At 54.4% G+C, this 114,034-nt stretch carries 110 protein-coding genes, 1 tRNA gene and 4 pseudogenes (2 of these 115 running past the window's edge); 58 read left to right on the top strand and 57 right to left on the bottom strand.

From position 1 onward, the window contains the following. A protein-coding gene (locus tag SK53_RS18020) for an IS6-like element IS26 family transposase (RefSeq protein ID WP_001067855.1) crosses the window boundary here: on the top strand, positions 1 to 430 show its 3' portion. It extends 275 nt beyond the left edge of the window; the window shows 430 of its 705 coding nt (coding positions 276-705); its start codon lies off the left edge, out of view; its stop codon occupies positions 428 to 430. A gap of 45 nt (positions 431 to 475) precedes the next feature. On the opposite strand, the pseudogene SK53_RS18015 reads toward SK53_RS18020, so the two are convergent. From SK53_RS18015 to tet(D), 3 genes and pseudogenes are all read right to left on the bottom strand, one after another. Further along, a pseudogene (locus SK53_RS18015) lies at positions 476 to 898 on the bottom strand (alpha/beta hydrolase-fold protein); the annotation flags it as partial. Positions 899 to 919: 21 nt separating this feature from the next. After that, positions 920 to 2,029, bottom strand: a complete 1,110-nt coding sequence (locus SK53_RS18010; protein WP_000842134.1) for an S-(hydroxymethyl)glutathione dehydrogenase/class III alcohol dehydrogenase — start codon at positions 2,027 to 2,029, stop codon at positions 920 to 922. 94 nt (positions 2,030 to 2,123) lie between these two features. Then, a complete protein-coding gene (gene tet(D) / locus SK53_RS18005) occupies positions 2,124 to 3,308 on the bottom strand; it encodes a tetracycline efflux MFS transporter Tet(D) (RefSeq protein WP_001039466.1) in 1,185 nt (394 codons plus the stop codon). A 95-nt stretch (positions 3,309 to 3,403) separates the two neighbouring features. Here tet(D) and tetR(D) point away from each other — a divergent pair, with 95 nt between their 5' ends. Then, entirely contained in the window at positions 3,404 to 4,060 is a 657-nt protein-coding gene (gene tetR(D), locus SK53_RS18000) for a tetracycline resistance transcriptional repressor TetR(D) (protein WP_000113282.1), read from the top strand. 11 nt (positions 4,061 to 4,071) lie between these two features. Further along, positions 4,072 to 4,776, top strand: a complete 705-nt coding sequence (locus SK53_RS17995) for an IS6-like element IS26 family transposase (RefSeq protein ID WP_001067855.1) — start codon at positions 4,072 to 4,074, stop codon at positions 4,774 to 4,776. Positions 4,777 to 4,818: 42 nt separating this feature from the next. On the opposite strand, the pseudogene SK53_RS24085 reads toward SK53_RS17995, so the two are convergent. The 3 genes and pseudogenes from SK53_RS24085 to trxA form a co-directional block, all read right to left on the bottom strand. Next, positions 4,819 to 4,920, bottom strand: a pseudogene (locus SK53_RS24085) (hypothetical protein); the annotation flags it as partial. A gap of 242 nt (positions 4,921 to 5,162) precedes the next feature. Beyond that, on the bottom strand, positions 5,163 to 6,422 hold the full coding sequence (rho, locus tag SK53_RS17990) for a transcription termination factor Rho (RefSeq protein ID WP_001054528.1): 1,260 nt from the start codon (positions 6,420 to 6,422) through the stop codon (positions 5,163 to 5,165). A gap of 341 nt (positions 6,423 to 6,763) precedes the next feature. Further along, positions 6,764 to 7,093 (bottom strand): thioredoxin TrxA, encoded by a 330-nt coding sequence (gene trxA, locus SK53_RS17985; RefSeq protein ID WP_006812392.1) that lies wholly within the window; start codon positions 7,091 to 7,093, stop codon positions 6,764 to 6,766. A 144-nt stretch (positions 7,094 to 7,237) separates the two neighbouring features. Here trxA and rhlB point away from each other — a divergent pair, with 144 nt between their 5' ends. Both rhlB and gppA read left to right on the top strand, forming a co-directional pair. Beyond that, the gene (rhlB, locus tag SK53_RS17980) at positions 7,238 to 8,506 is read left to right on the top strand and encodes an ATP-dependent RNA helicase RhlB (protein WP_003860827.1); all 1,269 of its coding nucleotides are present in this window, start codon (positions 7,238 to 7,240) and stop codon (positions 8,504 to 8,506) included. A gap of 6 nt (positions 8,507 to 8,512) precedes the next feature. Next, positions 8,513 to 9,997: a guanosine-5'-triphosphate,3'-diphosphate diphosphatase gene (gppA, locus tag SK53_RS17975; protein WP_032661064.1), complete on the top strand. Its 1,485-nt coding sequence runs from the start codon at positions 8,513 to 8,515 to the stop codon at positions 9,995 to 9,997. Between the two features lie 50 nt (positions 9,998 to 10,047). On the opposite strand, the gene rep is transcribed toward gppA, so the two are convergent. After that, positions 10,048 to 12,072, bottom strand: a complete 2,025-nt coding sequence (rep, locus tag SK53_RS17970; RefSeq protein ID WP_048209855.1) for a DNA helicase Rep — start codon at positions 12,070 to 12,072, stop codon at positions 10,048 to 10,050. 85 nt (positions 12,073 to 12,157) lie between these two features. Between rep and ppiC the strand changes: the two genes are divergently transcribed. Beyond that, entirely contained in the window at positions 12,158 to 12,439 is a 282-nt protein-coding gene (ppiC, locus tag SK53_RS17965) for a peptidylprolyl isomerase PpiC (RefSeq protein WP_006812396.1), read from the top strand. 54 nt (positions 12,440 to 12,493) lie between these two features. Here ppiC and cysE read toward each other — a convergent pair whose 3' ends face one another. The 5 genes from cysE to SK53_RS17940 form a co-directional block, all read right to left on the bottom strand. After that, positions 12,494 to 13,315, bottom strand: coding sequence for a serine O-acetyltransferase (gene cysE / locus SK53_RS17960; protein ID WP_022646641.1), 822 nt, complete (start codon positions 13,313 to 13,315; stop codon positions 12,494 to 12,496). Between the two features lie 75 nt (positions 13,316 to 13,390). Further along, positions 13,391 to 14,410: an NAD(P)H-dependent glycerol-3-phosphate dehydrogenase gene (gene gpsA / locus SK53_RS17955; protein WP_048209854.1), complete on the bottom strand. Its 1,020-nt coding sequence runs from the start codon at positions 14,408 to 14,410 to the stop codon at positions 13,391 to 13,393. After that, entirely contained in the window at positions 14,410 to 14,877 is a 468-nt protein-coding gene (secB, locus tag SK53_RS17950) for a protein-export chaperone SecB (protein WP_003860835.1), read from the bottom strand. Before secB ends, gpsA begins: the two co-directional genes overlap by 1 nt. A 31-nt stretch (positions 14,878 to 14,908) precedes the next feature. Further along, positions 14,909 to 15,160 (bottom strand): glutaredoxin 3, encoded by a 252-nt coding sequence (gene grxC / locus SK53_RS17945; RefSeq protein WP_003860837.1) that lies wholly within the window; start codon positions 15,158 to 15,160, stop codon positions 14,909 to 14,911. 11 nt (positions 15,161 to 15,171) lie between these two features. Then, a complete protein-coding gene (locus SK53_RS17940; RefSeq protein ID WP_003860840.1) occupies positions 15,172 to 15,603 on the bottom strand; it encodes a rhodanese-like domain-containing protein in 432 nt (143 codons plus the stop codon). Positions 15,604 to 15,851: 248 nt separating this feature from the next. Between SK53_RS17940 and gpmM the strand changes: the two genes are divergently transcribed. The 3 genes from gpmM to SK53_RS17925 are packed head-to-tail and all read left to right on the top strand — an operon-like array spanning position 15,852 to position 19,625. Beyond that, positions 15,852 to 17,396: a 2,3-bisphosphoglycerate-independent phosphoglycerate mutase gene (gene gpmM / locus SK53_RS17935; protein WP_023315176.1), complete on the top strand. Its 1,545-nt coding sequence runs from the start codon at positions 15,852 to 15,854 to the stop codon at positions 17,394 to 17,396. A 33-nt stretch (positions 17,397 to 17,429) separates the two neighbouring features. Next, positions 17,430 to 18,689, top strand: coding sequence for a murein hydrolase activator EnvC (gene envC / locus SK53_RS17930; RefSeq protein ID WP_255349778.1), 1,260 nt, complete (start codon positions 17,430 to 17,432; stop codon positions 18,687 to 18,689). A gap of 3 nt (positions 18,690 to 18,692) precedes the next feature. Next, complete coding sequence (locus SK53_RS17925; protein WP_032622054.1) at positions 18,693 to 19,625, top strand: divergent polysaccharide deacetylase family protein; 933 nt, start codon at positions 18,693 to 18,695, stop codon at positions 19,623 to 19,625. A gap of 11 nt (positions 19,626 to 19,636) precedes the next feature. On the opposite strand, the gene SK53_RS17920 is transcribed toward SK53_RS17925, so the two are convergent. Then, the gene (locus tag SK53_RS17920) at positions 19,637 to 20,437 is read right to left on the bottom strand and encodes a glycosyltransferase family 2 protein (protein ID WP_023323978.1); all 801 of its coding nucleotides are present in this window, start codon (positions 20,435 to 20,437) and stop codon (positions 19,637 to 19,639) included. Positions 20,438 to 20,642: 205 nt separating this feature from the next. Between SK53_RS17920 and SK53_RS17915 the strand changes: the two genes are divergently transcribed. Together SK53_RS17915 and SK53_RS17910 are read left to right on the top strand one after the other, a co-directional pair. Beyond that, on the top strand, positions 20,643 to 21,848 hold the full coding sequence (locus SK53_RS17915) for a glycosyltransferase (RefSeq protein ID WP_023323977.1): 1,206 nt from the start codon (positions 20,643 to 20,645) through the stop codon (positions 21,846 to 21,848). Between the two features lie 15 nt (positions 21,849 to 21,863). Next, positions 21,864 to 22,778: a hypothetical protein gene (locus SK53_RS17910; RefSeq protein ID WP_023323976.1), complete on the top strand. Its 915-nt coding sequence runs from the start codon at positions 21,864 to 21,866 to the stop codon at positions 22,776 to 22,778. Positions 22,779 to 22,805: 27 nt separating this feature from the next. On the opposite strand, the gene tdh is transcribed toward SK53_RS17910, so the two are convergent. Together tdh and kbl are read right to left on the bottom strand one after the other, a co-directional pair. Then, positions 22,806 to 23,834 carry an L-threonine 3-dehydrogenase gene (gene tdh / locus SK53_RS17905; protein WP_017383610.1) on the bottom strand — a complete coding sequence of 343 codons (1,029 nt, stop codon included), beginning with the start codon at positions 23,832 to 23,834 and terminating at the stop codon, positions 22,806 to 22,808. A gap of 9 nt (positions 23,835 to 23,843) precedes the next feature. Continuing rightward, positions 23,844 to 25,040, bottom strand: coding sequence for a glycine C-acetyltransferase (gene kbl / locus SK53_RS17900; protein WP_023315172.1), 1,197 nt, complete (start codon positions 25,038 to 25,040; stop codon positions 23,844 to 23,846). A gap of 213 nt (positions 25,041 to 25,253) precedes the next feature. Between kbl and rfaD the strand changes: the two genes are divergently transcribed. The 6 genes from rfaD to SK53_RS17870 are packed head-to-tail and all read left to right on the top strand — an operon-like array spanning position 25,254 to position 31,439. After that, positions 25,254 to 26,186, top strand: a complete 933-nt coding sequence (rfaD, locus tag SK53_RS17895) for an ADP-glyceromanno-heptose 6-epimerase (RefSeq protein ID WP_003860858.1) — start codon at positions 25,254 to 25,256, stop codon at positions 26,184 to 26,186. Between the two features lie 2 nt (positions 26,187 to 26,188). Further along, entirely contained in the window at positions 26,189 to 27,235 is a 1,047-nt protein-coding gene (rfaF, locus tag SK53_RS17890; RefSeq protein ID WP_003860863.1) for an ADP-heptose--LPS heptosyltransferase RfaF, read from the top strand. A gap of 3 nt (positions 27,236 to 27,238) precedes the next feature. Further along, a complete protein-coding gene (gene rfaC, locus SK53_RS17885) occupies positions 27,239 to 28,222 on the top strand; it encodes a lipopolysaccharide heptosyltransferase RfaC (protein WP_022646632.1) in 984 nt (327 codons plus the stop codon). A gap of 3 nt (positions 28,223 to 28,225) precedes the next feature. Continuing rightward, entirely contained in the window at positions 28,226 to 29,335 is a 1,110-nt protein-coding gene (locus SK53_RS17880; protein ID WP_045894623.1) for a glycosyltransferase family 9 protein, read from the top strand. Between the two features lie 5 nt (positions 29,336 to 29,340). Continuing rightward, positions 29,341 to 30,240 (top strand): glycosyltransferase family 2 protein, encoded by a 900-nt coding sequence (locus tag SK53_RS17875; RefSeq protein WP_048209852.1) that lies wholly within the window; start codon positions 29,341 to 29,343, stop codon positions 30,238 to 30,240. Further along, positions 30,228 to 31,439, top strand: coding sequence for an O-antigen ligase family protein (locus SK53_RS17870; protein ID WP_023315170.1), 1,212 nt, complete (start codon positions 30,228 to 30,230; stop codon positions 31,437 to 31,439). Before SK53_RS17875 ends, SK53_RS17870 begins: the two co-directional genes overlap by 13 nt. A 26-nt stretch (positions 31,440 to 31,465) precedes the next feature. Here SK53_RS17870 and SK53_RS17865 read toward each other — a convergent pair whose 3' ends face one another. Next, positions 31,466 to 32,419, bottom strand: a complete 954-nt coding sequence (locus SK53_RS17865) for a polysaccharide deacetylase family protein (RefSeq protein ID WP_045894624.1) — start codon at positions 32,417 to 32,419, stop codon at positions 31,466 to 31,468. A 150-nt stretch (positions 32,420 to 32,569) separates the two neighbouring features. Here SK53_RS17865 and rfaQ point away from each other — a divergent pair, with 150 nt between their 5' ends. The 7 genes and pseudogenes from rfaQ to coaD all read left to right on the top strand — a co-directional run bounded on the left by rfaQ (position 32,570) and on the right by coaD (position 39,463). Then, complete coding sequence (gene rfaQ, locus SK53_RS17860; protein WP_003860870.1) at positions 32,570 to 33,640, top strand: putative lipopolysaccharide heptosyltransferase III; 1,071 nt, start codon at positions 32,570 to 32,572, stop codon at positions 33,638 to 33,640. Next, positions 33,637 to 34,764, top strand: coding sequence for a glycosyltransferase family 4 protein (locus tag SK53_RS17855; RefSeq protein WP_045350351.1), 1,128 nt, complete (start codon positions 33,637 to 33,639; stop codon positions 34,762 to 34,764). Before rfaQ ends, SK53_RS17855 begins: the two co-directional genes overlap by 4 nt. Positions 34,765 to 34,766: 2 nt before the next feature. After that, positions 34,767 to 35,868 (top strand): annotated as a pseudogene (locus SK53_RS17850) (glycosyltransferase). Positions 35,869 to 35,879: 11 nt separating this feature from the next. Next, entirely contained in the window at positions 35,880 to 36,869 is a 990-nt protein-coding gene (locus SK53_RS17845) for a glycosyltransferase (RefSeq protein ID WP_045332963.1), read from the top strand. 66 nt (positions 36,870 to 36,935) lie between these two features. Then, on the top strand, positions 36,936 to 38,210 hold the full coding sequence (gene waaA / locus SK53_RS17840; protein ID WP_003860874.1) for a lipid IV(A) 3-deoxy-D-manno-octulosonic acid transferase: 1,275 nt from the start codon (positions 36,936 to 36,938) through the stop codon (positions 38,208 to 38,210). Further along, positions 38,210 to 38,980, top strand: a complete 771-nt coding sequence (locus tag SK53_RS17835) for a glycosyltransferase family 2 protein (RefSeq protein ID WP_003860875.1) — start codon at positions 38,210 to 38,212, stop codon at positions 38,978 to 38,980. The genes waaA and SK53_RS17835 overlap by 1 nt, the downstream gene beginning before the upstream one ends. Positions 38,981 to 38,983: 3 nt before the next feature. Continuing rightward, complete coding sequence (gene coaD, locus SK53_RS17830; protein ID WP_015570040.1) at positions 38,984 to 39,463, top strand: pantetheine-phosphate adenylyltransferase; 480 nt, start codon at positions 38,984 to 38,986, stop codon at positions 39,461 to 39,463. A gap of 2 nt (positions 39,464 to 39,465) precedes the next feature. On the opposite strand, the gene mutM is transcribed toward coaD, so the two are convergent. The 4 genes from mutM to radC form a co-directional block, all read right to left on the bottom strand. Further along, entirely contained in the window at positions 39,466 to 40,275 is an 810-nt protein-coding gene (mutM, locus tag SK53_RS17825) for a bifunctional DNA-formamidopyrimidine glycosylase/DNA-(apurinic or apyrimidinic site) lyase (RefSeq protein ID WP_003860879.1), read from the bottom strand. A gap of 72 nt (positions 40,276 to 40,347) precedes the next feature. Beyond that, entirely contained in the window at positions 40,348 to 40,515 is a 168-nt protein-coding gene (gene rpmG, locus SK53_RS17820; RefSeq protein WP_003024094.1) for a 50S ribosomal protein L33, read from the bottom strand. A gap of 22 nt (positions 40,516 to 40,537) precedes the next feature. Next, a complete protein-coding gene (gene rpmB, locus SK53_RS17815; protein ID WP_002436699.1) occupies positions 40,538 to 40,774 on the bottom strand; it encodes a 50S ribosomal protein L28 in 237 nt (78 codons plus the stop codon). A gap of 217 nt (positions 40,775 to 40,991) precedes the next feature. Then, positions 40,992 to 41,657, bottom strand: a complete 666-nt coding sequence (gene radC / locus SK53_RS17810) for a RadC family protein (protein WP_006812419.1) — start codon at positions 41,655 to 41,657, stop codon at positions 40,992 to 40,994. 173 nt (positions 41,658 to 41,830) lie between these two features. Between radC and coaBC the strand changes: the two genes are divergently transcribed. From coaBC to slmA, 3 genes are all read left to right on the top strand, one after another. After that, positions 41,831 to 43,042 (top strand): bifunctional phosphopantothenoylcysteine decarboxylase/phosphopantothenate--cysteine ligase CoaBC, encoded by a 1,212-nt coding sequence (gene coaBC, locus SK53_RS17805; protein ID WP_168714451.1) that lies wholly within the window; start codon positions 41,831 to 41,833, stop codon positions 43,040 to 43,042. Then, positions 43,020 to 43,478, top strand: a complete 459-nt coding sequence (dut, locus tag SK53_RS17800) for a dUTP diphosphatase (RefSeq protein ID WP_015570042.1) — start codon at positions 43,020 to 43,022, stop codon at positions 43,476 to 43,478. The genes coaBC and dut overlap by 23 nt, the downstream gene beginning before the upstream one ends. Before the next feature lie 121 nt (positions 43,479 to 43,599). Beyond that, positions 43,600 to 44,196, top strand: coding sequence for a nucleoid occlusion factor SlmA (slmA, locus tag SK53_RS17795; RefSeq protein ID WP_003860901.1), 597 nt, complete (start codon positions 43,600 to 43,602; stop codon positions 44,194 to 44,196). A gap of 82 nt (positions 44,197 to 44,278) precedes the next feature. On the opposite strand, the gene pyrE is transcribed toward slmA, so the two are convergent. Both pyrE and rph read right to left on the bottom strand, forming a co-directional pair. Then, complete coding sequence (pyrE, locus tag SK53_RS17790) at positions 44,279 to 44,920, bottom strand: orotate phosphoribosyltransferase (protein WP_048209851.1); 642 nt, start codon at positions 44,918 to 44,920, stop codon at positions 44,279 to 44,281. Positions 44,921 to 44,986: 66 nt separating this feature from the next. Continuing rightward, positions 44,987 to 45,703, bottom strand: coding sequence for a ribonuclease PH (gene rph, locus SK53_RS17785; RefSeq protein WP_015570044.1), 717 nt, complete (start codon positions 45,701 to 45,703; stop codon positions 44,987 to 44,989). Positions 45,704 to 45,828: 125 nt separating this feature from the next. Here rph and SK53_RS17780 point away from each other — a divergent pair, with 125 nt between their 5' ends. Both SK53_RS17780 and SK53_RS17775 read left to right on the top strand, forming a co-directional pair. Further along, a complete protein-coding gene (locus tag SK53_RS17780) occupies positions 45,829 to 46,692 on the top strand; it encodes a YicC/YloC family endoribonuclease (protein ID WP_003860907.1) in 864 nt (287 codons plus the stop codon). Between the two features lie 208 nt (positions 46,693 to 46,900). Beyond that, on the top strand, positions 46,901 to 47,518 hold the full coding sequence (locus SK53_RS17775; RefSeq protein WP_015570045.1) for a trimeric intracellular cation channel family protein: 618 nt from the start codon (positions 46,901 to 46,903) through the stop codon (positions 47,516 to 47,518). Between the two features lie 26 nt (positions 47,519 to 47,544). On the opposite strand, the gene etk is transcribed toward SK53_RS17775, so the two are convergent. The 8 genes and pseudogenes from etk to ligB all read right to left on the bottom strand — a co-directional run bounded on the left by etk (position 47,545) and on the right by ligB (position 57,615). After that, positions 47,545 to 49,722, bottom strand: coding sequence for a tyrosine-protein kinase (etk, locus tag SK53_RS17770; RefSeq protein ID WP_045332964.1), 2,178 nt, complete (start codon positions 49,720 to 49,722; stop codon positions 47,545 to 47,547). 22 nt (positions 49,723 to 49,744) lie between these two features. Then, entirely contained in the window at positions 49,745 to 50,188 is a 444-nt protein-coding gene (locus tag SK53_RS17765; RefSeq protein WP_003860912.1) for an arsenate reductase/protein-tyrosine-phosphatase family protein, read from the bottom strand. Next, positions 50,176 to 51,309 (bottom strand): polysaccharide export protein, encoded by a 1,134-nt coding sequence (locus tag SK53_RS17760; RefSeq protein ID WP_003860914.1) that lies wholly within the window; start codon positions 51,307 to 51,309, stop codon positions 50,176 to 50,178. Before SK53_RS17760 ends, SK53_RS17765 begins: the two co-directional genes overlap by 13 nt. A 43-nt stretch (positions 51,310 to 51,352) precedes the next feature. After that, entirely contained in the window at positions 51,353 to 53,446 is a 2,094-nt protein-coding gene (locus SK53_RS17755) for a YjbH domain-containing protein (protein WP_072163320.1), read from the bottom strand. Continuing rightward, positions 53,446 to 54,183 carry a capsule biosynthesis GfcC family protein gene (locus SK53_RS17750; protein ID WP_023323967.1) on the bottom strand — a complete coding sequence of 246 codons (738 nt, stop codon included), beginning with the start codon at positions 54,181 to 54,183 and terminating at the stop codon, positions 53,446 to 53,448. Before SK53_RS17750 ends, SK53_RS17755 begins: the two co-directional genes overlap by 1 nt. Beyond that, positions 54,180 to 54,824, bottom strand: coding sequence for a YjbF family lipoprotein (locus SK53_RS17745; protein WP_022650141.1), 645 nt, complete (start codon positions 54,822 to 54,824; stop codon positions 54,180 to 54,182). Before SK53_RS17745 ends, SK53_RS17750 begins: the two co-directional genes overlap by 4 nt. 115 nt (positions 54,825 to 54,939) lie before the next feature. Continuing rightward, positions 54,940 to 55,236, bottom strand: coding sequence for a hypothetical protein (locus tag SK53_RS17740; RefSeq protein ID WP_022650140.1), 297 nt, complete (start codon positions 55,234 to 55,236; stop codon positions 54,940 to 54,942). A 708-nt stretch (positions 55,237 to 55,944) separates the two neighbouring features. Beyond that, positions 55,945 to 57,615 (bottom strand): annotated as a pseudogene (ligB, locus tag SK53_RS17735) (NAD-dependent DNA ligase LigB). A gap of 250 nt (positions 57,616 to 57,865) precedes the next feature. Here ligB and gmk point away from each other — a divergent pair. From gmk to recG, 5 genes are read left to right on the top strand one after another with little or no spacing between them, the layout of a single operon-like run. Continuing rightward, on the top strand, positions 57,866 to 58,489 hold the full coding sequence (gmk, locus tag SK53_RS17730) for a guanylate kinase (RefSeq protein ID WP_006177710.1): 624 nt from the start codon (positions 57,866 to 57,868) through the stop codon (positions 58,487 to 58,489). Between the two features lie 54 nt (positions 58,490 to 58,543). Further along, on the top strand, positions 58,544 to 58,819 hold the full coding sequence (gene rpoZ, locus SK53_RS17725; RefSeq protein WP_000135058.1) for a DNA-directed RNA polymerase subunit omega: 276 nt from the start codon (positions 58,544 to 58,546) through the stop codon (positions 58,817 to 58,819). A gap of 19 nt (positions 58,820 to 58,838) precedes the next feature. Then, complete coding sequence (gene spoT / locus SK53_RS17720) at positions 58,839 to 60,953, top strand: bifunctional GTP diphosphokinase/guanosine-3',5'-bis pyrophosphate 3'-pyrophosphohydrolase (RefSeq protein ID WP_003860921.1); 2,115 nt, start codon at positions 58,839 to 58,841, stop codon at positions 60,951 to 60,953. 4 nt (positions 60,954 to 60,957) lie between these two features. Continuing rightward, complete coding sequence (trmH, locus tag SK53_RS17715; RefSeq protein WP_048209850.1) at positions 60,958 to 61,647, top strand: tRNA (guanosine(18)-2'-O)-methyltransferase TrmH; 690 nt, start codon at positions 60,958 to 60,960, stop codon at positions 61,645 to 61,647. Between the two features lie 3 nt (positions 61,648 to 61,650). Then, the gene (gene recG / locus SK53_RS17710; RefSeq protein ID WP_015570052.1) at positions 61,651 to 63,732 is read left to right on the top strand and encodes an ATP-dependent DNA helicase RecG; all 2,082 of its coding nucleotides are present in this window, start codon (positions 61,651 to 61,653) and stop codon (positions 63,730 to 63,732) included. A gap of 3 nt (positions 63,733 to 63,735) precedes the next feature. Here recG and gltS read toward each other — a convergent pair whose 3' ends face one another. Continuing rightward, positions 63,736 to 64,938 carry a sodium/glutamate symporter gene (gene gltS / locus SK53_RS17705; protein ID WP_006812438.1) on the bottom strand — a complete coding sequence of 401 codons (1,203 nt, stop codon included), beginning with the start codon at positions 64,936 to 64,938 and terminating at the stop codon, positions 63,736 to 63,738. 225 nt (positions 64,939 to 65,163) lie between these two features. Between gltS and xanP the strand changes: the two genes are divergently transcribed. Together xanP and SK53_RS17695 are read left to right on the top strand one after the other, a co-directional pair. Beyond that, positions 65,164 to 66,555, top strand: coding sequence for a xanthine/proton symporter XanP (xanP, locus tag SK53_RS17700; protein WP_003860925.1), 1,392 nt, complete (start codon positions 65,164 to 65,166; stop codon positions 66,553 to 66,555). A gap of 118 nt (positions 66,556 to 66,673) precedes the next feature. Further along, on the top strand, positions 66,674 to 68,368 hold the full coding sequence (locus SK53_RS17695) for an AsmA family protein (RefSeq protein WP_045332970.1): 1,695 nt from the start codon (positions 66,674 to 66,676) through the stop codon (positions 68,366 to 68,368). A gap of 84 nt (positions 68,369 to 68,452) precedes the next feature. On the opposite strand, the gene yicI is transcribed toward SK53_RS17695, so the two are convergent. Then, positions 68,453 to 70,771, bottom strand: coding sequence for an alpha-xylosidase (gene yicI / locus SK53_RS17690; RefSeq protein ID WP_048209849.1), 2,319 nt, complete (start codon positions 70,769 to 70,771; stop codon positions 68,453 to 68,455). A gap of 12 nt (positions 70,772 to 70,783) precedes the next feature. Further along, on the bottom strand, positions 70,784 to 72,175 hold the full coding sequence (locus SK53_RS17685) for a glycoside-pentoside-hexuronide family transporter (protein ID WP_048209848.1): 1,392 nt from the start codon (positions 72,173 to 72,175) through the stop codon (positions 70,784 to 70,786). Between the two features lie 287 nt (positions 72,176 to 72,462). Here SK53_RS17685 and SK53_RS17680 point away from each other — a divergent pair. Then, positions 72,463 to 72,557 (top strand) — tRNA-Sec (locus tag SK53_RS17680). Between the two features lie 15 nt (positions 72,558 to 72,572). Here SK53_RS17680 and SK53_RS17675 read toward each other — a convergent pair. Both SK53_RS17675 and SK53_RS22970 read right to left on the bottom strand, forming a co-directional pair. Further along, the gene (locus SK53_RS17675; protein WP_023323950.1) at positions 72,573 to 73,586 is read right to left on the bottom strand and encodes a DUF3800 domain-containing protein; all 1,014 of its coding nucleotides are present in this window, start codon (positions 73,584 to 73,586) and stop codon (positions 72,573 to 72,575) included. Positions 73,587 to 73,591: 5 nt separating this feature from the next. Continuing rightward, positions 73,592 to 73,762 (bottom strand): YlcI/YnfO family protein, encoded by a 171-nt coding sequence (locus tag SK53_RS22970; protein ID WP_065186978.1) that lies wholly within the window; start codon positions 73,760 to 73,762, stop codon positions 73,592 to 73,594. A 128-nt stretch (positions 73,763 to 73,890) separates the two neighbouring features. Between SK53_RS22970 and SK53_RS17670 the strand changes: the two genes are divergently transcribed. From SK53_RS17670 to SK53_RS17660, 4 genes are all read left to right on the top strand, one after another. Then, complete coding sequence (locus SK53_RS17670) at positions 73,891 to 74,187, top strand: SymE family type I addiction module toxin (protein WP_032660962.1); 297 nt, start codon at positions 73,891 to 73,893, stop codon at positions 74,185 to 74,187. A 376-nt stretch (positions 74,188 to 74,563) separates the two neighbouring features. Next, a complete protein-coding gene (gene tssD, locus SK53_RS17665; RefSeq protein WP_048209847.1) occupies positions 74,564 to 75,049 on the top strand; it encodes a type VI secretion system tube protein TssD in 486 nt (161 codons plus the stop codon). Positions 75,050 to 75,058: 9 nt separating this feature from the next. Further along, on the top strand, positions 75,059 to 75,424 hold the full coding sequence (locus tag SK53_RS22965) for a tlde1 domain-containing protein (protein ID WP_075262539.1): 366 nt from the start codon (positions 75,059 to 75,061) through the stop codon (positions 75,422 to 75,424). Further along, the gene (locus SK53_RS17660) at positions 75,421 to 76,008 is read left to right on the top strand and encodes a hypothetical protein (RefSeq protein WP_023295690.1); all 588 of its coding nucleotides are present in this window, start codon (positions 75,421 to 75,423) and stop codon (positions 76,006 to 76,008) included. The genes SK53_RS22965 and SK53_RS17660 overlap by 4 nt, the downstream gene beginning before the upstream one ends. A 32-nt stretch (positions 76,009 to 76,040) precedes the next feature. On the opposite strand, the gene SK53_RS17655 is transcribed toward SK53_RS17660, so the two are convergent. The 4 genes from SK53_RS17655 to SK53_RS17640 form a co-directional block, all read right to left on the bottom strand. Continuing rightward, entirely contained in the window at positions 76,041 to 76,484 is a 444-nt protein-coding gene (locus SK53_RS17655; protein ID WP_045332974.1) for a GNAT family N-acetyltransferase, read from the bottom strand. A gap of 48 nt (positions 76,485 to 76,532) precedes the next feature. Beyond that, on the bottom strand, positions 76,533 to 77,303 hold the full coding sequence (locus SK53_RS17650; RefSeq protein WP_263740538.1) for a GlxA family transcriptional regulator: 771 nt from the start codon (positions 77,301 to 77,303) through the stop codon (positions 76,533 to 76,535). Positions 77,304 to 77,656: 353 nt separating this feature from the next. Continuing rightward, positions 77,657 to 78,136 carry a hypothetical protein gene (locus SK53_RS17645; RefSeq protein WP_017693981.1) on the bottom strand — a complete coding sequence of 160 codons (480 nt, stop codon included), beginning with the start codon at positions 78,134 to 78,136 and terminating at the stop codon, positions 77,657 to 77,659. Between the two features lies 1 nt (position 78,137). Further along, complete coding sequence (locus SK53_RS17640) at positions 78,138 to 78,926, bottom strand: winged helix-turn-helix domain-containing protein (RefSeq protein ID WP_022650133.1); 789 nt, start codon at positions 78,924 to 78,926, stop codon at positions 78,138 to 78,140. Positions 78,927 to 79,760: 834 nt separating this feature from the next. Between SK53_RS17640 and SK53_RS17635 the strand changes: the two genes are divergently transcribed. From SK53_RS17635 to SK53_RS17610, 6 genes are read left to right on the top strand one after another with little or no spacing between them, the layout of a single operon-like run. After that, positions 79,761 to 80,363 (top strand): helix-turn-helix domain-containing protein, encoded by a 603-nt coding sequence (locus SK53_RS17635; RefSeq protein ID WP_048209846.1) that lies wholly within the window; start codon positions 79,761 to 79,763, stop codon positions 80,361 to 80,363. 52 nt (positions 80,364 to 80,415) lie between these two features. Further along, entirely contained in the window at positions 80,416 to 81,000 is a 585-nt protein-coding gene (locus tag SK53_RS17630) for a fimbrial protein (protein ID WP_023315123.1), read from the top strand. A gap of 53 nt (positions 81,001 to 81,053) precedes the next feature. Next, entirely contained in the window at positions 81,054 to 81,731 is a 678-nt protein-coding gene (locus SK53_RS17625) for a fimbrial biogenesis chaperone (protein ID WP_023315122.1), read from the top strand. Between the two features lie 23 nt (positions 81,732 to 81,754). Next, positions 81,755 to 84,280 carry a fimbria/pilus outer membrane usher protein gene (locus SK53_RS17620; RefSeq protein ID WP_048209845.1) on the top strand — a complete coding sequence of 842 codons (2,526 nt, stop codon included), beginning with the start codon at positions 81,755 to 81,757 and terminating at the stop codon, positions 84,278 to 84,280. Continuing rightward, complete coding sequence (locus SK53_RS17615) at positions 84,271 to 84,789, top strand: fimbrial protein (protein WP_022650129.1); 519 nt, start codon at positions 84,271 to 84,273, stop codon at positions 84,787 to 84,789. Before SK53_RS17620 ends, SK53_RS17615 begins: the two co-directional genes overlap by 10 nt. After that, the gene (locus SK53_RS17610; RefSeq protein WP_023315120.1) at positions 84,789 to 85,796 is read left to right on the top strand and encodes a fimbrial protein; all 1,008 of its coding nucleotides are present in this window, start codon (positions 84,789 to 84,791) and stop codon (positions 85,794 to 85,796) included. Before SK53_RS17615 ends, SK53_RS17610 begins: the two co-directional genes overlap by 1 nt. Before the next feature lies 1 nt (position 85,797). Here the strand turns inward: SK53_RS17610 and SK53_RS17605 are convergent, their stop codons facing one another. Continuing rightward, a complete protein-coding gene (locus SK53_RS17605) occupies positions 85,798 to 86,322 on the bottom strand; it encodes a lipocalin family protein (RefSeq protein WP_003860954.1) in 525 nt (174 codons plus the stop codon). Positions 86,323 to 86,439: 117 nt separating this feature from the next. Here SK53_RS17605 and SK53_RS17600 point away from each other — a divergent pair, with 117 nt between their 5' ends. The 5 genes from SK53_RS17600 to SK53_RS17580 all read left to right on the top strand — a co-directional run bounded on the left by SK53_RS17600 (position 86,440) and on the right by SK53_RS17580 (position 90,952). Next, the gene (locus SK53_RS17600; RefSeq protein WP_023323942.1) at positions 86,440 to 87,165 is read left to right on the top strand and encodes a MerR family transcriptional regulator; all 726 of its coding nucleotides are present in this window, start codon (positions 86,440 to 86,442) and stop codon (positions 87,163 to 87,165) included. 99 nt (positions 87,166 to 87,264) lie between these two features. Beyond that, a complete protein-coding gene (gene uraH, locus SK53_RS17595) occupies positions 87,265 to 87,675 on the top strand; it encodes a hydroxyisourate hydrolase (RefSeq protein WP_022650126.1) in 411 nt (136 codons plus the stop codon). Positions 87,676 to 87,777: 102 nt separating this feature from the next. Beyond that, positions 87,778 to 88,737, top strand: a complete 960-nt coding sequence (locus tag SK53_RS17590; RefSeq protein WP_022650125.1) for a YbgA family protein — start codon at positions 87,778 to 87,780, stop codon at positions 88,735 to 88,737. A 147-nt stretch (positions 88,738 to 88,884) separates the two neighbouring features. Beyond that, positions 88,885 to 89,973, top strand: a complete 1,089-nt coding sequence (locus SK53_RS17585; RefSeq protein ID WP_006812462.1) for an AAA family ATPase — start codon at positions 88,885 to 88,887, stop codon at positions 89,971 to 89,973. Positions 89,974 to 90,148: 175 nt separating this feature from the next. After that, positions 90,149 to 90,952: a DUF4225 domain-containing protein gene (locus tag SK53_RS17580; protein ID WP_022646593.1), complete on the top strand. Its 804-nt coding sequence runs from the start codon at positions 90,149 to 90,151 to the stop codon at positions 90,950 to 90,952. On the opposite strand, the gene SK53_RS17575 is transcribed toward SK53_RS17580, so the two are convergent. The 15 genes from SK53_RS17575 to SK53_RS17505 all read right to left on the bottom strand — a co-directional run bounded on the left by SK53_RS17575 (position 90,930) and on the right by SK53_RS17505 (position 105,620). Continuing rightward, the gene (locus SK53_RS17575; protein ID WP_023315117.1) at positions 90,930 to 91,259 is read right to left on the bottom strand and encodes a hypothetical protein; all 330 of its coding nucleotides are present in this window, start codon (positions 91,257 to 91,259) and stop codon (positions 90,930 to 90,932) included. The two genes, SK53_RS17580 and SK53_RS17575, sit on opposite strands and share 23 nt — an antisense overlap. A gap of 123 nt (positions 91,260 to 91,382) precedes the next feature. Beyond that, a complete protein-coding gene (locus SK53_RS17570; RefSeq protein ID WP_022650122.1) occupies positions 91,383 to 92,369 on the bottom strand; it encodes a GlxA family transcriptional regulator in 987 nt (328 codons plus the stop codon). 25 nt (positions 92,370 to 92,394) lie between these two features. Continuing rightward, positions 92,395 to 93,174 (bottom strand): MBL fold metallo-hydrolase, encoded by a 780-nt coding sequence (locus SK53_RS17565; protein WP_022650121.1) that lies wholly within the window; start codon positions 93,172 to 93,174, stop codon positions 92,395 to 92,397. A gap of 89 nt (positions 93,175 to 93,263) precedes the next feature. Beyond that, complete coding sequence (locus SK53_RS17560) at positions 93,264 to 94,514, bottom strand: HlyD family secretion protein (protein ID WP_022650120.1); 1,251 nt, start codon at positions 94,512 to 94,514, stop codon at positions 93,264 to 93,266. Between the two features lie 6 nt (positions 94,515 to 94,520). Then, entirely contained in the window at positions 94,521 to 95,270 is a 750-nt protein-coding gene (locus SK53_RS17555; RefSeq protein WP_003860969.1) for a hypothetical protein, read from the bottom strand. Continuing rightward, a complete protein-coding gene (locus tag SK53_RS17550) occupies positions 95,267 to 97,363 on the bottom strand; it encodes a peptidase domain-containing ABC transporter (protein WP_048209844.1) in 2,097 nt (698 codons plus the stop codon). The genes SK53_RS17555 and SK53_RS17550 overlap by 4 nt, the downstream gene beginning before the upstream one ends. Before the next feature lie 67 nt (positions 97,364 to 97,430). Continuing rightward, positions 97,431 to 97,616: a hypothetical protein gene (locus SK53_RS17545; RefSeq protein ID WP_001196016.1), complete on the bottom strand. Its 186-nt coding sequence runs from the start codon at positions 97,614 to 97,616 to the stop codon at positions 97,431 to 97,433. Positions 97,617 to 97,639: 23 nt separating this feature from the next. After that, the gene (locus tag SK53_RS17540; RefSeq protein ID WP_022646586.1) at positions 97,640 to 97,834 is read right to left on the bottom strand and encodes a hypothetical protein; all 195 of its coding nucleotides are present in this window, start codon (positions 97,832 to 97,834) and stop codon (positions 97,640 to 97,642) included. 73 nt (positions 97,835 to 97,907) lie between these two features. Next, positions 97,908 to 98,561 (bottom strand): putative pilus assembly protein, encoded by a 654-nt coding sequence (locus tag SK53_RS17535; RefSeq protein WP_048209843.1) that lies wholly within the window; start codon positions 98,559 to 98,561, stop codon positions 97,908 to 97,910. Positions 98,562 to 98,567: 6 nt separating this feature from the next. Further along, on the bottom strand, positions 98,568 to 100,166 hold the full coding sequence (locus SK53_RS17530) for a hypothetical protein (RefSeq protein WP_023315112.1): 1,599 nt from the start codon (positions 100,164 to 100,166) through the stop codon (positions 98,568 to 98,570). Then, positions 100,144 to 102,738: a CS1-pili formation C-terminal domain-containing protein gene (locus SK53_RS17525; protein WP_048209842.1), complete on the bottom strand. Its 2,595-nt coding sequence runs from the start codon at positions 102,736 to 102,738 to the stop codon at positions 100,144 to 100,146. The genes SK53_RS17530 and SK53_RS17525 overlap by 23 nt, the downstream gene beginning before the upstream one ends. A gap of 6 nt (positions 102,739 to 102,744) precedes the next feature. Then, positions 102,745 to 103,422 (bottom strand): EcpB family pilus assembly chaperone, encoded by a 678-nt coding sequence (locus tag SK53_RS17520; RefSeq protein ID WP_048209841.1) that lies wholly within the window; start codon positions 103,420 to 103,422, stop codon positions 102,745 to 102,747. Positions 103,423 to 103,467: 45 nt separating this feature from the next. Then, entirely contained in the window at positions 103,468 to 104,091 is a 624-nt protein-coding gene (locus tag SK53_RS17515) for a common pilus major fimbrillin subunit EcpA (protein WP_048209840.1), read from the bottom strand. Positions 104,092 to 104,318: 227 nt separating this feature from the next. After that, a complete protein-coding gene (locus SK53_RS17510) occupies positions 104,319 to 104,789 on the bottom strand; it encodes a hypothetical protein (protein WP_003860998.1) in 471 nt (156 codons plus the stop codon). An 18-nt stretch (positions 104,790 to 104,807) separates the two neighbouring features. Further along, positions 104,808 to 105,620: a winged helix-turn-helix domain-containing protein gene (locus tag SK53_RS17505; RefSeq protein WP_022650116.1), complete on the bottom strand. Its 813-nt coding sequence runs from the start codon at positions 105,618 to 105,620 to the stop codon at positions 104,808 to 104,810. 374 nt (positions 105,621 to 105,994) lie between these two features. Here SK53_RS17505 and SK53_RS17500 point away from each other — a divergent pair, with 374 nt between their 5' ends. The 4 genes from SK53_RS17500 to SK53_RS17485 are packed head-to-tail and all read left to right on the top strand — an operon-like array spanning position 105,995 to position 110,912. Continuing rightward, positions 105,995 to 106,579 carry a fimbrial protein gene (locus SK53_RS17500; protein WP_022646579.1) on the top strand — a complete coding sequence of 195 codons (585 nt, stop codon included), beginning with the start codon at positions 105,995 to 105,997 and terminating at the stop codon, positions 106,577 to 106,579. Between the two features lie 52 nt (positions 106,580 to 106,631). After that, on the top strand, positions 106,632 to 107,324 hold the full coding sequence (locus SK53_RS17495; protein WP_001223973.1) for a fimbrial biogenesis chaperone: 693 nt from the start codon (positions 106,632 to 106,634) through the stop codon (positions 107,322 to 107,324). 15 nt (positions 107,325 to 107,339) lie between these two features. Next, positions 107,340 to 109,832 (top strand): fimbria/pilus outer membrane usher protein, encoded by a 2,493-nt coding sequence (locus SK53_RS17490; protein WP_048209839.1) that lies wholly within the window; start codon positions 107,340 to 107,342, stop codon positions 109,830 to 109,832. Positions 109,833 to 109,847: 15 nt separating this feature from the next. Continuing rightward, positions 109,848 to 110,912, top strand: a complete 1,065-nt coding sequence (locus SK53_RS17485) for a fimbrial protein (protein ID WP_022650114.1) — start codon at positions 109,848 to 109,850, stop codon at positions 110,910 to 110,912. A gap of 6 nt (positions 110,913 to 110,918) precedes the next feature. Here SK53_RS17485 and SK53_RS17480 read toward each other — a convergent pair whose 3' ends face one another. Then, positions 110,919 to 111,554, bottom strand: a complete 636-nt coding sequence (locus tag SK53_RS17480) for a LuxR C-terminal-related transcriptional regulator (RefSeq protein ID WP_048209838.1) — start codon at positions 111,552 to 111,554, stop codon at positions 110,919 to 110,921. Between the two features lie 570 nt (positions 111,555 to 112,124). Here SK53_RS17480 and SK53_RS17475 point away from each other — a divergent pair. Together SK53_RS17475 and SK53_RS17470 are read left to right on the top strand one after the other, a co-directional pair. Next, positions 112,125 to 112,745, top strand: a complete 621-nt coding sequence (locus SK53_RS17475) for a LuxR C-terminal-related transcriptional regulator (RefSeq protein ID WP_015570093.1) — start codon at positions 112,125 to 112,127, stop codon at positions 112,743 to 112,745. Positions 112,746 to 112,821: 76 nt separating this feature from the next. Continuing rightward, a complete protein-coding gene (locus SK53_RS17470) occupies positions 112,822 to 113,502 on the top strand; it encodes an EAL domain-containing protein (RefSeq protein WP_048209837.1) in 681 nt (226 codons plus the stop codon). Between the two features lie 33 nt (positions 113,503 to 113,535). Here the strand turns inward: SK53_RS17470 and nlpA are convergent, their stop codons facing one another. Beyond that, a protein-coding gene (gene nlpA / locus SK53_RS17465; RefSeq protein WP_045336004.1) for a lipoprotein NlpA crosses the window boundary here: on the bottom strand, positions 113,536 to 114,034 show its 3' portion. It continues 290 nt past the right edge of the window; 499 of the gene's 789 nt are visible here — the last part of the coding sequence; its start codon lies beyond the right edge, outside the window; it ends in the stop codon at positions 113,536 to 113,538.

The following is a 114,034-nucleotide window of genomic DNA, read 5'->3' as shown; positions in this document are numbered from 1 at the left end:
CCGGGCCGTCGACAGCCGGGGCCGCACTGTCGATTTTTATCTCTCCTCCCGTCGTAACAGCAAAGCTGCATACCGGTTTCTGGGTAAAATCCTCAACAACGTGAAGAAGTGGCAGATCCCGCGATTCATCAACACGGATAAAGCGCCCGCCTATGGTCGCGCGCTTGCTCTGCTCAAACGCGAAGGCCGGTGCCCGTCTGACGTTGAACACCGACAGATTAAGTACCGGAACAACGTGATTGAATGCGATCATGGCAAACTGAAACGGATAATCGGCGCCACGCTGGGATTTAAATCCATGAAGACGGCTTACGCCACCATCAAAGGTATTGAGGTGATGCGTGCACTACGCAAAGGCCAGGCCTCAGCATTTTATTATGGTGATCCCCTGGGCGAAATGCGCCTGGTAAGCAGAGTTTTTGAAATGTAAGGCCTTTGAATAAGACAAAAGGCTGCCTCATCGCTAACTTTGCAACAGTGCCCGTTTTTCCGATGTGCCGAAATGCCCGCTTACCAGGGTGTGCAGCTCATTCAGAATATAATCATACATCTGATAATGCGCTTTCCACGGCTCCTGTGTGGCATTGACATAAAACCCGGCACCCTGGCCGAGATCGTACTCTTTATCATCCGCCACCTGACTGCCGCGCGGACTGGTATCCGGCGCGACAATCACCAGGCCGTGTTCCGCTGCGTAACGCTGTGCCCCGGCTTTGGTGATAAAATTCTGCTCGTTGCAGGTCAGCCCGGAAAGCCAGTACAGCACAGGACATTTCTCTGTTTTTGCCTGCGGCGGCAGAAACACGGAAAAAGTCATCGGCGTGCCGGTCACCGCAGAGTGGTGACGCCAGACTTCCTGGCTGCCGCCGAAACAGACGTGATGTTCAATCCGTTCCATAGTATCTCCCTGAATACGTTATCAGTAATGAATGACTGTGCGGATGGATTTGCCGTCGTGCATCAAATCAAAAGCTTCATTGATTTTATCCAGTTCCATGGTGTGCGTGACAAACGGCGCCAGCTCGATTTTGCCGCTCATGGCATCTTCCACCATTCCCGGCAACTGGGTACGCCCTTTCACGCCGCCGAACGCCGTGCCTTTCCAGACCCGGCCGGTCACCAGCTGGAACGGACGGGTTGAAATCTCTTTTCCGGCACCCGCCACCCCGATAATTACCGACTGCCCCCAGCCACGGTGCGCACTTTCCAGCGCCGACCGCATCACATTGACATTGCCGATACATTCAAAGGTATGATCCACACCCCATTTGGTCATTTCGACCAGCACCTGCTGAACAGGTTTGTCATAATCATTGGGATTAATGCAGTCTGTGGCGCCGAACTGTTTTGCCAGCTCAAACTTGGATGGATTGGTATCGATGGCAAAGATGCGCCCCGCTTTTGCCTGACGTGCGCCCTGCACCACGGCCAGCCCGATACCGCCGAGGCCGAATACCGCCACAGAATCCCCTTCCTGTACCTTCGCGGTATTGTGTACCGCGCCGATCCCGGTGGTCACGCCGCAGCCGAGCAGGCAAACCTGCTCCGCATTGGCCTGCGGATTGATTTTCGCCAGTGATACTTCCGCCACAACGGTATATTCGCTGAATGTCGAGCAGCCCATATAGTGATAGAGCGGCTGACCGTTATACGAAAAACGGCTGGTGCCGTCCGGCATCACGCCTTTGCCCTGGGTTTCGCGGACGGCAACACAGAGGTTGGTTTTACCGGAGGTACAGAAATCACACTCGCCGCACTCGGCGGTGTACAGCGGGATCACATGGTCGCCCGGTTTCACACTGGTCACGCCCTCACCGACCTCAACCACCACCCCGGCACCTTCATGGCCGAGCACCACCGGGAACAGACCTTCCGGATCATCACCGGAAAGCGTGTAGGCATCGGTATGGCATACCCCGGTGTGACTGATTTTCACCAGCACTTCACCTTTCTTCGGCGGTGCCACATCAATTTCAACAATTTCAAGGGGTAAACCCGGCCCGAAGGCGACTGCTGCGCGTGATTTCATAACGGTTCCTCTGTGTCTGAGGCTTATCATGGCAGGCGATAAGCACGAATGCCGTCCACCATACCGCACAACAGCGCTGCCTGTATAGCGCCGGTCAGCAGGTGGCCGCCACCGGTGCCGGTTTTCTGATCAGCAGACAGATTGCCAGCAGCAGACCGTACAGTGCCGTGCCAATCAGCCACACCGTACCGTCCGCACTCTGCTGTGTCTGACTGAAAATAAAAGCAAACAGCAGCGGGCCCGCCACGCCGGTCAGATTGGTCAGGCTGACCAGCACACCCTGTAGTTTTCCCTGATTTGCCGCCGATGCCCCGGCAGAGATAATGCCCTGCAATGCAGGCAGTGCAATTCCGCCGCCTGCCAGCAGGATCAGGACCGGATACACCATCCATCCGGAAGTGATAGCAGACATCAGTAAAAACGCGGTGGCATCGGCAATAAATCCGGCGAAAATAATGGTTTTCTCACTCAGCCGTTTTGCCAGCGCCCCGGCAACCACCGCCTGAAACAGTGCATGCATCGCCCCGAGTCCCGCCAGTGAAAAACCGACCGCCGCGCTGTCCCAGGCAAAGCGGCTCTCCGTAAACAATACCCAGACAGTGGCCGGGATCTGCCCGATAAGCTGCGCGGTAAAAAAGACAAACAGCAACAGCGCCAGAGGTTTAAGCAGTGTGATAAAGCTGATACCTGCGCTTTCTTGTTTCTGCTCCGCCGGTTTTTCTTCTGTCTGTACCGCCGGTTTAAAGATAAAAAAGACCATCAGAAAGGTGCAGGCATTCAGTATTGCCGCAATGACAAACGGCAGATGCGGTGAGATATCCCCCGCCAGTCCGCCGATAGCCGGCCCGGCAATCAGCCCGGCACCAAAGGCCGCACCGAGACGGCCGAACCAGGCGGTACGCTCGCTGACCGCCGTGCTGTCCGCCACTACCGAAGCCGCAACCGCGCCGGTGGCACCAGTGATCCCGGAGATAATCCGCCCGAGATACAACATCCACAGCACATTGGACAGTGCCAGCAGTGTGTAATCAAACGCGGCACCCGCCAGGGATAACAGCAGCACCGGTCTGCGCCCCAGCTTATCTGACCATCTGCCCAGCAGCGGAGCAAAACAGACCTGCATCACCGCATACAGCGCCAGCAGAATGCCGTAATGGTTTGCCACATCCGCTTCCGGGAGATATTCCCGCAGCAGTGACGGTAATACCGGCATGATCAGACCAATTCCCATCGCGTCCAGCAGTGTAATCACCAGCGCGATGACAGCGGGTTTATTCATTTTTCAGATCCTGTGTTAATTCCCTATCATTGATAGAGTTGGAATATATCCCTATCAATGATAGAGTGTCAATCTGAAAATCGGAGGAGACGGTCATGGCACGGCTGAACAGAGAATCGGTTATTGATGCGGCACTGGAACTGCTGAATGAGACAGGGATTGACGGGCTGACGACCCGCAAGCTGGCGCAGAAGCTGGGAATAGAACAGCCGACACTTTACTGGCATGTGAAAAATAAACGGGCGTTACTGGATGCGCTGGCGGTGGAGATCCTGGCGCGTCATCATGATTATTCACTGCCTGCGGCGGGGGAATCCTGGCAGTCATTTCTGCGCAATAATGCAATGAGTTTCCGCCGGGCGCTGCTGCGTTACCGTGACGGGGCAAAAGTGCACCTCGGCACCCGCCCTGATGAAAAACAGTATGATACGGTGGAAACCCAGTTACGCTTTATGACAGAAAACGGCTTTTCACTGCGCGACGGGTTATATGCGATTTCAGCGGTCAGTCATTTTACCCTTGGTGCCGTACTGGAGCAGCAGGAGCATACTGCCGCCCTGACCGACCGCCCTGCAGCACCGGACGAAAACCTGCCGCCGCTATTGCGGGAAGCGCTGCAGATTATGGACAGTGATGATGGTGAGCAGGCCTTTCTGCATGGCCTGGAGAGCCTGATCCGGGGGTTTGAGGTGCAGCTTACGGCACTGTTGCAAATAGTCGGTGGTGATAAACTTATCATCCCCTTTTGCTGATGGAGCTGCACATGAACCCATTCAAAGGCCGGCATTTTCAGCGTGACATCATTCTGTGGGCCGTACGCTGGTACTGCAAATACGGCATCAGTTACCGTGAGCTGCAGGAGATGCTGGCTGAACGCGGAGTGAATGTCGATCACTCCACGATTTACCGCTGGGTTCAGCGTTATGCGCCTGAAATGGAAAAACGGCTGCGCTGGTACTGGCGTAACCCTTCCGATCTTTGCCCGTGGCACATGGATGAAACCTACGTGAAGGTCAATGGCCGCTGGGCGTATCTGTACCGGGCCGTCGACAGCCGGGGCCGCACTGTCGATTTTTATCTCTCCTCCCGTCGTAACAGCAAAGCTGCATACCGGTTTCTGGGTAAAATCCTCAACAACGTGAAGAAGTGGCAGATCCCGCGATTCATCAACACGGATAAAGCGCCCGCCTATGGTCGCGCGCTTGCTCTGCTCAAACGCGAAGGCCGGTGCCCGTCTGACGTTGAACACCGACAGATTAAGTACCGGAACAACGTGATTGAATGCGATCATGGCAAACTGAAACGGATAATCGGCGCCACGCTGGGATTTAAATCCATGAAGACGGCTTACGCCACCATCAAAGGTATTGAGGTGATGCGTGCACTACGCAAAGGCCAGGCCTCAGCATTTTATTATGGTGATCCCCTGGGCGAAATGCGCCTGGTAAGCAGAGTTTTTGAAATGTAAGGCCTTTGAATAAGACAAAAGGCTGCCTCATCGCTAACTTTGCAACAGTGCCATTCTTTTTGCTACCTTGCGCGCAATGAACAAAAAACAGGTTGTGAATAAAAAAATACTGATCAGCTCAGTTACTGCAGTGAGTAGATTCACAATGGATTGCTCTCAACAAATGTTAGTCCCGGAAGTATAACCATGAAGCCACTGCCTCAGAAGGATTAAAGATGGCTTCTCACAACTCCCTTTGTATGTTTTTCAATCAATTATTTCTTTGACTGTGCAAACATTCTTATTGTCGCACCGACAGGTCAAAATTGGGAGTGTGTGGTAATAGCGTATAGTCCATAAATAAAAAACGCCACGTAAAAACGTGGCGTTTACTGGGATTATTTGCGTTACGAGCGTTTCATCATGTCGAAGAAATCGTCGTTCGTTTTGGTCATCGCCAGTTTGTTGATGAGGAATTCCATTGCGTCGATTTCGCCCATTGGATGGATGATTTTGCGCAGGATCCACATTTTCTGAAGCTCTTCCTGAGTGGTAAGCAGCTCTTCTTTACGGGTACCGGAACGGTTGTAGTCGATCGCCGGGAAGACGCGTTTTTCTGCGATTTTACGAGAAAGGTGCAGTTCCATGTTGCCTGTACCTTTGAACTCTTCGTAGATAACTTCGTCCATTTTGGAGCCGGTATCGATCAGCGCCGTCGCGATAATGGTCAGGCTACCGCCCTCTTCCACGTTACGCGCCGCACCGAAGAAACGCTTCGGACGATGCAGGGCGTTGGCATCCACACCACCGGTCAGTACTTTACCGGAAGCCGGCACCACGGTGTTGTAGGCACGCGCCAGACGGGTGATGGAGTCGAGCAGGATGATCACATCTTTCTTGTGCTCAACCAGGCGTTTCGCCTTCTCGATAACCATTTCCGCAACCTGAACGTGGCGGGAAGCAGGCTCGTCGAAGGTAGACGCAACCACTTCCCCTTTCACCAGACGCTGCATCTCGGTCACTTCTTCCGGACGTTCGTCAATCAGCAGCACCATCAGCACACAGTCTGGGTGGTTGTAAGCAATGCTCTGCGCGATGTTTTGCAGCAGCATGGTTTTACCGGCTTTTGGCGGCGCCACAATCAGACCACGCTGGCCACGACCAATTGGCGATGCCAGATCCAGCACACGCGCGGTTAAATCTTCAGTAGACCCGTTACCACGCTCCATGCGCAGGCGAGAGTTCGCGTGCAGCGGCGTTAAGTTCTCGAACAGGATCTTATTGCGGGAGTTTTCCGGTTTGTCGTAGTTAACTTCGTTAACCTTCAACAGCGCAAAGTAGCGTTCACCCTCTTTTGGAGGACGAATCTTACCTGAAATGGTGTCACCAGTGCGGAGGTTGAAACGGCGGATTTGGCTAGGGGATACGTAGATGTCGTCAGGGCCGGCGAGGTAGGAGCTGTCTGCGGAGCGGAGGAAACCAAATCCGTCTTGCAGTATCTCCAGCACACCGTCGCCAAAGATATCTTCGCCACTCTTAGCGTGCTGCTTCAGGATGGCGAAAATGATGTCCTGCTTGCGCATACGAGCCTGGTTTTCCAGTCCCATATTTTCGCCGAGAGTGATCAGCTCAGAAACCGGCGTATTCTTTAATTCGGTAAGATTCATAATGGTGTGGGTTCTTAAACTCGGGGTGATTCTCGAACTTAATGTTGTGAATGGTATGGCAGGGTCATCCATGCCTGTTTAGCGGCCATCACCTCATGTCTGTTCGCTGTCTGGTCACAGGGAAAGAACGCAGAACTGAAACGACAAGACGGATTGAGTGACAAGCCCGGAATCTAGCAACTTCACGCACTGTTTATGTTAACAACGGGAAGTATCGGGTAAAACAAGATTCAAACAACAAGATATGTTTAAAACGTAGTCATAGCTAACTTAGCACGACTAAAGCCGGGCGTCCAGATCTCGCCGTTAATTAGGCGCTCTGGACGCTCAGCTGAGAAACCTTACGCCAGGTTAGCGTCCAGGAACTCTTTCAGTTGACCTTTGGACAGTGCGCCCACTTTGGTCGCTGCCACGTCACCGTTCTTGAACAGCAGCAGGGTCGGGATGCCACGGATACCGTATTTTGGCGCGGTGCCCGGGTTCTGGTCGATGTTCAGCTTGGCAACGGTCAGTTTGCCCTGATATTCGTCAGCGATTTCATCCAGAATCGGAGCGATCATTTTGCAAGGACCACACCATTCAGCCCAGAAATCAACGAGGATCAGCCCGTCAGCTTTAAGTACGTCCGTGTCAAAACTGTCGTCAGTCAGGTGAATAATTTTATCGCTCATATATAACTCCACAGGAATAAGCCTGGTACGTTGGTTTTGTCTCCACCAACGACGTGTTGATGTCGCATTAACCAACTAAAGGTTGACTTTATTTCACCGGATACGCTTTCGTAAAGCAATAGTAAGCTGATATTCTACCACACTATGAGCAAAACACATTTAACAGAACAGAAGTTTTCCGACTTCGCCCTGCACCCAAAGGTGATCGAAGCCCTTGAAACTAAAGGGTTTCATAACTGCACGCCCATTCAGGCTCTCGCCCTGCCGCTGACGCTGGCCGGTCGCGATGTTGCAGGGCAGGCGCAAACCGGTACTGGCAAAACGATGGCGTTTTTAACGTCAACGTTTCATTATTTACTTTCTCACCCAGCGATTGCAGACCGCAAAGTTAACCAGCCGCGCGCGCTAATTATGGCCCCGACGCGAGAACTGGCGGTACAGATCCACGCAGACGCTGAGCCCCTGGCGCAAGCCACCGGCCTGAAACTTGGCCTGGCCTACGGCGGCGACGGCTACGATAAACAGCTGAAAGTGCTGGAAAGCGGCGTCGATATCCTGATTGGGACCACCGGCCGTCTTATCGACTACGCCAAACAGAACCATATCAACCTCGGCGCAATCCAGGTCGTGGTGCTGGATGAAGCAGACCGCATGTACGATCTGGGCTTCATTAAAGACATCCGCTGGCTGTTCCGCCGTATGCCTGCGGCAAACCAGCGTCTGAACATGCTGTTTTCCGCAACCCTGTCATACCGCGTACGTGAACTCGCATTCGAGCAGATGAACAATGCGGAATATGTGGAAGTAGAACCGGAGCAGAAAACCGGGCACCGCATTAAAGAAGAGCTTTTTTATCCTTCTAATGAAGAGAAAATGCGCCTGTTGCAAACCCTGATCGAAGAAGAGTGGCCGGATCGCGCGATTATCTTCGCGAACACCAAACACCGCTGTGAAGATATCTGGGGACACCTGGCGGCAGATGGTCACCGTGTGGGTCTGCTGACCGGCGACGTGGCGCAGAAAAAACGCCTGCGCATTCTCGACGAATTTACTCGTGGCGACCTTGATATTCTGGTCGCGACCGACGTGGCGGCCCGTGGCCTGCACATTCCAGCCGTGACGCACGTCTTTAACTATGACCTGCCAGATGACTGTGAAGACTATGTACACCGTATCGGTCGTACTGGTCGTGCAGGCGCAAGCGGTCACTCCATCAGCCTTGCGTGTGAAGAGTATGCGCTGAACCTTCCGGCCATTGAGACCTACATCGGTCACTCTATTCCACAGAGCAAATACAATCCGGAAGCGCTGTTAAGCGAGTTGCCGCCACCTAAGCGCCTTACACGTCCACGCTCCGGCAATGGCCCGCGTCGTTCCGGCGGTGCACCGCGTAATCGTCGTCGTTCAGGTTAAGAAAATATGCTCAGCTCCACCTCGCTTTATGCGGCAATTGATCTCGGTTCGAATAGTTTTCATATGCTGGTTGTGCGCGAGGTGGCGGGAAGCATACAAACGCTGACGCGCATTAAGCGCAAGGTCCGCCTCGCGGCGGGCCTGAGCAGCGATAATCATCTCTCCCCGGAAGCCATGGAACGTGGCTGGCAGTGTCTGCGTCTGTTTGCAGAACGTTTACAGGATATCCCGCTCAGTCAAATTCGCGTTGTTGCCACGGCGACCCTTCGTCTGGCGGTTAACGCTGGCGATTTCATTGCCAGAGCACAGGAAATTCTGGGCTGTCCGGTGCAGGTCATCAGCGGTGAAGAAGAAGCGCGTCTGATTTATCAGGGTGTGGCGCATACGACCGGCGGCGACGATCGTCGTCTGGTGGTCGATATCGGTGGCGCCAGTACCGAACTGGTCACGGGCACAGGCGCGCAGGCGACGTCGCTCTTCAGCCTGTCAATGGGCTGTGTGACCTGGCTGGAACGCTACTTTACCGATCGAAACCTTGCCAAAGAGAATTTTGACGAGGCGGAAAACGCGGCGCGTGCGGTCCTGCGCCCGGTCATGGACGAACTGCGCTATCACGGCTGGAAAGTGTGTGTCGGCGCGTCCGGAACCGTGCAGGCGTTGCAGGAAATCATGATGGCACAGGGGATGGACGAGCGGATCACGCTTGCCAAACTCCAGCAGCTTAAACAGCGCGCCATCCAGTGTGGTCGTCTGGAAGAGCTTGAAATAGAAGGGCTGACGCTTGAACGCGCGCTGGTTTTCCCCAGTGGGCTCGCCATACTGATTGCCATTTTCACCGAGCTTAATATCCAGTGTATGACCCTGGCAGGCGGTGCGCTGCGTGAAGGTCTGGTCTACGGAATGCTGCACCAGTCGGTCGATCAGGACATCCGTAGCCGTACGCTGCGTAACGTTCAACGCCGCTTTATTGTGGATACCGACCAGGCGCAGAGAGTGAGTCAACTGGCGTCACAGTTTGCCGATCAGGTGAAAAAAAGCTGGGATATTGAACCGTTAAGCCGCGATCTGTTGCTAAGCGCCTGTGCGCTACATGAAATTGGTCTCAGCGTGGAGTACAAGCAGGCACCGCTGCACGCGGCCTGGCTGGTGCGTAATCTCGATTTGCCGGGTTATACGCCCGCCCAGAAGAAGCTGCTGGCCACCCTGCTGCTGAATCAGACTAACGCCGTCGATCTCTCTTCCCTTCACCAGCAGAACGCTGTGCCGCCGCGCGTGGCGGAGCATCTGTGTCGTCTGCTTCGGCTGGCGATCCTGTTTGCCAGTCGGCGTCGAGATGATTTGCTGCCAGCCATTACGCTGGCGGCAGACGAGGAGAAACTGACGCTGACGCTACCGGAAAACTGGCTTGAGGATCATCCCCTTGGGGCGGAACTGATTGAGCAGGAGTACCAGTGGCAGAGCTATGTGCACTGGGCGCTTGATGTGAAGTGACCCTTGAAGCGTGCCGGGTGGCGGCTTCGCCTTACCCGGCCTACAAATAGTTATCCCTTCTCTTTGGCTTTTGCCAGCATTGCGCGAATGTTTGCCACGTTTGCCTGCCCTTTATGCATACGCTCTTCAGCGGTAATGACTTTACGCTCCTGCTCCCAGATAAGATCGTCCTGAGGCAACTCCAGCAGAAAACGGCTCGGCTCCGGGCGCACCAGCTCACCATACTGACGGCGCTCTTTGCACAGCGTAAACGTCAGCTCTTTCTGCGCACGGGTGATCCCAACGTAGGCCAGACGGCGCTCTTCGTCGACGTTATCTTCATCAATGCTGCTCTGGTGCGGCAATAGGCCCTCTTCCATCCCCACCAGATAGACATAAGGGAACTCCAGCCCTTTCGAGGCATGTAACGTCATCAGCTGAACCTGATCGGCCTCTTCTTCGCTTTCCCCGCGCTCCATCATATCGCGCAGCGTGAAGCGGGTGACCACCTGCGTCAGGGTCATGGGCTCGTCAATCTCAGATCCTTCAAGCATTTCGGTCATCCAGCTGAAGAGCTGGTTAACGTTTTTCATGCGCATCTCTGCCGCTTTCGGGCTGGCGGAGGTTTCATACAACCAGGATTCGTAATCAATGCCGTGGATCAGATCGCGTACTGCCGCCACAGGCTCGCGCTCAGCCAGACGCTGCACCTCACCCAGCCAGTGGGTAAAGCGGGTTAAGGCCTCATAGCCGCGCCCGGTCAGGGTCTGGCTCAGCCCCATATCGAAGCTGGCGGTGAACAGGCTTTTGTTGCGGGTCATCGCCCATTCACCCAGCTTTTGCAGCGTCGCAGAGCCAATCTCGCGCTTCGGCGTATTTACAATGCGCAGGAAAGCGCTGTCGTCATCCGGGTTGGTCAGCACGCGCAGATAGGCCAGCAGATCCTTGATTTCCGGACGCGAAAAGAACGACGTACCGCCGGAGATTTTGTAGGGGATGCGGTTCTGCATCAGCATCTTTTCAAAGACGCGCGACTGGTGGTTACCGCGATAGAGGATCGCGTAATCCTTGTATTCAGTTTTGTTGACGAAGTGATGGGCAATCAGCTCGCCGGTTACGCGCTCCGCTTCGTGCTCTTCGTTATTGGCGCTGAGCACTTTCAGCTCGGTCCCGTAACCCAGTTCAGAGAACAGGCGCTTCTCAAAGACGTGCGGGTTGTTGGCAATCAGGATGTTCGCCGCCTTCAGGATACGCCCGGAAGAACGGTAGTTCTGCTCCAGTTTAATCACCTGCAACGCCGGGAAGTCTTTGCTCAGCAGCACCAGGTTTTGCGGACGTGCGCCACGCCAGGAGTAAATCGACTGATCGTCATCGCCTACAACGGTAAAACGCGCGCGCTGTCCTACCAGCAGCTTTACCAGCTCGTACTGGCTGGTGTTGGTATCCTGGTATTCATCCACCAGCAGGTAACGAATTTTGTTCTGCCAGCTCTCGCGCACCTCTTCATTCCGCTGAAGCAGCAGCGTCGGCAGCAGGATCAGATCGTCGAAATCCAGGACGTTACAGGCTTTCATATGCGCGTCGTACAGACCGTAGCAGTGGGCAAAGATGCGGTCGCGCTCGCCTTTGGCACTTGCCGCTGCCTGGGCCGGCGTCATCAGATCGTTTTTCCAGTTCGAGATCGTCGAGATCAGCTGTTGCAACAGCACTTTGTCATCTTCGATCAGCCCTTCCGTTAGCTCTTTAAGCAGCGCCACCTGGTCGGTGTCATCAAAGAGAGAAAAGTTGGACTTCATGCCCAGCGCCGCGTATTCGCGCTTGATAATATCCAGACCCAGCGTGTGGAAGGTGGAGATCATCAGCCCGCGCGCCTCTTTACGGCCCAGCGTCTGGCCGACGCGCTCTTTCATCTCACGCGCCGCTTTGTTGGTAAAGGTGACCGCCGCGATATGGCGCGCCTGGTATCCACAACCCCGAATTAAATGGGCGATTTTGTTGGTGATCACGCGTGTTTTACCGGATCCCGCTCCCGCCAGCACCAGGCAGGGTCCGGTGACGAATTCGACAGCTTGTTGTTGTCCGGGGTTTAAACGCATAAATGATCACTCAATCAAAGTCGGGAGAGGAGGAAAAACGCGTGGTAGTATACCGACCGTAAACTAGTCGACTCAAGGCACGATCATGGCAAAAACAGCAGCAGCACTGCATATCCTTGTTAAAGAAGAGAAACTGGCACAGGATCTGCTCGAACAGATTAAAAACGGCGCCGACTTCGGCAAACTGGCGAAGAAACACTCGATTTGCCCGTCAGGCAAACGCGGTGGTGACTTAGGCGAGTTCCGCCAGGGCCAGATGGTCCCGGCGTTTGATAAAGTGGTTTTCTCCTGCCCGGTGCTGGAGCCAACCGGCCCACTGCATACGCAGTTCGGCTATCACATTATCAAAGTGTTATACCGCAACTAATCAAAAGCCCGGTGCATTGACTCACCGGGCTTTTTTATTTGGCTGTTCCGGCGTTCAGATGCCGTCGCCGTATTCGAAGGTGTGGTGAATACCGTTGAAGTGCTGATCCATATCCATCGACGGCTTATCGCTGTCTGGCTTACCGACGATGCGCGCCGGGACGCCAGCGGCGGTGGTGTGCGGCGGTACAGGCTGGAGCACAACCGACCCCGCGCCAATCTTCGCGCCGCGTCCGACTTCAATATTGCCGAGGATTTTAGCACCCGCGCCAATCATCACCCCTTCACGAATTTTCGGATGGCGATCGCCGCTGGTTTTACCGGTACCGCCCAGCGTAACGGATTGCAGGATCGACACGTCATCTTCGATCACCGCCGTTTCACCGACAACAATGCCGGTGGCGTGGTCGAGCATGATCCCACGGCCAATTTTCGCCGCCGGATGAATATCGACCTGGAAGGTCACGGAAACCTGGTTTTGAAGAAAGATGGCCAGCGCGCGGCGTCCCTCATTCCATAACCAGTGGCCGATGCGGTACGCCTGTAAGGCGTGGAATCCTTTGAGATACAGTAGCGGCGTGGAGTATTTATCCACCGCCGGGTCACGCGTACGCACGGCCTGAATGTCGCAGGCGGCAGAAGCAATCATCTCCGGATCTGCGGCGTAGGCCTCTTCAACCACCTCGCGAATGGCAATAGCAGGCATGATAGGGGAAGCCAGTTTATTGGCGAGCATATAGCTCAGGGCGCTGCCGAGATTTTCGTGCTTAAGTAGCGTCGCGTGATAGAAACTGGCCAGCATGGGCTCACAGTCGGCCAAAGCTCGGGCTTCGGCTTTAATATTATTCCAGACGATATCCAGTTCTTCACACGGCATTGCTTGCTCCAGACGATAGTTAATGACCAGCCAGTTCTGCGCTGGCTGGGTCATTCAGGTGACGATACTTCCCGGCTAATTGCTGCTGCGCTCGTCCTTGCGCGCACGACCTAATAAGGTCAATGCTGCCTCGCGCGCATTTTTTCCGCAATACAATACCTGATAAATTTCCTCGGTTATTGGCATTTCGACACCGAAACGGTGCGCCAATTCGCGAACTTCTTTGGTATTGCGATAGCCTTCAACCACCTGACCAATCTTCTCCTGCGCGCTTTTTACATCGCTGCCCTGTCCGAGCATCATGCCAAAGCGGCGGTTACGCGACTGGTTATCGGTGCAGGTCAGCACCAGGTCGCCCAGCCCAGCCATTCCCATAAAAGTGGCCGGATCGGCACCCAGCGCTTCGCCCAGGCGGGACATTTCGGTCAGACCACGGGTGATCAACGCCGTACGCGCATTCGCGCCGAAACCGATGCCGTCAGACATCCCGGCCCCGATGGCAATGACGTTCTTCACCGCGCCGCCCAGCTGCACGCCGATAAAATCGGGGTTGCTGTACACGCGGAAGCTTTTGCCGCAGTGCAGCAGTTGCTGAAGATCGTCTGAAAATGCCTGGTCGGTGGACGCCAGCGAGATCGCCGTCGGCAAGCCCGCAGCCAGCTCTTTGGCAAAGGTCGGCCCCGAGATCACCGCCAGCGGGATCGCTGTTCCCAGCGCTTCGCGGGCAACGTCCTGCAACAGACGTCCGGTTTCCGCTTCCAGCCCCTTCGTCGCCCACACAATACGCGCATCCGCACGCATCAGCGGCTTAATCTGACGCAGGACTTCGCCAAACACGTGGCTTGGCACCACAATCAGAATATTGCGGCTGGCCGCCAGCGCGGTCGCGAGGTCGCTTTCCAGATAGAGAGAGTCAGGGAACGGAACGTCCGGGAGAAACGCCACGTTGCAGCGGTCGTGTTGCAACGTCGCGATATGTTTTGGATCGTGGCCCCACAGGACCACGTCGTGACCATTTCTTGCCAGCGTGATGGCAAGAGCGGTGCCGTAAGAGCCGGCACCGATCACAGTCGTTGACGCATTAACAGTGCTCATCAGGCATCCTGATGTTGTTCGGCACCTTCGCCAGCCTGCTGCTGTAGATAGTTCATGAACAGCGCATCAAAGTTTACTGGCGCGAGGTTCAGTTGCGGGAATGTACCGCGAGAAACCAGGCTGGTGATGCATTCACGCGCATACGGGAACAGGATGTTCGGGCAGTATGCACCCAGGCAATGCGCCATCTGGTTGCCTTCGATGCCGCCGATGGAGAAGATACCGCCCTGCTGAACTTCGCACAGGAACGCAGTTTCTTCGCCCAGAGAGGCGGTCACGGTGACACGCAGTACGACTTCATACACATCATCCGCCAGCTGGGTGGATGCGGTATCCAGATCAAGTTTAACCTCTGGCTGCCAGTCTTTCTGGAAAACGTGCGGCGCATTTGGCGCTTCGAAAGAGACATCCTTGGTGTAGATGCGCTGGATCTGGAAAGTCATCTCGGTGTTATTTTGTTCTGACATGGAAAAACCCTTTTTAATTGTCCTAAAGTCTCTAGCTCAGCAGCGGATCGAGTCCACCACGGGCGTCGAGCGCATACAAGTCATCACAGCCGCCAATGTGCTGCGCATCAATAAAAATCTGTGGAACCGTTGTGCGACCACTGCGTTGGATCATCTCTTCGCGTTTAATCGCGTCACCATCGATCGGCAGTTCCTTGAACGTTACGCCTTTGCTGGACAGCAGCGCTTTCGCTCGGTGGCAGAACGGGCACGTTGCTTTGGTGTAGATCTCAATATTGGCCATCACTTAACTCCTTATTTACCGCGCACTAAAGGAAGATTCTCCCCGCTCCAGCCGGAGATGCCTTCTTTCAGCACCGTTACGTTTTCAAAGCCTGCTTTATGCAGTGCGTTGGCAGATTCCTGCGCCTGCATGCCAGTGCCGTCAACAACAATAATCGGCTGGGCTTTATGCTTCTCCAGCTCACCAATGTTGTTCGCTTTAATTTCCGCTGGCAGCAGGTTGATAGCACCTGCAATATGGCCCTTGCGGAAATCGTCGCGCTGACGCAGATCGACAACCACGGCGTCCTCTTTGTTGATCAGACGTGTCGCTTCACCGCGGGTGATCACCTTAATTTTAGACGTCAGTCCCTTAAATGTGGTGAACAGTACAGCGACCAGCAGGCCAATCCACGCGATGCTCAGAACCGGGTGGCGGCTAACGAATTGCATAATTTCTTGCATGGGGGGTAACAACTCCCGACTAAGTGATTAAAAAAACCAGGACAGGAGTATACCTGTGCGCTGTGGCAAATACAGCCAGCGACATAAAGCTAATCTATTTTCTGCGGCATGCCACGTAAAAAAAGCCTCAAAATGGCCTGAGAACAGCCTTGCCCCCGCGCTTTCTTTGATCTTCTGCGGCTATTTTATCGATTCAGCTGTAGTAAAATTACGCAAATTTTTTGTCTCTTGAGCATGAGGTTGTCGCAATGTCGGTTTCTAAAAAACCTATGGTACTGGTGATTCTGGATGGCTATGGCTACCGTGAAGATCAACAGGATAACGCCATTTTCAACGCCAAAACCCCGGTTATGGATGCGCTATGGGCAAAACGTCCCCACACCCTGATTGATGCGTCTGGCCTGGAAGTGGGTCTGCCGGATCGTCAGATGGGCAACTCAGAAGTGGGTCACGTTAACCTGGGTGCGGGCCGTATCGTTTATCAGGACCTGACGCGCCTGGACGTTGAAATCAAAGAACGTACATTCTTTGTCAACCCAACGCTCACCGGAGCGGTTGATAAAGCCGTTGCCGCAGGCAAGGCCGTTCACATTATGGGTCTGCTCTCTGCGGGCGGTGTTCACAGCCACGAAGATCACATCATGGCGATGGTAGAACTGGCCGCTGAGCGCGGTGCGGAAAAAATCTATCTGCACGCCTTCCTGGATGGTCGCGATACGCCGCCACGCAGCGCAAAAGGTTCTCTTGAAGCGTTTGAAGACAAATTTGCCGCACTGGGCAAAGGCCGCGTGGCGTCCATCATTGGTCGTTACTATGCCATGGACCGCGACAACCGCTGGGACCGCGTTGAGCAAGCCTATGATCTGCTGACCCTGGCAAAAGGCGAGTTCCAGTTCCCGACCGCCGTTGAAGGCCTGGAAGCGGCTTACGCGCGTGATGAAAACGACGAATTTGTGAAGGCAACCGTGATCCGCGCTGAAGGCCAGGCCGATGCCGCCATGGAAGATGGCGATGCGCTGATCTTCATGAACTTCCGTGCCGATCGCGCGCGCGAAATCACCCGCGCCTTCGTCAACAGCGATTTCGACGGTTTCGCCCGTAAGAAAGTGGCGAAGATCGATTTCATCCAGTTGACCGAGTATGCAGCGGATATCAAAGCCCCATGCGCGTATCCACCCGCTTCCCTGGCAAACACCTTCGGCGAGTGGATGGCGAAAAATGACAAAACGCAGCTGCGCATCTCCGAAACTGAGAAGTATGCGCACGTGACATTCTTCTTTAACGGCGGCGTAGAAGAGCCGTTTAAAGGCGAAGACCGCATCCTGATTAACTCACCGAAAGTCGCCACTTACGATCTCCAGCCAGAAATGAGCTCTGCGGAGCTGACCGAAAAACTGGTGGCCGCGATCCAAAGCGGTAAATACGACACCATCATCTGTAACTATCCGAATGGCGATATGGTGGGCCACACCGGCGTGATGGAAGCAGCCGTTAAAGCGGTTGAAGCGCTGGACCACTGCGTTGAGCAGGTTGCGAAAGCGGTTGAATCCGTAGGCGGCCAACTGCTGATTACCGCTGACCACGGTAACGCAGAACAGATGCGTGACCCGGCAACCGGTCAGGCACATACCGCCCATACCAACCTGCCTGTTCCACTGATTTATGTGGGTGATAAATCAGTGAAAGCAGTGGAAGGCGGCAAGCTTTCCGACATCGCGCCAACCATGTTGTCGCTGATGGGTATGGAAATCCCTGAAGAGATGACTGGCAAGCCGCTGTTCATCGTGGAATAATCGCTCCCCATGAGGGGAAAGGCGATTTTTTCAATCACATGGGTCGTGAAGCCGCTTCGGTTATCAGTCAGACCTCTGCTTTGCGCCAGCGCACTCAGCGCTGGCGTATTGCTGTGCGCCGCATCCGCCCATGCGGATGACCGCGATCAGCTTAAATCCATTCAGGCCAATATCGCCGCCAAAGAGCGTGCGGTACGTCAGCAGCAACAGCAGCGCGCCACCCTGCTCGCCCAGCTTAAAAAGCAGGAAGAGGCCATTTCCGCCGCCGCGCGTAAGCTGCGTGAAACACAAAACACCCTTGCCCAGCTCAATAAGCAAATCGATGAAATGAACGCGTCGATTGCGAAACTGGAGCGTCAGCGCGATGCCCAGGAGCGGAACCTTGCTGCACAACTTGATGCTGCTTTCCGTCAGGGTGAACACACAGGCCTTCAGCTGATCCTCAGCGGTGAAGAGAGCCAGCGAGGTCAGCGTTTACAGGCCTATTTCGGCTATCTTAACCAGGCGCGTCAGGAGACCATTGCGCAGCTGAAACAGACGCGCGAAGAAGTCACCACGCAAAAAGCCGAGCTGGAAGAGAAGCAGAGCCAGCAGCAAACGCTGCTCTACGATCAGCAGGCGCAGCAGGAGAAGCTTGAGCAGGCGCGCAATGAGCGTAAGAAGACGCTCGCCGGGCTGGAGTCCTCTATCCAGGCAGGACAAAGCCAGCTGAGCGAAATGCGCGCCAACGAATCCAGACTGCGTAACAGCATTGCCCGGGCAGAAGCCGCGGCCAAAGCGCGCGCCGAAAAAGAAGCGCGCGAAGCGCAGGCGGTGCGTAACAAGCAGCAGGAAGCCTCCCGCAAAGGCACCACCTACAAACCGACTGAAAATGAACGTTCCCTGATGTCCCGTACCGGCGGCCTCGGCTCCCCGCGTGGTCAGGCTTACTGGCCCGTTCGCGGTACGATCCTGCATCGCTATGGCGAACAGTTGCAGGGTGAGCTACGTTGGAAGGGGATCGTTATCGGTGCGTCTGAAGGTAGCGAAGTGAAAGCCATCGCCGATGGCCGCGTGATCCTGGCCGACTGGCTACAGGGTTATGGGCTCGTGGTGGTGGTTGAACACGGTAAAGGCGACATGAGTCTTTACGGCTACAACCAGAGTGCGCTAGTCAGCGTTGGCACTCAGGTGCGCGCGGGTCAACCCATTGCCCTTGTGGGCAGCAGTGGCGGTCAGGGCCGCCCGTCACTCTATTTCGAAATTCGTCGTCAGGGTCAGGCGGTCAATCCACAGCCGTGGTTGGGAAGATAAGTTTTGCTTCAATTTCGTCGAATTGTTTTTTCCGTAGTCAGCGCACTGGCGCTGGCTGCACCGGTTTATGCAGGCAAACTCGCGATTGTGATTGATGACTTCGGTTATCGACCACACTATGAAAATCAGGTGCTGGCGATGCCGTCAGCCATCTCTGTCGCCGTCCTGCCTAATGCGCCTCACGCGCATGAAATGGCGACCAAAGCGCACAATGGCGGCCATCAGGTCCTTATCCATCTGCCGATGGCCCCCCTCAGCAAGCAGCCGCTGGAAAAAGATACCCTGCGCCCGGACATGAGCAGCGACGAGATCGATCGCATCATCCGCGATGCATACAATAAAGTGCCGTATGCCGTGGGTCTGAATAACCATATGGGCAGCGCGATGACCTCCAGCCTGTACGGTATGCTGAAAGTGATGCAGGCGCTGGAGCGTTACAACCTCTATTTCCTCGACAGCATGACCATCGGCAACAGCCAGGCGATGCGTGCCGCTCAGGGAACGGGCGTGAAAGTCATCAAGCGCAAAGTATTCCTGGATGACTCCCAGAACGAAGCGGATATCCGCGTCCAGTTCAACCGCGCGGTACAGCTGGCGCGCCGTAACGGTTCGGCGATTGCCATTGGGCATCCGCATCCATCTACCGTTCGCGTTTTGCAGCAAATGTTGCCGGGATTACCCGCCGATATCACGCTGGTGCGTCCGAGCGATCTGCTCAATGAACCCCAGGTGGATACTTCTCGTCCGGGTAGCGCGCAACCACCCGCAACGCAGCCGCGTAATCCATTCCGCGGCGTGAAGAACTGCACGCTGAAACAGCCGCCTGAACCGGTCTATGCAACCCGCTTCTTCACGGTGATTGGCGAAAGCATCAGCAGCAGTACGCTGGTTAAATACGTCCAGCAACAGTGGCAGGGTTGGGGAAAAAAAGCCTGATCGGCTAACGCCTATTCTGCCAGATAAGAGTCCGACTGCTCTTTTGCAACGGACTCTTTCTTTTCCCGATTCTGATACCAGGCCTTGAAATACTTCAAAAAACTGTACGCCGTGGCATAAAACCCTGTCACCACACCCACTTTGCCCTGACGCCAGGCACCACTAAACAGATACCATTTGAAAAATGCGCCGATAGCGCTGATCGCTCCGCGACCAAGAGAGGGACGTATCGTCTGATATTGAACCAGGCGAGTGGTATATCCGTTTAATTTATTGAAAAGTTCATGCAGTGAATAAAATGTATCATGTCTGACATAGCCAGGAATACGTTCAGAATGGAGAAAACCTTCGACCTGATCGTCTACTGGCCGGTTATTAAATCGCGACTGCGTACGGTTAAAAAGACGCACCGGATAATCCGGTGATGAGACGGGATAAATCGTTCGGACATTTTCTCCCAGAACAAACCAGTGACGACATATCCGCCACGCCATATCCGGTTCGGGTTCATCGCCCATTTTTAATTTTAAAATAGCATCAACGGTTTCTTGATCGAGTATTTCGTCGCTGTCCATGCACAGCACCCAGTCGTTGTGCGCATGGGATACGGCATGGTTCATCTGCTCGCCGTGCCAGCTATATTTTTTGAATATGGCCGACAATCCATAACTCTGGCAAATATATATCGTTGCGTCTGTACTTCCGGAATCAACTACAACGAATTCATCCGCTATTTTTAAAAGAGGAGGAATAACATCGTGCAACGTTCTTTCGGAGTTAAACGTTAATAAGCAGACCGTTATTTTAAACATTTTCTCACTCTCTCAATAACAACATAAATATTTTCGCTAATAGTATCTAATTGAGAAGAGGCGATTAAAGTCTTAAATCACACTTTTAAAATAAGCGTGTTTAAAACGTTTTCTTATAAAAAGACAAAGAAATACAAAAAATCTATTTTATTTCAACAAATTCTTTATAATGCGGTCAGATGAAGGGTAGCATACGGATTCAGACATGCCGCAAAAACGTAAAATCCTCCTCCTGGACACGGGCAAAGAATGGGGGGGAGGTACCAACAGTATGCTTGAGCTTCTGAAGCGAATCAACCGCGAAAAATTCGACATTACTTGTTGTTTTTACAGTGATTATAGTCGTGCTGAAGGTGAAACGATAGGCCAGGTGCTCAATAGCATTGGGATACCTCTACTCGTTATCCCTCAACGTAAGCAACCGGCATGGGCAAAACTCCTGAAAGAAGCGGGACGTGGTCTGCTGTTTTTCTCGCGTTCAGCGCGCAAAGCATTTACGCGGCATATCGATACCCTGTGGCGCATTCGCCCCAACGTCAGCAAGATCGAGACCATTTTCAGAGAAGGTGGTTTCGATACGCTGTATATGAACAACCAGCCAGGCTCTAACGAAGAAGGGTATCTGGCGGGCGCAAACCTGCATGCGCGGATAATCCAGCACTGCCGGATTGAACCGGTGCTGACCCCGCCGCTGGTGAAGCTGGTGAATGCCCATGCCACAAAAATCATCGCCGTCTCGCACGGCGTTGAACGTGTGCTACTTCAGCATGGCGTCCGGCCAGCGCTGTGTACCACGGTCAACAATGCCATCGACATCCACCAGCCCTTGCCCGACCGACGCGCGATGCGCCAGCGCCTGAACATTGATGATGACACGTTTGTGTTCGGCAGCGTTGGCTCGTTAATCCCTCGCAAGGCCAACCATCACACGCTGGAGGCGCTGGCCCAGTTCAACCAGAGGCACCCGCAGGCAAAATGGAAGATGGTGCTGGTCGGTGAAGGGGCTGAGCGCGGCGCGCTGACGGCACAGGCTGACGCGCTGGGGATTGCTGAACACGTGATTTTTACCGGTTTCCAGAACACGCCTTTTGACTACCTTGCTACCTTTGACGCGTTTATTCTGGCCTCGAAGAGCGAAGGTCTGCCGCGCGTCGTGCTGGAGGCAATGCTGCTGAACATCCCAGTGATTGGTTCAAAAGTGACCGGCACGGCAGAATTGATCGATCATGAGTCGACCGGCCTGCTGTTTCCGTGGAGCGACGTGTCGCAACTTGCTCAACATCTGGATAATATCTGGCAGGATCCTGCTCTGCGCGCCCGGCTCGCCGCTGCCGCACACCAGAATGTCTGCAACATGTATGCCATTGAAAGCTATGTTAACGGTGTCGAGGCCGTTCTTGGCGCGCAATAACCAAACGAGAAGAACATGTTTAAATTCCTGAATGCTCGCTACCGCCACATTACCGGGCGTCATAACATTCCCTACGCTTCCCTTCCGGTCACGCGCGATCTCGTTGCGGTTGATTCCATCGTGATCCCTTGTACGGGCGCGGATTTCGTCGAAGAGGCGTTATTATCAGCGACCTTTGCAGAGCGTTACGCCACCGACGTCAGCGAGATTGTTATCGTCAGCGATCAGCCTGAATCCGCTTTTGGCGAACTGCCGCCAAAAACCCGCGTTGTGACCCTCACGCCGCCAAAACGTGAAGAGGGGTACCGCTATAAGCAGATCTACCTCAGTCGTCTGGTGAAGCTTAATGCTCCGCTTCAGGCGCGCGGTGAAGGGGTGCTGATGATCGACTCCGATCTCAACCTGCTGAAGATGCCCCAGATCAACATGACCGATATGCACATCTACTCCAGCTTCCGTCAGGGCAAAATGATTGCCAAGCTGGACGGCGCCCCCGCAGAAAAAGTGCCGGCCTATTACAAAGAAACGGTGCGCCCGTATCTGGTCGATCACGTTAACGGCGCGTTTCTTGCGGCCACCAAAAAGACCTGGCGCCGTATCTGCCCGCTGTGGCTGACGCTGTTCCAGGATACCTGGGAGCTAATGGACGATACGCAGCCGCCGACCGATCAGCTGCCGCTCGCTGCGCTGCTGGACATGCTGGATGTAAAAACGGTTAACCTGGGCGACTGGATGAACTGGCCGGTCTCCAAGAAGATCGGCGGTCAGGAAGCCGTTGTGCCGAAAGAGGTGATTGGCGCGCACGGTGGTTTCCCGCTTTCCGAGTGGCAGAAGTATCTGGAATCGCCGGATAACAAACTGCTGTTCAAAGGTCAGGACTACACCCGCAAGGTGCGTTACCTGACGGACGAAGAGAAAAAGAATCAGTAAAATAAGGGGCCGCTGGCCCCTTTTTCATTATTTATCCCAGCTCAGGATCACTTTCCCTGACTGGCCGGAACGCATCGCGTCAAAGCCCTGCTGGAACTCATCGATGGAGAAACGGTGAGTGATAATCGGGGACAGATCCAGACCGGACTGGATCAGCGCGGCCATCTTGTACCAGGTCTCAAACATCTCGCGGCCATAGATGCCCTTAATGAATAGCCCCTTGAAGATGACTTTGTTCCAGTCGATGGACATATCTGACGGCGGAATACCCAGCATCGCGATACGACCACCGTGGTTCATGGTGTCGAGCATGGTGCGGAACGCGGGTGGCGCGCCGGACATCTCCAGACCCACGTCAAAGCCTTCGGTCATGCCCAGCTCTTCCATCACGTCGGTCAGGCTCTCTTTCGAGACATCCACCGCGCGGGTGACGCCCATTTTGCGCGCCAGCGACAGGCGGTATTCGTTCACGTCGGTGATCACCACGTTGCGCGCACCCACATGCTTCGCCACGGCTGCCGCCATAATACCGATGGGGCCTGCGCCGGAGACCAGCACGTCTTCCCCCACCAGGTCGAAGGAGAGCGCCGTATGTACCGCGTTGCCGAACGGGTCGAAGATGGAGGCCAGATCGTCAGAGATATTGTCCGGGATTTTGAACGCGTTAAACGCCGGGATCACCAGGTATTCCGCGAAGCAGCCCGGACGGTTCACGCCCACGCCGACGGTGTTGCGGCACAGGTGGGTACGCCCACCGCGACAGTTGCGGCAGTGACCACAGGTAATGTGGCCTTCACCGGAGACGCGGTCGCCAATGTTGAAGCCTTTCACTTCCTGGCCGATGCCGACTACTTCGCCGACATATTCGTGGCCGACTACCATTGGCACGGGAATAGTTTTTTGCGACCACTGGTCCCAGTTGTAGATGTGAACGTCAGTACCGCAGATGGCGGTTTTACGAATTTTGATCAGCAGATCGTTATGACCGACTTCCGGCTCCGGTACGTCGGTCATCCAAATCCCTTCTTCCGCTTTCAGTTTGGATAACGCTTTCATCACACGTCCTCAGGCAATTACGCCCAGCTGTTTGCCGATGCGGGTAAAGGCTTCCACCGCACGTTCAATTTGTTCAGGCGAGTGCGCCGCAGACATCTGGGTGCGGATACGCGCCTGACCTTTTGGTACCACCGGGAAGAAGAACCCGGTCACGTAAATCCCTTCTTTCTGAAGCTCACGAGCAAATTGCTGTGCGACAACCGCGTCACCCAGCATCACCGGAATGATCGCGTGGTCAGCACCGGCCAGGGTGAACCCTGCTGCGCTCATTTTTTCACGGAACAGGCGGGCGTTAGCCCACAGACGCTCGCGCAGTTCAGCTCCTGATTCCACCATCTCCAGCACTTTAATAGAGGCAGCCACAATCGCCGGCGCCAGGGAGTTGGAGAACAGGTACGGGCGGGAGCGCTGACGCAGCCACTCAACCACCTCTTTACGCGCAGCGGTATAACCGCCAGACGCGCCGCCGAGCGCTTTGCCCAGCGTACCGGTGATGATGTCCACGCGGCCCATTACGTCACAGTATTCGTGGGAGCCGCGACCGTTTTCGCCGACAAAGCCAACCGCGTGAGAGTCATCCACCATCACCAGCGCGTCGTATTTATCCGCCAGATCGCACACGCCCTTCAGGTTGGCGATCACGCCATCCATGGAGAACACGCCGTCGGTGGCGATCAGCACGTGGCGGGCACCGGCTTCACGGGCCTCTTTCAGGCGGGCTTCCAGCTCAACCATGTCGTTGTTGGCGTAGCGGAAACGCTTCGCTTTACACAGGCGAACACCGTCGATGATGGAGGCGTGGTTCAGGGCGTCGGAGATAATCGCATCTTCTGCGCCGAGCAGGGTTTCAAACAGACCGCCGTTGGCGTCGAAGCAGGATGAGTACAGAATCGCGTCTTCCATTCCGAGGAAGTTCGCCAGCTTTTGCTCAAGCTGCTTGTGGCTGTCCTGGGTACCGCAGATAAAGCGAACGGAGGCCATACCGAAACCGTGGGTGTCCATGCCGTTTTTCGCCGCGGCAATCAGCTCAGGGTGATTCGCAAGACCTAAGTAGTTGTTCGCGCAAAAGTTGATCACATGGCTGCCGTCGGCAACGGTGATGTCCGCCTGCTGGGCAGACGTGATAATACGCTCTTCTTTGAACAACCCTTCCGCACGTGCGGTCTCGAGGTCGCTGTTTAACTGTTTGTAAAAATCACCACGCATTGCAATTCTCCAGACTCGGCAAATTTTGGCACATATTACCCAAACCAATAGTTCATGACGAGATGACGCAGTATCTCTTCTCGTTTTTGCAGCATAAATCACGCGTACCCCTGCTGCATATCGGTGAATGGCTGAAGCCTGAGCATTGTGATGATATGATAAAGAGATTAGCGTTCGGGATATTCCCCGACTCATACTTCAAAGGTTACAGTTATGATCATCGTTACTGGCGGCGCGGGCTTTATCGGCAGCAATATTGTTAAGGCCCTCAATGACAAAGGCATCACCGACATTCTGGTGGTGGACAACCTGAAAGACGGCACCAAGTTCGTGAACCTGGTGGATCTGAACATCGCTGACTACATGGATAAAGAAGACTTCCTTATCCAGATTATGGCGGGTGAAGAGTTCGGCGAGATCGAAGCCATCTTCCACGAAGGTGCGTGCTCCTCCACCACCGAGTGGGACGGCAAGTACATGATGGATAACAACTATCAGTACTCCAAAGAGCTCCTGCACTACTGCCTGGAGCGTGAAATTCCGTTCCTGTATGCCTCTTCCGCGGCAACCTACGGTGGGCGCACTTCAGATTTCATCGAATCCCGCGAATATGAGCAGCCGCTGAACGTCTACGGTTACTCCAAATTCCTGTTTGATGAGTACGTGCGTCAGATCCTGCCAGAAGCGAACTCGCAAATTGTCGGCTTCCGCTACTTCAACGTCTACGGGCCGCGCGAAGGCCACAAAGGCAGCATGGCGAGCGTGGCGTTCCACCTGAACACCCAGTTAAATAACGGCGAAAGCCCGAAACTGTTCGAAGGCAGCGACGGCTTCAAGCGTGACTTCGTCTACGTGGGCGACGTGGCGGCAGTGAACCTGTGGTTCCTGGAAAATGGCGTGTCCGGCATTTTCAACCTGGGCACCGGCCGCGCGGAATCCTTCCAGGCGGTGGCAGACGCGACGCTGGCGTACCATAAGAAAGGCAGCATCGAGTACATTCCATTCCCGGATAAGCTGAAAGGCCGCTACCAGGCATTCACTCAGGCGGACCTGACTAACCTGCGCGCCGCAGGCTATGACAAGCCGTTCAAGACCGTTGCCGAAGGCGTAACGGAATATATGGCCTGGCTGAACCGCGACGCATAAGTATGAAAATTCTGGTGATCGGCCCGTCATGGGTGGGCGACATGATGATGTCGCAAAGTCTCTATCGCACGCTCAAGGCGCGTTATCCCCAGGCGATAATCGACGTGATGGCACCCGCATGGTGCCGTCCGCTGTTATCGCGTATGCCGGAAGTGAACGAGGCGATCCCGATGCCGCTCGGCCACGGGGCGCTGGAAATCGGTGAACGCCGCAAACTCGGCCACAGCCTGCGCGAGAAACGCTATGACCGCGCCTACGTGCTGCCTAACTCCTTCAAATCTGCCCTTGTGCCCTTCTTTGCGGGCATCCCGCATCGTACCGGCTGGCGCGGTGAAATGCGCTACGGCCTGCTGAACGATGCCCGTGTGCTGGATAAAGAGGCCTGGCCGCTGATGGTCGAGCGCTACGTGGCGCTGGCCTACGACAAAGGCGTGATGCGCAGCGCGAAAGATCTGCCGCAGCCGCTGCTGTGGCCGCAGCTCCAGGTAAGCGATGGGGAGAAATCCCACACCTGCAACGCATTTGGCATTTCGTCCGAACGCCCGATGATTGGGTTCTGCCCTGGCGCGGAGTTTGGTCCGGCAAAACGCTGGCCGCACTATCACTATGCAGAGCTGGCGAAACAGCTTATCGATGAAGGCTATCAGATTGTGCTGTTTGGCTCGGCGAAAGATCATGAGGCGGGCAATGAAATTCTCGCCACGCTCAGTACCGAGCAACAGGCCTGGTGCCGAAACCTGGCCGGGGAAACGCAGCTCGAGCAGGCGGTTATTTTGATTGCCGCCTGTAAAGCCGTGGTGACGAACGACTCCGGTTTAATGCACGTCGCCGCCGCGCTGGATCGTCCCCTGGTTGCGCTGTATGGCCCAAGCAGCCCGGACTTCACGCCGCCGCTGTCGCACAAGGCGCGCGTGATCCGTTTAATCACCGGCTACCACAAGGTGCGTAAAGGCGATGCCGCAGAAGGCTATCATCAGAGCCTGATCGACATCACGCCGCAGCGCGTCCTTGAAGAACTCAACGCATTGCTGTTGAGCGAAGAAGGATAACGGATGCGGGTATTGATCGTTAAAACCTCCTCAATGGGTGATGTTCTGCATACGCTGCCGTCGCTGACGGACGCCATGCGGGCCATTCCCGGCATCCGTTTTGACTGGGTGGTGGAAGAAGGCTTCGCGCAGATCCCCACCTGGCATGAAGCGGTTGATCGCGTGATCCCGGTGGCCATTCGCCGCTGGCGCAAAGCGTGGTTCTCCGCACCGATTAAAGCCGAACGCAAAGCCTTCCGCGAAGCGGTGCAGGCCCGGCGTTACGACGCGATCGTCGACGCCCAGGGGCTGGTGAAAAGCGCCGCGCTGGTCACGCGTCTGGCGCACGGCGTAAAGCACGGCATGGACTGGCAAACCGCCCGCGAACCGCTGGCGAGCCTGTTCTATAACCGTCGACACCATATTGCGAAACAACAGCACGCCGTGGAGCGCACCCGCGAGCTGTTCGCGAAAAGCCTGGGCTATGCAAAACCTGAAGCCCAGGGTGACTACGCTATTGCACAGCATTTTTTGCGCGAGACGGAGGAGCATGCCGAGCCGTATCTGGTGTTCCTGCATGCCACAACGCGCGACGATAAGCACTGGCCGGAAACGCACTGGCGAAGGCTGATTGAACTAATGCAACCTTGCGGTATCCATATTAAACTCCCGTGGGGCGCTGAACATGAGCGTCAGCGTGCGGAGCGTCTGGCAGCCGGTTTTTCCCATGTCGAGGTGTTACCCAAACTCACACTGGCGCAAGTTGCCGCACAGCTGGCGGGCGCAAACGCCGTCGTTTCTGTGGATACAGGGTTAAGCCATTTAACCGCCGCACTGGATCGACCTAATATCACGATTTTCGGCCCGACCGATCCGGGGTTGATCGGGGGTTACGGTAAAAACCAGCATCAGATGGTCAGCCCTACGCAACAAACGAAGGATATTAGCGCAGATGCTATTTTTTCATTTTTACAGGGCAGCCATCGGCTTTCCAACAGGGATATTTAACCCATGAGTTATGTATTTCTGCTGATTTTACTCTTTCCGGTGAAACTCATCCGGAAGCTGTTTCGAAAGGACACGGGCAAGAACCTTGTCATTCAAACAGCCAAAATCGGTGACTTTATTAATGCGACGCCTCTTCTGGCCTGGCTGCAAAAAAGCGATGTGTTGATCAGTCGCAGCGTTGGCGCGCTGGCGAAGCATGATGAGACTATCGAGCAGATCTATTTTATTGAGCAGCATAAGCGCAACCTGTGGCGTAAACTGTGCTTCGCGTGCAGGATCATGAACCGCTACGACAACGTCTACCTGCTACAGCCCAACAGCGTGAACCTCTTTTTTGCCGCCGTCTGCAATGCCAAAAACAAACAATTTTTAAGCATTTACACGCGCAGGTGGTATCACGGGATTTTCTATCTCGCGGCCAACGGTACCGTTGAGCATGGCAAAAAAACGCTTTCGGTGACGAACTACCTGAAACTGGCCGACCGCTCGCTCACATGGCAAGACTCTCCCAAGCACGCCACAAAGCCGCTCTTCAAGCCGACGACCTGGCCGGCTATTCTTGATAAACCTGACGTTATCCGCATCGGCATCAGTATTGCGGCAGGCAATAAAGCCAAAACCGTCCCTCCGGTTATCTGGAAGCGGATTGTTGATCAACTCGCTGATTTACCCTGCGAGTTTTATGTCTTCGGCGCGCCAAACGAACAGTCGTGGATGGATGATATCACCCGCCTTTACGGTGAAATCCCTAATTTTATTAATCTTATTGGCAAAATTTCGCTAGAAGAGCTTCCCTGGGCCATTTCAAAGATGGACTGCTATATCGCGTCTGACTCGGGGAATGTCTATATCGCAGACGCCGTCGGCGTGCCGGTGGTCCTGCTGTTTGGACCGTGTTGTCATTACGAACAGCGTCCGCTTGGCAATGTGATGCTGATCGGGAATGACGACAACATTTGTTCTTATGTGTTTGAAACGCGCTATTACTTCCCGCAAGAACGGGAAGCGCTATTCTCTGTCACTGACTCCGCGTTACACGATCTTCAGCAGTTTGTCCGTACATTACCCAAAGCCCGCTCACTGGCTAGCGCTACCGACGCTCAAGGAAACTAATTTTTATGGCTTTTTTAAGCGTCATTATTGCTGCGCATAACGCTGAAGCTACGCTGCACGCCACGCTTTCAAGCCTGCTGGCAGCAATCGGTCAGGACACTGAAGTCATTATTTTCAATGACAGTTCTGAGGATGCCACGCAGGCAATAATTGAAGAGTGGTCGCCGAAATTTCCTCAGATCATCACGCGCACCGTGAACTTTCGTAACGTAGGCCGGGTACGAAACAGCGCTGTCGCGCTGGCATCGGGAGAGTATATTACGATGCTCGACAGTGACGATTGCTTAAAGCCGGGCAGCCTCGGGGACGCAATAGCCTTCCTGAAAGCGCAACGTCCGGATATGTTACTGGCACGTTTGCTTGAGATTCGCGATCCCCGGAAAATGACTTCAGACTGGCAGGGATTTAATCCTGTGCCATTGCCACGAAATGAAGCAGTCGCTCGTTTCTTACGCCATAAAGACTTTCAGGCACATCTCATTGGCCAGTTTATTCATCGTAGCCTGTACGAGAGTAACCCTATTCCTCCGATGTTATGTTATGAGGATTTCGCTGTCTTCCCTGGAATGCTGATGCAATCGAACAAAATAGTCTATCAACGCCAGGGGCATTATTATTACATCAAGCGTCGCGACAGTTTGTCGAGCACTCTGGACGCCAGCAAAATTTCAACGCTTGTCGAATGCACGTTACAGATGGAAAGAACATTTCCGTCAAGCTACAAGCATCTCGTCAATTGCCACTGGTTTGATATTTACAGCAACCATCGGTCCTGTCTTACAGACCAACAATTGCAGCTCGTGAAACAACGCGTAAAGGCCATGTATACATTGTCTTTTTTCCTCTCCACCGATGTTCGTTTTAGCTATAAAAAAAGGGTTATTGAGGCATTATGGAAAAAATAAAACCACGGCTCTATCAACTGACGATCGCTTTGAGCCTCATCTCTTTGATACTGGCTTTAGTCAGTTCAGGGAAGCAAAGAGAGTTTTTCTATATTGCTATTTACGTCAGTATTATTGGCCTGGCTTTCGAATATAAAAAAATCACTCTGCGACCTTTTACTATAGCGCTGCCCATTCTGCTGATTGGATTACTTAACCTCGGCTGGTATTTACTCTATGAGTATCATAACGAGGGACTCAACCTTTACAGCGACTATCTCGGTGCCAGCAAAAAATTAATTTTAGCGAGTGTCCTGATTTTCTATATTGACCGCTTTAAGTTTTATATCGATAAGGACACCTTCAGGAAATTTTTCTTCTTCGCAACGGCCTTAGGGTTTGTGCTCGCCACAGGGTATGGCTTGTGGCAGGCCTCACAAGGTATGACTCGCGTTGAGATGGCAATTAACCGTGCCACCGTTTCAGCCTATGTTTATTCTGTCCTGTCACTGGCTTTCGTATACAGTCTTTACCTTCAACAGAACGTGAAGCTGTATGTTGTTGCGGGCTTCACTATATTAATCTCTTACTTCGTCATACTGTTGACGGGGACCCGTGCTGCGATGGGTTTATATCTGCTTCTGGCAATTGTGCTCACGCTTTATCATTTCAGAAAGATTCATCTTAAATCCGCCCTCATCTTTCTATGCATTGTTGCAGGCGTTGTAATCGTTAGCTACAAGCCATTGATTTCGCCGAAAATTAAACAAACCCAACGTGAGGTTGAACGTTATCAACAAGGTTTTGACCGCACGTCATTGGGCGCACGTTTTTCGATGTGGACTGTCGGGATCGAGAATGGTCTTGCGCATCCGTTAGGGCAATCGCTGGAACAGCGTGAAGCGTGGACGCGGCAGTATATTAAAGACGGACATCCGCACCTTGGCAGTGCACTCGAATACATCAAAGTTCATCTGCATAATGAATTTATTGAGAAATACTCTTTGCAGGGGATCCCCGGCGTAGCGGTAATGCTCTTTTTCTTCGTTTCGATGATTGCGTATGCCCTACGAAACAGAAACGCGCTGCTGCTAACGTCAATGCTTCTTTTGCTTTTGTATGGACTGACGGATGTCATACTGCTCAGTTCAGAAGCCTTAATCTTCTTTATGATTTTGTTTGCGTTAAGTACACCTTTCTCACAAACAAAGCAGCAATAACAAATATGCCCGCCTGGCGGGCATAACTATTTTTTGTACTGGTAAAACTCCGCAAGCGTCATCCCCACGGTCTTATCTGATAACCAGGTAAAGAGCTGCTCCAGATCCTGATACAGTCCCTCAATCGCGGCCTGGTCTTTAAAAGTAGGGCTGCCGCCAGGCATAAATTCCGACGAATGCAGCATGAACTCTACGTAGTCATTCCCCTGAGCCAGGCACTGCTGCGCAACCTTAATCATCTCCTGCGCGTTACCGCCGGACGGGCGTAACCAGTTAACTGACGGAGAACGGTATTTACCGCGCAGACGATCGTAACCCTGCTTCAGGGAATTCAGCCATGCCGGGTGTTTATACTGGATACTCATCGGCACTTCGAGGAGAGGGCTGTTTCCCGGCCGGGAAATGTCGTCTACGTCCAAAAAATAGGCGCGATCGGGAAAATGCTGGTAATTCGTTCCGCCATTACCCTGCGGGGCACCTTTCGCGTTGCGCCAGTTCACGCGCGGCGTAACGGAACAATCTACCTGATACCCCAGCTCAATCAGCAACCGGGCGTAACGGCTGTCGAATGCCCAGCGCCCGGCGCGATGGCTGAGCATTTTTGTCTGGAAAGTCTCTTCCAGTAAGCGGGTCATGAACAGCACTTTCTCACGCATGACCTCGTCTGAAAACTCAATCAGATAAGGCTGCCAGCGCCAGTCATCACCGGTCAGATCGTGCTCCGGAGGGCTATTCCAGGCATGGAGATGCATTCCCACCTCACCCTGGCCGCAGGCTATGACCTCTTTCGCGAACTCAATGAATACCGGTTCGACGGCCATCTCGTAGTTGGTCAGCCAGACGGGCTTAAAGCCGAAGCGTTCACAAAGCGCCTGAAACCGCGCCAGGTAGCGCGCGTTTTCCGTTTTGATCACCCGGTGGTTCTGCCAGAGATTATCCCCTTCGGTATCGATCGTGATGATAAACGCTGGTTTTTTCATAATAAGTCCGCAAGACAAAATAGTTAGCGCTATGTTACGCACGCCCGAAAGCAGGAGTAAACCCTTCCAGGGAAATTCCTGACATTATGGAGAAAGAGTGCAAGTCGTTACCAGGTCTATTAGAATTGCCAATAGTACAACGCCGATAAGATGATGATGAATAACTTACCTGACACGCCTGATTTGCGCATTTTACTGATCAAACTTCGCCATCATGGCGACATGTTACTCACCACCCCCGTCATCAATTCATTACGCCAGAAATGGCCTGAAGCCCAAATCGACGTGCTTCTCTATGAAGAGACGCGAGACATGCTCGCCGCGCATCCGGCAATCGGGACGATCTATGGTATCGATCGTAAATGGAAGCAGCTGGGGACGCTGAAGCACCTGCAAAAAGAGTGGCAGTTGCTTCGTGCTTTACGCGCTCAGCATTATCATCTGGTGATCAATCTTGCCGATCAGTGGCGCAGCGCGATTGTTACCCGCTTCACCGGCGCACCGGTTCGGCTCGGGTTCGCTTTTAACAAGCGCAAGAATGCCTTCTGGCGTTTTTGTCACAGTGAACTGGTCTCGGTCGCCAGCCATCAGTCGCTGCACACCGTTGAACAAAATCTCTCCATACTGTCAGCGCTGCCGGTAATGGCCAACCCTACCGTCACCATGGCTTACAGCGCGGATGACTGGCGCCATGCTCACCAAAAGCTGACACAAAAGGGCGTGGGAGACCGCTACATCGTTATTCAACCCACGTCACGCTGGTTCTTTAAGTGCTGGGACGAAGGCAAAATGGCGCAAACTATCGCCGCGTTGCAGCAGGACGGCCACACTATCGTCCTTACGGCGGGACCGGATAAGAAAGAGCTGGCGATGATTGACCGCATTCTTGCCGCCTCCCCGCAGACGGGTGTTGTATCGCTGGCAGGGCAGTTAACCCTGCGCCAGCTGGCCTCGCTAATCGATCACGCGATCCTGTTCATTGGCGTTGACTCCGTACCCATGCACATGGCCGCCGCCCTTCAGACGCCCTGCGTGGCGCTGTTTGGCCCGTCAAAATTGACGTTCTGGTCGCCATGGCAGGTTAACGGCGAGGTCATCTGGGCAGGTAACTACGGCCCGCTTCCCAACCCTGACGCCATTGATACAAAAACGACGGAACGTTATCTCGACGCCATCCCCGTTGATGCTGTCGTCTCCGCCGCAAGGAGATACCTGCAATGAAGCTTCATCGTCTGGCCATTGTGCGCCAAAAATATCGTCCGGATGGAGGAGCAGAACGTTTTGTCTCCAGGGCACTTACCGCGCTGAGCAATCAAAATCTTGAGCTCAACGTCATCACCCGCGAGTGGCAGGGCGAAAAGCAGGACGACTGGCATATTCATATTTGCGATCCACGAAAGTGGGGCCGCATCAGCCGTGAGCGCGGCTTTGCACACGCCGCACGCGCGCTGTGGCAGCAACAGCAGTTTGATATTGTCCAGAGCCACGAACGTATTCCGGGCTGCGATATTTACCGCGCCGGGGATGGTGTACATCGACGCTGGCTGCTACAGCGTACGCGTATTCTTCCCGCCTGGCGTGCGAAGCTGCTTATGCACGATCGTTATCACCGCTACGTGATGAACGCAGAACGTGAAATGTACCAGGCTCCCGAGTTGAAAGCCGTTATCTGTAATGCGGAGATGATCAAACGCGAAATCGTCGAAGACTTTGATATTGACGCAAAAAAGATACATGTGATTTATAATTCAATAGATTCCAGCCGCTTCGTTCCGGCAGAAGAGAGACAACGCGCTGTACTGCGTCAGCAATTTGGCTTACCCGCTGATGCCGTCATTTTCTGCTTCGTGGGTTCAGGGTTTGAACGCAAGGGGCTGGCAAGCGCTATTCGGGCTATAGCAGGAACATCGGCGTGGCTGGTTGTGGTCGGTCAGGATAAAGCGGAAAGCCGTTATCGCGACCTCGCCCGTTCATTAGGCTGTGAAAGGCAAATCCGTTTTCTGGGGATGCAAAAAGAGACGCTGCCATTTTATCAGCTTTCTGATGGTTTACTGCTGCCGACGCTGTATGATCCTTTCCCTAACGTCATACTTGAAGCAATGGCCTGTGGATTGCCCGTCATTACGTCAGAGAGTTGCGGTGGTTCAGAATTTATTGAGCAAGGCCAGAACGGGTTTTACTGTGATGCACTTGATATCCACACATTGAAGGAGGCCGTCATGTCCATCCCTTCACTGGAAAAAAATAATAATATGGGGCTTGCGGCGCGTGAACGCGTCAGAGAAGCAACCCCTGAAAAACTATCAAGTCAGCTTATTTCGCTTTATCAAAAATTACTGGATTAATAATGCGCATCCTAATGATTATTGATGGTTTACCCGGTGGAGGAGCCGAAAAAACGGTTCTCACCCTCTCCAGCGGACTGACAGAACTGGGGCATCAGGTCACCCTTTTCTCCTTACGGAAGGTGTGCGACTACGCCATTCCGGAAGGCATCGATTTTCAGATTGTGCAGGATACCTGTAAAAAACCCTGGCGGAAGCTGACCGAGATCCCGCGTCGCGCCCGTTTGCTGGATCGCGCCATCGAGAAGGCAGAACGCAGCGGTAAATTTGACGTCGTGTTCTCGCATCTGCATAAAACCGACCGTATCGTGGCGCACAGCCGCGTGCTGGATCGGGATAAGGTCTGGTTCTGCGTTCACGGGATGTTCTCCTTCTCCTATTTGCGCCATCGCAGCGGGCTTTCTCGCTGGTTTAAGCATTATAAAATTCGGCATACCTATGAAAACCGCAACGTGGTGGCGGTTTCCGGCGCCGTGCTGCACGACCTCTCTCAAGTACTCGCGATCCCCCTGCGGCGCAAAGCGGTTATCCATAACCCCTTTGATATCCCTGAAATTCAGCGTCTGGCGGAAGCGCCCTTTGAGATGCAGGGGCAGGATTACATTATCCACGTTGGCCGTTTTCATGAACACAAACGTCACGACCGGCTGCTGCGGGCGTTTGCGCTGAGCAAGATCGACGCATCGCTGGTGTTGATGGGCAAAGGTTCTGACGCGAAAATAAACCAGCTTAAACAGCTTGCCGCTAAGCTGGGAATTGAAAACAAGATCGTCTTCCGACCGTTCGAAACCAACCCCTACCCGTGGATCAAAGGGGCACGCCTTTTAGTGTTAAGTTCCGACTGCGAAGGTTTTGGTAATGTACTGGTAGAGTCCATTATCTGTCAGACCCCACCGGTGAGTACAAACTGCCCTGGCGGTCCTGCTGAGATCCTTACTGGCCCCCCTGGCGCGAGGTCTGACAGCGTTAACCGACGAATCACTGGCGAAAACACTGGCAGAATTGTATGCCTCTCCGCCAGTTGTTGATCGCGAAACGATCGCATCGTTCGGTATTAACGCCATTTGCCAGCAATACATTGCTTTGGTCGACAACCAAAAATAATCAGGTTTCATATGCAAAATTCAGCGCCTTTATTAAGCGTGGTGGTTGCCGTTTATAACGGTGAAGCTTTTCTCGATCAGTTCTTTACCTGCCTTGTAAATCAACACATCGACAGTATGGAAGTCATCATCGTGAATGACGGCTCCACTGACCGCTCGATGCAAATTGTCGAAAAATGGCGCGAAAAGCTGCCACAGATGCAGGTTATTGAACAACCTAATCAGGGCGTGTCCATCGCGCGTAATACCGGCCTGGCGGTTGCGACCGGGCAGTATCTCTCTTTCCCGGATATTGATGATGTCTTCAAACCCGGCATGTACCAGCGTCTGCTGGATATGGCCGTCAAGCAGAACCTGGATGTCGCCACCTGCAATGGCAACTACGTCTGGGAAAATAACAAAAAACCGTCTCGCCCTATCTTCCCTGAAGATAAGCTCGCCTCAACGGGCGTCATGAATGGTGCGGCATGGTTAAAAAAGGCGCTGGATTCACGTAAGTTCCTGCATGTGACCTGGCTGAATATCTATCGTCACGATTTTATTCGTCAGCACGGCTTCCGTTTCGAGCCTGGCCTGCGCCATCAGGATATTCCGTGGACGACTGAGGTGCTGCTTGCCGCGGAACGCGTTCAGTACACCAGCGAACGCTTTTACGACTACTACATTCACTCCGCCTCGGTATCGCACACCCCGGATAATGACGACACGCTGATTCGCTCTGCGCGCCATTACATGAAGATACTGAAGATGCTTGATGCCATTAACCAGCGCTACCCGGATAAAGTGAAAAATATCCCGGCCTGCCACTGGCAAATCGCCAAAGAGGGTCTGGGAATTATTCATACCTTCGACAACATGAAGGATGAGGCGAAGAAAGCAATGATAATCAAAGAGTTCTTCGACACCGGGATCTGGAAGCTCATCTGGAAAAGTGCCAAAAGCCCGCGTTTGCGCTGGCGCCTGGGCCGACGCTACTTCCGTTTAAAACGGTATCTGGCATAAGAGATAGCTTTAGCACGCTTAAATGCTTAGAATTTCCCGGCCGAAACTAAAAAAACGGATAATCGCTTGGAATTGTTGTATACCGCCCTGCTCTACATCATTCAGCCACTGGTTTGGCTGCGACTGTTGCTTCGTAGCCGTAAAGCGCCTGCGTACCGTAAACGCTGGGCCGAACGCTATGGCTACTGCCGCAATAAAGTGGCGCCGGACGGTATTCTGCTGCATTCCGTGTCAGTCGGGGAAACGCTGGCCGCCATTCCACTGGTGCGTGCCCTGCGCCACCGTTATCCGTCACTGCCCATCACCGTCACCACGATGACGCCAACCGGCTCAGAGCGCGTGATGTCTGCCTTCGGTAAAGACGTGCATCACGTCTACCTGCCGTACGATCTCCCCTGCGCCATGAACCGTTTCCTGAATACCGTGCGCCCTAAACTGGTGATCGTCATGGAAACCGAACTGTGGCCGAATATGATTTCCGCCCTGCATGCCCGTAAAATTCCTTTGGTTATCGCCAACGCGCGTCTGTCGGAACGCTCGGCTAAAGGGTACGGCAAGCTGGGTAAATTTATGCGTCGCCTGCTCAGCAAAATCACGCTGATCGCCGCGCAGAACGAAGAAGATGCCGCGCGCTTTATCGCCCTAGGTCTGAAGCGCAACCAGCTTGCGGTCACGGGTAGCCTGAAGTTCGATATTTCCGTCACCCCTGAACTCGCCGCCCGTGCGGTAACGCTGCGTCGTCAGTGGGCGCCGCGTCGCCAGGTCTGGATTGCCACCAGCACCCATGATGGCGAAGAAGCCATTATCCTTCAGGCTCACCGCCAGCTGCTGGAAAAATTCCCTGATTTACTGCTGATTCTGGTTCCTCGCCATCCGGAGCGTTTTAAAGATGCCCGCGAGATGGTGCAAAAAGGCGGTTTCAGCTTTACCCTGCGCAGCAGCGGCGAAATCCCCTCTGGCAGCACGCAGGTGGTGATTGGCGATACGATGGGCGAACTGATGCTGCTGTACGGCATTGCAGACCTCGCCTTTGTTGGAGGTAGCCTGGTGGAGCGAGGTGGTCATAACCCGCTGGAGCCGGCAGCCCACGCCATTCCCGTGCTGATGGGTCCACACACGTTTAACTTCAAAGATATCTGCGCGAAATTGCAGCAAGCCGATGGCTTAATCACCGTGACCGATGCGGACTCGGTGGTCAAAGAGGTCTCAACCCTTCTGACTGACGAAGATTACCGCCTGTGGTACGGTCGTCACGCCGTTGAAGTCCTGCATCAGAACCAGGGCGCACTGACCCGTCTGCTGCAACTTCTGCAACCTTATCTGCCGCAGCGGAGCCACTAATGTCAACGCGTCTGTCGGTCGTGATGATCGCCAAAAACGCCGCCGACCTGCTTCCGGATTGCCTGGCCTCTGTTGCCTGGGCTGACGAAATCGTCATTCTCGACTCCGGAAGTACGGACAATACGGCGGACGTTGCCCGTGCAGCCGGGGCAAAAGTCTTTACCGACACCGACTGGCAGGGCTACGGTATTCAGCGTCAGCGTGCGCAGGGTTACGCCACGGGCGATTACGTGTTGATGATCGATACCGATGAGCGCGTCACCCCGGAACTCCGACAGGCCATTCAAACGGTGCTTGCCGCGCCACAGCCTGGCGCGGTCTACAGTATCGCGCGTCGTAACTATTTCCTGGGCCGCTTTATGCGCCACAGCGGCTGGTACCCCGACCGCGTGATGCGCCTCTATGCCCGCGAGCGTTATCAGTACAACGATAACCTGGTCCATGAGTCTCTGGCCTGCGATAACGCTCAGGTCATCCCCCTGACGGGCGATCTGCTTCATCTGACCTGCCGCGATTTCGCCAGCTTCCAGCGTAAACAGCTGAACTATGCCACCGCCTGGGCACAGGAGCGGCATGCGCGCGGCAAGAAGGCCACGCTGACCGGCATCTTCACCCACACGCTGGGCGCGTTTCTGAAAACGCTGCTGCTGCGTGGCGGCGTGCTGGACGGCAAACAGGGCTGGTTACTGGCCGTAGTGAATGCCCAGTATACTTTTAACAAATACACCGAGCTGTGGGCGCTGAACCGCGGCTACTCAGAGAAAACGTGAGCCATGAGCACAAAAGCGATTTATCCGGGTACCTTCGATCCGATCACTAACGGTCATCTTGATATCATCACCCGTGCGGCGTGTATGTTCGACAAGGTGATTCTGGCCATTGCCGCCAGCCCGAGCAAAAAGCCGATGTTCGACCTGAACGAACGCGTGCAGCTTGCCACCGATGCGATTTCGCATCTGTCGAATGTTGAGGTCGTCGGATTCAGCGACTTGATGGCAAACTTTGCCCGTGACCGGCAGGCCAATATCCTGATCCGCGGTCTTCGCGCGGTAGCAGACTTCGAATATGAGATGCAGCTGGCACACATGAACCGCCATCTGATGCCGGAGCTGGAGAGCGTATTCCTGATGCCCTCCAAAGAGTGGTCCTTCATCTCTTCTTCGCTGGTGAAAGAGGTGGCGCGCCATCACGGGGACGTTACCCACTTCCTGCCGGTTAACGTCCACCAGGCGTTGATGGAAAAGCTAAAGTAACCCTACTTCTGGCACTGACGGCAGTAAAACGTGGCGCGCTGAGCGTGCTTCGTGGCAATAATCGGCGTCCCGCAGGCTCTGCACGGCTCACCCTTACGGCCATAAACCTGCAACTCCTGCGCAAAATAACCCGGCTTCCCGTCGCTTTGCAGGAAATCCTTCAGCGTCGTCCCGCCCTGCTCAATTGAGCGCAGCAGTACCGCTTTAATAACTCTGACCAGCAGCTCGCACTCCTGCGCCGACAGCGAGGAGGCCAGCCGATCGGGATGGATCCCGGCGGCAAACAACGATTCGCTGGCGTAGATATTCCCCACGCCCACCACCAGCTTGTTATCCATCAGCCAGGGTTTAATCGGGGTTTTCTTTTTCGCGCACTTCTCTTTGAGATAATCTGCGTTAAACGCCTCTGAGAGCGGCTCAGGTCCGAGATGCGCCAGCACGTTGTGTCCTTCCAGCTCTTTGGTCCACAGCCATGCGCCAAAGCGACGCGGGTCGGTGTAACGCAGCACTTTGCCGTTACTCATCACCAGATCAACGTGGTCGTGCTTTTCCGCAGGCAACTCTTCGGTAAGAATACGCAGGCTTCCCGACATGCCCAGATGGATAATGATCCAGCCGTCAGGCAGCTCCAGCAGCAGGTATTTCGCGCGGCGCTGCACGCTCAGGACGGGTTTGTCACTTAACGCGTGGATCTCATCGGACACCGGCCAGCGCAGACGCCCGTTGCGAACGACAGCATGAAGAATAGTCGCGCCAACCAGATGGGGCTCAATGCCGCGGCGGCTGGTCTCTACCTCAGGTAATTCAGGCATGGTTCCTCCGTTGAGATGCAGAATGCAAAAAACCCCGCAGTTGCGGGGTTTTTCAATACAAGGAGACTAAAATTATTTGATTTTAGCTTCTTTGTACAGTACGTGCTGGCGTACAACTGGATCGAATTTTTTCAGTTCCAGTTTTTCCGGCTTAGTACGTTTGTTCTTCGTGGTGGTGTAGAAGTGACCTGTACCAGCAGAAGAAACCAGCTTGATTTTCTCGCGAATACCTTTAGCCATGATTTATTTCCTCTTTAAGTACTTAGTACTTTTCGCCACGGGCACGCAGTTCGGACAGAACTGTATCGATGCCTTTCTTATCGATTACACGCATACCTTTAGCAGATACGCGCAGGGTGACAAAACGCTTCTCGCTCTCAACCCAGAAACGGTGAGAGTGCAGGTTCGGCAGGAAACGGCGTTTAGTCGCGTTCAGTGCGTGGGAACGGTTGTTACCGGTCACCGGACGCTTGCCAGTAACTTGGCAGACTCGGGACATGTCTATTCTCCAAAAATCAAATTAGCTCGAGCTTCGTATGGGGTATCGGCGCCTCGTCAGGCTTTACAGCCCGGTCATCGCATAGTTCTATTGAACTCTCGATTGCCAGGCCCAAATGCCAAACCCGAGATTCTCAAAGGTGGCGTAGTATACGCTGACTCGGCGGTGTGCTCAAGTCCCGAACAGACAAAGATCCCGATGGATCGCGAGAAAAGGCCTAAATCCAGCCACGTTCGGCAAAAGAAATGTACTCTCCGCGGCCAATTATCAGATGGTCCAGCACACGAATGTCCATGAATTGACAGCATTTGATAATACGTTCGGTAATTGCTTTGTCAGCTCTGCTTGGTTCTGCACAGCCAGAGGGGTGATTATGCGCGAGGATCACGCCGGCTGCATTCACTTTTATCGCTTCCCGCACAATTTCACGCGGATGCACCTCAACGTGGCTCAATGTTCCCGAAAAAAGGCGGGTATGTTTCAGTACCCGGTTTTTGTTGTCGAGAAAGATCACCATAAAGATCTCCCGCTCCAGATCGGAGAGCTGGCTTTGCAGAAATTCGCGGGTCATGTCGGGGGTGAGGATCGGGTCTTCTTCCTCCATACGCACGTTGTAAAATCGCCGGGCCAGCTCGGCAATGCCCCGCAACTGGGCATATTTCGCCACGCCAATGCCCTCAACGTGCGTAAACGCCTCCAGCTCAGCGGTCAGCAATCCATACAGTGAACCGAAATGGTCTATCAGTTCTTTCGCCAGCGTAAATACCGTTTTCCCCGGCGTGCCTGTGCGTAAAAAGAGCGCCAGCAGCTCGTCGTCCTTTAACAACGTGACGCCATGACGCAGCATTTTTTCACGCGGTAGCAGCAGTTCAGTCTCTTCCATGCCTGGCCTCCTTCTGTTTGCCATTATGCTGCCACAGGCAAATTCGGGGTTCGATGCTGGCATTTCGTTCTTGCGTAACGCCTCGCAAAGTGAATTAAGGACATCATCACCCCGTTTTAGGGATTGTGATAAAATGCCCGCTCTCTGGTGAAACCCAACAGGAAAGAATCATGATGAGCCTGGCCGGTAAAAAAATCGTTCTTGGCGTCAGCGGCGGTATTGCTGCCTATAAAACGCCAGACCTGGTGCGCCGTTTGCGCGAGCGCGGGGCCGACGTACGGGTCGCGATCACCGAAGGCGGCAAAGCCTTTATCACCCCACTGAGCCTGCAAGCCGTCTCGGGATACCCGGTATCCGACAGCCTTCTCGACCCGGCGGCCGAAGCCGCAATGGGCCACATTGAGCTGGGGAAATGGGCCGATCTGGTTATCCTTGCCCCCGCCACGGCAGATTTAATTGCCCGCCTGGCAGCCGGTATGGCGAACGATCTGGTAACGACCATTTGCCTCGCCACGCCTGCGCCCGTCGCGGTTGTGCCCGCAATGAACCAGCAGATGTACCGCAACGCCGCTACCCAGCACAATCTGGACACGCTGGCCTCGCGCGGCCTGCTGATTTGGGGACCGGACAGCGGCAGCCAGGCCTGCGGCGACGTGGGGCCAGGGCGTATGCTCGACCCATTAACGATTGTTGATATGGCCGCCGCCCATTTCTCGCCTGTCAACGATCTGCAACATCTCAACATCATGATTACCGCGGGCCCCACGCGCGAGCCGCTGGATCCGGTGCGTTACATCACCAACCACAGCTCCGGCAAAATGGGCTTTGCGATTGCTGCCGCGGCAGCCAAACGCGGCGCGAACGTCACGCTGGTGAGCGGCCCGGTGTCGCTTACCACCCCTGCGTTTGTGCAGCGTATTGATGTGACGACCGCGCTGGAAATGAACGCCGCCGTACAGGCACATGCTCAACAGCAGCATATTTTTATCGGCTGTGCGGCCGTCGCTGATTACCGCGCCGAAACTATTGCTGACGCCAAAATTAAAAAGCAAGGCGATGAATTAACAATAAAAATGGTGAAGAACCCGGATATCGTTGCCGGTGTCGCCGCACTGAAAACTCATCGTCCTTACGTTGTTGGGTTTGCCGCAGAAACGAATAATGTGGAAGAATATGCCCGGCAAAAACGTACCCGCAAAAACCTCGATTTAATTTGCGCGAACGACGTATCGCTGTCCACGCAAGGATTTAACAGCGACAGCAACGCATTGCACCTTTTCTGGCAGGATGGAGATAAAGTCTTACCGCTTGAGCGCAAAGAACTCCTGGGCCAACACTTACTGGACGAGATCGTTACCCGTTATGATGAAAAAAATCGACGTTAAGATTCTGGACCCGCGCGTTGGCGAGCAATTTCCGCTGCCAACGTATGCCACCTCCGGCTCTGCCGGTCTTGACCTGCGCGCCTGTCTCGATGACGCCGTAGAACTGGCGCCGGGTGCAACGACCCTGATCCCGACCGGGCTGGCGATTCACATTGCTGACCCGTCACTGGCAGCGGTGATCCTGCCGCGCTCTGGCCTGGGCCATAAGCATGGCGTCGTGCTGGGTAACCTGGTCGGCCTGATCGACTCTGACTATCAGGGTCAGCTGATGGTATCCGTATGGAACCGTGGCCAGGACAGCTTCACCATTGAGCCGGGCGAGCGTATCGCGCAGATGGTGTTTGTACCGGTGGTGCAGGCAGAATTTAACCTGGTGGCAGACTTCGACGCTACCGACCGTGGCGAAGGCGGCTTCGGCCATTCCGGGCGCAAATAACCGCCCGACAAACACGCATCTCACAGCGCCATAATGCAATAACAAACCGCAAACGTCAGTTTGCGGGTCGCTGTGTGGTTGCCAGCCTGACAAGTGCTTATTTTCAGGGGTATTTTGTAACATGGCAGAAAAACAAACCGCGAAAAGGAATCGTCGCGAAGAAATACTTCAATCTCTGGCTCTGATGCTTGAATCCAGCGACGGCAGTCAACGCATCACCACCGCAAAACTGGCGGCCTCTGTGGGCGTGTCAGAGGCGGCGCTGTATCGTCATTTCCCGAGCAAAACCCGGATGTTTGACAGCCTGATCGAGTTTATCGAAGACAGCCTGATCACGCGCATCAACCTGATTCTGAAGGATGAAAAAGACACCAGCACGCGTCTGCGTCTGATTGTGCTGCTGATTCTGGGCTTTGGTGAACGTAACCCGGGTCTGACCCGTATTCTGACCGGCCACGCGCTGATGTTTGAACAGGATCGTCTGCAAGGCCGTATAAACCAGCTTTTTGAGCGTATCGAAGCCCAGCTGCGTCAGGTTCTGCGCGAGAAGAAAATGCGGGAAGGCGAGGGATATAATACGGATGAGACCCTGCTGGCAAGCCAGATCCTGGCATTTTGCGAAGGGATGCTCTCCCGGTTTGTGCGCAGCGAGTTTAAATATCGACCAACGGACGATTTTGACGCCCGCTGGCCGTTAGTGGCTGCTCAGTTACAGTAACGCCATCGCCGGATGGCGGCTTCGCCTTATCCGGCCTACGAACGGGTAGGCCCGGTAAGCGCAGCGCCACCAGGCAATTGAATTATACGCCAAACTCTTCGCGGTATTGACGCACCGCCGCCAGATGATCAGCCATCTCAGGCTTCTCTTCCAGATACGCAATCAGGTCTTTCAGCGTGATAATCGACGTGACCTTGCAGCCATAATCGCACTCCACTTCCTGAATAGCAGAGATGTCGCCGCGCCCACGCTCCTGACGATCGAGCGAAATCAGCACGCCCGCAAGCGTTGCACCGTTAGCCTGGATTATCTCCATCGATTCACGGATCGCGGTACCTGCGGTGATCACGTCATCCACCAGCATCACACGGCCCTGCAACGCGCTGCCTACCAGATTGCCGCCTTCACCGTGGGTTTTGGCTTCTTTACGGTTAAAGCAGTACGGTACGTCGCGGTCATGGTGCTCCGCCAGCGCCACTGCCGTGGTGGTTGCGATTGGAATGCCTTTGTACGCGGGGCCAAACAGCAGGTCGAAATCAATCCCGGAATCCACCAGCGCTTCGGCATAGAAGCGGCCTAACAGTGCCAGGTCGCGCCCGGTATTAAACAGCCCGGCGTTGAAGAAATACGGGCTTTTACGCCCGGATTTCAGCGTGAACTCGCCAAACTTAAGTACCTGCTTGTTTAGCGCAAACTCAATAAACTGGCGCTGATACGATTTCATGGATTTGCTCCTTTGTCTTTTCAGTCTTACAGGCAAAAAAAAGGCGACTCATTGGTCGCCTTAAAATCAATTTTCTAACGCCGCTTTCTGCGTCGCTACAATAGATTCGATTCCCCCTCGGGCCAACGCCAGCAAGGTGAGCAGTTCTTCGTGGGTGAATGGCTCGCCTTCTGCCGTACCCTGCACTTCAATGATGCGACCATCTTCGGTCATCACCACGTTCATGTCGGTTTCTGCGGCAGAATCTTCAACGTATTCCAGATCGCAAAGCGCTTCGCCGTTAACGATACCAACGGAGACAGCAGCAACCATCCCTTTCATTGGGTTGGTTTTCAGCTTACCGGCGGCAACCAGCTTGTTCAGGGCGTCTGCCAGCGCCACACAGGCACCGGTAATAGAGGCCGTACGCGTGCCACCATCAGCCTGGATCACGTCGCAGTCCAGCGTGATGGTGAACTCACCCAACGTTTTCAGGTCAACCGCGGCGCGGAGCGCACGCGCGATCAGGCGCTGAATCTCCATAGTACGGCCGCCCTGCTTACCTTTTGCCGCTTCACGGGCATTACGGGTATGGGTTGCGCGCGGCAACATACCGTATTCGGCGGTGATCCACCCCTGGCCCTGACCTTTCAGGAAGCGAGGCACGCCCTCTTCAATGGACGCGGTGCAAAGCACCTTGGTGTCACCAAACTCAACCAGCACGGAGCCTTCAGCGTGTTTTGTATAGTTACGGGTCAGGGTGACGGGACGCACCTGGTTGGCGCTACGACCTGCTGGACGCATGATGGATTCTCCGGCTTGAAACGAATGTGGCTGCGCATTATACGGATAAAGGACGCTTATTCCTATCCTGAGAAGCCCCTGAAAGCTATAATCCCCCCATCTCTCCTTTAAAAACGGGAATGTCTATGATCCGCAGTATGACCGCCTACGCCCGGCGTGAAATCAAGGGTAGCTGGGGTAGCGCTACCTGGGAAATGCGCTCGGTAAACCAGCGCTATCTGGAAACGTATTTCCGTATGCCGGAACAGTTCCGCAGCCTGGAGCCTGTGGTGCGTGAGCGTATCCGTACGCGTTTGACCCGCGGGAAAGTGGAATGTAATTTGCGTTTTGAGCCCGATGCCAGTGCACAGGGCGAACTGATCCTGAACGAAAAGTTGGCAAAACAGCTGGTTAATGCGGCGAACTGGGTCAAAATGCAAAGCGATGAAGGCGAGATCAACCCGGTTGATATTCTGCGCTGGCCTGGCGTGATGGCCGCCGGAGAGCAGGATCTGGACGCGATTACCGCTGAGATCCTGGCTGCACTCGACGGCACGCTGGACGACTTTATCGTTGCCCGCGAAACCGAAGGCCAGGCGCTGAAAGCGATGATTGAGCAACGCCTTGAGGGCGTGAGCGCCGAAGTCGCTAAAGTGCGCGCTCATATGCCAGAAGTGCTGCAATGGCAGCGTGAGCGTCTTGTCGCCAAACTGGAAGAGGCGGAAGTCCAGCTGGAAAACAACCGTCTGGAACAAGAGCTGGTGCTGATGGCGCAGCGTGTGGACGTGGCTGAAGAGCTGGATCGTCTGGAAGCGCACGTTAAAGAGACCTACAACATTCTGAAGAAGAAAGAAGCGGTAGGCCGCCGTCTCGACTTTATGATGCAGGAGTTCAATCGCGAGTCGAACACGCTGGCGTCTAAGTCTATCAATGCAGAGGTAACCAATTCAGCGATTGAACTGAAGGTCCTGATTGAGCAGATGCGCGAGCAGATCCAGAATATCGAGTAATTCCTTTCAGGGTGGTATTGCCTCGCATACCACCCATTACTTTTTCTAATCCTTTCTTAGCCCTACTTCCTTTCTATCCCGCCTTATATCAAGCCTGCCTGGCATGCGTTGATAATTTTCTGTAGGGCAAACTCCCTCACCTTAGAAAATCTCAATCGTGATCTTCCGCACAAATCGCTAATCTCCTTCTCTTCATTCCGGAGGGTTTATGCTGCTTCACATTCTTTATCTTATTGGCATTACCGCAGAAGCCATGACCGGCGCGCTCGCTGCCGGACGTCGCCGTATGGACACCTTCGGCGTGATTATCATTGCCACAGCCACCGCGCTCGGCGGCGGGTCCGTACGCGATATCCTGCTTGGCCATTATCCGCTCGGCTGGGTAAAAAACCCTGAGTACGTCATTATCGTGGCAACGGCAGCCGTGCTAACCACGATTGTGGCCCCGGTGATGCCTCATCTGCGCCGCGTGTTCCTGGTGCTGGATGCGCTTGGGCTGATTGTTTTTTCCATCATTGGCGCACAAATCGCTCTCGATATGGGTGAAGGCCCGGTTATCGCCACCATTGCTGCCGTGATCACGGGCGTGTTTGGCGGGGTGCTGCGGGATATGTTCTGCAAACGTATCCCGCTGGTTTTCCAGAAGGAACTGTATGCCGGCATCTCCTTTGCCGCGGCAGTGCTTTATGTCGCCTTGCAGCACTATGTCACCAGCCACGATGTGGTGGTTATCTCCACCCTGCTGTTTGGCTTCACCGCGCGTATGCTGGCATTGCGCCTTAAGCTGGGCCTGCCCGTTTTTCATTACAAACACAATGCGCATTAATGTCAGAACGGGCAGGCGCCGGATAATCAGTTACTCGAGTAGTTGTAACCGTAGTGATGATAGCCGTAGCCGTAAGCGTTGCTTGCCCGCTTAACGACGCCGTTGAGAATCACCCCTTTGGTATTGACGCCACTCTGCTCCAGACGCTGTACACAGACCAGCATCTCCTTCACGCTGTTCATCCCGAAGCGGGCGACCAGCAGCGTGGTGCCTGCGCGACGGCCGACAACCGCCGCGTCGGTGACCGCCAGGATCGGTGGCGTATCGATAATCACCAGATCGTAGCGTTCATTCGCCCAGTCCAGCAGCTGCTGGAAACGCGTATGCATCAGAAGCTCCGCCGGATTAGGAGGGATCTGCCCGCGCACGATGGTATCGAACCCGCCTTTATCGAAGGTCTGAACGCCCTGGGTATACTCCGCCTTACCGGACAACATCTCCGACAAGCCGCAGGTATTGTCGAGCTTAAACAGATCATGGGCATACCCGCGACGCATATCCGCATCAATATAGAGCACTTTCTGGCCCGCCTGCGCCACGACGGCCGCCAGGGTACTGCTGACAAAGGTTTTACCGCTGTCAGGCGTGGCGCCAGAGATCATCAGTATATTGTTCGCTGACTCCATCATCGCGAAATGCAGGCTGGTGCGCAGGCCGCGAATCGCCTCCACGGAGAGATCGACCGGATTATCCGCCGCCAGGAAGGGGATATGTTTGGTCTTATGGCGCAGCCCTGGGGACATAAAGTCTTTTTTACGCAAACGCATCTTTTTAGCCAGCCATTCTGACAGCGGTACGGTGGCATAGACGTTAATCCCGTGCTCCTCCAGCTGCTCCGGCGTTTCAATGCCCATACGCAGCATACTGCGCGCCAGGATCCAGCCCGCAGAGACGAACAGACCCAGGAGAACCCCCAGAACGACGACCAGCGCTTTTTTCGGCTTGACTGGCTGCGGCCGGGTCACGGCCGGATCGATAATGCGGACGTTACCAATTGCGCTCGACCGGGCGATGCTCAGCTCCTGTTCGCGGTTAAGCAGCTGCTGGTAGATAACGCGTCCCGACTCCACATCACGGCTCAGGCGCAACACCTCCTGCTGGGTTGACGGCATGGACGATACCCGTTTATTCAGGCGGTTTTTTTCCTGCTCCAGCGTCTGGCGTTTCTCAATCAGCGCCCGGTAGGTGGGGTGATCTTTTTTGTAGAGCTGCGAAATTTCCGCTTCCCGGAAGGTCAGTTCATTGAGCTGATTGTCCGCATTCACAATCTGCTCCAGCACCGCTTTTGCCTCCAGGTTCAGGTCAACGGAGTCGTTTTGCTGGCGATAGCGGTTGAGCTTCTCCTCGGCCTGGTCCAGCTCGCTGCGCACCTGCGGAAGCTGCTGCTTCAAAAATTGCAGGCTTTTCGCATCCTGCGCCGCCTGGCGAGCCACGTTCTGTTGTAAATAGTTGTCGGCGATGCAGTTAAGCACGCGAGCCATCTCGTCGGGGTCTTCCCCCGTGATGGTCAGGCCAAGCATCCCGCTGTCCTTGCTGCGCTCGCTCACGGAAAAACGCAGCTGTAGCGCGTCAATGGCCTCCAGCTCACTCTGCTGTGTAATCGTAAATTGCGTACCCGGCTTCGCCTGGATATCGGCAATGGTAATGGCGATATTCGCCGCGCTCAGGGGTTGTCCCACAACGCCCTGTAACGTCACATTATCGCCTTCCAGCTGATAGTGGCCCTTCTCGCCGACGGTCAGCGTCAGCTTTTGCGCCCGGCCCGCAACAGGGGGAAGATTGAGCATACGGATATCGACGATGCCAGGCTGTTGCCCGGTGAGCCGCGCCCAGCCGCGTCCGACAAGGGGAAAATAGTTTTCACTTACCTGCGTGCGCAGGTTCAGGTCATCAATCGTTTTACCGAGGATCATGCGCGACTGGAGAAGCTGAAGCTCCGGTGCCGACTCCGGCGAGGAGTCAGGGATGAACTCGCTAAGGTTACTGAGTAGCGCGTTGCCCTGCTTCTGTTCCACCTGTATCAGCGCATCGGCCTGATAAACCGGTGTGGCAAAGAGCGCATAAAGCAGGGCCACCAGCGTGAACAGCGCGGTAAGGATGAGAATGAATTTTCGGTGGTCGAGCAGCTCACCCAACAGGCGCACAAGATCGATCTCGTTATTCGCGGCAGACGCATCATGGGCGTGAAGGTTATTTGTTGACATAAAACGTAACTATCCCGTGTGATTAACTGAGCCGTTTCGCCCATTCCAGACTGGCCTGCTCCAGCAGCCCATAAACATATTCAAATGCGTCCCGGTTTTTACGGTAGGGGTCCGGGATCTCTTTTCTGCCCGTCCAGTGACCAAAGAGCATCATTTTGCCGCGCGCCTCCGGTGCGATAGCCGTGACCTGCTCGATATGTTCCAGCTCCATCGCCAGAATCAGATCGTAGTCGCGCACCATGGCGGGGGTGAGCCTGCGCGCCACGTGGCCCTCAAGCAGAGTGCCGCGTTCGGCGGCGATCTCTGTCGCCTGTAAATCGGCGGTGCGCCCTTCCAGGCCACACGTTCCCGCTGAATCGACCCGGGCAGCGGGAAGCAGCCGGCGCAGCAGCCGTTCCCCAATGGGAGAGCGGCAGATATTGCCGGTACAGATCACCAGGATGGCGTTAAACGTTAGTTTGGCCATGTTCTGATATATCTCCCTGTTTCAGTCAGGTCATGTACGCCGGTAATGGTCGGCACAAGCTGAGAGATCACGCGGTTCCAGCGCACCAGCGGCGCGGTGGTGACATAGACGATGTCGTAAGGCTCAAGCTGAAATTCGGTGCTCAACACCATCGCGGTGGCATCCCGGGCGTTAAGCTGGTAGACGTTGGCGATTTTGCCGTTCTGCTTGCCCTGCAACGGACGAATCACAAAGATTCCGGTGGCGTCGGCCATATCCTGATTCACGCCCTGTGCATTACCCAGCGCTTCCGCCAGCGTCATGCCGCTACGGTCCATCTTCAGGGTGCTCTGTTTACCCACCTCGCCCATGACAAACACTTTCAGGTCGTCATTACGGGGAATGAAGAGAATATCGCCCGGATAGAGGAGTTTGTTCTGGGTGAGATCGCCGCGCTGCATCAGCGCGTAGAGCGAAATGTGCGTGTCCTGGCCGTTGTGGGTCAGCACCACATGGCGCCAGTCCGCCTCAGATGTCAGGCCGCCAGCCGCATTGATCGCATCCATTATCGTCAGCGGAATGTTGGTGATGGGCTGCTGGCCCGACTTAGCCACTTCGCCCGTCACGTAGGCTTTTTGCGAGCGGAATGCCGCGACGCTGACATCCACCTGCGGGCTCTCAATCACCGAATCCAGCCGGGCGGCGATCTCATCGCGCACCTGGGCCAGCGTTTTGCCGACGACGCGGATTTTGCCGATATAGGGGTAGAAGATCGTGCCATCGGCATTCACCCAGTTGCCCGTATCGCTGGCGCTGCGGTACTGACCTGCGGGGGTGGTCAGCTCCGGGTGGTCCCAGACGGTAACCATCAGCACGTCGCCGACGCCGATGCAATATTGGTAGTTCTGAAGCTGGCGATCCAGTTCAGGATTCGCGCGGGAGTCGACTTTGCCAGGCAGCAACTGCTCCACCAGCCCCGGCGTGAGGGGATAGACGTTGACCATCTTATTCAGATCGTAATTGCTGTCAGGCAGATCGATAATATCTTTGCCCTGGGTGCTAAGTCCCTGGCCCGGTACGATAGTACAACCGCTTAACGCCATCATAGCCAACGCCAGCACGGAAAATTTAACGTTTTTCATTCAGGAAAATCATCTGGTTAAGTAATGCCTGTTTCATCCGGTACTACTGCCCTACCGGGGTTTCGCGTTCTGACGTCATGTCATAGAGCTGATATTTACGGCCTAACATCTGGCCGCCATCACGCGTGAGAGGCGTCCACGAGACTACCGCCCGGTTGCGATTTGGGCCGATCGTCATCAGATCAAGCGGGATCGAGATGTAGAAGCCTTTGCTAAAGCCACCTTCGCCATAATCCTCTTTCGAGACGTTGGTCAGCGCCGCCCAGACGCCTACCGTCACGCCGCTGTCGAATCGCTTCGCGACGTCGAGGGTGGCGCCTTTATCCTTCGCCAGGTACTGCCCGACGCTCAGCTTCATTAGCACACTGTTGAGCTTCGCCGGGTTCCAGTAGGCGGTGATAAATCCGGTTGGCACGCTGTAGTCGGTGAAGCGCATCATGTCGTCCCAGTCGCGCTGCTTGACGTAATTCGCATCCACGCCCAGCGCCCAGTCGCTATCCAGCGGGCGCCAGAGCGCCTCTGCTCCCACGCCGCCGTACATGGTTTCGAGGTAGCCGCCATAAATCTGGGCATAGAAGCCGTTCCCCAGCGCATCGACATAGTTGGCTTGTAAGTTGTTGATGTAGACGTCATTGCTGACATAATCGCGAATATGGGTTCTGACGCGCGGCAGGCTGGAGTCAGCGGGAAGTAGCGAGGATTTGAACTTGTCGTAGTTGTTATAGAGGTTGGCGAACACGCCGCCGTCGAGCAGCAGACGATCGGTCAGCCAGTAGCTGGCGCTGGCCATCACCCCCACCTGGAACATATAGAAATCTTCCGGACCGCCCAGCGACTGCGCCAGCGTCGGTTTAACGCTGTAGCTGAAGCGATCGGCGCGAATACGGTAGCCACGCCCGAATGCTGTGGTATCCACAGGCTCGACGCGCTGCTGCCTGAGCGCCTCCTCCTGGCCGAGCGGCTGCCCCGCCAACTGTTTGCGCAGGCTGGCGACATCGGTTTGCGTCGTGACCAGCGGCAGATGATCACGCTGCTGGGTGATAGCGATCGTGTCGACCCCGTCGGGCAGGTTATTGATCAGAATACGGTTGGCACGATCCACCGCTTCGCGCGGATCGCGATAGCGATACTGTTCGCCGGTCATGTATAAGGTATTGCCGTGCTGAAGGATCTCCGGCGCATCGAAGCCTGCGTTGTACTTAAGCGCGGTGAGCTGGTTCGCCGCAGAGGTATAGTCCAGCGTCTCGCCTGCCGGTGCCGGTTGCCAGGCCGGTTTCGGGTTATCACGCAGCGCGGGGCGCAGGTCGTTAAAGTTGGTCCGCAGGGTGAAGCCAAACATCAGCGTATTGCCGCGCTCGTAGCTGAGGTTGAGATCGGCCCAGTCGGCAACGCGATAGACCGCCCCCACGTTAATATGGCTCGACTGCTTAATGGAGCCGGCAAAATCATCGGCATAATTGTTGCCGTCATACTCAAGCTTCAGGCGCAGGGGCTGCCAGGGCGTCTGATACTGGAGGCCGCCAAACAGAGACGCCGGACCACGAAACATATCGCTAAAGCTGATATCTCCGGCATCATGCGACTCGCCGCGGGTGCAATACTTATTGTTGTCATGGCAAAGCGGGTTACCCACGTTGTCGCTATTACCGGGATATCCCCAGGCTATTCCAAAGGTAAAATCGACCGGTCCGGCCATTTTACTGGCAACCAGATATTCACCATCGAACAGGCCGGTGCCTGCAATATCACGCTTGCCGAGCGCCACCTGCGGCAGGCTATAGTCCTCTTCCCACAGACGAACTTTAAAGTCGAACGACTTATCCTTGTAGCTTTGATCGCCGCTGAAATCCTCGTCGCTGCTGTATTTACGGGTGCGGACGTCGGTATAGCGAATTGTCCCTTCCAGCCACGGGAAGAGCACGACCGAAGAGGAGTAAAAACGGTACTGGTTGTTATCGCGGTAGTTGACGCTGAATTCCCCTTCCCGGCCAAAGCGCGCGTCGGGCATTTGCATCAGGCCGGTGCCGCCAAAATCGGACTGTGACGGTCCGGTCGGATCGGGCCAGGTACGCAGCTCCGCGTGGCAGGCAGAAGAGATCGCCAGAGCAAGGCCGCTCAGTAAAAAAAGTTTGTTCATCAGTCAGGTATCCGCCGCGTCAGGAGCGCAACGATTTGCTCATTCAGACCGGTAAAATCGTCCGGTACCGCCCGGGGATCAAACCCCACCCACAGAACAGCGCCCGGCTCTGCTTCAATATGGCGTGCGTTCCAGTACGCCACCGGCGCAACAACCGTACTGCCGTCAGGATCGATAACGGTTACGTTATTCCTGTCGGCGCCGGCCAGCCGCAACTGCCCCTGTAAGTAGTCCCGGATGCTTGCGCCCGGTCGCCAGGCCCGTTTCCCCGGCGTGACGACCGCCCCCATCAGCGTGACGGTACGGGGCGCAGGAGAGAGCCACAGATCGTAACGGCCCTCAAGGGAGCGATCGCCGCGGGCGTCGGTACGCACGGCATCTGGGTCGAGGCTGACAAACTGCCGCCCGACGATCCGCAGGGAGCGGATCTGTGCAGCGACAGCGCGAATGGTCGCGATCCGCTCGTCATCGGCGCGATTCTGCCAGGCTGAAAGCGACGCCAGCACCTGCTGTTGCGTCTGTTGCGCGCGCAGCGTGGCGGAAGGGGTTGCGATGACAGCCCCCTGCCACCAGACGTTGTTCAGCTGCGGCTGGGTGACCAGCCGGGAGAGCGTATCAGCCGGTTCAGCAGACCACGTTTTGCCCGGCTGATGCACGGTAACGACGCTTGCGCATAGGGCGGACAGGCTGAAGAGAGATAGCCCTACGCCAGGTAACCATTTTCTGAGTCTGTTCATGGGGCGGGCTTCAACATCGTCATGGCGACAGGGAATACGCCCGCGCCGAGCATCTGTTCGCTCTGGCGTACCTGGCCGGTAGCGGAATCAATCCAGAAGGTGTTATGCCAGCGACGATCGAGGCCGTCGGCCTGCACCGCCTCCTGCCAGACCTGACAACGTAGCGTGTTTCCGGCAAGGGTCAGGTTTTCCGTCCCGCTCAGGGAGAAGCGCGAGGTCAGGTGTGCGGAGCGATACCGCCCCTCTTCCTGCCAGCGCACATCACGCGACCACTGGCTGCCGTCGCGGAGCTGCGGCGTGTGGCGCAGCGGATCGTGCTCAAGATTGGTTACCTCAAGCAGGTTATAAGGAAGCTTGAGCGTGTGGATAAGGCGACCGTTATGCGTGACGATCATCGCATTATCCTGCGATAACCATTTACTGTTTCCCTGTTCGATGTATCCGAGAACCACCAGGATCCTCGGGCCATTATCCAGTCGCAGGTACATGGTTGAGTATGGGAGCGCCTGAATCTGCCCGTCCGTTACCGTCACATCCTGGCGCCCGTCCAGGCTGGCGTTAAAGGTCTCAATAATGCTCTGCTGGCTCGGCGTACACCCCTGGATCAGCAGAGTCATGATGAGCAGAATAAACAGTCTCACCAGAAATCCTTGATTAAATAACATTGAAATCAATTAAATACCCGGCTTTGATATCGACGCCGGGTCAAGTCGTTGCGCTGTTCAGCGCAAGGCTATATCGCCTTGCGCACCAGCCTTAGCGGGTAACTGTCGTCGTGGAAGTACCATTGCTTGAGTCATCGCCACTGTCGCTTGCCGCGACAACGGCTAACGTCGCTACGCCGGCAATCGCAGCGGTGGTGACAACAGCGGTTGTCCCAATCGCCCCTGCCGCCAGTCCCCCCGTAGTGCCAGCGGTAGTTCCCACCGTTGCTCCGGTTGTTGTTCCGGTTGTTGCTGCGCTGGTGCTACCTGCTTCGGTGGTAGCGCCTATAGCAGGCAAGGCAGTCGCCAGCGTGAGTGCCGTCAGCACTGTACAAAGCGTCCTTTTCATTTTTGGTCCTCATTCAAATGAAGGAAAATATGAGCACCTGGAAACCAGGTCCCGGTTAACGGGCATAAAGCCCGGGGCTGAATTCCGGCCCGACAGGGACGGAAAATCATCCATGTAAAAGCCCTGGGCTCTGAACACCAGCGCATATAAACCGCCAGGATATATTTCGGTACCCTTAATTGCTTCAATTGGAGTTCAGATAGTTAACTCCCTCACGGGGTGCAAAAAGAAAGGAAAACGCAGAAGTGATGCAAAATGCACCCCAGCGGTAACTACCTTAAAAATTTTGGATAAGATAATTCTTATAATAATTTGACGCAATGATTTCCGGCAGAATAAATATGACCAATTGTTAACCAGAAAAAACTCAAAATATTATTAATTAAAAATTTAACCAACTGATATTAAAAGAAAAACCACGTCAAGCACACAGACTACATCACCTATAACGCCTTCATTACCGACTAGTGTTCTCGATTAATAATGATTGAGATCAATTAAACCAACCTCTCGAGAAAAATAAAAACACAAGCAGAGCAAACCCTGAAATCAGGATCGGGAATAATATTTCCTCAAAATATATTTATCATGAATAATTCATTTATATTCATAATTATTGCGTATATAAACCGCGTCTCATAAATACGCTATTTCACGGCAGCGAAAATGTTTTCCTCCCTCGCCAGTCTGTTCAGGAGCGCACGCAGATTAAAATCCACCGATGTGCTCTGCGGCCAGCCACTTTGCCAGGGCATCAATCTGAGGCTGATGCAGCCAGTTTACGATCTGGCGGGCTTTCTCCTGCCCGACACCCGGTAGCATCCGCCACTCCGCTTCGCTTCGCTGAATCAGCGCCTGCCAGGTGCGATCCCCTGCCGCCTTGATCGTCGACCGGGCCAGTGGTATTCCCATCGCGGTGATCCAGCGGATAAAAGGACGCTCCCGCGCCAGGTTAAACTGATGCCACAGCGCAGCGCCATGCGATGCCGATATCCCCGGCGTCGCGGTGAGCTGCGTCTGCGTGAGCTGTAGCCAGGAGAAGAGGTGCTCAAACCGATGCCCCTGATAGAGGGTCCGCCATCCTGATTCGCCCATACCTTCGATATCTAACGCCTGCCTGGAACTTAGCCACGTCAGCCGGGCAAAAAATTGCTCCATGCACTCCGGGGAGGCATAGAAACAGGTTAAGCCGTTATAGCGCGATGAGGGCGGCTGTGGTTTACGGCGATCCACATTGCGCCACACCACGTTATCCAGCCGGGGAATACCTTGTCCCGCCAGGCTTACCAGCACCTGATCGCCGGGGGCAATATCCAGCCTCTGCCAGCGGTTAACTGACCCTAAGCTGACGCGCTGTACGCGTTTATCGTCGAGCATCAGCGGCTCAAGCTGCGCAATCGCGGTGATCCGCCCGGTACGGCCAACGGTAAAGTGAATCGCTTTGACTTCCGTCACCTGGGCCACAGGAAGGTATTTCCATGCGACGACCCAACTTCCTTCCCCCGGCAGCCACTCCTCGCCCGGCGGCTCTGCCGAGGCGCGGACCACGATGCCATCCGTGGCGAAGGGCAACGAAGCCTTAAACCAGGCCGTCCGCTGCGCTTCCACGTCAGCCGCGTTTTTAACCGGCAGGGTATAGCGCGCCGTCAGGGTAAAACCAGCCTCCGCCAGCGCGGAAAGGCGTGCTTTCATCACTTTTGGGCCGTTCGGCCAGGCCCAGATAAAAATGCCTGTCTGCTTCAGCGCTGCGCGATCGGTCGCGCGCATCATCGCCCCCGCTACCTTCGCACGCGCGTTCATCCCCCCCATCCGCTGCTGGATATGCCCCTCGCGCAGCAGAAAAAGTTCCCCCTGCAACACGCTGTTGGCAAGCGGCCCGGCCAGTGTTTGCGGAATAGCGGGGATCATTCGCGCCTGTGCCGTCCACTCTTCCCCCTGTAAGCCGTCGCCCCGGCTGATCGCCTGCGCCAGCTTGCCGTTTTTGTAGACCAGGGTGACCGCAACACCATCCACCTTTGGCTGTACCCAGAGATCCTGCTGCGTCGCCATTCAGCGGCTAAGCGCCTGCTTGCTTTCTACTTTATGCACGCCGGTATGGGCGAAGGGATGCTTCACCGTCCCGCTGGCGGCAGGGCGATCGTCGTGCAGCGGCTCATCGTGAAAACAGCGCTGCCACTGTTTTAAGCGGCCGTTAAGCCTGTCGTAAACGTCGTCGCTCACCTCGCTGCTGCCCTGCTTCCAGTAATCTTCATTCCAGCGGGTCAGCTGCGCCTTCAGGGCCGCGATCTCCTGCCCGGCTTTAGCCGGTGACCAGACCGGGCAGATAGCCATCGCCCCGCTGCTTAAGAAGATCATCAGTATGCTTATCCATTTCACCATTATTACCCCTCCCTGTTTTGCGAAGGGTATACCCTGCCCGGGAGCCGCAGACCAGCTGCAAAAATGCATTTTACGAGCGCGCTTCAGCGCATTGTTTTTGTTGCAGCAAAAGGAAGGTAAAAGCTGAAAACGGCACGCAAAATTTAATCATCCGGGGGAAAAAGTGTGACAAAGACTACGTCACACAGCGGCGACGTGTATAATAAGCCCGTATGTAGGACTTCTTCGTTAACACATACAAAAGACTCTCATGGCTCAAGGCACGCTTTATATTGTTTCTGCCCCTAGTGGCGCGGGTAAATCCAGCCTTATTCAGGCACTGTTAAAAACCCAACCGTTGTACGATACGCAGGTTTCTGTTTCTCACACCACGCGAGCACCGCGTCCGGGTGAAGTGCACGGTGAACATTATTTCTTTGTAAATCACGACGAATTCAGAGCGATGATTGGCAGAGACGCGTTTCTTGAACACGCAGAAGTATTCGGTAACTACTACGGTACTTCGCGTGAAACCATTGAGCAGGTTCTGGCGACCGGCGTGAACGTGTTCCTGGATATCGACTGGCAGGGCGCGCAGCAAATTCGTAAGAAAATGCCTGATTCGCGCAGTATCTTTATTTTACCGCCATCGAAAGATGAACTGGATCGCCGCCTGCGTGGTCGCGGCCAGGACAGCGAAGAAGTTATCGCGAAGCGTATGGCGCAGGCTGTTGCAGAAATGAGCCATTACGCGGAATATGATTACCTTATTGTGAATGATGATTTTGATGCCGCGCTGAGCGATCTCAAAACTATCCTTCGCGCAGAACGCCTGCGTATGAGCCGCCAGAAGCAGCGACATGACGCATTAATCACCAAACTGTTGGCAGACTGAACCCACTTTCAGTATCATGCCCAGTCATTTCTTCACCTGTGGAGCATTTTAAGTATGGCACGCGTAACTGTTCAGGACGCTGTAGAGAAAATTGGTAACCGTTTTGACCTGGTGCTGGTCGCCGCGCGTCGCGCTCGTCAGATGCAGGTAGGCGGTAAAGATCCGCTGGTACCGGAAGAAAACGATAAAACCACCGTTATTGCACTTCGCGAAATCGAAGAAGGTCTGATCAACAACCAGATCCTCGACGTGCGTGAGCGCCAGGAGCAGCAAGAGCAGGAAGCCGCTGAATTACAAGCTGTTACCGCTATTGCTGAAGGTCGTCGTTAATTAAACCTGCGGGTCGCCCTTGTATCTGTTTGAAAGCCTGAATCAACTGATTCAAACCTACCTGCCTGAAGACCAGATTAAGCGTCTTCAGCAGGCGTATCTCGTTGCACGTGACGCTCACGAGGGCCAGACACGTTCAAGCGGTGAACCCTATATCACGCACCCGGTAGCGGTGGCCTGTATTCTGGCCGAGATGAAACTCGACTACGAAACGCTGATGGCCGCCCTGCTGCATGACGTGATTGAAGATACCCCTGCCACCTACCAGGACATGGAACAGCTGTTTGGCAAAAGCGTTGCCGAGCTGGTGGAAGGGGTCTCTAAGCTTGATAAGCTGAAATTCCGCGATAAGAAAGAGGCGCAGGCCGAAAACTTCCGCAAGATGATCATGGCGATGGTGCAGGATATCCGCGTCATTCTCATCAAACTCGCTGACCGCACCCACAATATGCGCACGCTGGGCTCACTTCGCCCGGATAAACGTCGCCGCATCGCCCGTGAAACCCTCGAAATCTACAGTCCGCTGGCGCACCGTTTAGGTATTCATCACATTAAAACCGAGCTGGAAGAGCTGGGTTTTGAGGCGTTGTACCCGAACCGCTATCGCGTGATTAAAGAGGTGGTGAAAGCCGCTCGCGGTAACCGTAAAGAGATGATTCAAAAGATCCTCTCTGAAATCGAAGGGCGTTTGCAGGAAGCGGGCATTCCGTGCCGCGTGAGCGGTCGCGAAAAGCATTTGTACTCTATCTACTGCAAAATGGTGCTCAAAGAGCAGCGTTTTCACTCGATCATGGATATCTACGCGTTCCGCGTCATCGTCCACGACTCAGACACCTGTTATCGCGTGCTGGGGCAGATGCACAGCCTGTACAAGCCGCGTCCGGGGCGCGTCAAAGATTACATCGCCATTCCAAAAGCGAACGGATATCAGTCTTTGCACACCTCCATGATTGGCCCGCACGGTGTCCCTGTTGAGGTGCAGATTCGTACCGAAGATATGGATCAGATGGCGGAGATGGGTGTCGCGGCGCACTGGGCTTACAAAGAGCACGGCGGCGAAAGCAGCACCACCGCGCAAATCCGCGCCCAGCGCTGGATGCAGAGCCTGCTGGAGCTGCAACAGAGCGCAGGTAGCTCGTTTGAATTTATCGAGAGCGTTAAATCCGATCTCTTCCCGGATGAGATTTACGTTTTCACGCCGGAAGGGCGCATTGTCGAACTGCCTGCGGGCGCGACACCGGTCGACTTCGCTTACGCCGTGCATACCGATATCGGCCACGCCTGCGTAGGTGCCCGCGTCGACAGGCAGCCTTATCCGCTGTCGCAGCCGCTCTTCAGCGGACAGACGGTGGAGATCATTACCGCGCCGGGGGCACGTCCTAACGCCGCCTGGCTGAACTTTGTCGTGAGCTCAAAAGCGCGCGCAAAAATCCGCCAGCTGCTGAAAAACCTTAAGCGCGACGACTCCGTTAGCCTGGGGCGTCGTCTGCTCAATCACGCGCTGGGTGGCAGCCGCAAACTGGCAGAGATCCCGCCAGAAAACATTCAGCATGAGCTGGAGCGTATGAAGCTCGCCTCGCTGGATGACCTGCTGGCAGAGATTGGTCTCGGCAACGCCATGAGCGTGGTCGTGGCGAAGAATCTGCAACAAGGCGAAACGACAGCCGTTCCTGCCACCACGCAAAATCATGGTCACCTGCCGATCAAAGGCGCTGACGGTGTGCTCATCACCTTCGCCAAATGCTGCCGTCCTATCCCGGGCGACCCGATTATTGCGCACGTCAGCCCGGGTAAAGGGCTGGTGATCCACCACGAATCCTGCCGTAACATCCGTGGCTATCAGAAAGAGCCTGAGAAGTTCATGGCGGTCGAGTGGGATAAAGAGACGGCGCAGGAATTTATCACTGAAATCAAGGTGGATATGTTCAACCACCAGGGTGCACTGGCGAACCTGACGGCAGCGATTAACACGGCCTCGTCCAACATTCAAAGCCTGAATACGGAAGAAAAAGATGGCCGCGTTTACAGCGCCTTTATTCGCCTGACCGCCCGTGACCGCGTGCATCTGGCCAATATTATGCGCAAGATCCGCGTGATGCCGGATGTCATTAAAGTCACCCGTAACCGAAACTAGCATTATGAATTCAAAACGTTACGAGCGAATCTGCGAAATGCTCGCCAGGCGTCAGCCTGATCTGACGGTCTGCATGGAGCAGGTCCATAAACCTCATAACGTCTCTGCTATCGTCCGCACCGCAGATGCCGTCGGCGTGCATGAAGTCCACGCCGTCTGGCCTGGCGCACGTATGCGTACCATGGCCTCCACCGCCGCAGGCAGCAACAGCTGGGTATCAGTGAAAACTCACCAGACTATTGGTGAAGCGGTCTCGCACCTGAAAGGGCGTGGTATGCAGGTTCTGGCAACCAACCTCTCTGCTAAAGCCGTGGATTTCCGTGAGATCGACTACACCCGTCCGACCTGTATTTTAATGGGCCAGGAGAAAACGGGGATCACGCAGGAAGCACTGGATTTGGCCGATCGGGACATCATCATTCCGATGATTGGCATGGTCCAGTCACTCAACGTGTCGGTCGCCTCAGCGCTGATCCTGTATGAAGCGCAGCGCCAGCGTCAGAATGCCGGAATGTACGAGCGCAGCAACAGCTTGCTGCCGGAAGAGGAGCAGCAGCGCCTGCTGTTTGAAGGTGGCTATCCGGTGCTGGCTCGCGTTGCGAAGCAGAAGAAATTGCCTTACCCCCACGTCAACGCGCAGGGCGAAATTGAAGCCGATGCCGAGTGGTGGTCCACCATGCAGTACGCGGGATAAATCATGAAAGGCCGCCTGCTGGACGCTATACCGCTCAACAGCCTGACGGGCGTGGGCGCGGCACAAAGCAGTAAACTGGCGAAGATTGGCCTGCACACCGTGCAGGATCTCCTGCTCCACCTCCCCCTGCGTTACGAAGACCGTACTCAGCTTTATAAAATTGGCGATCTGCTGCCCGCTATTTACGCCACCGTTGAAGGGGAAGTGCTGAACTGCAACATCACCTTTGGCGGACGCAGGATGATGACCTGCCAGATCAGCGACGGCACCGGTATTCTTACCATGCGCTTTTTCAACTTCAATGCGGCAATGAAAAACAGCCTTGCCACTGGACGACGCGTACTTGCGTACGGTGAAGCCAAACGGGGCAAATACGGCGCGGAGATGATCCACCCGGAATACCGCGTGCAGGGCGATCTCAGCTCACCTGAGCTACAGGAGACGCTCACGCCGGTCTATCCAACCACTGAAGGCATTAAGCAGGCTACGCTGCGCAAGCTCACCGACCAGGCGCTGGAGCTGCTCGATACCTGCGCCATTAACGAGCTGCTGCCGCCGGAGCTGGCGCAGGGCATGATGAGCCTGCCAGAGGCGTTGCGCACCCTGCACCGCCCACCGCCAACGCTTCAGCTTGTTGATTTAGAGAGCGGTAAACACCCCGCCCAACGGCGTCTTATCCTTGAGGAATTACTGGCTCACAACCTGAGCATGCTGGCCCTGCGCGCAGGTGCGCAGCGTTTCCACGCGCAGCCATTAAGCCAGCGTGATGAGCTCAAAGATAAGCTGCTGGCCTCACTGCCGTTTAAACCCACCGGCGCCCAGGCGCGGGTGACCGCCGAGATCGAACGCGATATGGCGCTGGATGTGCCGATGATGCGCCTGGTGCAGGGCGATGTGGGTTCCGGTAAAACGCTGGTCGCCGCGCTGGCCGCTTTGCGCGCTATCGCCCACGGCAAGCAGGTGGCGCTGATGGCACCGACGGAACTGCTGGCCGAGCAGCACGCCAACAATTTCCGTAACTGGTTTGCCCCGCTGGGAATTGAAGTGGGCTGGCTGGCCGGGAAGCAGAAGGGCAAAGCGCGCCTTGCGCAGCAGGAGGCGATAGCCAGCGGGCAGGTGCAGATGATTGTCGGCACGCACGCCATTTTCCAGGAACAGGTGCAGTTTAACGGCCTGGCGCTGGTGATTATCGACGAACAGCACCGCTTTGGTGTTCATCAGCGTCTGGCGCTGTGGGAGAAAGGTCTGCAACAGGGCTTCCACCCGCATCAGCTGATCATGACCGCCACGCCGATTCCGCGCACCCTGGCGATGACGGCCTATGCCGATCTGGATACCTCCACCATCGACGAACTCCCCCCGGGTCGTACGCCGGTGACAACGGTCGCCATTCCGGACACGCGCCGCAGCGACATCATTGACCGCGTGCGCAACGCCTGCACCCACGAAGGACGTCAGGCTTACTGGGTCTGTACCCTGATTGAAGAGTCTGAGCTGCTGGAAGCGCAGGCTGCCGAAGCCACATGGGAAGAGTTAAAGCTCGCCCTGCCGGAGCTGAACGTCGGTCTGGTTCACGGGCGCATGAAGCCTGCCGAAAAGCAGGCGGTGATGCAGTCGTTCAAACAGGGTGAACTGCATTTACTCGTTGCGACCACGGTTATCGAAGTGGGCGTGGACGTGCCGAACTCCAGCCTGATGATTATTGAGAACCCGGAGCGCCTGGGCCTGGCGCAGCTCCACCAGCTACGAGGCCGCGTGGGCCGTGGCGCGATCGCCTCTCACTGCGTGCTGCTCTACAAAGCCCCGCTGTCGAAAACCGCGCAGATGCGTTTGCAGGTATTACGCGACAGCAATGACGGCTTCGTCATTGCGCAAAAAGATCTGGAGATCCGCGGCCCGGGTGAACTGCTGGGCACGCGTCAGACGGGTAACGCCGAATTTAAAGTGGCGGATTTGTTGCGCGATCAGGCCATGATCCCCGAAGTACAACGCCTTGCGCGTCATATTCATGAACGCTACCCCGAACAGGCGGCAGCGTTAATTGAACGCTGGATGCCGGAAACCGAGCGGTATTCCAACGCCTGACGATCAGCCAAACATCGGCAGCATCAGGTAGAGCTTAATGACCAGCGCGTTGACGATATCAATGAAGAATGCCCCCACCATCGGCACCACCAGAAACGCCATGTGCGACGGACCGAACCGTTCAGTGATCGCCTGCATGTTTGCGATGGCCGTTGGCGTTGCCCCCAGTCCAAACCCACAGTGACCCGCTGCCAGTACCGCCGCATCATAGTTTTTGCCCATCATGCGCCAGGTAACAAAGATGGCATACAGCGCCATAAACACGGCCTGTACCGCCAGGATCGCCACCATCGGCAGCGCCAGCGAGGCCAGTTCCCACAGCTTGAGGCTCATCAGCGCCATCGCCAGGAACAGCGACAGGCTGACGTTCCCCAGCACGGACACTGCGCGCTCAAAGACGCGGTAGAAGCCCATCTGCGCCAGACCGTTGCTCAGGATCACCCCGATAAACAGCACGCAGACAAAGGTTGGCAGTTCGAAAGCCGTTCCCGCCAGCCATTGCGCAACGATTTTGCCCACGGTGAGGCAGATAGCAATCATGGCGATGGTTTCAATCATCACCAGCGAGGTGATGCTGCGGCCAACGTCCGGTTTTTCAAACGCGGTCGGCACCATTTCATCGTCTGGCCTGCCTTCCGGCGTGGTGGAGTGTTTCACCAGATAGCGCGCCACCGGGCCGCCAATCAGCCCGCCAAGCACCAGGCCAAAGGTCGCGCAGGCCATCGCCACTTCCGTTGCGTTTTCAAAGCCATAGCGTTCGATGAACAGCTTGCTCCACGCCGCGCCAGTTCCGTGGCCACCTGACAGGGTAATCGACCCCGCCAACAGACCCATCAGCGGATCCAGCCCCAGCAATGACGCCATACCGATGCCGATGGCGTTTTGCATCAGAAGCAGGCCCACCACAACAATCAGAAACACGCCCAGCACCTTGCCACCCGAACGCAGGCTTGCGAGGTTAGCGTTCAGGCCGATAGTGGCAAAGAAGGCCAGCATCAACGGATCTTTCAGGGACATATCAAAATCGATTTCCCAGCCCATGCTTTTTTTCAGTACCAGCAGGGCCAGCGCCACCAGCAAACCACCGGCGACGGGTTCAGGAATGGTGTACTTTTTCAGAAAGGAAACACTGTGTACCAGCTTGCGACCAAGCAGAAGAACCAGCGTTGCGGCAACAAGGGTCGACAACGTATCGAGATGAATCATAAAAGGCTCCTGTTATGCGCGTATTCCATACACACGCGGCGTTATCCTGGGCCGGGTGATGCTCGTCATGAGCCGCCGGCGCGAAAAGTGTAATTTTTTTTTCCTGTTCGTTGTAGAAAAGCTGCTCACACCGGCAGATTTTCTCTCTTTTTTTTGCTGGCAATCGTTTGCTTTTACCAGGTGGTCAGCTAAAATGCCCGCTTTTCCACCGTGGGATTGCCGCCGATGTCTGTTAACACTCTGGAGTCTGCTGATGCGCAACCGATTGCGCAGAAGCAAAACAGCGAACTGATTTACCGCCTTGAAGATCGTCCCCCGCTGCCACAAACCCTGTTTGCCGCCTGCCAGCACCTGCTGGCGATGTTCGTTGCGGTCATTACGCCGGCTCTGCTGATTTGCCAGGCGCTAGGGTTACCGGCGCAGGATACGCAACACATCATCAGTATGTCTCTGTTCGCTTCCGGCGTGGCCTCCATCATTCAAATTAAAGCCTGGGGTCCGGTGGGTTCAGGTTTGCTGTCGATTCAGGGCACCAGCTTTAACTTTGTGGCTCCGCTGATCATGGGCGGTACGGCACTGAAAACCGGCGGCGCAGATGTCCCGACGATGATGGCGGCGCTTTTCGGCACCCTGATGCTGGCAAGCTGCACAGAGATGTTCATCTCCCGCGTTCTGCACCTGGCGCGCCGGGTGATTACCCCGCTGGTCTCCGGCGTGGTGGTGATGATTATCGGCCTGTCGCTGATTCAGGTGGGTCTGACCTCCATCGGGGGCGGCTACGCGGCAATGAGCGACCATACCTTCGGCGCGCCGAAAAACCTGCTGCTGGCAGGCGTGGTGCTGGCGATCATTATTCTGCTTAACCGTCAGCGTAACCCGTACCTGCGCGTGGCATCGCTGGTGATCGCCATGGCGGCCGGTTACCTGCTGGCGTGGGCGCTGGGTATGCTCCCGGAGAACACCACCCCAACCAACAGCGCGTTGATTACCGTGCCAACGCCGCTCTACTATGGCCTGGGCATTGACTGGAGTCTGCTCCTGCCGCTGATGCTGGTCTTTATGATTACCTCGCTGGAAACCATTGGCGATATCACCGCCACCTCCGACGTGTCCGAGCAGCCGGTCTCCGGCCCGCTGTACATGAAACGTCTTAAAGGCGGCGTGCTGGCGAACGGACTGAACTCGTTTGTCTCGGCGGTGTTCAACACCTTCCCGAACTCCTGCTTCGGCCAGAACAACGGCGTGATCCAGCTGACCGGCGTGGCCAGCCGCTACGTGGGCTTCGTGGTGGCGCTGATGCTGGTGGTCCTCGGCCTGTTCCCGGCGGTAAGCGGATTTGTACAGCACATTCCCGAGCCGGTGCTGGGCGGCGCGACGCTGGTCATGTTCGGTACCATCGCGGCCTCCGGCGTGCGTATCGTCTCCCGCGAGCCGCTGAACCGCCGCGCAATCATGATTATTGCGCTGTCTCTCGCCGTAGGGCTTGGCGTCTCCCAGCAGCCGATGATTTTGCAGTTTGCCCCGGACTGGGTGAAAAACCTGCTCTCTTCCGGCATCGCCGCGGGCGGTATTACCGCTATCGTGCTGAATCTCATTTTCCCGCCTGAAAAGAACTGATCCCCACACGGCAGGCTGTCAATGCCTGCCGTGACATCTCTTTACACCATTCCCGCCTTGAGCATTGCGCATAAATCGTGCATAACACCCTTATGTGCGTTTCGCGGGAAGGAAGACCATGAAATTTATTGGAAAGCTGCTTATCTATCTTCTGGTAGCCCTGCTCATTGTAGTGCTCGCCTTTTATTTTCTGCTCCAGACCCGCTGGGGCGCATCGCAGGTCAGCAGCTGGATCACGGTGAATACCGATTACGAGCTCAACTTTGACCTGATGGATCACCGCTTTTCATCCCCTTCTCACATCCTTCTGGAAAACGTTACCTTCGGACGAGATGGCAAACCGGCCACGCTGGTCGCTAAAAAAGTGGATATTGGCTTAAGCAGCCGCCAGATCACCGACCCGCTGCATATGGATGCCATCACCCTGTTCGATGGCACGCTGAATTTATCGCCGCAGACGGCGCCGCTGCCGTTCCAGGCCGACCGTCTGCAACTGAATAACATGGCCTTTAACAGCCCGAATACGGAGTGGGATCTCAGTGCGCAAAAGGTGACCGGCGGCGTCAGCCCGTGGCAGCCCGAGGCGGGGAACGTACTGGGGAAAAATGCGCAAATCCAGATGAGCGCCGGGTCGCTCACCCTCAACGGCATACCGGCCAACAACGTGCTGATTCAGGGACAACTCAACGGCAAAGAGGTGGCGCTGAATACCATCGGTGCCGATATGGCGCGCGGCTCGCTTACGGGCTCGGCTCTGCGTAATGCCGACGGTGGCTGGGTTATCAACACCCTGCGTCTGAATGAGATCCGCCTGCAAAGCGACAAATCGCTGCTGGATTTCTTCGCCCCTCTCTCCACCCTGCCTTCGTTACAGATTGGGCGGCTGGAAGTGACCGATGCCCGTCTACAGGGGCCAGACTGGGCGGTAACCGACCTCGATCTCAGCCTGCGTAACCTCACCCTGAGTAAAGGTGACTGGCAAAGCCAGGAGGGACGGTTATCCATGAACGCCAGCGAATTTATCTACGGCTCGCTGCATCTGTTTGACCCTATCCTGAACGCGGAATTCTCCCCGCAGGGCATTGCGCTGCGTCAGTTCACCTCCCGCTGGGAAGGGGGCATGGTGCGCACCTCCGGCAACTGGCTGCGCGAGGGTCAGGCGCTGGTGCTGGACGACGTTGCGATTGCCGGGCTGGAATATACGCTTCCGGAAAACTGGAAAACGCTGTGGATGGACCCGCTCCCGGCATGGCTGAACAGCGTGACGCTGAAAAAATTCGGCCTGAGCCGCAACCTGGTGATCGACATCGATCCGGCGTTCCCGTGGCAGATCACCTCCCTCGACGGTTATGGCGCTAATTTGCGGCTGGCGCAGGATCACAAGTGGGGCGTGTGGGGCGGTAACGCAACCCTCAACGGGGCGGCAGCGACCTTTAACCGCGTCGACGTGCGTCGCCCGTCGCTGGCGCTGAATGCCAACGCCGCAACGGTAAATATTACCGACCTGAGCGCCTTTACCGAGAAAGGGATCCTGGAAGCGACCGCCACCGTGTCACAGCTGCCACAGCGACAAACCACCGTGAGCCTGAACGGGCGCGGTGTACCACTCAACGTTTTGCAGCAGTGGGGCTGGCCAGTGCTGCCGATTGCGGGCGACGGCAATATTCAGCTCACCGCCAGCGGAAGCGTGCAGGCGAATGCGCCGCTGAAGCCGACGGTGAACGGGAAGCTGAGCGCGGTGAATATGGATAAACAGCAGGTGCAACAGACGATGACGGGTGGTGTGGTGTCGACGGTGGCTCCGGCACAGTAAATAGCCGGGTGGCGGCTTCGCCTTACCCGGCCTACGATCTCATGTAGGCCCGGTAAGCGAAGCGCCACCGGGCATTTTTACGGCTCAGAGGTGCACCACCACCTCATCCCCCTCCGCTTTCACCACCACACCCCACTCGCTGCCCGCATGTGAACCGCCTTTTACGCCGCCGACCTTCTGCACGTTGCGCAAGCACACCGACCAGTTTTGCGCATCTCCCGTGCCGGTAAAGGTCACGACGTCGCCCTGACGTGACGCCTTCAGCGTAAACAACACGGAACCGTCCGCCGCAGGCACTTCACTCACCGCCGTTGCGCCATCGCTCAGGTTGAAAAGCTGGAAGGCCGTCCCCTCGTGCCACGCATAGTCCGGCTTCTGGTTATTATTGCCGAGCGCCAGCAGCGTGTTGTCGCGCACATAGACCGGCAGGCTCATGAAATCGTGCTGCTGCTTATGCCAGCGGCTACCCTCGATTTCGTCGTTGTGCCACAGGTGCGTCCAGCGCCCTTCCGGCAGGTAAAACTGCACATCGCCCGCCTCGGAGAACACCGGCGCCACCATCATTGAATCCCCCAGCATGTACTGACGGTCAAGATAGTCACACGCCGGATCGTCCGGGAACTCCAGCATCATCGCCCGCAGCATCGGCGTGCCGAACTCACGCGCCAGAGCCGCCTGACGATACAGGTACGGCATCAGCTGGCATTTCAGCTGCGTGAAGTGGCGCACCACATCGCAGGACTCGTCATCGTACGCCCACGGCACGCGGTAGGATTTGCTGCCGTGCAGGCGGCTGTGGCTGGAGAACAGCCCGAACGCGCACCAGCGTTTGTAGACGTGCGCCGGAGCGGTGTTTTCGAACCCGCCGATATCGTGGCTCCAGAACCCGAAGCCGGACAGGCCAATCGACAGCCCGCCGCGCAGGCTTTCGGCCATCGATTCATAGTTGGCGTAGCAGTCGCCGCCCCAGTGTACCGGGAACTGTTGCGCACCCACGGACGCGGAGCGGGCAAACAGCACCGCCTCTTCTTCTCCCACCGTCTCTTTCAGCACGTTCCACACCAGCTCGTTATAGATGTAGGCGTAATGGTTGTGCATCTTCTGCGGATCGGATCCGTCGAACCACTGCACGTCCGTCGGGATACGCTCGCCGAAATCGGTCTTGAAGCAGTCGACGCCGATCTCCACCAGGCCTTTCAGTTTGTCCGCATACCACCTGCACGCGTCCGGGTTGGTGAAGTCGTAGATCGCCAGCCCCGGCTGCCATTTGTCCCACTGCCACAGGGAGCCGTCCGGGCGCTTCAGCAGGTAGCCCTTCTCTTTCAGCTCGCGGAAAATCGGGGATTTCTGGCCGATGTACGGGTTAATCCACACGCAGACCTTCATCCCTTTCTCTTTCAGGCGGCGGATCATGCCTTCCGGATCGGGGAAGGTCACCGGGTCCCACTCGAAGTCGCACCACTGGAAGGCCTTCATCCAGAAGCAGTCGAAGTGGAACACGTGCAGCGGCAGGTCGCGCTCGGCCATGCCGTCGATAAAGCTGTTTACCGTGGCTTCGTCGTAGTTGGTGGTGAACGAGGTGGTCAGCCACAGGCCGAACGACCACGCAGGCGGCAGCGCCGGACGGCCAGTGAAGCGGGTATAGCGGTTCAGCACTTCTTTCGGCGTCGGGCCGTCGATCACAAAGTACTCGAGATATTCCCCTTCCACGCTGAACTGCACTTTGGACACTTTCTCGGAGCCGACTTCAAACGAGACGTTTTCCGGGTGATTCACCAGCACGCCGTAGCCGCGGTTGGTCAGGTAGAACGGGATGTTTTTGTAGGACTGCTCGGTGCTGGTGCCCCCGTCGCGGTTCCAGGTTTCGACCGTCTGACCGTTGCGCACCAGGGCGGTGAAGCGCTCGCCCAGGCCGTAGACCGTTTCCCCCACGCCCAGATCCAGACGTTCAAACACATAGTTGCGATCGGTATTGCTGTCCTGTACGTAGCCGTTGTTTTTCAGCTGGCTGCCGGTAATGCGCTGGCCGTTGCGCAGGAAATCCAGAGCCCAGAACTCGCCTTTGGTAACGCGCACGCTGACGCTGCCGCTTTTCAGCTCGGCAAATTCGGCGTTGTTTTCAATCTCAACTTTTGCATCCTTCAGAACGTTCAGCGGATAGTGCGGGCCGTTGTTCAGCGTGCCCTGGAAGTGCTCGATGCGCACCCCCACAATCCCTTCCTGCGGAGCAAACAGGCGCACCGTGAACATCAACGTGTCGAGCTGCCAGGTGCGTTCGCGCACGTCACGCGGCGCCACATACACCACCAGGTCATTGCCCTGCTGCTCCACGTCGAATACCTGCACCGGACAGGTCACGTTCAGGCCCGGTTGAATAAGCCAGTTTCCATCACTGATTTTCATGCTCTCGTCCTCTTAGTTCTTTAATTCTTTGCTGACCGGCAGGTTTTCAAACTCCTGCTGATTACGGCGCGCGCCCTGTGCCAGCTCGCCCAGGATTTTGGTCAGGAAGGGGGTTTTCAGCGTGTAGTAGCGTTTGGCGATGATGGCGCTCAGCACGTAGCAGACCGCCGGGGCCAGGGTAAACAGGCCGATAATGATGCTGATGGTCGCGCTGTTCTGGGTTTTGGCCGCCGCGTCGTAGCCGCCGCCTGCCAGCATCCAGCCGATCATCGCCCCGCCCAGCGCCAGGCCGAGCTTCAGCACGAACAGCGTGCCCGCAAAGCTGATGCCGGTCAGACGTTTGCCGTTGGTCCATTCGCCGTAGTCGACGGTATCGGACATCATTACCCACTGAATCGGCGTCACCAGCTGGTGCAGCACGCCGATAACGAAGATGAAGCCGAACATCAGCACGGTGGCATGCATCGGCACGAAGAACATCGCCACGCTGACCACCGCCAGCGCGGCGTTGGTCCACCAGAAGATGCTCACCTTGCACTTCCAGTCGGTGAGCGGTTTCGCCAGCGCGGAGCCGATCAGGTTACCGACGCAGTAGGTGGTGAGGAAGGCGACGAACACCTCCGGCGAGCCCATGATCCAGGTGCAGTAGTACATCATCGCGCCGCCGCGCACGCAGACGGCGAGGATGTTGAGGATGGTGAGCACGCCGACGATACGCCACTGGTCGTTTTGCCAGATGTCGCGCAGATCTTCACGCATGGAGGTGGTGCTCGGCGGCACCTGGATGCGCTCTTTGGTGGTGAAGAAGCAGAACGCCAGCATCAGGAACGCGACCACCGACAGCACGGCGATCCCGCCCTGGAAGCCGAACGCTTTATCGTCGCCGCCAATCAGGTTCACCAGCGGCATCATCAGCACCGTAGAGAGCATGCCGCCCGCCGTCGCCAGCACAAAGCGCCAGGACTGGAGGGAGATACGCTGCGTCGGGTCGTTGGTGATCACGCCGCCCAGCGCGCAGTACGGGATGTTGACCACGGTATAGAGCAGGGTCAGCAGCGTGTAGGTGATGGCGGCGTAAACCATTTTGCCGTTGAGGCTCAGGTCCGGCGTGGTATACGCCAGCACGCAGACGATGCCGAACGGGATAGCGCCAAACAAAATCCATGGACGGAACTTGCCCCAGCGGCTGCGGGTGCGGTCGGCAATCAGCCCCATGCACGGGTCGGAGATCGCATCCAGCGCGCGGGCCAGCAGGAACATGGTGCCGACAAACCCGGCGGGAATACCAAAAATATCGGTGTAGAAAAACATCATATAAAGCATAACGTTATCAAAAATGATATGGCTGGCGGCGTCTCCCATGCCGTAGCCAATCTTCTCTTTTACTGACAGTACATCGCTCATATTTTTATCCTTCACGCTGTAGGGGGCGCTGAGACCGGTTACCGTTTTTTAAACCATTGTTTCAGGAGCGGGTATTGCGTTTTCTGGTTAAGAGATTACGTTTCTTGTTTTTTGTGATCGGGATAAAAGTTGATGAGCACGAAATGCTAACCTGAGGATTTTCTTAAGAATTAGCTGAAACAGGGGGATTCAGGTCAAAAGAGAGGTGAAAAAAGTGGTGTGGGGTATGTGGTAAATGCCTGAAAGTAGCTATAATGCGCCCCGCCTCCATGTAGCAATGCAGGCGCGGAAGATCGTCATCTCCGGTGAGGTGGCTGGACTTCAAATCCAGTTGGGGGCGCCAGCGTTCCCGGGCAGGTTCGACTCCTGTGATCTTCCGCCAAATATTTTACCTACTTCAACGTATCATTCGTTTTGAGTTTTTAATTAATATTTTTACAAGCTCATCTAATTCTTTTCTTAAAGCAGCAGATTTTTCATCGAAAACAATTATGTCTATGGGCGGATTATTATATTGCTGCTGTATCATGAGACTGCCGAGTAGATTGGCTATTAAAGTATTATCTGCAAATCTCATTTTTAAAAGCTTACGCATACCAGAAGCCAAAAGATCTATAACTTGCAAACCGTCATTTTTCATTGAATCCTCATAGCTAATGTCATCCCGTAATATTTTTTGGATGTTAAAAGCGCGGCTATTAGCTAAGGATGTTTTTTTCTCGATCAGATAATTAGGTATCTCTCCTTCATTATAAATAAACTCTCTCATATATTTATAGTTAAAACCATTCACTATACCTAAAGGGTTTTCAAGGGTATACATTTGCAACAAAGCTGGTGAAAATTTTTCAAATATCAACTCATACTTAGTTTTGTGAGACGGCTGTTTTTGATCTAAACGCCATTTGAATTTTTTTAACGTCTGTGGTTGTCGTTGTGCATAGTAATTTACAGATTGGGAGATTATTGTATGCACTAATCTTATTTGGCACATCAACTGAATATAAAGTGGGAGAGATACAGACAATAATTCTTTTGCCATCAAATGTTGAGCAAGTTTTCCCTCGTGATAACGCATCTGCTCAATACTATTTACTATGGTTTTCACATGCGTATCTTTATGATTTTCGATAAAGCTTTTATTATTATAATATGAGTCTGTTACAACACAAAAAAGACTACCGTTCAGCTGCGAAATTTCTTGAAGAAACAAAATATAGTTACTTTCACTAATGTTAACTAATTTTATCTCTTGTCTGCCCAAACCATTCCTTTTTTTTAAATTATTGAGGGCATTCCTATATTTCCTTTTTTCAGTTTCCGGACAAATATAAGCAGCAACTACACTCCAAGAATTTTCTAGTTCACTTTCAGGAGTAAATGAACCTGATTCATCAATTAATATTTCCATATTTACTACTCTCTTTGGCTAGATAATAATCTTAACCTACAAGCCTCCTTCACCCATTTACTAAAATTCCCTTTCCCCGCCGCCTTCTCGATCTGCTCCAAAAGCTCATCCTCGAAACGTATGTTCTTCATCGTGCTCTTAGTGCGGTCAAAATTTGGTTTCTTTTTCTCTTGCATGGTAGGTACCACTTCGGTTAATTTATTCGCACGTGGTACCTACCACATGGATTCGGAATTTTGACAACGCCCAGCAGTGTTGGAGCACTAAAGGGCGTCTAACCTCACCAACTATCAAGGAGTTGATTATGGCTGATTCGCATTCTACCCCAGACACCGACCAATCCGGAACCGAGCGTTCGTTAATTGTGGGATACCGCCCGAATGTTTTCGACAAATCTACACCAAAAATCATCCTTTCCGGCAAGTGGCTGCGCGCGGCGGGGTTTGATACCGGACAGCAGGTCACGGTAAAGGTCATGAAAGGATGCATCGTTCTGGTGGCGTATAACGAGCAGGAGCAAAGGATTCTGGACGATTACAAACGCACTAAAGCAAAGTTATGCCAGATCGAGAACACGCTGGCGAGCCTGCAATTATCATAACCGTTCCCGCTGTTATCAAGTTGGCTGCTGGGCATGCAGCCAACATAAAAAACAATATAGAATGCCAGATTTCTTCCATAACATCCAAAAAGCAATCGAACCCAACATGTAATGCTAACTTACAAGTTCAATATTTGATGACATTCATCATTTCAATACCTGATGCTATTTTTAATTAGCATTTATCTTACGATGGCAACGAAATCATAATTCAATGTTATAATTTTTGGAAATATATTTGAGAAACTTATACATCGCAAAGAGCAATTTTAAGTCCCACTTCCATATTTTATTTTCTTTTCTATTTTGAAATAAATGTCACAAATTAAATCCATAATGAAGCGTAGTTTCCCTCAGTCTATAAAAGGAGATTGAGATGGCTATACCTGTTTACTTATGGCTTGAGGACGATGCAGGCCGGAGAATTAAAGGCTCTGTCGATGTAAAAGATCGCGAAGGCTCAATAGAAGTTATTGAATTTATGCACTCAATCGAACAACCTATTGATAAGCACTCCGGAAAAATCACTTCAAAACGTATTAGTAGCACCTATGCATTCATGAAAGAGATTGATTCCTCATCCTCATATCTATACAAGGCCTTGAGCACTGGACAAACACTAACAAGAGCAGAATTTATATTTTACAGGATCAACTATAACGGGCTCGAAGAGGCTTACTTTAAGACAACTTTAGAAAATGCAAGAGTAGTTCAAATTGAACCACTCATGTTTGACATTAAACTACCGCAAAACGAACGCTATACACATTGTGAATATGTAGATCTAACATATGAAAAAATAACATGGCATTACATAGATGGAAACATCATTCATTCTGATACCTGGAAGGAACGCGCTTAAGGAGAAAGTATGTCCTGGGAATATAATGTAAAAGAGCACAAATTTTATCTTGATGGTGTTTATCAGTTCGATGCAGATTATGCAGGAGCAAGTGGTTACAAAAACGATCCATCTCAAGAATGTGTAAAAAACAGTGGGCCTCTACCTCGAGGGAAATACACAATTGGTTCCCCTCATAATTCTGCCCACACAGGAAAATATACCCTCAGCCTCACGCCCTACTCGACAAATGATATATGTGGCAGAGACTCATTTAAAATTCATGGCAAAAGCAGTTTGCACCCTGATGACTCTTCAGAGGGCTGCATTATTGCTCCTTTGAGTGCGAGAAGAAGCATCTGGAAAAGCAACGATACGGTGTTGATTGTCAAATGAAGCGTTTAATTTGTTCATTGCCATTACTCGTTGCAGTCAGTTCGCACGTCTCAGCATCTGAAATGACCGGCTTCGCAACACAGTATTACGATGAAGACGGCTCGCTGACGGAAATTTCAACCATAGTGCCCCTTTCCCCGACCATCACGATCGGCAAGAAAACGGTTCAGATGGAAGTTACTCATCTGTCTCAGATTTTCAGTACATACGTGGAGAAAGACAGCTCCGCGCACTGGATCTGCCTTCATGACGACGATGGCACCAATTATTGGTTCATTTCAGATAACGAAATGGGTGCAGGGCTGTTAACTGCGCTAGCCATATCCAGGGATGGCATCCATAAAGAGTGTGTGAATACAACGGAACGAGTCAGTGTCTCAGTCTCTGGCGTTCCATTGTTAAATGCCACTCACGGGGATTTAGTTGAATTGTTCGGCAAAAAAGCAATCGGCAACAGAAAAAAGATCCTGCTTTATCAGGAGACACCTGTACAGGATGGATTTGTTCAGAACAATACCGTCTCTTATTACTTTGATGGCGAAAAATTGCGCGGCGTAATTATCGGGCAAATAACCAGTAACTAGCTTGCAGGCTCCCTCTTTTACAGAAGAGGGCGTTAAGCCTGTCCACTCAACCGCATATGCAACAGCGGAAACGGATTCCCCTGCCCGTCCAGTGCCGAGCGCCCGACCTGCTCAAACCCCATATGACGATAAAACGCCACCCCCTGCGGATTCTGCTCGTTCACATCCACTTCATTTACGCCGAATTCTGCAATGGCATATTGCAGCAGCATTTTCCCGATACCCTTCCCCCGGCTCGCATCATCCACAAACAGCATTTCAATGCGATTTTTATCCACGCCCAAAAAGCCGTGAATAATACCCACGTCATCCCGGGCAATCACAACCCTGAGATTAGGCAAATATGCGTTGAGCAATAACGGACGCAGCGCCGCGATATCGCTTTCCTGCAAAAAGCGGTGCGTGGCGCGTACGGACGACTCCCAGACTGCGACGAGGCGTTCAAATTGCGAGGGGTGTGCGGCTTCTATTTTCATGGTGATATTCCGGTTGAGTAAAGTTTCAGGGCAGCAATGTAATGATATTCAGCTCTGCGACGTGCGCCACACCCCAGGCGTACAACCATACTCCGTCTGGAAATGACGAATAAAGTGCGCGCAGTCGCTGAATCCCATCCGCTGCGCAATATCCGTCACGCTTTGCTGCGAGTTCTTCAGCAGCCAGCAAGCATAGCGCAGCCTGGCGCTGCGGATAAATTCGCGGGCCGTTTTGCCGAATTCTGCGTGGAACAGGCGGTTGAGCTGGCGTTCACTCAATGCCACTTCTCGCGCAAGCCCGGCGGTGGTGAGCGGCCGGGTCAGGAACTGTTCAATCAGCATGACGGCGCGGCGCAACCGCGAGTCAGGGATAAGCGCAAGATTCGCCGGACGTGGGGTGGCAATTTCATGCGGAACGAGCGACAAACGCTGACAGGTGGTGCTGGCGATATCATCCCCGGCATGGGCGCGGATAAGCTCAGTTGCCAGCGTCAGGGTGGAAATACCGCCCGGGCAGGTCAGCACATCGCCATCGTCGATGAAATCATACCCTTGCTCAGCATAAACCAGCGGGAAAGCCTGCCGAAATGCATCAAGGTGGAAAGGATGGATGGACGCTCGTCGTTCATTCAGCAATCCTTCCTGTGCGAGGACAAAACTGCCGGTGCCAATGCCAATGAGCGGAACCCCGGCATGGTGGGCATGTGCCAGATACGCTTTATCCCCCTGATACCCTAAGTCCAGATACTGCAATTCACCGCCGATAACAGCAAGGTAGTTAAAACTGTCCGGCGGCGCATGGGTGGAATCCGGTCTCATGATAATCCCCGCATTGCTGATAATCGGGATATCAGGAAATTCACTTATCAGGCTGATTTTAAATGCTAATTTATCCTGAGCTTTCGCTGCATAACGCAGCGCCTCCAGCAATCCGGAGACGGCCAGGAGTGAATAACGGGGCCATAATATCAACCCAATATGCAGACACTTTTCCGGTACTGATTTCCCCCCATCGGAGGAGTCAAATACACTTTTCATTTACTTGCCAAATTTAAAATTAATTACATTATCGCAACATGATCTGTCGCACTTTATATTTCTAAGATAATCCTGATATTTTAAATCAAGCATAAATGAGAAGGGAGGAAAATATAATGTTTTTCTCGTTTATATCATTCTTTTTTTGAACCACGACACACATATGTCGGTAATGTTCCTAAGGTAAAGATATAGTTACCATTATGTTGTTCATTGATCCGCATATAAATACTCTTGCCCGGATAGACAAAAAATTGCGGTTCATATTTTTCCAGCCAGCTGTCGTCAACATTATCGTCCGGGAACGTCATATTTTTTTCTGACGTCAGCAAATAGAGATGATCTTGTCTCTCCACCCGAAAGGAAATTTTCCTGTCGATGGTTTTACCCGGATCGCTCTTTGCCCGGCCATTCATGCTCAGGGTGCCGAATTTCCCGTCGAAGGTGTAATTCAGCCAGACCGTCAGCGTCTCATCCGGATGGTGCTGGACCAGATTAGCCTGGCATGAAAAAGGCTGAACGTAAGTTCGGTGCCACAGGTAATAGCCCGTCAGCACGCCTGCCGTGACGAGGCCCGTCACGATGATATACAGCATCTGCCGAAAACGAGTCATGCTAGCTATCCTTCAGGAAATAATCAGATATACAGCGGTTCGGTTCTTTCATTGGCCGGTCGCAGCGAATAACCGACGCACGAGGAAGCAGAGCGTACCAGCTGATGTAAACCCAGGGATATTGCGCGCATTCAGCCTTGAATTGTTCCACATAGGTCAGCGCGGAAGCGCGTTCAGCGTGAGTCTGAATGTCGTTCGCAAGATAAACGCGACAGGCTCCGACGGATGCCGCAAAACGGTAATCCTCAACAAAACGGTTTTCTGTGGCGTTCATATATCCCGTCACGCCTGCCCCGGCCAGGACGATCAATAGCCCCATGACAACAGCCAGCCAGCGCGTGGGCTTCCTGGCAACGGGCGTTGCTGGCGCGGAGGATGCAGAGACCTCCTCGATCGCTGGCGCCTCCACACATTGTTCCTCTGCGGGTTGAGGCGCGACAGGTGAAGACTCTCTGACGGTTATTTGCGTGTCGCTTGCCAGCGTCAACCCAATCCGCGGAATGGTAACGATAGGGTCAGTTTCAAAACCAATCTTTTTGAGCCCTTTGCGCAGGATGGAGATGTTCTGGTAATAGGTATTGGAGGAGACAAGCATGCCGCGGCTTTGCCAGACAATATCAAGGAACTCTTGCTGAGTGACAATCGACCCCGCTCTGTCGATTAATAACAACAGGCATCGGCCTGCTGGCGAATTTAACACAACCACACGGTCAGGATTGTTGATATCACGTAACGTGCTGGCCGCAGGATGAAATTCGACGATATTATTTATAATGTAATGCTTATGCATAGGGGCAGTATGAATTCTCCGGTTAACAGATGTTGAACCTGGGTCACCGCATGTATGGGATGACATTCACGTCGGGATTAATGTGACTGATTAACGGCATGCTGTATATCTTCGCCATTGGCGAAAAATCTTAATTTATATTTCATCCCTTAAGCTTCACTGAACCTGCATAAGAACTCAACCCTTGTAGAATGCGGCTTGCAGAGCCACTTCATCCGCGATCATCCTCATTATGATGTTTTGTGAAGTGAATTTCCGCTCCACAGAAGTATCTGACTATCGGCAGCATCTCATTTATCAGAGCCTCACCTTTTGGCGCACTCCTCGCCTCTTGACATTGACAAATATCTACATAAAAAAACATTGTACGCCACGGACATGCGTGTCTGAAATATTCAGCACCCTTAAGCCTTAAGTTTTCTCAACCTGACCAATATCAATAACTTATATGGTTTTTGTATGCTTTTCAGCCACCTTTCTATCAGTTTTTATCGATGATAACATTCGTAAATTGTTATTCCCCGTCAGCAACTTCACACCCGCACTGACACCAGACGACAAACTCCTTACAAAACATTTATCAAAGCTAAATTTTCATTAAAAATAGCGGCTATCATAATTTACAGAAAGCGAAGCGGAATAAGACCAATCAGAGGGAAGCGTCGTAACCGGTCTCGATCTTAGTAATTAATACAATTTTAGATTAATTCAGATTACCTCTTTATTGGCCGACGTATAGTAGGCCTACACTATGCAATACGTCATTGCTTCGAGAATACTGGCGATAACCTTATAAATAATTCGCCTGATTACTATTATAAATCGAGGAATAACATGACGAACAATAGCCAAATAACACAGCATATAACTGTTGCACTGATGGGCGGCGATCATTATGCAAGAAACGGCATTAAAACGTTATTACGCAGCATCCGCCACGACCTTCACATCATTATCATCGAAGGAGGTTATCAGGAACTGGATAAGGCGCTGTCGTCGATTCGTGTCGATATCTTATTTATATCCGGCGCAGAGAAATACCATACAGGGTATGACTCACTGAAATATTTAAAAAAAATCAAAGCCACGCACCCTGAAGTGATGATCTGCCTGTACTCAACCTCTGCCCATTCCCTGTTATGGGTCCGGGAAGATATTGATGCCTATATCTCGCTACAGAACACGGTTTATCAGTGGCGGATAAAGCTAGCAAAAATGGTCGATAGCCATTATCGGCCCCAAAAGCAGCCAGCGGCGTTATCGCTAACGCCTGGAGAAAGGAGGGTATTAAAGGAACTCAGGAACGGACTGGATATACGTTACATCGCAGAACTGGAGAAACTTTCTTATCGCCGCGTGAGCGCCTTAAAAAGCTCAGCGATAAGGAAACTCGGGCTCAGGAATAAGACAGATTTGCTGGTCTTTTTAACCAGTTAGACCTGCCGCTTTCAGAGCAAATCTCGTAATAAAAAAACCAAGGAACTATGAAATGAAAGCACGCCTTACTTGCCATTCTCTGCTGGCATTAAGCATTGCCGCCCTGCTGCCAGCGGGCTCAGCACTGGCCGCCACCACCAGCGGCGGCACGGTTAACTTCAGCGGTAAAGTGGTGACCTCCGCCTGTGCCATCAGCGCCGGTAGCGCCAATATCGACGTCGACATGGGGGAAGTGCGTACCGCCACGCTGGCTGCCGCAGGCAGTGAAGCCAGTACCGCAAAAGCCTTCTCCATCACCCTGGAAGATTGCGAAATCGCCGATACCTCCGCGTCCACGGAAAATAACCCCATCGCCGCAACGACCGTGGCTATCACCTTCACCGGTACGCCGGACAGTACCGATGTCAATAGCCTGGCCGCGGGAGTAAACGGCGGCGCGGGCTCGGCGCAGCATGTCGCTATCCGTCTTTATGACGAACAGGGCAACGTCGTCAGGCTGGGTGAGCCGGCAGCAGCGATCCCCCTGCGTGCGGGGGCGAACACCCTGAACTTCAGCGCGAAATATTACTCCCCACTGGGCAACGCCACGGCGGGTGATGCCAGCGCGGTCGCCACCTACACCGTGACCTATTCGTAATCTTCAGGCCCGGTCTGCTGGCCGGGTCTGACTCAGCTTTCAGGAGACGCACAATGCGCGTAAACACATGGATTTGTCTGGCTGGCACGTTATGTTCATCCGCCGTGTACGCAGGCGGCGTGGGGTTAGGCGCAACGCGGCTGGTCTACGCAGGCGCGGCTACGCAGATGATGATGCAGGTAAGAAATACCCACCCTGATGCCACGTTCCTGATCCAGTCATGGATGGAAGACGAGAAAGGGAGCCGTACCAACGACTTCGTCATCACGCCGCCGCTGTACGTCATGAAGCCCGCCAGCGAAAGCGCGGTGAAAATCATGTTCAGCGGCAACGCCCTGCCATCCGATCGCGAGACGCTGTACTGGATGACGGTCAAAGCTATCCCACAGCAGGTTAAAAACGGTTCCGGCAATTCGCTGCAATTCGCCTCTGCCAACCGCATCAAGGTCTTTTATCGCCCGGAGCGGCTCAGGGAAGGTGCAGGGGAGGCATGGAAAAACCTTGCCGGCGCCTACCGCGCGGGCAAGGTCACGCTGACCAACCCAACGCCGTATTACCTCACCACCATTAACGTGAAAATTGATGGCAGGCCGGTATCGCCCGTCATGGTACCGCCGAAAGCCAGCGTGACGCTGGCAGACACCTTCAGCCATGCGAGCAGCATGAGCTACCAGACGATTAACGATTATGGGGCCTGGACGCCCGTCACCCGCACGTCATTGTCCCAATAATAAAAACAGTAAGGCGTGACCACATGAAAATTAAAATCCTGTGCGCCACGGCGATCGCCCTGGTGATTCGGCAAGCCGTGGCTGCCGAAAGCGAGCTGCAATTTAATCCTGCGTTTCTCAACGGCGAGCGCGCCAACAGCGCCGATCTCGCCTGGGTCAACGCCGGGAGCGCGTTGCCGCCGGGCGAGTACAATCTTAACGTGTATATCAACACCCAGTTCGCGTTCACAGGTAACGTCACGTTTCGCGTCGCTGAAAGCACCGCCGGTGAAGCCCTGCCGTGCCTTACGCCTGCACAATTCGCCGCACTTGGCATCGACAGCCGTCAGGCTAAAGGGGGTGAGCTGCCGCCTGCGCAGCGCTGCATTTTTTTAACCCAGTCATTCGCCGATACCCGGTTTGATTTTGACCAGAGGACGCTTACCCTCAACTTCACCGTACCGCAAAGCGCGATGCGCGCTCTGCCGCGCGGATACGTCAGCCCGGAGAGCTGGGAATCCGGCATCCCTGCCGCGTGGCTGAACTATGTGGTCAATGGCGCGAATAATGACTACCGGGGCGAGACGCGCACGCGGGAACAACAGCTGTTTGTGAGCCTGAACAGCGGCGCCAACCTGGGCGCATGGCGGCTGCGTGATTTCACCACGTGGACCAAAGAGAGTAACGAGCTCACCCACGTCCAGACCTGGCTACAGCGGGATATCCGCGCCCTGCGTGCCCAGGTTTACGCCGGTGAAACGTTCACCTCCTCGCAGGTGTTTGACGCCGTTGGCCTGCGTGGGATTGCCCTGAAGACCGATGACAATATGTTGCCCGCCAGCCTGAGCGGTTACGCGCCTGAAGTGCGCGGCATCGCGCGCAGCAATGCCACGGTGACGGTTCGCCAGAACGGTAACGTCATCTATCAAACCTCCGTTCCGCCGGGGGCGTTTGTGCTGAAAGATCTCTATCCGACCTCTTCCGGCGGCGACCTCGCGGTCACCATTCAGGAGAGCGACGGTAGCCAGACGCAATACACCCTGCCCTTTGCCAGTGTGCCGAATCTGGTGCGTAACGGTCAGGTCAAATATGCTCTGGGGGCGGGGAAATACCGTCCTGCGGGCAATCAGATCTCGCCCTCCTTCGCGCAGGGCGAGCTGTTCCTGGGCTGGCGATACGGCCTCACGTTTTATGGCGGGGCGCAGTTTTCCGATCGCTACACCGGCCTGGCCTTCGGGATCGGGCAGAATCTCGGCCACTTTGGCGCCTACTCCCTCGACCTCACCCATGCCCGCAGCCAGCTGGCTGATAACCAGCACTACACCGGGGATTCGGTGCGCCTGCGGTACAGCAAGCTGCTGAACGATATCGGGACGCGGGTCAATTTCTTCTCGCTGCGTTACTCAACGGCAGGGTTTTATACCCTCAGCGATACCACTTACAAAGGCATGGCGGGCGGAGCGCCAGAACAGACCGTGGAAGACGATGGCACCGTCACCACTCACTACGACACGGTTTACAACCTGCATATGTCGCGTAAGGCAAAAAATCAGCTGCTGTTGTCGCAGCCGATGGGCGAATACGGCGCGCTGTCGCTGTCCTGGGATCAACAAACCTACTGGAATACGTCAAAAACCACGCAAAGTTTGCAGTTCGCGTGGAACGCGACGTTTCGTAACCTGTCGCTTGGCATCAGCGCCCAGCGTAGCTCTGGCCTGTACGACAACAAGAAAGACAATATCCTCGCGTTGTCCCTGTCGGTGCCGCTGGGTAACCCGGCGCTGTCGACCCGTCTCCGTTTTACCGCTACCCATGCGGATCCCGCTGGCACCACCGCCAGTACCGGTGTCAGTGGTTATCTGCCGGGGCAGGAAAATCTTTTCTATAGCGTCAACCAGCGCTACAGCGCGCAGCAGCACTACGGCGGCGATGCCGCGCTGCAATACGAGGGCGCGTGGGGAGACTATAACCTGGGCTACAGCTACGCCGGTGACTCCCGCAACCTCAGCTACGGGATGAGCGGCGGAGCGGTGCTGCATGAGGATGGTCTGACGCTGAGCCAGCCGCTCGGGAACACCAATATTCTGGTGAAAGCCCCGGGCGCCAGCCATGTCGCCGTGCTCAACCACAAGGGCATCAAAACCGACAGCCGGGGCTATGCGGTGATCCCGTACGCCACGCCGTATCGCGTTAATCAGGTTGCGCTGGATGTCACCACCGTGGGCAATGACGTGGAACTTGAGAACGCCATCGCCAATAAAATCCCCAGCGACGGGGCACTGGTTCGCGCCACCCTCACCACGCGTCAGGGAGCAAAAGCGATGTTTATCGTACGTCACGCTAAAGACGTGCTCCCCTTCGGCACGCTGGTCTCGTCAGAGGATGACAAAGCCAGCGGTATCGTCGGCGACGGCGGCAGCGTGTATCTGACCGGCCTGTCAGCGCAGGGAACCTTGCATGCCGTATGGGGACGCGACAGCGCCCAGCGCTGCACGATCCGCTATGCGTTGAACCCGCAGAATTATCACGCCCGCACCGGGCTTTATTCCCAGGAGGCCATATGTCAGTAACCGTCCGTTTCCTCCCCCTGATCCTGCTGATGGTCATCACCGTCCCCGCGCGCGGCTATGACGTGCTGGTTTCCGTGACCGGCAACGTGATCGGCAATACCTGCATTGTCTCGGAAGATTCGAAGGAGCAAAACGTGCCGCTGGGCACCCTCGGCGTGAAGCAATTTAGCGAGGCGGGGGCGGTCAGCAATATCAAAACGCCCTTCACGCTCACCCTTGAAGCGTGCGGCCCCACCTTTGCTGGCGTGAAAATCCGCTTCAGCGGTACGCCGGATGACGAAAACCCGCAGCTTCTGAAAGTCGCTGACGGCGGCGCGACCGGCGTGGCAGTGCAGATTCTGGATAAAGACAGCGTACTTATCCCGCTGGACACCCAAACCGCTGCTTACGGCGCGGCGGGGGATGACAGCGTAAAAATGACCTTCTATGCGCGACTGGCCGCCACGGGTGCGCCGGTCAATGCCGGAGACGTTTCGGCAGTGGCGACCTGGACGACGGAGTATCAATAATGCGTTTACTGTTTTTAGCCCTGTTTTTCATGTCCTCTCAGGCGCTTGCCCTCTCCTGGACATCGGATATCACCCTTTCGCCAACGCCCATGTCGTGGTCCGGCCCGGCAGACTCCATCGTGCCTGGAAAGACGATCGGCTCTGAATGGAGCGCCTCTGCGAGCGTCTCGGAAGTGTTCTGGTGCGGCCTGGTATTTACCTGCTCCAAAGGGACGCTGGAGCCGAGCAGCAGTATAACCGCCACCGGCATCACGGTTATTCTTGATGGCGCAAATTACATGGTATTTGAAACGGGCGTGCCCGGCATCGGCTTCATTCTTGGGCTCAAAGATTATAACGGCACCACCTATGTGCCGATGCAGACGGGCATTACGCAGAGCTATCCGGCCGATGGGACTAACGGTTACGCCACCGCACTGGGCTGGTCGGCAAAAGTGACGTTTATCAAGACCGGCGTTCCGCTGAAATCCGGCGTATACCAGACCCCGACCATTAACGCGGCGATCCTGACGGCCTATAACAACGAAGTGAAAACCGCGCAGGTGATCATCAACCCCACCACCATCACGGTGACGGCAAGCGGCTGCACGGTAGGCACAAAAAGCGCCAACGTCGACCTGGGCACCATTGATGTTCACACGCTGCCCAGCGTAGGCAGCACCTCGCCGTCGGGGGAGTTTAACGTCAGCCTGACCTGCGATGAGAACGTGGCGGTTAACGCAGTGATGACCGATCAGACCACACCGTCAAATACCTCGTCGGTCGTGACGCTGACCGGGGACTCCACGGCCTCCGGCATTGGCGTGCAGTTTTTCTATAACGGTACCGGGCCGCTGATGATGGGGCCAGACAGCTCGGCCGCAGGCACGACGGGACAGTTTTTCATCCAGACCACCAGCGCAGCACAAACGCTGTCGCTGCCGTTCCAGGCGCAGTACATCCGAACCGGAGACCTGGTCCCCGGCTCGGCCAATGCCCTGGCAAGCATCACCTTTTCGTATCAGTAGGTTAGTGCTTCACCCACACCAGCTGATCGACCCGGAAGCCCAGACCGCGTGCGGTGTTCAGGTAGTCCTGTTTTACCGCATCCGGAATGGTCGGGGTGCGCGATAAAATCCACAGGTAGTCACGGTTCGGGCCGCTGACCAGCGCGTACTGGTACTTATCGTCCAGCTTGATCACGTTATAGCCGCCGTAGAACGGGCCGAAGAACGATACCTTCAGCGCAGCCGTAGTCGGTTCGCCGGTAAAGTACGCCTTTCCTTCGCTCTCATTCCATTTGTTCTTCACCGGATCATAGCCGCGGTTCAGTACGCTGATACCGCCATCGCTGCGCTTGCCGTACGTCGCGGTGACCTGTTCCAGACCGCGCTCAAAGCGGTTTTCCAGTCGGGCGACTTCATACCATTTGCCGAGATAGCGGCTGGCATCAAAGCCGGTAATGGGCTGCACGCCTTTCGGCGGCGTGGGAGATTTACAGGCAACCAGAGTCAGCGCAATGGCGACACCGGTAACTACAGGCCATAGCCTCATGAGAACTCCTTTCATTTACGCGGTTGGACGTTAAGTGTAGCGCACCCGTGCGGCGCTTCATCCCGTCGGAGAATATTCGTAGTATATTGAGACAACTCCTTCTCTTCGGATGCAGACATGGCTTACTCCATCGGCGAATTCGCCAGACTCAGCGGCATCACCGCCACCACGCTGCGGGCGTGGCAGCGACGCTATGGCTTGCTCAAACCCGAGCGTACGGACGGCGGTCACCGCCTGTACAGCGATGAGGACGTTCAGCAGGCGCTGAAAATCCTCGACTGGGTAAAAAAAGGCGTACCCATCGGTCAGGTTAAATCACTGCTGGAACGTCCTGTGCCGCGCCGCGCCAATAACTGGCAAACCCTACAACAGGCCATGATGCAAAAGTTGCAGGAGGGGAAAATTGAATCCCTGCGTCAGATGATTTACGACGCCGGACGCGAATACCCAAGGCCAGAGCTGGTCACTAACGTGCTGCGTCCGTTGCGCAGCCAGATATCGGCCAACGTCGCCGCCGCCATGACGCTGCGTGAGATCCTCGACGGCATCCTCATCGCCTATACCTCGTTTTGCCTTGAGGGCGATAAAAAAGCGCCGGGCGATAACGTTCTCATCAGCGGCTGGTACCTCAACGACCCGTGTGAAATCTGGCTCGAAGCGTTAACGCGCACCGGCCAGGGCCACCGCATCGACATCCTGCCGGTTCCCCCTGCCGCGCTGGCCCCGGAAATTTTCCCGGATCGCAAATGGCTGCTGGTCACCAGCGGCAAACTCACCGCCGCGCGGAAAAAGCAGGTTGCGCAGTGGCAGCAGCAGGTTTCCCTTGAGGTAATTATCCTCTGATTATTTTCTGCTGTGGCAATCTTCACGAAAAGTTGAATATTTTTTCGCGCAGCGAGTGCTAACGTTTTCCTGTCACCGACAACTCAACAGGAAAACACGATGAAAAAGACACTCCCTCTGATGATGCTGGCTGCAATGGCTTTCGCGCCTGCCGCATTCAGCGCCCCGGCAGGCACCCTGAGCGTCCACGTTCTGGACCAGCAAACCGGTATGCCGCCAGCAGATGTGACCGTTACGCTGGAGAAGCAGGAGCAGGACAAGTGGACCCCGATTGCCAGCGGTAAAACCGACCACGACGGGCGCATTAAATCGCTTTATCCGCAGGATCAGGATATGGCACCTGGCGTGTATAAAGTGACCTTCAAAACCGCCGATTACTTCCACGGCAAAAAGCTGGACTCCTTCTTCCCGGAAGTGCCGGTGCTGTTCACCGTCACCCGCACCAATGAAAAACTGCACATCCCGCTTCTGCTCAGCCAGTACGGTTACTCAACCTACAAGGGCAGCTGATTGCTCTTGATTTTAAAGACGATTAAAAAATAATCCCGCCAATACTTGGACAAACTCGCATTGTTGTGTAACTTTTAGATATGAGATCGGGAGGTGCACACCATGACAACAAAACCTGTGCTGGGTATTAGCGGATGTTTGACCGGTTCCGCCGTTCGCTTTGACGGCGGGCATAAGCGTATGGGCTTTGTGATGGATGAGCTGGCGCAGTGGGTCGCTTTCCGCCCGGTATGCCCTGAAATGGCTATCGGCCTGCCCACGCCTCGTCCGGCGCTGCGCCTGGTGATGACCACCGGCGGCGAGACAGAAATGCGGTTCAGCAAAGCGCCCCACGATGACGTCACGCAGAAGATGGCCGCATTTACGGCAGATTATCTGCCGAAAATCGGCGATCTGTCGGGGTTTATCGTTTGTGCAAAATCCCCCAGCTGCGGCATGGAGCGCGTGCGGCTGTACGACGAAAACGGCAACCGGGGCCGCAAGGAGGGTGTCGGGCTGTTCACCGCCGCCCTCCTTGAAACTTTCCCCTGGCTGCCCGTCGAAGAAGACGGTCGCCTGCACGATCCGGTACTGCGGGAAAACTTTGTTGAGCGCGTTTTTGCCCTCCACGAACTGAACGTAATGCGTAAAAATGGCCTGACGCGCCGTGCTCTGCTGGACTTTCACAGCCGCTATAAGCTTCAGCTTCTGGCGCACCATCAGGCAGGCTACCGTGAAATTGGCCCGTTCGTGGCATCACTGCACGAGTGGGACGATCTGGACGCGTTTTTCGTGGCCTATCGCGACAAACTGATGACCATCCTGAAAAAACCTGCTTCGCGGAAGAATCACACTAACGTGCTGATGCACATTCAGGGCTATTTCCGTAACCAGCTGAACAGCCGCCAGCGCGGAGAACTGCGTGATGTGATCCTGCATTACCGGGACGGACTGCTGCCGATCCTCGCGCCGCTGACGCTGCTTAAGCATTATCTGGCTGAATACCCTGACCGGTATCTGATGACGCAAAACTACTTTGATCCCTATCCTGATGATTTGGGTCTGCGTCTGGCCGTTACCTGATAAGAAAGAAGCGAAGGCCCCATTGACCCACAGAGGCCCAAAGCTGTACCCCGTTTAGACGACACCCTCACTGTCGTCTTTTTTTTTGCGCTCAGCGTAAAATACTGTAATTCTGTACAGGTTAAGCGTGCACAGCGGAGTAACCCGATGATCAAAAATCTGCATATTCAAAACTACCGCTCAATTCGCGATATGTCGCTTGAGCTGGAACAGCTCAATATCGTGTTCGGCCCCAACGGCACCGGAAAATCCAATATTTATAAAGCGATTTACCTGATGCACAGCGCGGCGCAGGGGCAATTCTCCCAGGCGCTGGCAAACGAGGGCGGCATTTTGAAAGTGTTCTGGGCGGGCAAAACCCGCAGCGACCAACTGCGGCGCATGAACCTGGCGGTGGAAACGGAAACCTATGAATATGAGCTTCAGGTCGGGTTCGTGGAAAAGCTGCCCTACCCCTCACAGTTTCAGCTCGATCCGGTGATCAAAGAGGAATCTATCTGGCTGAGCGGCCAGCACCGTCGTCCGTCGTCACAGCTGATGAAGCGTAAGAACCAGGCCGTATTCCTGAACAACGTACATCACGAAAAAGTGACCCACAGCGGTACGCTGTATGAGAACGAGTCGGTGTTCGGGCAGCTCGGCGAACCGCACCTCTACCCCGAAGTGTCGCAGATGCGCGAGTCCCTGCGTAACTGGCGCTTTTATCATGAGTTTTCCGTTTCATCCGGCTCGGCGATCCGCGCGCCGCAGGTGGGTTTCCGCTCCCCGGTGCTGGCCAGCGACGGCGCGAACCTGGCCGCCGCGTTTCAGACCATTGTCGAAATTGGCGACGAGCTGCTGCTGATGCGCATTCTCGACCAGGCCTTCCCCGGCTGCGTGTTTTACAGCGACAACACCGGCGGGCGCTTCCGCATGATGATGCAGCGCGAGGGGCTGAGCAGACCGCTGGAACCGGCAGAGTTCTCCGACGGCACGCTGCGTTTTTTATGCCTGGCGGTGGCGCTGTTAAGCCCGCGCCCTCCCGCATTTATCGCCCTCAACGAACCGGAAAACAGCCTGCATCCGCAGATGCTGCCCGCCCTGGCAAGCCTCATTGCCGAGGCCAGCCGCTATTCGCAGATCTGGCTCACCAGCCATTCGCCGGAGCTGGCGCATTTGATTGAGAAGCACCGATCGTTTTCGCTGTATCAGCTGTCGATGGCGGAGGGGGAGACACGGATGGAGCGGCTGGGGTAATGCACTTCTTTTATGCTGTCACCACTTTCAAGGTCGCCATCAACGACGAAGATGATTTCCGTCGGTATATACCTTCGGCGAATTCTGCGCTCGCGACAGATTATCCAATTTATTGTTGCCAGTTTCTGATGCCAGGATAATCTGTAAACGTTGGTTATCAGATGAGAAAATTAAAATGGATATTGTACTTTTCCCTGGTCAGAACGCCCGCGCATGGGCTGAAACAATGATAAATCTTGAAGCCCGCAAGCTCATCAATACTGCGAATATTGTCGGAGGGCAACATCTCAGCGACGGACTCGCACGGATTAAATTTATGGATGATATTCGGCAGTTTGTGATGCAACAATTTAGTGCTACCCGGGCAGCCAGAAGTGATGAGGAGTGCATGGAATGCCTGAAAAACATCCGGGCTGAGAACGAAAGTCTTCTTGAGCAAAGCAGAATGCTTCGCTCCCGTACAGCTCAGCTTTTTGCTCAGATTGAACTGGTTAAAGAAAATAACAAAGTCGTCGGTTACGTTATCTCATCGATTAAGGTTGTGCTTTCAGGGTTACAGATTGTTGCAGGTGTTGGTGCAATGATGACAATGAATCCAGTGGGTGCGCTTGCAGGAGCGATTCTGGTTATGGATGGTGCAAATGCCATTTCAAAAGAAATTAACAGAACGCTTCAACATCAACCAAACTCCGAAGGTATGCTGGCAGATGGCGTCATGGATATCGCTCAGTTTATGGGATTTAAACGTGAATCAGCACTTGGGGTATTCAATAGCGTAAGCCTGGCAGCAAGCGTCTATACGGTATTTGGCGCCATCCGGAAACCCGAATCATGGCGTCTGTTTCGTTATCTCCCGCTGGATTTCTACCGCAAAGTCGACGGAATGAATCGCGCAGCGCTCACTATGAAAATTGTCGGCTGGGGTGTCTCTGCAAAAGTCTCGTTTGATTTAATTTCTAATGCGTCTGGACAGAACTAATGTATTTCTTTCTGAAGCGCCAGGCTTTGTAGGTAATGATCGGGGGTTGAAAAAACCAGGCAATAATCAATACGATGAAAAGAGAAATGCCACCGGAAACAATATTATAATGTTCAGCGAAAAAAAGAAGCGCCAGGAAAATCAGGGCCACAGTCGCAGTAATACACAGAACCATGATAAATCGCTTACCTAACTCAAGCACTACCTCGAGCAGGGATGAACCATAACGGCTAATGTTTCGGTTCAGATACGCTAATTCTTTTACGGTGAAACCTGATTCAAGTAACTGCGTTTCAATATTGTTCATGCCACTACCTTTTCTTCTGGAAAGTAACGTGGATTATCTTAACCGGAAGAGAAGTGCTTGTAACCCGTCTGATGCATATCCATTGCCGCCAGCTTTAAAGGCAAAGAAGCCGCCCACGTCTTTTTATTCCATCGCGCCAGCATTATTTTTCGCTGCATACGGCTTAACGCGAAACGTCTTACGCCACTCCGCCGGACTGACACCAAAGCGCGCCTTAAACTGCTGCCGATACGTCACCGCTGATAAAAACCCCACCTGCTCAGCGACGCTTTCGATTGGCAGACTGCCGGACTCCAGCAGGATCTGGCTGCGCCGCAGGCGCTCGGCGGTAAGCCAGTCGGCAACGCTCATGCCCGTCGCCTTGATAAAATGGCGGGTCAGCGTGCGTCGGCTCATCGACACCACGTCCGCCAGCGAATCCAGGTTATGCGGTTCGGAAATGTGCTGCTGAAGGTAGTCAATGAGACAGTTAATCCGCCCGTCGCGGGTATCTTTCGGCACAGGTTGCGCAATAAACTGCGCCTGCCCGCCCTCGCGGTGCGGCGGGACGATCATCCGGCGGGCAATCTGATTGGCGACAACGCTGCCAAAGCGCTGGCGGATGATATACAAACAGCAGTCGAGCGCGGCGGCGGTACCTGCCGAGGTGATCACATTGCCGTCGTCCACGTAGAGCGCGTTGATGTCCAGTCGAACGTCCGGAAACAGCGTCTGAAACTGGTGTTCAAACTCCCAGTGGGTGGCGGCCCGTTTGCCGCTGAGTATGCCCGCATAGCCCAGTACAAACGAGCCCAGACACAGCCCAACAATTTCCGCCCCGTTGTCTCTGGCCTGAACCAGGCTGTCGAGCAGCGTCTGAGGCGGGCGCTCCAGCACGTGCTGCCAGTAGGGTACAACCACAATTTCAGCCGATGCGATTGCAGAAAAATCCTGCGTCGCATGCAGGGCAAAACCGTCTTTCGAGGTCAGGAATCCCGGTTTTTCAGCGCAGATCGTAACGTTAAAGCGCTTTTCCCCGGATACCGTATCGCCAAACAGAATGCAGGGGACGGAGTAGTGGAACGGGCTAAACCCGTCCACCGCGACAATAGCAACGTTAACAAGCGGCATCTGTCTCTCCTTTCCCCTTTAACACTCAGAATATAACGGTTTCGCCGTCCTGAGGAATGCTCACCGCGTCACTTATCTCGTTGGCGTCAACATACTCGCGCAGCGCGCGGCGGGTCAGCAGGCAGTGGTTGATAGCTTCCATATGGGTCGCCACGATTTTCGCCTGCGGCAGCAGGAAATGCACGTTAAGCAGATCTTCTTCCCCCATGATAATCGGCCCAAACCCAATGACATGAGCGTAACCGGCGTTGAGCACGACGATATCCGGCTGGTGCTTTTGCAGATCGGCCGCCACCGCATCGCGCCAGATGGTATCCCCTGCGATATAAAGCGTCTTCTCATCGGGATGACGGAACACCACGCCGCAGGCTTCCCCCAGAAACTCTGCCAGCTCCGGCACGGCGTAAGCGCGGTCAGTACCGTGCTGGCCGCCGTGGGTTTTCACTATCCGGATATCGCCGTATGTTGTTTCCCCGGTCATGATCGTCAGGTTGGTAAATCCCTGGCTGCGCAGCAGCGCGGCATCGCTATCATTTTGCACGTAGATCGGCTTGCCTTTGGCGATCAGCTCAACGGCGTACTGATCCCAGTGATCGGCATGGGTATGGGTGACGATCACCGCGTCAGCATCCAGAAGCGTTTGAACGTCAACGGGAAGCTCGACCATCGGGTTGCGAATATCAGCCCGCGCCGTGCCGGGAAAACCCGGATAAGTGCCTTTTGGCGCCAGCATTGGGTCGATTAAAAAGCGTTTTCCCGCGTAAGTGATCAGTTGGGTGGCATTGCGAATTTGCGTAATGTTCATGGGCTATCCTCCGGTTGGTATGAGAAGGAGAATAGCCCCAGGGTGCCGTTAAGAATGTGGGCCAAAGGGCGATGATCGATGAAATCGGGTCAATCGATAAACCGCTTGCGCACCCTTTCCAGCGGGGCAATCAGCAGATTGATAAGCGGCTTACGATCGATAACGATATCGGCGTTCACCGTCATCCCGCCCATCAGCATGCGCTTTTTCTTGTCCGGGTCGGTAAACCAGGAGGGGACGCGCACTTTAGCCAGGTAGTAGTTCTGCCCTTCCTGGAGCGGGATCAGCGCCGAATGGGCATCAATGTTTACCTCATAGAAATCGGACAGCGTCGCCTCCACCGAACCGTATTTGTCCACGGGCCAGGAGTCGAAGCGCAGCTTAACCTTATCGCCTTTCGCCACGCGCCCCACCCCCGTTGCCGGAACATACAGGTACCCCTCCATCGTCGCCGCGGTATTTTTACGGATCACCACCACCACCTCGCTATTTTGCGTAATGGCCCGGCCAGGCGGGAAGTTAATCGCCACCACGTAACCATCGGAAGGGGCCAGCATCGCCATGGTGGAACTTCCCCGGCTGGACAGGTTGCGATCGATTTCGCTGATGCGGTTTTTCACATACAGCTGCTCTTCGCTCAGAGAGTCAATTTGCGACTGGGTGCTGTCGGTCAGGCTGGTTTTGCGTGCCTCAAGCTCAAGAATAGTGCTCTCCTCCAGCGTCAGGTTGAGCTGCGCATTGAGCACATCATTGTGGCTTTTATCGAGATCCACTCTGGAGACATAGCCCTTCCCGGAGACGGATTTCCACGCCTCGTAGGTGTCGGTGCTGTTTTTTAACAGCGCGCGCAGCTTCTTCACCTTATCGCGGGAAACGGCGATCTGCTTGTCGGTGAGAGCCAGCTGCTGCGCCAGATTTTTGCGATACGACGCAATCGAGTCCTCAATGGCCTGAATGCGCTGCTCGCTGCGCTTCTTCTCCGCTTCCATCTGCTGGCGGTCAAACTGCACCACCGAGCCCTGCTTGCCGCCATAGTCCTGCGACACGGTGAACAGCGGATCGTTTTCCTTCACGTACTGGCCGGGCCGGACGGCAAAATCAACAAGGGTTCCGGACTCTCTGGCGCGCACCTCCACATCGCCCTGCGCCGGGATCAGCACCCCGCGTGCCAGCGTGGTTTCCGAAAAATTAAAGACAATCGCAAAGACCAGCAGGCAGAGAAAAAAGGCGATGAACAAGGTCAGCACGGCTTTCAGCCGTGGCGCGTTGATGTGATAGCTTTTTGAGAAGTGATGCGGGATCAGCGCCCGCCGCTGTCCGCTTCGGTTTTTTAATTTCACGATATGTCATCCATGATAAATCACTGAAAGATCATCCCATGCACTCCAGAGCGTGGGGGTTTTGCGCAGCGCGTTCAGCGTGTCGGCGGCGGCCTGACGGTAATCCTCCGGCGCATACGCCTGACTCTCCAGCCCAAACTCCGCCGCGTGCAGCGAACAGATCGGCAGCAGCGTTCGGACGCTGTAGCCATAGCGCGATAAAAACCGCGTTGAGACGTCCGTTAACCACGCCTTTTGATCCCCTGCCTGGGTGGAGAACAGCGGCGCATCCGGCAGGCGTTCGTCCATCAGCAGCACCGTCACCAGGCGGTGAGGGGCGAAAAACGAGCTGGCGCGTCGGCCTTCGTGCGCGGCCATCAGCTTATGCAGCGCAGGGTGACGGGTAATAAACTGAAAGCGCACATCGGCTGGCGCGGTGGCGAGCAGCGCATCCACGATCAGACCAAAGCCCGCCCAGCGCATGCCCAGTAGCAGGGTGCGAGATGAACTGTAAAATGCCTGCTCCCGCGTCCACTGCGCCACGTACCCGTGCAGATCAAAACTAACGTTGCGCGCCCAAAGCGCGGGCGGGAAGATCTGCTCCACGAAGTTAAACCCGCTCAGCTCATGCGCATTCTGATGCAGAAAATCAGCCGGAACATCGGCCTCCGGGCAACGCATAAACTGGCTGTAGTTTTGCGTGATCCGGTTTGCCAGCAGCGTGCGCCCGGCCTGGCGCGCGCAGAGTCGCGCATAGAGACGCGGCAAAAGCATCATTGCTCACTCTCCCGCAGGGTGCCGTTTTCCATGGTATAGAGACGCCCCTGACAGTCCACCACGTCCGGCGAGTGGGTGACAAACACCAGGCCAATCCCCAGGCTACGCAGGTTCGCCAGCACTTTCTGCGCGGTCGTTTTATCCAGATTCGCCGTCACTTCGTCACAGAGCAGAAGCTTAGGCTGGCTGTACAGGGCGCGCGCCAGAACCAGACGCTGCATCTCCCCGGCAGAGAAAAAGGTGTTCCCCGGCAGCATCTCCGTTTCGTAGCCGTGCGGCAGCCGGGCGACGACGTGATCCACCTCCGCCAGCCGACACGCGGCAATGACCTGCTCTTTATCCGGTGCGCTGTCAAAGCAGGCGATGTTGTCCAGAATCGAGCCGGTGAAGAGAATATCGTCCGCATGGACGATGCGGATGTGCTGACGCAGCGAGGAAAGATCGCACTCCTCAATGGGGATCTTATTGATCCGCAGCGTGCCAGACGATGCCAGCAGCATGCCGGAGATCAGACGCAGCAGCGTGGTTTTTCCCGACCCGCTCTGGCCCACAATCACCGCCTCTTCGCCCTGCTTCAGGGTCATGTTGATATGCTGTAGCGTGGCCTCCCGGCCAGGATAGGCAAATGAGACATCCTCAAATTGCAGACAGACCGGCGAGGTGACAATCCGCTTCCCAAACTGGCTGGTTTCAGAGGGAGCAAACAGCAGGTCGCCCACGCGATCCAGCGGCCCCTTGAGGGCATTTTTGTCCAGCAGCTTCTGCGCCACCTGCACCATGGCATCGGAAAAATAGCGCTTATAGCTGATATAGGCGTAAAGCATCCCGATGCTCATCTGCCCTTCCAGGATCAGCCACGCGCCAAAGCAGACCACCAGCAGCTGCTCGGCATTGATCACCAGCAGCGAAGCCACGTCAAAGCGGGCCAGTAGCCGCTCTTTACGCATCAGCCCGGCGATGTGTTCGCGCTGGGATTTGTCCATCACCGCATCCCGGGCCTGCTCCATGTTGTTCGCTTTGAGCGTTATGATCCCTTTCTGCGTCTCCACTAGCAGGGACTCATACTGGGCGGTGCGCTCGATGGAGCCATCCACCGCGCGTTGATAGGGGCCGATCAGCGAAAAGCGGATCAGGAAAAACACGCCCATCAGCAGCATTGTCAGCAGCGCAATTTTGACGTTATACAGCAGCATAAACAGCAGGCTGGTGACGGCGATCAGGCTGGAAAAGAGAATTTGCACGTAACCATTGCTGATGAACTCCGCGCAGGCGTGGAGCGATTTCTCAATAGCCAGCACGATGCCCGGCGGGCGCGAGCGGAACCAGCTGGTCTGGGTGCGCAGCATGTAGTGGCGCACGGACTGGCTTAAATCGTCATAGGCAATGTTACGCATCAGGATCTCAAGCAGCTGCTTGAGGAATTTACCGATGACTTCAAAGATAAAGACGATAGCGAAGATCGCGGTGAGCAGGATCACCAGATCGCTGTCGCTGCGGGAAATGGCCTCATCCATAATCAGCTGCACGTAGGTGGGGCTTGCCAGCATGGTGATGAGAGTAAAAATACAGAGCACAAACAGCAGCAGCTGGCGCTGGAACAGGCTCGGAGATTTATTGGCTAAACGGCCAAGCGTGAGCGTTTCATCCGGGGATTTCTTTTCGAAGCACGGCGTGGGCTTAAGCTCAAGCACATACCCGGAAAAGAGTTTTTCCGCCTCTTTCAGACGGTAACGACGCACGCCGCTGGCCGGGTCGTGAACGGTCACGCTGCGGCTGTCGATCTTCACGATGACCACGAAATGGTTGCCGCGCCAGAAGGCGATGAGCGGCAGCTCAGACGTTTCTATTTCAGTGATTTCGCCTTTAAGCACCCGGCCAGACATATTTTTATCGCTGGCAAGGGTCATCAATTCCGCCATTGAGGTTCCCGCATCGGCGGAAACGGAAATCTCCCGGCGCAGCTGGCTGACGGAGACATGGTGGTCGTAGTGCCCCAACACCATCGCCAGGCAGGCCAGTCCACATTCGGTAAATTCATGCTGGCGAATAACAGGGGTCTTACCCTGTTTTTTATACTGAAAGAGCGAAAACATAATGATCCGTGGCTGAAATAAAAAAATGGCCCGGCAATGCGGGCCATGCGTACAACGTGCTTCTCGCTTAGGCGCTGAAGAAACCGCCGATGAAGCCGCCCACCAGGCCGAATACGCCGCCGATGGTGCCGCCCAGCGCGCCTAACATCTGGCTGCCCGCGTTATAGCCCGCGCTTGCGCCCTGAATAGCGGCAGCAAACGGATCCCAACCACCGATGATGGCCTGTGCTTTTTTGAAATCGATAACTTGCATGATACTTTTCCTGTTAACGTGAATTAGTTGTAGCTACCAACCAGCGCGCCCAGGAAGCCCATTGCGCCACCCAGAACTCCGCCAACCACACCGCCAACCATGCCCATGATGCTGGCGCCAGTGTCGTAACCCAGCTGTGCACCTTTAACCAGACCAGCGAACGGGTTTAACGCGCCGCCAATAATGTCTTTCGCTTCTACGAATGAAATCGCTTTCATTTTTATCTCCTGTAGTGATGGATCTTTAGCATGATGCTAAAGGCTAATTTCCTTTTATGAAGGAAAGCGGTTGCTACGGGCAGGTGGTCAGCGGAATGATTTTATTGCCATAAATAATCATCCGCCTTGCAGCCTGCCCGGCATTATCTATTTCCAGCCGTTGCCCCGGTGGAATATATTTTGAATTGTTGTATTGCGTACTGCACCCGACCGAGGAAACATATTTAAAATAGGTATTCCCGGTATTACTCACCACCCCGTTGCTAAACGCATAATCAAAATGTCGTGTCCATGGTCGGACAATCAAAATAGCCTCAAGCGAGACCACCACATCCGACTGGATGCGCTGGCCTTTGCGCGTGATAACCTTTGCCTGGAGCGGCGTCTCGGTGAATTTTACGCGATAGTATCGCTCTTTGTTGTCATGCGGGCCGGTATAATAAAATTTAAAACCCGCGCGTTCACCGCTCCCCAGCGTTAATTGCTTAGGCGAATATATGACTTCGCCGTCTTTTATTTCGGTTTCTTTTCCCTTCTCTTTAGGAACGTCTACCTGAATAAGCGACACGGTATAATTCTGACGCTCGCTGGTATCGTTTTTTATCGGCTGAAAAACAACTTCTCTTTCGGGAAGAAAATCAATATTCAGACTTTCGATAATTAAAGCATTTGCCCCTGTGGAAATGAAGCAATTTATTGCAAAAATAGCCAGGAATTTTCCAGTCATGGTTGATTAATTCCAGGATGCGCTAACATCTATTCTTCCCTGCGCGGTCACTTCACCAAACCAGCTATTTCCGTCATAGGTGGTTTTCGATACCGGATTATCCATAACGAACTGGAGGATCAGCGGTGTTTTCCAGAGCCACATATCGGTCACGCCGGAACTCATTTTGTCCCACTCTTCCGCATGGGTGGCCGGCGCCGGGATCGACAGTACTTCGCCTTTACAGTTGTGCGCCATCAGCGTCTGGCTTTTCCCCACCAGCACGTTGCCCGGAATGGGAACCGTAAAGCCGTTGCCGCTAAAGGCGCAGTAGTCCACCCCATTCAGGCTTTGGGTAGGCCCGGTGACTTTTACCGTGACCGCAATCGCCGCATCTTTTTGCGCCCCGCTGTAGGTGATGGTGTAGGGGATCTCAATGGGCGCTTCGCCGATAATGCCTTTCCCTGAGCCGCCCAGACCGTCAGGATCGAGGGTGTAATCCGGGTTGTCTGGCACAATTTCCAGCCCGGGTTCGATCGGGTTAATCACCAGGCCGCCCCCTGGCTGGAAGCAGAAATCCGCCGCCAGCGAGCTGTTGCCGGGCGTCAGACACAGGCTGACGATATTGCCAATGTTGCTGCCGTCCCCCGCCTGCGCCACGCTCAGAATTAACGCTTTCGGCAAAAAGATTTTAAGGTACGCTTTGCCGCCGTTTTTCTGCGGCGCTGCAAGGAAGGTGTTCGCCAGGACACGCGTATCGCTCAGGATACCGCCGGAGATACTGTACCAGGTGTTTTCATCGAAGGTCAGCTCGGCGGCAAGCCCGGTGCCGCCGCTCATGTGCGATTGCAGCACGCTGTTGACGCGGGAAGAGGTGAGCGCCAGCCCTCCGTTGTAACCGGAGATATCTTCCCCAACAAATGTGTATTCGAGCAGGTCGCACAGGACGCCAGAGACCGTGTTACGGGTGTACTTGGTGCAGGTGGCCCCCGTTGATCCATCGACAATCGTCACCTCGCCGCTGATCGGGTCAATACCCAGGTTAAGCGCTCTGGAGTTGGTCATGGTCAGCGTGCCCACCTTGTGAAGCGTATTGGTGGTGGTCACTTTGTTGATGGAGCTGATTTGCGGCGTGGAGGTGATGGTCACTTCATCCCCTGGCGCGGCGTTGAGCAAATAGTTAAAGAACGGATCGCCCAGTACCCAGCGCCCGTATGACGTGCCGGGCTCCATCACCGGCGGCTTAACTACCATCGACGTGTCGGTATAGCTGGTCGTCGGGGTGTACCCCGTGTTGCCGCAGGACGAGGAACACGCCGTCCCTTTAAAGAACGGAGAAGCGCTGGAACCGGTCACCGAAAAGTCGATAGTTAACGCGCTGCCTGCCGGGCCGTTGAAGCTGTTGTCCGGGATGTAAGTGGCGATACCGTTATTCGTTTTCGCACTCAGGGTCGGCCACTCGCGCGAACCGTGTAAAAACGCGGTCGACGTGCTGTTCAGACTAAACAGCCCTGCGCTGTTTCCCGTACCGTTATTGTCCGGGTTATTAATGGCGAAATAGGGCAGCTCCTGCGCCTGGGCCGCCGCGCTCATCAGCAGTAAATTAAGAGCGAATATCTTTTTCATCGTCACGTTCCTGCGTTCCTTTTGCTTCCTGCCAGACGAAATCGCCTTTGTCGCAGGAGATGTCCCCAAGCCACAGCGCACCGCGGTTAGACTCGATGTCCAGGCGCACTTCGCAGACGCTGTCGTCCGGCGTGGCGATACTCAGGACAGGGTTGTTCTTATCAACGTCGATCACGAAGCGTCCGTCGTTTTCCGTCCGGGTCAGCCCGACGTGGTTTTTGATCTGCATGGCGCCAATCGGGGCCCCGTTTGCATCCACAAGACGACCAAACAGAGTGACGATTTTCTTCACCTGCGGCTTCATCACCACGGTATTGCCCGGATAAACCGTGATATGGCGACGCGCATTCGCGCCAATCTCATAGCTTTCCGTACCGGTTTCACTGTTCATCACTTCCAGGTCATAAGCCTGGTATGCCGGCAGCGACAGCCAGGTCTTATCCCCTTTGATGCGTTCTGCCCGGCCGTTAAGCTTCAGGGTCAGCGCTTCATCAGATTTGAGACCGGTACTGACAATCACCCCTGCGCTTTCGGTGCCTTTCCCGGCGGCGATGGCCTCTTTGGACCAGCCCACGCTGCCGTCACTGGTCAGCGTGGAGTTCCAGCCTTTACTCATGCCGCTCTGGACGCTGAGGATGTTGCTGTTCCACGGCGTGTCGAAGTTCACGCTGCCGCCGCCGCTTACGCTGCGATCCTGGCGGCTGTTAAAGGCTTTTGAGACGTTGGCAGTAGCCGATTTCAGGTAATCGCCTTCAAACTGGCGGCTGGCGCTGACGTTCAGCGCCGTGCCGGTATCGCGATTGTGGGAAACGCCAACCGACACGGTATTGCCGAGCGGTATAGCGAAATCGAGCATCACGTAACGATCTTTCTCTTCGTAATACCCGTCGTATTTGTTGCGCGACATTCCCACCCGCAGGCGCGCCGTACCGTAGCGACCGGCGTATAACCCCTGGGAGTAGTCCAGCTGATAGCGTTTATAGCGATAGAGGTCGTCCTCCTGGCGCATCAGGCTCAGGTTGCCCGCCGAGGGCAGACCGAACGACGGCAGGCTAAAGGAGGCGCCCCAGGTATTGCCCTTGCTCTCATAGATATCCAGGAACTTGCCACTGGAGAGCTGTTCATGGGAGTACCACACCGAGCCGATCTGCCACGGCAGGCTGAGATTCGCCCCATAGTTGGCGCGATAGGTTCCGTCGGAGGCGGCCATGGTCTGGGTATTCACCGAGAAATAGCCCGTCAGGTTCAGGGAGGCCCACAGCTCGCTGACGATGTGTTCCCGCAACATGTAGGTGGAGGCGTTCCAGTCGACCATCCCGCTGCGCTTGCTGAACGAGGCTCCCACCAGCGACATGGTGTCTTTATGTTTGGTGTCGTAATCGTAGTAGTAGGTGTTGTCCTGCTCGTTTTTGCGTTTCGCGTATTTTTTATAATTGACGACGGATTTATCGCGGCTATACATCCCGCCCCACATCTGCCAGCGCAGCGTTTCCGACACGTTGCTGGAGAACGGCTTATTTACGGTGTACATGTTACGCGACACGGTGCGGCTTCCGCTCACCACCTCAACTTCGATGCTGTAGATCCCGTAGGGCAGGCTGCTGGTGTCAATTTCATGGTTGCCGACGTCAAAGCGCTGAATGCCGATAAGCTGCCCGTCACGACGAATACGGGCCTCGCCCGCCGTGGGGAAATAGACCACCACCGGCGTCAGAGAGAGCGTGTTATCGCGTTTGCGGGAGTTGGCCTGGTTGCCCATGGAAACGCCGTAGACTTCACCGCCGGAAATCCCGCTGACGCTCGCCAGAGACTGCATCGCCCAGCCGTTCAGCATGCCTGCGGCGTAGCGCATCCCCTGATAGTCGCGCTCCCACATAACCGCATTCATCTGGGTATCGCTGCTGCTCTCGTTGACGTAGCCAGAGCCGTCGATCAGCACATGATCGACGCCCATTGAGATCCAGTTTCTCGCGTTCAGATAGCCCGACGACCAGCTGTCACCGTAGCCGCTCTCGGTGTGATACGCCCCGAGGTTGTAGGAGAACGTGCCGCTCAGGTCGTCAGACTCCGGCGCATCAATGTCCACCTCACGCGGGCGAATATTCACCCCGTAGTCGCTCTGCGACAGATTCAGCAACAGGCGCATTTTTTTCTGATCCAGCTCGAACGCGGACCCCGTACTTACCGGAATGCGCATCTGGTCATCAAACTGCTTATCGTTAATGCTCTGCAATAACGTTCTCATCTCTTTTGACAGACGAATGCCGTTATCAGACTCCTGGACCTGAACGTCCCTCAGCCCCAGCTTCAGATCTTTTGCAAAGAGCGTCACGTCACCGATACGAACATATTCACTCGCCGTGCCTTCGTGGTTCCCTTGTTGTGCTGAGTGTGGACGCGTATTCACCAGATAGACGGGAATTTTGATCCCCTGCTCCAGCAGTGCATAAAGCGAGTCGGGAAAACGGTAATTAGCGATAACCACGGAGCTTGAGGCTGCATGCGCAAGCGCGGGCAGCGTGCCGGATGCGCAAGCCATCATCACCGGCAACACTAATTTATTTTTCACCATGCATCCTTACTTAACAGGAATGAACTGTTTCAGGTCCCATATTCCGAGATGAAAATGGTTATCCGTAACGTTGATATCCTCGATAGCGCGCGAGGTCGCTGGCATCAGGTAGAAGTTTTTGCTACACGGCGTGCCGGGGGATTCCGGATTCGGCTTCAGGCAGGTCCCGGTCGCATTGACGCGAAACGAGGTGTTCCCTTTATTGGTTATTTTTCCCGCCACATAGACGAAATCAATCTTCTTATCCCGGGGCTGAACCACCAGAATGGTGCTCACCACCGCGCGCGTCATCCCGGTGCCGTTTTTTGGCGAACCGCTGTCCACCTCTTCGCTTACCCCTTCATCCGTGAAGGTAATGCGGTAGTAACGCTCTTTGTTATCGGCGTTCCCGTGATAGTAAAATTTGACGATATTGCTGGTACCGGCGGGCATCACCATGCGCGTGGGCGTCAGCAACAGTTCGTCCACTTTCTCCGGATTGATGACGATCCCTTCATCCATTGGGCTGCTGATCCGCTGTGCGCGAACAGAAACAATGCGCACGCTGTCTGCTTCGTTTTTTATTTCCTTGGCGGTGGAGTCAGCATCCGCAGAAATAATGGTGGTGACTTTTCCCACATTAATGGCCAGCGCGGAGGAAGAGATAAATAATAAAAATAAGAAGGCGGATTTGAGGTTAAACATGCTATTTCCCTAAACAGGGGCTTGCGCCCCTGGATCGATCAGGCCTTAGCCCCAGGTTGCGCGGAACGCAACAGACACGGTCCCTTCCCACAGGCTGTTGGTCAGGTCTTTGAACTCTTTCGCCGTACCGGCATTGTCCTGAGCGGAGTCAACGTAGAAGACGAATTTGTCCTGGCCGGTAATTTCGGTATCTGCCGTCGCGCCTGCGCTGGTGGTCAGGTTCCACAGGCCAGAAGAGACGCCGGTGTTAGAAGAGGAATCAACCAGCGTGGTCCATGCGGTTGATTTCGCCCCCACGGTGCCACCGATAGAGCCCAGGTCGTTACCGCCCCAACGCGCACCCACTTTCAGCTTGGTCGCTTCACCACCCACGCTGAACAGCGTGTTGTTTGAATCGTCGAGGATAGCTTCGAGTTTGAAGCTGGTCGCCGTAGAGTGATCGCCACGGATAGCCACATCAAACAGACCGGTGTCGGTGTTGAAAGATTTGGTGTTGGCGCTGTAAACAAAGTTCAGAGCACGCGTTGGCGTAACAACCAGATCGGATTCGCTGTCTTTGGTCGCGGTTGCCTGCCATGTGGCAGAAGCCGTCGTTTCTGCTGCATTAACTGCGCTCAGGGCAGAAACAGACAGCAGGGAGCCCAGAACGATAGCGTTCAGTTTGTTCATTTATTTAGTCCTTCAAAAAAGAATCCACGTGTATAAAAAGGGGAGCCCCTTTTTCGAGGCGGAGTATAGACAGCCGCAAAATAACGAGGCAATACAGAAAAATTCACTCGACGGAGAGCAACAATAAAAATATAAATAAATTTCTCGTATCTTATTGTTACGTATTGAGTAAATTACTCACTTTCCCGAGTAATAGATAAATATCGATTTTTTAATAAAGAGAAATATCAGGACGTCGGGACAGCCACACACATCATTACAGGCAACACCAGCCCCTTAATTAACCACGCATGTTTTTTTACGCTGGTAATATAGAAGAAGTTGATATTATCAAGTAACATTTCGTTTACAACGCCATCCGGCGCCGCATCATCTTCAGATTTATTCAGCTTTTTATCCTTAATATAAAAGATATTGCTTCCATCGACTTTTTCCACGCTGAGCGTGTAATTTCGGTCAATCAGGTAGCTTTTGCCCTCTTTCTTGAGCACGCCTTTATGAATAACCGTCACAACATCTTTGTTGTTAAACAGGAAAAGCGTGGTTAGCGACATATCGGTTGACTCACCCGTGGAATATGTTTTCCAGGAAATGGTATCTGACTGGCAGCCAAACCCCTCATCCTGCGTTCTGGTAAAATAGATCCATAACAACGCGATGACAGACAGCGCCAGTACGATACTGAACAGTACACTCATTTTAGTCCTTGACATATTTTAACTCCCGGTCAGGCTTCTGTAAGAAATGCAGTTCTTATAATCGTCGATACTGTCCTGCTGATAACAGATGGCCAGGAAATAATTTTCTATCTGCGACTTTTTAAACCTGGAATAGTAAGCATCTGCAACCTGATGTTGACAGTCGATATGTTGACTGGCGATGACCTCTTTTACGTGATTAAAGTAGTGCTGTCGCGGCTGATACATATTCTTATCGATCAGGTATACCGTACACCGGTCCACTTTACCGAGCAGATGCATATCAGAATCTTTCAGGCTCTCGGCATAGGAATCCCTTTGGTGCAACAGTAAAACAGCGGTGCCGATAACGGTAATCAGTAATAAGGTGCAGAGAGAAATAAAGAGTCTGTGCAGCGATATTAATTGTTTAGGCGGATCGGCATCTTTCTTATGCGCTAACGTATCGAATGATTCAGAAGCAGATTGTTCACTAAGCGTTGAAACAACCGGCGGCCTGACCGTGTGGTGTTCAATATGCGCGGCAAGGCTAAATCCCTTGCCACGTATCGTTTTTATCAGTAAAGGGTCGCATCCTAATGTACGAAATGCTTTTCTGATTTCACTTATGGCAACATTCAGACTCACCGAAGAACCAGAGAAACCATGATCCTCCCAGACCTTCTTTATCAGGTCGTCTCTGTCGAGAGTTTTACCATTATTGATGATAAGTTCATAAAGCAGACGACCCGCCTGGTTAGATAACTTAATGGATGACTCTTCCTCTCCATTAATCATGATCATACCGGTGTCGACTTCATAAAGCATTGTAAGATCAATGAGATACTTCATATTATTATTACGCCATTGTTAAAATTATGTGCATTTGCCAGGCAATAATAAGTCTAAAGTTTGTGTGGTCAAGTCGCGTGATATTAATTGAGAGATGAATTCATAAAGCTTCATTAATTAACAATTATTAAATCATTAATAAAAATATTTGAACCAACGCATTTAGGTTAAAACATTAAAAAAAACTAACACACAAGATTATAATCTTAAACTTTAGAAATTGTTGGAATAATGTTTTGTTATGTACTTTTTTAGTGCAACATAATATCGTCAAAGCATTCTCCCGAGTCGCCATGCGTCTAGCCGGTACATCAGGGACATGTGTAGCCGATTAACATTCATTTTAAATAACACAAATCTTCATGGAGTTTATCATGTTCAAATCGATCATGACCGTATCACTGCTGGCCGCCGCTATTGCCTCTACCAGCGCAGTGGCCGCAGACAATTCGGCGGGTGGTATTATTAACTTTACCGGCGCTATTACCGATACAACCTGTACCATTAACGGCGGTAAAAGCGCAGACTTTACCGTTGCGCTTTCCCCTATTTCGGTAAAAGATGCGGGCACCACGGTTGGCCTGATCACTAAGAATAAAAAATCTATTGCGCTGACTTTCTCAGGTTGTTCACCAGCAGCCGGAACGACCGGCACCCCGCTGAAAGTGTATTTCTCCAGCGCGGATAATATTTCCACTGACGGTAAATACCTGCTCAATAACAGCGTGAACGAAAGCGATGCCAGCGTGGCACGTAATGTCGGTTTTGCGCTAGTGGAGCCAGGTTCGTCTACGCCAATTACCCTGAACCAGCCTTACACCACAGATATTATGGGTACAGCGACCGCGCCAGATTCCGAGACGCTGACGCTGGATGTTTATTATTATAAAACGAACGCCGCTGCCGCCACCGTGGGCGAGTTAAGCTCCAACGTAACGTATACCATTTCCTACCTGTAATAATGATTATTCAGGCTCTGTTTTCGCAGAGCCTGTATTTAAGGTTGCAATCATGCGCAAGGCAATTTTGCTGGCAGGCTTACTGCTAAGCACCGGTCACTCATGGGCCAATATTGTCATTAATGGCACCCGTGTCCTTTATCCTGAAAATAACAAAGAGGTGATCGTCCAGTTAATGAATACGGGCGATGCGCCCGCTCTGGTGCAATCCTGGATAGATGACGGTGATATTAATTCCACGCCGGAAACAGCCAATGTGCCGTTTTTGCTGTCGCCGCCAGTGATAAAGGTTAACGAACATAATGGCCAACAGCTTCGTATTAAAAAGCTGCCGTCCAGCTTGCCTGCGGATCGCGAATCCGTCTTTTTCCTGAATGTTCTCGACATTCCGCCCAGACCTGAAAATCTGCAAAATCAGAATACCGTTCAGCTGGCGATTAAATCCCGTATCAAACTTTTTTACCGGCCCGCTGCGCTGAAAGGCACGCTGGATGACGCGGTGGCGAAACTGACGCTCGCCGCCGAAGGCGATCGCTTTCGCATTACAAATAACAGTCCGTTCCATATTACGGTCGCCAATATTTCGCTGGGTAAAACGAAATTGCTCCAGGAGTCCCCTATGGTTTCCCCGTTTGGGCAGCTGACGGTCGCCGCAAAAAATACGGTTAAGCGCGGACAGACCTTCCAGCTGATGTATGTGGACGATCTTGGCGCGTATAAAACCCGGACTTTCACCAGTCAGTGATCGGAAAGACTCACCATGAAAATGAAACAAAACAGACTCTGTCTGCTGGCAGTCTGCACGCTTCTGCTTTCGCATAAATCAGGGGCCGTCTCGTTTGATCCCTCCCTGCTTGCTGGCGCATCCGGTGAGTCCGATCTGTCTCGCTTTTCCGAAAACAACGCCATGCCTGCCGGCAGCCAGGAGATGGATATCTACGTAAACGGCAGCTGGAAGGGACGTTATACCGTCATCTACGGCGAGCAGCGTGACGACATCCGCATTGCCTGGAAAGATGCCCGGTCGCTTGGCATCAACACCACGTCCGTGCCTGCGCCCGCCATTGCGCACGGGCAGGTTCAGCTGCGCGATCTGGTTCAGGGCGGTGAAGTCAAAACCGATACCAGCACCCTGAGTCTGGCGCTTACCGTTCCGCAGGCGGCCGTGCTGCGTACTGAAGAAGGTTACATTGCCCCCCAGTTCTGGGACGAGGGGATACCGGCGCTGATGCTCTCGTGGAACACGACCTGGTACAACACCCGCGCGAAAGGCGCTGCGAAAGACACAAATGATGATTTTTATGCCGGGCTGGATTCCGGCGCCAACCTGTTCGGCTGGCAGTTTCGCGACAGCAGCGCCTGGCGGAAAACGGCCAGCGGAGAGAGTAGCTGGCAGAATAATACCCGCTACCTGCGCCGTCCCCTGGCCTCGCTGAAATCCAACCTGACGCTGGGTGACTTTTATATTCCTGGCGATCTGTTTGATTCCCTGCGCGTGCGCGGCGTGTCGCTGGCGTCGGACATGAAGATGCGCCCAAATTCACAGCAGGGTTTTTCACCGGTGGTTCACGGCGTGGCACGGACGAACGCCCTGGTGAAAGTTATCCAGAATGGCAACGTGATCTATCAGGAGAATGTGCCGCCGGGCCAGTTTACCCTCGACAGCATTCAGCCTACCGGCTCCGCGGGCGATTTGCTGGTGGTGGTGCGTGAAGCGGACGGTTCACAGCAGTCCTTCACGGTGCCGTTTTCCGCCGTACCCGGGATGCTAAAAGAAGGGGTGAGTCAGTACAGCGTGGTGGCGGGTAAAGTGCATAAGAACACGCTCGATGCCGAACCCGCATTCATGCAGGCCACGCTGCGCTACGGGTTTAATAACCTCATCACCGGGTATACCGGGACGATTATTAGCGATAACTACCAGGCCGGGCTTGTCGGTACCGGGTGGAACCTTCCCTTTGGCGCGGTCTCGTTTGATGTCACCCACGCCAAAACCACCCTACAGGATCGCACCAGCAGCGGTCAGAGTTATCGCGTGTCGTACAGCAAATTTATCGATACCACCGCCACCAACTTCACCCTGGCGGCCTATCGCTATTCCACTAAAGGCTATTACAGCTTCAGCGACGCGCTCTATTCGCGCGAAGGGTATCAGCGCCTGAGAGCGCAGTACGACGACTATGAAGATCGGTTTGGCGTTGCGCCCGACATGTCGCTAAGCACCTGGGACGCCATGCGCGCGGCGCAGCCCAAGAATACCTTTACGCTTAACCTTAATCAGCGCCTGCTCAATAACTGGGGCACGGTGTTTGTCTCCGGCACACAGCGCGATTACTGGAACTCACAGCAAACCACGCGCGAATACCAGATGGGCTATTCCAACGCCATCGGCCGCGCCAGCTATACCCTGTCGGCCAGCCGGGTACGGAACAGGGACAGTGAAGAAGAGACGCGCCTTTACCTCTCCCTCAGCCTGCCGTTCTCGCTGTTTGATAATAATGCGTGGATCACCTCCAGCCTGACGGCCAGCGATTCGCATTACGAGCAGAGCAATATCAGCATGAGCGGGAACGCGCTGGCGTCGAACCGACTGAGCTACACCCTCTCCGGCAGTAATGCGCGGGGGGGGAAAAATGCGGCAAGCGTTAACGCCGCGTACCGTTCGAACTTCGCGACACTCGGTGGCTCTTACAGCGAATCCTCCGACTACCGCCAGACAGGGCTCAGCGGACGCGGCAGCCTGGTGGCCTACCCGTGGCACGTTCTCGCCTCAAACGAAACCGGCACAACCATGACTATCGTCGATGCGCCAAAGGCGGAGGGGCTGATGGTGAACGGCGATGAAAGCATTATGACGAACCGCGATGGCGTGGCGCTGGTGCCTTACGCCACCCCGTATCGCAAAAACGCCATTACGTTAACTGAAACGGAAAACAGCGCTGGCGCGGAGGTGATCGGCAATATGGCTAACGTGGCTCCTTACGACGGGGCGGTGAGCTATATCCGCTTTGAAACCGACAAGCGCCAGTCATGGGTACTTCATGCGACGCGCGCCGACGGCAAACCGCTGCCCTTTGGCACCGAAGTGCTGGATGAACATGGTGAATCTGTCGGGTATGTCGGACAGGCCAGCGTACTGTATATCCGTGCTGAACAGCCGCCACGCGCGCTCAACGTGCATCTCCGCGGCGGAAAGTGCGAAATCTCCTCCCCGGCCTGGGGGCTGAACAGCCCCTCATCGGTTTGCCATTAATTACGGATTATCAAAATGTTACGATCATTCATGTTCCTGCTCCTCACCAGCGTTAGCGGGATGAGCTATGCCACCTGCTCCGGCAGCAGCATCGTTTATGGCACACCGATTACCATTGATTTATCGGATAAGCTGAGCCCGGCCACGCCCACATGGACCGGCAGCTTCACCACCCAGTACAGCGGCTCGTTCAACTGTACGACGGGTAATAGCGAATTTTCTTACACGCCGATCCTCTCGACCGACAGCAAATACGCGACCATCCTCGGATTCAGCAACAACAAGTATATGGTGCGGGCGGAGATCACCAATCCCCCGGCCAATAAAACCCTGTCTGCCAGCGGTAGCCATACGGCGTCTGAGCTGAATACACCGTTTACGGTTCGCTTCACCCTCGTTAACCAGAGCGGCACCACCCTGACGGGGGATACGGCGAACATGAGCGACGTTCTGTTCGTCAGCGACATGAGCGGGTTATCTATCTGGGAAATCATCACCTGGCCAATCAATCAGGTCATCAAGATAGCGCAGTGGTTATTCAGCGGGTTCAAGTGGCCTTACGACAACCGCGATATGTTTGGTCAGCCGATGATCATCAAATACGCGCCAAAACTGACTACCTGTTCCTTTGATAATGCGGGGCTGACCGTGGCGCTGCCGACGCTCGGCATTCCCCAGCTCAGTGCATCCTCACAGCCGGGGCTGACGCCTTTTTCACTGAACATGAGCTGTCAGAACGTCGGGGTTAATGGCAATTCCGATCGGGCAATTGAGATGTTTCTGTCCAGCACGCAGCTGCTTTCGACCGACAGCTCGGTGCTGATCGACAGCAGCAGTAGCGCGGCGCAGGGCGTGGGGCTCCGCCTGATAAAACGTGACGCCCCGCAAACGCCGGTGACCTTCTCTACCTCGACCACCAGCCGTGGCAACGCCACAATGATCTTCAGCGTGGCGGCTGGCGCGGCGCTGGACGAACATTTCACCCTTCCGATGGCGGCGTACTATTACGTGTGGGCACCCGCCCAGGTGAGCCAGGGTAAGATCAATACATCGGCTACGCTGAATATTATCTACCCCTGATGTGGACTATTCCTCCATCTTTCCAACCGTCTGCACATACTTAATCAGTTCGCTGTGGTTGGAAAGATTCAGCTTTTTCATCGCATTATGCTTCTGCGTCGCAATGGTACTGACCGAACGGTTTCGATGACGGGCAATCTCCGTCGTTGAAAATCCTTCCACAATAAGATGAAGCACCTCCCACTCTCTGGCCGAGAGGATGGAGCGCGCCCGGGAGCCGGACCGCATTACCCGCCTGAGCCACGAAGAGATCGACGGTTTTTGCCCGTCCGCCATGAGCAACGCGGGTAATTCCTTTTTCAGTTCAGTCAATTCATCCTGCTGACTGATGGTTAATTCAAATTTCATCTCCAGAACTTTTTTTAACAGCCCGTAAGGCAGCTCGGGCACCAACAGAACACGCCTGACGTGATGGGTTTTACATAAAGATGTAAAACGGCTGCTGACCTCCGCACTCCACTCTTTATGATTAAGCAGATAATTAAATTCAGTGAAGAAAACATCCACGCTATTATCCGCCACCGCCGCCAGCGCCTGTTCTGTGGAATCGACCTGAGTAATGTTCAGTACGTAATCGGGTAAAAGATCCTGGAGCGCCCGGAATATTATCTCTTTAAATATATTTATTTTATAAAACACCATTACCCTTACGATACGTTCAGTATTATTCATGTCTTTTCAAAATTCTCGTGACCGGAGGAAAATGATAATAGTTTATGTACTCACCACTCACAACCTCTTCGCGCCAGGATTTTATCCTTCTCAGGCCTAAAAATCTGAACAAGGACATTAAATTTATAGAAAAAATTCTATTTTATTCTGCACGCCGTTTCCTCTCGCAGATTAAGCCCTGTCGATAATCCTGCCACGATCACAACTTTTCTCACAGAAACAGCAATAACCCACTGATAAAACAGTGTATCAACTCCATTAATCAACTACCTGACACTTAATATCCACTCCTTTACAGAATAAAAACCTGTCATGAATATTATAAGAAGATTAAAACAATTACATATACCATTAAAACCATTTTTCAATTTTATCTTCTTCTAATAATTGGCATCAGCTTTACTCGCCGGTTTGTATTGGCTTACATTGATGCCATCGCATCGCGTTATTTAAAAAAGTGCTCGCTATTCTTTTAATAAGAGAGTGCGAACCGCCATTTTCTCTTATATGGACTGTTTACTCAGCGAAAGGAGAATGCCAATGCAAAATAAAAAAACAATTCACGTTGCCGTTGTTGACAGCTGCGAATTCACGATGATTGGCCTGCAATCGCTTGGAAAGCGTGAGCCTGATGAAAAACACGACGTTATTTTCCATGGGTTTACCCATATCGAAGAACTTGCTATGAGTGAACAACTCTTTGATATCATCATTTATGATCCGTTGAATACGCGTCATTTCCGGGTGACGACAAATGACGACATTCTCTGCATTAAACAGAAACAAGTGACGGCGAAGATCTATATCTATTCGTTATCCGCCGGCTATTTGAAATTCAAACATGTTGATGGGGTCATCAGCAAAAGAGTCTCCCTGGGGGATATCAAAGCGCTGTGGCAAATACTGATGAGCCAGACGCCGCAAGAGTCTGGCCGTTACAACGTAGGCATGACGACCCGCTTACGCACCCCGGCGAGGCTGTCCAGCGAGGAGGCCAGCGTATTGCGCGGCTATTCCTGTAATCTCAAAACCAAGCAAATCGCCCGTCAGCTGGGGTGTAACGTCAGGCTGGTTTACTTTTATAAGAACAACGCCATGAACAAGCTTAAAGCCGTGCGTGGCCCCTCGTTTTACCAGAGCATTCGCTGGATCCTGAATTAAGAATTTGACCGTGTGTCGTTTGCCTTTTGTTCCCGTGTCCGCGGGAACCTTTTTTTCATTTCCTGAAGGCTGTTCCATGTATACCGTTCTTCCCTCTCCCCTGTTGCAACGTATCTCAGGGCTGCGCTTCCAGCCGCTTGTCGATCTTCATTCGGGCCAGGTGTTCGCGCATGAAGTTCTCGTGGAGATCCATAACGTCAATCTTGAGGTGCTGTTTGCCTCGCTGCCCTCGCGCAGCGCGCTGCAAATCTTCTTCTGGCAGGCCAACACCCTGTTACAGATACCCGCCCGGGACGGTTACTGGCTAAACCTTCCGGCAGAACACCTTCTCGACGAACGCGCTATCCGGTTGTTGCTGGCGTTACGCCATCAGCAGCGGTTAACGATTGAAATTCAGGATCCCCTCACCATCACACGGCTGAGCGAGGCTGAGCAACGTCATCTTCATGCCACGCTTGTTCGGTTAAAAGAGGCGGGATGGCAAATCTGGCTGGACGATTTAACCCGGGAGTTGGCTGAGGCGTTCGCGCGGCTTGCGCTACCGCTGGATGGGGTAAAAATTGACCGTTCAGCACTGCGCGAGCGCGCGCCGCTTGCCCCGTTTGTACAGGAGGTCAGGGCAGGTATCGCGCAATCAATTCTTATAGAAGGCATCGAAAACTCGCGGGATCTGGCGCGCGCCCGCGCGTCCGGCGCACAGTCTGGTCAGGGTTTTCTGTGGCCCGAAAGCCGAACCGATGCCCGCGTAACGCTTTGACGGCCAGCGGAGCGCTGGCCTTTTTACCGGGGCTTACCAGCCCGGCACCGCGCCACCGTTAAAAATGGTCTCCGCCGCTTTCGCCACTTCCGGCGACTGATAGGACTGGATAAATTCCTTCACGTTTTCGGCGTCTTTGTTCTCTTCACGCGTGACCACAATATTCACGTAGGGTGAGTTTTTGTCTTCGATAAAGACGCTGTCGTGTACCGGGGAAAGCCCCGTTTGCTGGAGATAGGTGGTACTGATGATGGCCACATCCACTTTCGGATCGTCCAGCACGCGCGGCAGCTGCGCCCCTTCCAGCTCCATAATCTGTAAGTTTTTCGGGTTCGCGGTAATATCCAGCGCCGTTGGCAGCAGGCCAACATCCGGTTTAAGGGTAATCAGCTTCTCTTTTTGCAGCAGCAACAGCGCGCGACCAAGGTTGGTGGGATCGTTTGGAATCGCAATGGTTGCGCCGTCCTTAAGCTCAGACACCGATTTAATCTTTCGGGAGTAACCCGCCATCGGGAAGACGAAGGTATTGGCC

The sequence above is a fragment of the Enterobacter sp. MGH119 genome (assembly GCF_001037675.1).
In the GTDB taxonomy this organism is placed as follows: Bacteria; Pseudomonadota; Gammaproteobacteria; order Enterobacterales; family Enterobacteriaceae; genus Enterobacter; species Enterobacter hormaechei_C.
This window is presented reverse-complemented; position numbering and strand designations above follow the sequence as displayed.

What these genes read in the sequence shown, in the direction of transcription:
- SK53_RS18010 (WP_000842134.1), bottom strand. Translation starts at nt 2,029, where the DNA reads ATGAAATCACGCGCAGCAGTCGCCTTCGGGCCGGGTTTACCCCTTGAA.
- SK53_RS17995 (WP_001067855.1), top strand. Translation starts at nt 4,072, where the DNA reads ATGAACCCATTCAAAGGCCGGCATTTTCAGCGTGACATCATTCTGTGG.
- rho (WP_001054528.1), bottom strand. Translation starts at nt 6,422, where the DNA reads ATGAATCTTACCGAATTAAAGAATACGCCGGTTTCTGAGCTGATCACT.
- trxA (WP_006812392.1), bottom strand. Translation starts at nt 7,093, where the DNA reads ATGAGCGATAAAATTATTCACCTGACTGACGACAGTTTTGACACGGAC.
- rhlB (WP_003860827.1), top strand. Translation starts at nt 7,238, where the DNA reads ATGAGCAAAACACATTTAACAGAACAGAAGTTTTCCGACTTCGCCCTG.
- gppA (WP_032661064.1), top strand. Translation starts at nt 8,513, where the DNA reads ATGCTCAGCTCCACCTCGCTTTATGCGGCAATTGATCTCGGTTCGAAT.
- rep (WP_048209855.1), bottom strand. Translation starts at nt 12,072, where the DNA reads ATGCGTTTAAACCCCGGACAACAACAAGCTGTCGAATTCGTCACCGGA.
- ppiC (WP_006812396.1), top strand. Translation starts at nt 12,158, where the DNA reads ATGGCAAAAACAGCAGCAGCACTGCATATCCTTGTTAAAGAAGAGAAA.
- cysE (WP_022646641.1), bottom strand. Translation starts at nt 13,315, where the DNA reads ATGCCGTGTGAAGAACTGGATATCGTCTGGAATAATATTAAAGCCGAA.
- gpsA (WP_048209854.1), bottom strand. Translation starts at nt 14,410, where the DNA reads ATGAGCACTGTTAATGCGTCAACGACTGTGATCGGTGCCGGCTCTTAC.
- secB (WP_003860835.1), bottom strand. Translation starts at nt 14,877, where the DNA reads ATGTCAGAACAAAATAACACCGAGATGACTTTCCAGATCCAGCGCATC.
- grxC (WP_003860837.1), bottom strand. Translation starts at nt 15,160, where the DNA reads ATGGCCAATATTGAGATCTACACCAAAGCAACGTGCCCGTTCTGCCAC.
- SK53_RS17940 (WP_003860840.1), bottom strand. Translation starts at nt 15,603, where the DNA reads ATGCAAGAAATTATGCAATTCGTTAGCCGCCACCCGGTTCTGAGCATC.
- gpmM (WP_023315176.1), top strand. Translation starts at nt 15,852, where the DNA reads ATGTCGGTTTCTAAAAAACCTATGGTACTGGTGATTCTGGATGGCTAT.
- SK53_RS17920 (WP_023323978.1), bottom strand. Translation starts at nt 20,437, where the DNA reads ATGTTTAAAATAACGGTCTGCTTATTAACGTTTAACTCCGAAAGAACG.
- SK53_RS17915 (WP_023323977.1), top strand. Translation starts at nt 20,643, where the DNA reads ATGCCGCAAAAACGTAAAATCCTCCTCCTGGACACGGGCAAAGAATGG.
- SK53_RS17910 (WP_023323976.1), top strand. Translation starts at nt 21,864, where the DNA reads ATGTTTAAATTCCTGAATGCTCGCTACCGCCACATTACCGGGCGTCAT.
- tdh (WP_017383610.1), bottom strand. Translation starts at nt 23,834, where the DNA reads ATGAAAGCGTTATCCAAACTGAAAGCGGAAGAAGGGATTTGGATGACC.
- kbl (WP_023315172.1), bottom strand. Translation starts at nt 25,040, where the DNA reads ATGCGTGGTGATTTTTACAAACAGTTAAACAGCGACCTCGAGACCGCA.
- rfaD (WP_003860858.1), top strand. Translation starts at nt 25,254, where the DNA reads ATGATCATCGTTACTGGCGGCGCGGGCTTTATCGGCAGCAATATTGTT.
- rfaF (WP_003860863.1), top strand. Translation starts at nt 26,189, where the DNA reads ATGAAAATTCTGGTGATCGGCCCGTCATGGGTGGGCGACATGATGATG.
- rfaC (WP_022646632.1), top strand. Translation starts at nt 27,239, where the DNA reads ATGCGGGTATTGATCGTTAAAACCTCCTCAATGGGTGATGTTCTGCAT.
- SK53_RS17880 (WP_045894623.1), top strand. Translation starts at nt 28,226, where the DNA reads ATGAGTTATGTATTTCTGCTGATTTTACTCTTTCCGGTGAAACTCATC.
- SK53_RS17875 (WP_048209852.1), top strand. Translation starts at nt 29,341, where the DNA reads ATGGCTTTTTTAAGCGTCATTATTGCTGCGCATAACGCTGAAGCTACG.
- SK53_RS17870 (WP_023315170.1), top strand. Translation starts at nt 30,228, where the DNA reads ATGGAAAAAATAAAACCACGGCTCTATCAACTGACGATCGCTTTGAGC.
- SK53_RS17865 (WP_045894624.1), bottom strand. Translation starts at nt 32,419, where the DNA reads ATGAAAAAACCAGCGTTTATCATCACGATCGATACCGAAGGGGATAAT.
- rfaQ (WP_003860870.1), top strand. Translation starts at nt 32,570, where the DNA reads ATGATGATGAATAACTTACCTGACACGCCTGATTTGCGCATTTTACTG.
- SK53_RS17855 (WP_045350351.1), top strand. Translation starts at nt 33,637, where the DNA reads ATGAAGCTTCATCGTCTGGCCATTGTGCGCCAAAAATATCGTCCGGAT.
- SK53_RS17845 (WP_045332963.1), top strand. Translation starts at nt 35,880, where the DNA reads ATGCAAAATTCAGCGCCTTTATTAAGCGTGGTGGTTGCCGTTTATAAC.
- SK53_RS17835 (WP_003860875.1), top strand. Translation starts at nt 38,210, where the DNA reads ATGTCAACGCGTCTGTCGGTCGTGATGATCGCCAAAAACGCCGCCGAC.
- coaD (WP_015570040.1), top strand. Translation starts at nt 38,984, where the DNA reads ATGAGCACAAAAGCGATTTATCCGGGTACCTTCGATCCGATCACTAAC.
- mutM (WP_003860879.1), bottom strand. Translation starts at nt 40,275, where the DNA reads ATGCCTGAATTACCTGAGGTAGAGACCAGCCGCCGCGGCATTGAGCCC.
- rpmG (WP_003024094.1), bottom strand. Translation starts at nt 40,515, where the DNA reads ATGGCTAAAGGTATTCGCGAGAAAATCAAGCTGGTTTCTTCTGCTGGT.
- rpmB (WP_002436699.1), bottom strand. Translation starts at nt 40,774, where the DNA reads ATGTCCCGAGTCTGCCAAGTTACTGGCAAGCGTCCGGTGACCGGTAAC.
- radC (WP_006812419.1), bottom strand. Translation starts at nt 41,657, where the DNA reads ATGGAAGAGACTGAACTGCTGCTACCGCGTGAAAAAATGCTGCGTCAT.
- coaBC (WP_168714451.1), top strand. Translation starts at nt 41,831, where the DNA reads ATGAGCCTGGCCGGTAAAAAAATCGTTCTTGGCGTCAGCGGCGGTATT.
- dut (WP_015570042.1), top strand. Translation starts at nt 43,020, where the DNA reads ATGATGAAAAAAATCGACGTTAAGATTCTGGACCCGCGCGTTGGCGAG.
- slmA (WP_003860901.1), top strand. Translation starts at nt 43,600, where the DNA reads ATGGCAGAAAAACAAACCGCGAAAAGGAATCGTCGCGAAGAAATACTT.
- pyrE (WP_048209851.1), bottom strand. Translation starts at nt 44,920, where the DNA reads ATGAAATCGTATCAGCGCCAGTTTATTGAGTTTGCGCTAAACAAGCAG.
- rph (WP_015570044.1), bottom strand. Translation starts at nt 45,703, where the DNA reads ATGCGTCCAGCAGGTCGTAGCGCCAACCAGGTGCGTCCCGTCACCCTG.
- SK53_RS17780 (WP_003860907.1), top strand. Translation starts at nt 45,829, where the DNA reads ATGATCCGCAGTATGACCGCCTACGCCCGGCGTGAAATCAAGGGTAGC.
- SK53_RS17775 (WP_015570045.1), top strand. Translation starts at nt 46,901, where the DNA reads ATGCTGCTTCACATTCTTTATCTTATTGGCATTACCGCAGAAGCCATG.
- etk (WP_045332964.1), bottom strand. Translation starts at nt 49,722, where the DNA reads ATGTCAACAAATAACCTTCACGCCCATGATGCGTCTGCCGCGAATAAC.
- SK53_RS17765 (WP_003860912.1), bottom strand. Translation starts at nt 50,188, where the DNA reads ATGGCCAAACTAACGTTTAACGCCATCCTGGTGATCTGTACCGGCAAT.
- SK53_RS17760 (WP_003860914.1), bottom strand. Translation starts at nt 51,309, where the DNA reads ATGAAAAACGTTAAATTTTCCGTGCTGGCGTTGGCTATGATGGCGTTA.
- SK53_RS17755 (WP_072163320.1), bottom strand. Translation starts at nt 53,446, where the DNA reads ATGAACAAACTTTTTTTACTGAGCGGCCTTGCTCTGGCGATCTCTTCT.
- SK53_RS17750 (WP_023323967.1), bottom strand. Translation starts at nt 54,183, where the DNA reads ATGAACAGACTCAGAAAATGGTTACCTGGCGTAGGGCTATCTCTCTTC.
- SK53_RS17740 (WP_022650140.1), bottom strand. Translation starts at nt 55,236, where the DNA reads ATGAAAAGGACGCTTTGTACAGTGCTGACGGCACTCACGCTGGCGACT.
- gmk (WP_006177710.1), top strand. Translation starts at nt 57,866, where the DNA reads ATGGCTCAAGGCACGCTTTATATTGTTTCTGCCCCTAGTGGCGCGGGT.
- rpoZ (WP_000135058.1), top strand. Translation starts at nt 58,544, where the DNA reads ATGGCACGCGTAACTGTTCAGGACGCTGTAGAGAAAATTGGTAACCGT.
- trmH (WP_048209850.1), top strand. Translation starts at nt 60,958, where the DNA reads ATGAATTCAAAACGTTACGAGCGAATCTGCGAAATGCTCGCCAGGCGT.
- recG (WP_015570052.1), top strand. Translation starts at nt 61,651, where the DNA reads ATGAAAGGCCGCCTGCTGGACGCTATACCGCTCAACAGCCTGACGGGC.
- gltS (WP_006812438.1), bottom strand. Translation starts at nt 64,938, where the DNA reads ATGATTCATCTCGATACGTTGTCGACCCTTGTTGCCGCAACGCTGGTT.
- xanP (WP_003860925.1), top strand. Translation starts at nt 65,164, where the DNA reads ATGTCTGTTAACACTCTGGAGTCTGCTGATGCGCAACCGATTGCGCAG.
- SK53_RS17695 (WP_045332970.1), top strand. Translation starts at nt 66,674, where the DNA reads ATGAAATTTATTGGAAAGCTGCTTATCTATCTTCTGGTAGCCCTGCTC.
- yicI (WP_048209849.1), bottom strand. Translation starts at nt 70,771, where the DNA reads ATGAAAATCAGTGATGGAAACTGGCTTATTCAACCGGGCCTGAACGTG.
- SK53_RS17685 (WP_048209848.1), bottom strand. Translation starts at nt 72,175, where the DNA reads ATGAGCGATGTACTGTCAGTAAAAGAGAAGATTGGCTACGGCATGGGA.
- SK53_RS17675 (WP_023323950.1), bottom strand. Translation starts at nt 73,586, where the DNA reads ATGGAAATATTAATTGATGAATCAGGTTCATTTACTCCTGAAAGTGAA.
- SK53_RS22970 (WP_065186978.1), bottom strand. Translation starts at nt 73,762, where the DNA reads ATGCAAGAGAAAAAGAAACCAAATTTTGACCGCACTAAGAGCACGATG.
- SK53_RS17670 (WP_032660962.1), top strand. Translation starts at nt 73,891, where the DNA reads ATGGCTGATTCGCATTCTACCCCAGACACCGACCAATCCGGAACCGAG.
- tssD (WP_048209847.1), top strand. Translation starts at nt 74,564, where the DNA reads ATGGCTATACCTGTTTACTTATGGCTTGAGGACGATGCAGGCCGGAGA.
- SK53_RS22965 (WP_075262539.1), top strand. Translation starts at nt 75,059, where the DNA reads ATGTCCTGGGAATATAATGTAAAAGAGCACAAATTTTATCTTGATGGT.
- SK53_RS17660 (WP_023295690.1), top strand. Translation starts at nt 75,421, where the DNA reads ATGAAGCGTTTAATTTGTTCATTGCCATTACTCGTTGCAGTCAGTTCG.
- SK53_RS17655 (WP_045332974.1), bottom strand. Translation starts at nt 76,484, where the DNA reads ATGAAAATAGAAGCCGCACACCCCTCGCAATTTGAACGCCTCGTCGCA.
- SK53_RS17650 (WP_263740538.1), bottom strand. Translation starts at nt 77,303, where the DNA reads ATGAGACCGGATTCCACCCATGCGCCGCCGGACAGTTTTAACTACCTT.
- SK53_RS17645 (WP_017693981.1), bottom strand. Translation starts at nt 78,136, where the DNA reads ATGACTCGTTTTCGGCAGATGCTGTATATCATCGTGACGGGCCTCGTC.
- SK53_RS17640 (WP_022650133.1), bottom strand. Translation starts at nt 78,926, where the DNA reads ATGCATAAGCATTACATTATAAATAATATCGTCGAATTTCATCCTGCG.
- SK53_RS17635 (WP_048209846.1), top strand. Translation starts at nt 79,761, where the DNA reads ATGACGAACAATAGCCAAATAACACAGCATATAACTGTTGCACTGATG.
- SK53_RS17630 (WP_023315123.1), top strand. Translation starts at nt 80,416, where the DNA reads ATGAAAGCACGCCTTACTTGCCATTCTCTGCTGGCATTAAGCATTGCC.
- SK53_RS17625 (WP_023315122.1), top strand. Translation starts at nt 81,054, where the DNA reads ATGCGCGTAAACACATGGATTTGTCTGGCTGGCACGTTATGTTCATCC.
- SK53_RS17620 (WP_048209845.1), top strand. Translation starts at nt 81,755, where the DNA reads ATGAAAATTAAAATCCTGTGCGCCACGGCGATCGCCCTGGTGATTCGG.
- SK53_RS17615 (WP_022650129.1), top strand. Translation starts at nt 84,271, where the DNA reads ATGTCAGTAACCGTCCGTTTCCTCCCCCTGATCCTGCTGATGGTCATC.
- SK53_RS17610 (WP_023315120.1), top strand. Translation starts at nt 84,789, where the DNA reads ATGCGTTTACTGTTTTTAGCCCTGTTTTTCATGTCCTCTCAGGCGCTT.
- SK53_RS17605 (WP_003860954.1), bottom strand. Translation starts at nt 86,322, where the DNA reads ATGAGGCTATGGCCTGTAGTTACCGGTGTCGCCATTGCGCTGACTCTG.
- SK53_RS17600 (WP_023323942.1), top strand. Translation starts at nt 86,440, where the DNA reads ATGGCTTACTCCATCGGCGAATTCGCCAGACTCAGCGGCATCACCGCC.
- uraH (WP_022650126.1), top strand. Translation starts at nt 87,265, where the DNA reads ATGAAAAAGACACTCCCTCTGATGATGCTGGCTGCAATGGCTTTCGCG.
- SK53_RS17590 (WP_022650125.1), top strand. Translation starts at nt 87,778, where the DNA reads ATGACAACAAAACCTGTGCTGGGTATTAGCGGATGTTTGACCGGTTCC.
- SK53_RS17585 (WP_006812462.1), top strand. Translation starts at nt 88,885, where the DNA reads ATGATCAAAAATCTGCATATTCAAAACTACCGCTCAATTCGCGATATG.
- SK53_RS17580 (WP_022646593.1), top strand. Translation starts at nt 90,149, where the DNA reads ATGGATATTGTACTTTTCCCTGGTCAGAACGCCCGCGCATGGGCTGAA.
- SK53_RS17575 (WP_023315117.1), bottom strand. Translation starts at nt 91,259, where the DNA reads ATGAACAATATTGAAACGCAGTTACTTGAATCAGGTTTCACCGTAAAA.
- SK53_RS17570 (WP_022650122.1), bottom strand. Translation starts at nt 92,369, where the DNA reads ATGCCGCTTGTTAACGTTGCTATTGTCGCGGTGGACGGGTTTAGCCCG.
- SK53_RS17565 (WP_022650121.1), bottom strand. Translation starts at nt 93,174, where the DNA reads ATGAACATTACGCAAATTCGCAATGCCACCCAACTGATCACTTACGCG.
- SK53_RS17555 (WP_003860969.1), bottom strand. Translation starts at nt 95,270, where the DNA reads ATGATGCTTTTGCCGCGTCTCTATGCGCGACTCTGCGCGCGCCAGGCC.
- SK53_RS17550 (WP_048209844.1), bottom strand. Translation starts at nt 97,363, where the DNA reads ATGTTTTCGCTCTTTCAGTATAAAAAACAGGGTAAGACCCCTGTTATT.
- SK53_RS17545 (WP_001196016.1), bottom strand. Translation starts at nt 97,616, where the DNA reads ATGCAAGTTATCGATTTCAAAAAAGCACAGGCCATCATCGGTGGTTGG.
- SK53_RS17540 (WP_022646586.1), bottom strand. Translation starts at nt 97,834, where the DNA reads ATGAAAGCGATTTCATTCGTAGAAGCGAAAGACATTATTGGCGGCGCG.
- SK53_RS17535 (WP_048209843.1), bottom strand. Translation starts at nt 98,561, where the DNA reads ATGACTGGAAAATTCCTGGCTATTTTTGCAATAAATTGCTTCATTTCC.
- SK53_RS17530 (WP_023315112.1), bottom strand. Translation starts at nt 100,166, where the DNA reads ATGAAAAAGATATTCGCTCTTAATTTACTGCTGATGAGCGCGGCGGCC.
- SK53_RS17525 (WP_048209842.1), bottom strand. Translation starts at nt 102,738, where the DNA reads ATGGTGAAAAATAAATTAGTGTTGCCGGTGATGATGGCTTGCGCATCC.
- SK53_RS17520 (WP_048209841.1), bottom strand. Translation starts at nt 103,422, where the DNA reads ATGTTTAACCTCAAATCCGCCTTCTTATTTTTATTATTTATCTCTTCC.
- SK53_RS17515 (WP_048209840.1), bottom strand. Translation starts at nt 104,091, where the DNA reads ATGAACAAACTGAACGCTATCGTTCTGGGCTCCCTGCTGTCTGTTTCT.
- SK53_RS17510 (WP_003860998.1), bottom strand. Translation starts at nt 104,789, where the DNA reads ATGAGTGTACTGTTCAGTATCGTACTGGCGCTGTCTGTCATCGCGTTG.
- SK53_RS17505 (WP_022650116.1), bottom strand. Translation starts at nt 105,620, where the DNA reads ATGAAGTATCTCATTGATCTTACAATGCTTTATGAAGTCGACACCGGT.
- SK53_RS17500 (WP_022646579.1), top strand. Translation starts at nt 105,995, where the DNA reads ATGTTCAAATCGATCATGACCGTATCACTGCTGGCCGCCGCTATTGCC.
- SK53_RS17495 (WP_001223973.1), top strand. Translation starts at nt 106,632, where the DNA reads ATGCGCAAGGCAATTTTGCTGGCAGGCTTACTGCTAAGCACCGGTCAC.
- SK53_RS17490 (WP_048209839.1), top strand. Translation starts at nt 107,340, where the DNA reads ATGAAAATGAAACAAAACAGACTCTGTCTGCTGGCAGTCTGCACGCTT.
- SK53_RS17485 (WP_022650114.1), top strand. Translation starts at nt 109,848, where the DNA reads ATGTTACGATCATTCATGTTCCTGCTCCTCACCAGCGTTAGCGGGATG.
- SK53_RS17480 (WP_048209838.1), bottom strand. Translation starts at nt 111,554, where the DNA reads ATGGTGTTTTATAAAATAAATATATTTAAAGAGATAATATTCCGGGCG.
- SK53_RS17475 (WP_015570093.1), top strand. Translation starts at nt 112,125, where the DNA reads ATGCAAAATAAAAAAACAATTCACGTTGCCGTTGTTGACAGCTGCGAA.
- SK53_RS17470 (WP_048209837.1), top strand. Translation starts at nt 112,822, where the DNA reads ATGTATACCGTTCTTCCCTCTCCCCTGTTGCAACGTATCTCAGGGCTG.